Origin of the sequence: Micromonospora sp. NPDC050695 (genome assembly GCF_040654415.1) — a bacterium.
Classification (GTDB): Bacteria; Actinomycetota; Actinomycetes; order Mycobacteriales; family Micromonosporaceae; genus Micromonospora.
Genome location: NZ_JBFAHZ010000016.1, coordinates 1 through 115,343, shown reverse-complemented (window position 1 = coordinate 115,343; position 115,343 = coordinate 1). Strand labels below are relative to the sequence as shown.

The following is a 115,343-nucleotide window of genomic DNA, read 5'->3' as shown; positions in this document are numbered from 1 at the left end:
CAGTGGCTGCTGCCCGGTGGCGCCGCGGCTGCGGTCGTGGTGGCCGGCTGGCTCGTCGAGGCCAAGCAGAGTGTCGTCGAGAACATTGCGCCGGTCCTCACCAGGCTGTTCACCCCGCTCTTCACGGCCGCCCTGCTCGCCTTCCTCGTCGCTGTCGTCTGGACCAGCCACGGCATCGACGTCGAGCGGGAGGCGCTGCTCCTCTTCGACCTCCTGTTGGTCGTGGTGCTGGGGCTGCTGCTCTACTCACTCTCGGCCCGTGAGCCGCTGGCCCCGCCCGGCCCGTTCGACAAACTCCAACTCGCGCTCGTGGTCAGTGCGTTGGCCATCGACGTACTGGTGCTGCTGGAGATCACCGGGCGAATCACCGACGAGTACGGCGGTACGCCCAACCGGGCGGCCGCGCTCGGCGAGAACGTGATCCTCCTGGTCAACCTCGCGTGGTCGGCGTGGCTCCTGTTGGCCTTCATCCGCCGGCGTACGCCGTTCGCGACACTCGAACGCTTGCAGACCGGCTACCTGCCGGTGTACGCGGCGTGGGCCTGGATCGTGGTCCTCGTCTTCCCGCCGCTGTTCAGCTTCGCCTAGTCGGCGCCACCAACGCGACGCCGAAGCCGGCCCACCCGCCGCGGGTGGGCCGGCCCGCGGTCACTTGCCGGTGACGATGCCCGGGTTGATGCAGAGCCCCGGGTTGGCGCCGTTCTTCTCCGCGATCTCCAGACAGCGGGTCACCTTGTCGACTTTCGCGTTGGTCTCGGTGATCTGCTTGGAGATCTCGGCGTTCTTGCGGTCCTGCTCCAGGTTGCGGGTCTGCGCCAGCTTGTCCTGGAACGCCTTGATGTTGCCCTCGGTCTTGTCGTCGTGGTTCACCCGGGTGATGGTCACCGAGAGGATGTCCACGTCGGTGGCGAGGCGGGTCTCCGCGCTGGTCTTGATGTTGGCGGCGAACGGCTTCAGGTCGACGTTGAGGTCGCCGGTCTGGGCGTCGATCTTCTCGAGCGGGTTGTACGCGGCGAAGGCGTCGTTGACGGCGCTGTCGAGCTGCACACCCACCCGCTGACCCCGGAAGCTGCCGAAGTCGCCCTTGTAGTCCATGAACTGCTTCGGCGCGTTCTCCGGCTTGACCTGCCATTCGACCAGGACCTCGACGCAGGCGTCGGCGAGGGTCCCGGTGCGCACCCGTACGCAGTTGTCGCCGCCGATGTGGTCGTACTTCTGCCGGCCCGCGTCCCACTCGCCGACCTTCTGCCAGGGCGCCACCCACTTCAGGCCCGAGCCGGTCACCTCGCCGGTGGGCTTGCCGAAGCTGGTGACGATGCCGACCGAGCGGATGGGCACCGAGTGGGCGCTGGAGGCGATGCCGACGACAAGCGTGAGGGCGAGAAAGCCGAGCGCCGCGAGGGCGGCCATCCGCTTGACCGGCCGTGCGGGAGCGACCAGAGCGACGACGGCGCTGACCGCCAGGGCGACGGCGAAGACGATCGCCATGGTGAAGCCGACGGGCATGGGGTGGGGACCTTCCGATGGGCTGTGTGGATCATCAACCTAGGGGGTCCGGTCAAGTCGACGGGGTGGGGGAGTGGAGTTCGCGCACGTCACACGTGGGTCGAATATGGAGTCCATCGACATGGTTCGACTCCGGTGGCCCGCCGTAGGTTTCGTCCACGCGACGGGCCTGTGACCACGGTCACCGAATCGACCGTCGCCGCGACGTGCGGAGGATGAGGCGATGGCCGGGCAAGCGCTTCTGTCGGCCCGTGGGCTGACCCGCGACTTCCGGGGCTTCCGGGCGGTCGACGACGTCGACCTCGACGTGGCGTCGGACAGTGTGCACGCGCTGGTCGGCCCGAACGGCGCGGGCAAGACCACCCTGTTCAACCTGCTCACCGGCTTCCTGCGACCCAGTGGCGGCCGGATCGAGCTGGCCGGGCGGGACGTCACCGGGCTGCCCCCGGAGCAGGTGGCCCGGCTCGGCGTGGCCCGCTCGTTCCAGATCACCAGCCTCTTCCCCCAGCTGTCCGCCCGCGAGCACGTCGCGCTGGCCTTGCAGTCACCCAGCGGGCTGGGCTGGCGGTTCTGGCGCTCGGCGAAGCTGATGGATCGCTACACCGAGCGGGCCGACGAACTGCTGGCCATGGTGGGGCTGGCCGAGCTGGCGCACGCCCCCTCCGCGGCCCTGGCGTACGGCCGCAAACGCGCCCTGGAGCTGGCCATCGCCCTGGCGCTGGACCCGAAGGTGCTGCTGCTCGACGAGCCGACGGCGGGCATGGGCCTGGAGGACGTCGACCGCACCGTCGAGTTGATCGGTCGGGTCCGCCAGGGCCGGACCGTGGTGATGGTCGAGCACAACATGAGCGTGGTCGGCCGGCTGGCCGACACCGTCACCGTGCTCCAGGCCGGCAAGGTCCTCGTCGAGGGCCCGTACGAGCAGGTCCGCGCCGACGAGCGCGTGATCACCGCCTACCTGGGAGTGGCCGATGCTGCGCATTGAGAACCTGTCCGCCTTCTACGGCGAGGCGCAGGTGCTGCGCGACGTCAGCCTGGAGGTCTCCTCCGGCGAGGTGGTCACCCTGGTCGGCCGCAACGGCGCCGGCAAGTCCACCCTGCTGCGCTGCGTGATGGGGCTGCACTCCGGTCAACGCGGCACGGTCGAGCTGGACGGGCGGGACATCACCAGGCTGCCGGCGCACAAGCGGGCCCGCCTCGGGCTGGGCTGGGTGCCCGACGACCGGGGCAGCTACGCCACGCTGACCGTCACCGAGAACCTCACGCTGCCACCCACTGTCGGCCCCGACCCGTGGTCGCTGGAGCGGGTGTACGAGGCGTTCCCGGCCCTGCACACCCGACGGGACTCGGCGGCCACCATGCTCTCCGGCGGCGAGCAGCAGATGCTCGCGCTGGCCCGGGTGCTGCGGATGGGCGCCCGGCTGCTGCTCTGCGACGAGCCCACCGAGGGGCTGTCGCCACTGCTGGTGCAGCAGGTCGGCGACCTGCTGCGCGAGGCCAAGCAGCACGGGGTGACCGTGCTGCTGGTCGAACAGAACCTGCACTTCGCCACCGGTGTCGCCGACCGGCACTACCTGCTGGCCGAGGGACGTGTCGCCGAGGCGATGGACAACTCCGAGGTGCGCTCGCGTGAGCGCGAACTGCTCGCGTACCTCGGGATCTGATTTCTCTCAACGACGATCCGCGCGACGACGCGTGGGATGGATGGAGTGGGCATGCGCAGGACGGTGGGTGTGGCCGCGGCGTCGGCCGCGGTGGTGCTGGTCGCCGGTTGCGGCGGCGGTGGCCCCCAGTCGGGCGGCGAGGGGAAACTGACCGGCGACAAGATCGTGCTGGGCGTGCTCAACGACCAGTCCGGGGCGTACTCGGAGTTGTCCGGTAAGAACTCGGTGACGGCGGTGGAGATGGCCATCGCCGACTTCACCGCGAAGTACGGCGACAAGGCGGTGACCAAGGACATCACCGTGGAGACCGCCGACCACCAGAACAAGCCGGACGTGGCGAACTCCAAGGCCCAGGAGATGTACGACCGTAAGGGCGTCGACCTGATCCTCGACGTGCCCACCTCGTCGGCGGCGCTGAAGGTCGCCGACGTGGCGAAGGAGAAGAAGAAGCTCTACTTCAACATCGGCGCGGCGACCACCGACCTGACCGGCAAGAGCTGCAACAGGTACACCTTCCACTACGCGTACGACACGTACATGCTGGCCAACGGCACGGGGAAGACCACCACCGAGCAGATCGGCAAGAACTGGTACATCCTGTACCCGAACTACGCCTTCGGTCAGGACATGGAGAAGAGCTTCTCCACCGCGATCACGGCGGCCGGCGGCAAGGTCGTCGGCAAGGACGGCGCGCCGTTCCCGAACACCAGCGGCGACTTCTCCACCTTCCTGCTCAAGGTGCCGACGCTGAACCCGAAGCCGGACGTGCTGGGCACCATGCAGGCCGGCGCGGAACTGGTCAACGTGGTCAAGCAGTACAACGAGTTCAAGCTGCGCGACAAGGGCGTCGGCCTGGCGGTGGGGCTGATGTTCCTCACCGACATTCACTCGCTCACCCCGGCGGCGCTGGCCGGCACCACGTACACCGACGCCTGGTACTGGAACTTCGACGCGAAGAACCGGGAGTTCGCCGACCGGTTCCAGCAGAAGGCCGGCACCCGGCCGACGTTCGCGCACGCGGCCAACTACTCGGCGGCGTTGCAGTACCTGGAGGCGGTGCAGGCCGCCGGCACCGACGACGCGGACGCCGTGGTCAAGGGCCTGGAGGGCAAGACGGTCGAGGACGTCTTCCTGCGCAATGGCACGATCCGCGCAGCGGACCACCGGGTGGTGCACGACGCGTACCTGGCCCAGGTGAAGCCGCAGTCCGAGGTCACCGAGCCGTGGGACTACGTGAAGGTGCTCAAGACCATCCCCGCCGCGGAGGCGTTCCGCGCGCCGTCCGCGGACTGCAAGCTATGAGTGGTTTCGCGCAGAACACGTTCAACGGGCTGGTGAGCGGGGCGTTCTACGCCCTGCTCGCCCTCGGGCTCGCGGTCATCTTCGGCATGCTGCGGGTGGTCAACTTCGCGCACGGCGCGTTCTACATGCTTGGCGCCTTCGGGGCGTACGTGCTGCTCACCGAGGCGGGTGTGCCGTTCTGGGCGGCCCTGGTGATCATGCCGGTGGGGCTGGGTCTGCTCGGCATGGCGCTCGAACGGGCCGTGATCCACCGGCTGACCAAGCTGGATCCGCTCTACAACTTCCTGCTCACCTTCGGCCTGACGCTGATCCTGCAGGACCTCGTGAAGCTGCGCTACGGCGTGCAGTCCAGCCCGTACGCCACCCCGTCGGGCTTGAGTGGGACGGTGAACTTCGGGTTGTTCGACTTCCCGACCTACCGGGTGTTCATCCTCGGCTTCGCGGTGCTGCTCTGCGTCGCGGTGTGGTGGGTGCTCACCCGGACCCGGATCGGCATGGTGGTCCGCGCGTCCACCGAGCGGCCGGATCTGACCCGCGCGTTCGGCATCGACGTCGGGCGCTGGGTCACCCCGGTCTTCGGCTTCGGCATCGGGCTGGCCGGCCTGGCCGGGGTGCTGGCCGCGCCGATGCGCGCGGTCAACCCGCTGATGGGCGCCGACCTGATCATCGTGGTCTTCGCGGTGGTGGTGATCGGTGGGCTGGGCTCGATCTTCGGTTCGGTCGCCGCCGGCTTCGGCATCGGCCTGGTGCAGGCGTGGGGCGAGGCGTACCTGTCGCACTTCCCGATCGTGTCGCAGACGATCGTCTTCATCGTGATGGCCGGTGTGCTGCTCTGGCGTCCGGCCGGGCTGTTCGGCCGGGAGGAGGCGCCGGCATGACCAGTACCGTGGACACGCCCGCCGACGCGTCCCGCCCGGCCCCGCCGTCCGGGCTGGTCGCCGTCGCCCGCGCCCCCGGCTGGGTGCGCTACGCGCTGCTCGCCGTCGGGCTGGCCGTCGCGGCGTGGCTGCCCAACGGCCTCTACCCGGCGGTGGCGGTGGACATCCTCTGCTGGGCGTTGTTCGCCGTGGCGGTGGACCTGCTGCTGGGCTTCACCGGGTTGATGTCGTTCGGGCACGCCGCGTTCTGGGGCACCTCGGCGTACGTCACCGGGTTGGTGGCCATCCACGCCGGCCTGCCGTTCCCGCTCGCCGTGCTGGCCGGGGCGCTCGCCGCGGCCGTCCTCGCCGTGCCGATCGGGTACCTGGCGGTCAAGCGGACCGGCATCTACTTCGCGATGGTGACCCTGGCCTTCGCGCAGATGGTCTACTACGTCGCCAACGAGTGGCGGTCGGTCACGCAGGGCGAGAACGGGCTGCAGGGCGTGCCCCGCGAGTTCTTCGGCGCCGATCTCACCGACGACTACTACTTCTACTACGCGATCCTGCCGATCGTGCTGCTCGGGCTGGCCGCGGCCTGGCGGATCGTGCACTCGCCGTTCGGCCGGGTGCTGGTCGGCATCCGGGACAACCCGGCCCGGGCCCGGGCGCTGGGCTATCCGGTGCACCGCTACAAGCTGACCGCGTTCGTCCTCTCCGGTTTCATCGCCGGCCTCGGCGGTGGGCTGTTCGCGGTCGGCCACCGCTTCGTCTCGCTGGACGTGCTGCACTGGACCACCTCCGGCAAGGCCGTCATCGTGGTGGTGCTCGGTGGGATCGGCACCCTCTGGGGCGGGGTGCTCGGCGCCGCCATCGTCGTGCGCCTGGAGGACTGGTTGTCGTTCTCCGGGTTCGAGGCGATCGGCCTGGTCACCGGCGGCATCTTCGTCCTCGTGGTGGTGCTGTTCCGGCGCGGCATCTGGGGCAGCGCCGCCACGCTGGCGCAGCGGCTGGCGGCCCGCCGCCGGTAAATCCGGCGCGGGCGCATCCGCCGCGCGCCGTCGGAGCGAACCCCCGGGTAGAGACCGTCTACCCGGGGGTACGTCTGTGCTGACCGATCCGATGCCGGCCGAGGCCGTGGAGACCGCGCACAAGCGGGTCCGCCTGGCGGCCGAGGACCTGGACGGTAACCGTGTCGCCACGCTGATGCTGGAACTGGCCGACGAGTGGGGCGTGCCGGCCGTGTGGGAGCGGGTCTGCCAACCGCTGCTGGGCCGGCTGTCCGGGCGTAGCGCCACCGAGATCGCCATCGAGCGCGCCCTGTGCGAGGGCGTCCGGGTCGGATTGGACGTGCACCGCCGGGAGCCGGGCCGGTCGCTGCCCACCGGCGGGGTCCTGCTCGCCGGCGCCGAGATGGAGGCGCACGCTCTCGGCCTGCACGCGCTCGCCGCGGCGCTGCGGGAGCAGGGACGCGGCTGTCTGCACCTCGGCCCCGCGCTGCCCTGGTCGGCGTTGGCCAGCGCGGTGCGCAGGGCCCGGCCGCACACCGTCGTGCTCTGGTCGCAGACGCCGGTCACCGGCCGCGCGTACCGCCTGGTGCGGTTCGCCCGGGACTTTCCGTCCCTGCGGGTGTACGGCGCCGGGCCGGGCTGGATCGAGCCGCTCGGCGTTCCGGCGAGCCACCTGGGCACGCTGCCGGCCGCCGTCGACGCCTGCCTGGCCGCCCGCTGAACCCGCCGTACGGGGAGTGACGCCCACCACATGCGATACGGATCGGTTCCGTATCGTTAATGCCGCCCGTAGTCTGTTCGCAGTTACGAGTCTGGCCCGTCTCGAATTCTGTGGCGGGTGAAACCGGGGGGGAGAACCGGGCATGGAACTGCACGACAACACGGGACACCCGAGGAGGTGGGCGATCCTGGGGGTGCTGGTGATCAGCCTCCTCGTGGTCGTCCTCGACAACACGATCCTCAACGTCGCCCTACGCACCCTGGCCGACCCGGTGCACGGCCTCGGTGCCAGCCAGGGCGAGCTGGAGTGGTCCATCAACTCCTACACGCTGGTCTTCGCCGGACTGCTGTTCACCTTCGGGGTGCTCGGCGACCGCGCCGGCCGCAAGCGCTTCCTGATGATCGGGCTGGCGCTGTTCGGCCTGGCGTCACTGCTCTCCGCGTACGCCGACAGCCCCGCGCAGCTCATCGCGGCCCGCGCCCTGATGGGGGTCGGCGGCGCGGCCATCATGCCGGTGACGCTCTCGATCATCTCCAACGTGTTCGACCCGCGCGAGCGCGGCCGGGCCATCGGCGTCTGGGCCGGAGCGGTCGGCCTGGCCGTGGCGATCGGCCCGATCCTCGGCGGCACGCTGCTGGAGCACTTCTGGTGGGGCTCGGTCTTCCTGATCAACGTCCCGGTGGTCGTCGCCGGCGTGGTCCTGGTGGCACTGCTGGTCCCCGAGTCGCGTGACCCGCGCCCCGGCCGCGTCGACCTGCTCGGCGTCCTGCTCTCCGTGGTCGGCCTGGTGGCTCTCTCCTACGGCATCATCGACGGTGGTGAGCACGGCTTCGACCGTCCGGTGGCCTGGGGCTCGATCCTGGTGGGCATCGCGGTGCTGGCCTGGTTCGTGCGGCACGAGCTCCGCTCCGACCACCCGTCGCTGGACGTCCGGCTGTTCAAGGTGCCGCGCTTCGCCGCGCCGGTGGCGATCGTCGGCCTGGTGTTCTTCGCCGCGATGGGCGTGATGTTCTTCAGCTCGTTCTACCTGCAGCTGGTGCGCGACTACAGCCCGCTGCAGACCGGCCTGCTCTTCCTGCCCTTCGCCGGCGCCCAGCTGATCTTCGCGCCGCGCAGCGCCGCGATGGTCCGCCGCCACGGCGGTCGGGCGGTCGCCGCCGTCGGGCTGGGGCTGACCGTGGTGGCGCTGGCCGCGTTCGCCTTCATCGGCGCGTCCACCCCGATCTGGGTCGTGCTCGTCGTCTTCTTCATCCAGGGCGTCGGAATGGCCAACATCATGCCGCCGGCCACTGAGTCGATCATGTCGGCGCTGCCCCGCGAGAAGGCCGGCGTGGGCTCCGCGGTGAGCAACACCGTCCGCCAGGTGGCCGGCGCGCTCGGCGTGGCGGTCCTCGGCTCGGTGCTCTCCGCGGTCTACCGCAGTGACATCGGCGACGCGCTGACCGGCCTGCCCGCACAGGCTCGTGACGCGGCCGACGAGTCCATCTCCGGGGCGTACGCGGCGGCCGGGCAGCTCGGTCCGGCGGCGCCGACGCTGATCTCGGCGGCCAACGACGCCTTCGTCACCGCCATGCACTGGGCGGCGGCCCTGTCCGCGGTGGTCGCGGCGCTCGGGATGCTGGTGGTGCTGCGGTGGATGCCGGGTCGCGAGGCCCTGGCTCCGGCTTCGGCGGCACCCGCCACCGAGCCCGAGTTGGCCGGCACGGCCTAGGTTCGGCGACAATGTCGGACATGACGTCCACTGCCGACGCTCCGCGGTCGCCCGGGCGACCGCGGAGCGTCCGCGCCGATGAGGCGATCATCGAGGCCACCCTCGACCTGCTCGCCGAGGGCAGCACCATCGAGGCGCTCTCGATCGAGGCGATCGCCGCCCGCGCCGGAGTCGGCAAGGCCACCATCTACCGCCGCTGGGCCGGTAAGGAAGCACTACTGCTGGACGCGCTGCGCCGGCTCAAGGGCATCATGGCGCAGCCCGAGGGGCACTCGGTCCGCGACGACCTGATCCTGCTGGTCGGCGCGGTCGGCAAGAACGTCGACCCGCGCGCATCCAAGATCATGCCGTGTCTGGTGCCCGAGGTGAACCGCAGTCCGGACCACTTCCGGCTCTACCAGAACATCATCTCCCCGCGTCGGCAGCTGATGCGCGAGGTGCTGCGGCGTGGCGTCGACGAGGGCCTGCTCCGGCCCGACATCGACGTGGAGGTCACCATGGCGCTGCTCACCGGCCCGATGCTGATCCAACGGGTGCTGCAGTGGAACCCGGAGCTGGACGCGAAGACCCTGCCGGCGCAGGTCGTCGACGCCGTCCTGGACGGCATCCGCGCCCGCTGACCGGCCCGCGCCGCCCCGGTGGGTCAGCCCGCCGGGGCGCGCAGGCGGTGCAGGCGCAGCGCCAACTGCACCTCCAGCGCCCGCTCCGGCCGCTGCCAGTCCGCGCCGAGCAGCTGCCCGACCCGCTCCAACCGCTGGGTCACCGTGTTGACGTGCACGTGCAGCTGCTCGGCGGCCCGGGCCAGGCTGCCGCCCACCCCGAAATACGCCTCCAGGGTCTTGACCAGCGCCGTCCCGCGCCGGGCGTCGTAGTCGACCACCGGCCCCACCGTGGCGGTGAGGAACTGGGTCACGTCCTTCTCACCCCGGTCACCCACCGTGCCCAGCAGCAACCCGACGAAGCCCAGCTCCGCGGTGCTCGCCCCCTGACCGGCCCGCCCCAGCGCCCCGAGCGCGGTGAGGCACCGGTCCGCCTCGTGGAACGTGCCGGCCAGCGCCGTCGGCCCGGTGGCCGGTCCGCTCGCACCGGCGGTCACCGGGCGGCCGGTCACCCGGGACAGGTCCCGGGCCACTGCCCGGGCGCTGCCACCGGCGTCCTGGCCGGGCAGCATCAGGACGACCCGACCGTCGCGCGCCGCCGCCAGCCCACCCCGCGCCGAGGCGTACGTGGTGGCCCACGACAGCACCCGCTGCCGGGCCGAGCCCGTCGCCGCGATCGCGTCGTCGTCCACCGCCACCAGCACGTGCGGTGCGTCCAGGTCCACCCCGAGCCGGCGCGCCCGGCTGCGCAACGCGTCGGTGTCGCGCAACGGCCGGGCGATCAGGTCGTCCAACAGCTCGCCGCGGACCCGACCCTCCGCCTCCGCCACGGTCCGCCGGAACAGCAGCAGCAGCGCGGTCACCAGCGCCGCCCGCTCCAGGATCCGCTGGTCGGCGTCGACCAACTCGTCGTCCGGGCGCAGCACCAGGGCACCCAGGTTCTCCGCGCCCGCCACCACCGCCGCGTACCACAGTGGACCGCGGCGCACGCTGCGCCCCTCGGTACGCGAGGCGGCCACCGCCTCGACGATGTCCGTCCGATCCGGCTCGTTGATCTCACCCACCCGGGCCAGCAGCCGCCCCTCGGCGTCCAACGCCAGCAGCGCCCCGCCCAGCACCTCGGTCACCGCGGCGGCCACGTCCTCCACCCCGCCGCCCCGCAGCACCAGCGCGGTCATCCGGTCGTGGGCCGCCGCGGCCCGCTCCACCGAGCTGCTGTGCGCCCGGATGGTGGTGTTCGCCGCCGACAGCTCGGCCAGCGCCGAACGCGTCTCGGCCAGCAACCGGGCGGTGTCGATCGCCACCGCGGCGTGCGCGGCGAGGGACACCAGCAGCGCCACCTCCTCCCGGGCGAACGGTCGGGCGGAGCGGTTGGCCGCGTAGAGCACTCCGATCGAGGTGGACCCGAGCCGCAGCGGCACCCCGAGGATCGCCACCAGGCCCTCCTCGCCGACCCCGGCGTCGATCTCCCCGGTGTGGTGGAAGCGCTCGTCCTCGCCGTAGTTCGCCGTGACGTACGGGGCGCCGGACTGCGCCACCAGACCACCCAGGCCCGCGCCCATCGGCAGCCGCAGCCGCTGGAAGCGGGCCGAGACCGACCCGTCGGTCACCCGCATGTAGGTGTCGCCACGCTCGTCGTCGTTGAGCGTCATGTAGGCCACGTCGGCGCTGAGCAGGTTGCGGGCCCGGTGCACGATCGCCCGCAACACGTCGTCCAGGTCGCGCAGCCCGGCCAGATCGCTGACCGTGTCGTACAGGCCGGACAGCTCGGTCTCCCGGCGGCGGCGGCGCTCCAGCAACGCGCGGACCCGCAGCGCCACGGCCTTGGCCTGCTCCAGCTCGGCCAGCCGGTCGGCGGACACCCCGGCGGCCCGCGCGGCCACCAACGGTCCCTCGAACTCGACCGGAGCGGCCTCACGGGCGAGCAGCTCCAGGAACTCCACCGGCGACGACATGGTCGACATTGTGCTCGGGCGCACTAGTTGGCCGTCCAGCCCCCGTCGAGGGCGATCGACGCGCCGGTGATGAAGGCCGCCGGCGGCGAACAGAGGTACGCCAGAAGCTCCGCCACCTCGTCCGGCTCGATCAGCCGCTTGATCGCGGCCCGGGCCAGCATGATCTTCTCGACCACCTCGGCCTCGTCGATGCCGTGGCTGGCCGCCTGATCGGCGATCTGGCTCTCCACCAGCGCCGTCCGCACGTACGCCGGGTTGATGCAGTTCGCGGTCACCCCGTGCGCGGCGCCCTCCAACGCCACCACCTTCGACAGCCCCTCCAGGGCGTGCTTGGCCGACACGTACGCCGCCTTGTACGGCGAGGCGCGCAGCCCGTGCACCGAGGAGATGTTGACGATCCGGCCCCAGCCGCGGGCGTACATGTGCGGCAGCGCGCGACGGATCAGCAGGAACGGCGCCTCGACCATCACCCGCTGGATGTACTCGAAGCGTTCGACGGGGAAGTCCTGCAGCGGGGCGACGTGCTGGAGCCCGGCGTTGTTGACCACGATGTCCACGTCCACGTCGAGTCGGTCCACCGCGGCGGGGTCCGCCAGATCCACCCCCTCGGCCCGACCGCCGGCCTCGGCGGCCACCGCCTTGGCCGCATCCAGGTTGCGGTCCACCACGAGCACCTTGGCGCCGGCCGCGCCCAGCCGCAGCGCGCACGCCCGCCCGATGCCGCTGCCGCCCCCGGTGACCAGGGCGGTGCGACCGGCGAGGTCGACCTGTACGACGTGGGGGACCGCCACGGGTTCTGCCGTCATGGCGCAAGAAGTTACGAGCTGTGTGCTCTCCGGCACATGGGCCGGCGACACATACTCCGTACCAAAGCTGTGTGGCCCGCCCGCCCCGCGGCCCCGCCGCGCCTCGCGCCCTGCAAGATCGTGCTACATCCAGGATGTAGTGGCTTACCGGCGCTTCGTGGCCACTACATCCTGGTTCGAGCATGACCTTGCCAGCTGTCGGCCCCCGACGCCCGGGCGCGAGGGCGCGGGGGGCGTGTCCCGTGGGGCTGGTGGGAAGGCCGACGGTTAGGGTGTCGAACACACGTACTGCTGAGGGTTGGGGAGGGGGCGGCGTGCGCGTGCTCGGAGTCGACCCGGGCTTGACCCGGTGTGGGGTGGGCGTGGTCGAGGGCGTCCCCGGCCGGTCCTGCACCCTGGTCGCCTACTACGTGGTCTACACCGACCCGGCGGACGACCTGGCCCTGCGCCTGCTGCACCTGGACCGGTCGCTCGGCAAGCTGGTCGCCGAGCACCAGCCGGAGAGTGTCGCCGTCGAGCGGGTGTTCAGCCAGCACAACGTGCGTACGGTGATGGGCACTGCGCAGGCCAGTGGCATCGCCGTGCTGGCTGGAGCGCGCGCCGGGTTGCCCGTGCAGACGTACACCCCGAGTGAGGTGAAGGCGGCCGTGACCGGGTCCGGTCAGGCCGACAAGGCGCAGATGGCCGCGATGGTGACGCGACTGCTGCGGCTGGCCGAGCCGCCGAAGCCGGCCGACGCCGCGGACGCGCTCGCTCTGGCCATCTGCCACGTGTGGCGCGGCGGGACGCGCTCCAAGCTGGCGGCGGCGGCCGACCGGGCACGACGAGGAGGAACGCGATGATCGCCAGCGTGCGTGGCACGGTGACCGCGACGGGTCCGGACCAGGCGGTGATCGAGGTCGGCGGGGTGGGCCTGGCCGTGCACTGCGCGCCCGGGACGCTCGCCGAGCTGCGGGTCGGTCAGACCGCGCGACTCGCCACCAGCCTGATCGTCCGGGAAGACTCGCTGACCCTGTACGGCTTCGCCGACGACGACGCCAAGGCGCTGTTCGAGCTGCTCCAGACCGCCAGTGGGGTCGGCCCCCGGCTGGCCCAGGCGGTGCTGGCGGTGCACACCCCGGACGCGGTCCGCAAGGCGATCGCCAACGCCGACACGGCCGCGTTGACCCGGGTGCCCGGGATCGGCAAGAAGGGCGCCGAGCGCCTGGTGCTGGAGCTGCGCGACCGGATCGGCCCGGTGCCGATCGGTGCCGACGGCGTGGCCGGGGTGACCGGCGGCGGCTGGTCCGAGCAGGTCCGCCAGGCGCTGGTCGGGCTGGGCTGGACGGCCGCTCAGGCCGACCAGGCGGTGGCCGCCGTCGCGGAGACCATCGACGGTCCGACACCGCCCGTGCCGGTCCTGCTCAAGCAGGCCATCCGCCTGCTGGGCCGTACCCGATGAGCGAGACCGACGGCCTCGTCTCGGCGTACGTGAGCGACGCGGATCTGGATGCGGAGGCCACGGTACGGCCGAAGCGGCTGTCCGAGTTCATCGCCCAGGATCGGGTGCGTGACCAGCTCGACCTGTTGTTGCAGGGCGCGATGCGGCGGGGTTCGCCGCCGGACCACATCCTGCTCTCCGGTCCACCGGGCCTGGGCAAGACGAGTCTGGCGAACATCGTCGCCGCCGAGCTGGGTGCGGGCATCCGGGTGACCAGCGGCCCGGCGATCGAACGCTCGGGTGACCTGGCCGCGATCCTGACCAGCCTGGCCGAGGGCGACGTGCTCTTCATCGACGAGATTCACCGGATCGCGCGCCCGGCCGAGGAGCTGTTGTACAGCGCGATGGAGGACTTCCGGGTCGACGTGGTGGTCGGCAAGGGTCCGGGCGCTACCGCGATCCCGTTGGACGTCGAGCCGTTCACCCTGGTCGGGGCGACGACCCGCTCGGGTCTGCTGACCGGGCCGATGCGGGACCGGTTCGGTTTCGTCGCGCACCTGGACTTCTACGCCCCGGCCGACCTGGAGACGCTGCTGCACCGTTCGGCCCGGATCCTGGGTGTGCCGATCACCGCCGACGGCGCGTCCGAGATCGCGGGCCGGTCCCGGGGCACCCCGCGGATCGCCAACCGGCTGCTGCGCCGGGTCCGCGACTACGCCGAGGTCCGGGCCGACGGCGTGGTCACCCTGAAGACCGCCCGTGCCGCCCTGCTGGTGTACGACGTGGACGCGCTGGGCCTGGACCGGCTGGACCGGGCGGTGCTGACCGCGCTTGTCGACTCGTTCCGGGGTGGCCCGGTGGGGTTGTCGACGCTTGCCGTGGCGGTGGGGGAGCAGCCGGACACGGTGGAGGAGGTCTGCGAGCCGTTCCTGGTCCGGGCTGGCCTGCTGGCACGGACGCCGAGGGGGCGGGTGGCCACCGAGGCGGCTTGGCGGCATCTGGGGCGAACTCCACCGAATGGTACATTTGGTGTAGATGTCCCTCCCGCGCCCGATCTGTTCTCGTTGGACACCGATCAGCCGTGATGTGAACGTGATCTGTGCCGCATTCGGTGTTCTCAGGTGCAGGGATTAGACTTCGCCGCGGTCTGTACAGGACGTGAGATTCCGCCTCCGCTCCGGCACTCCCCGTGCCGGACAGGTGGCCAATGGGAAGGTCAGTAACCGTGCGATACGCAGCAGCGGGTGGCGGGGCCGGCGGTTTCACGCCGATCCTGATGATCGCCCTGCTCTTCGGTGTCATGTACTTCATGATGATCCGACCCCAGCAGAAGCGCCGCCGCGAGGCGGAGGCGATGCAGTCCGCGCTCGGCCCCGGCGACGAGGTCGTCACCATCGGCGGGCTCTACGGGACGGTGACCGGCATCGAGGACGATACCGTCCTGATCGAGGTCGCCCCCGGCGTGCAGACGCGCTACGCCCGGCCCGCCATCGCCCGGGTGGTCACCCGCGCGGAGCTGCCGAGCGAGCCGGCCCTCGGGGACGCGGACACCATCAAGGAGTGACCCTCCCTCCCGGGGTGGTGCGGTCCGGCGTACGGCCGGTCGAGCATTCTCCCAGGGGGCACCGCGCCCGACGGGGGAGCGGACGAGACGTGAAAACTGGATAGTTGGGTCGACGCCGGGCGTCGGCACGTTCCCGTGACCGTCGGCGTCCCGTCGGCGCGTCCGGCCAGCCGTGTCGGCGCCCCGCCGACCCAGGTCAGACCCGTCGGCCGGGACCCCCGGCCCGACACCGCCGCCGCTGCGCACAGCGGCGCGACCGTACAGGGAGACAGGACAGCCGTGGCACCACCTCAGGGACAGATGCGCCCCGGGCGGCAGCTCGCCGTGCTCGGGTTCATCTTCGTGGTCCTTTATCTTTTGGTGTTCTTCTCCGGCGCCAGCGGCAGCTTGAAGGACCGGCTCGAGCCACGGCTCGGCCTGGACCTGATCGGCGGCACCCGGGTGACGCTGGAGGCGACCAACTCCGTCGACGGCAAGCCACCGACCGCGGACAACCTCGAGGAGGCCCGCCAGATCATCGAGAGCCGGGTCAACGCGTTCGGCGTGGCCGAGGCCGAGGTGGTCACCGAGGGCAACCGGAACATCGTCATCTCCCTGCCCGGTGAGAACCGGGATCTGACCGACGTGGGCAGCGCCGCCGAGCTGCGCTTCCGCAAGGTGCTCAAGGCCGCCGACGGCAGCGGCGCGGCCGCCGCGCCGCCGGCCGCCACGCCGGCCCCGTCGGGCAGCGCCAACCCGACCCCGTCCGGCGCCGCGTCGCCGACCCCGTCCGGCGCCGCGCCGAAGGCGACCGCGTCGCCCAGCGGCGGCCAGGGCGGCATGGCCCCGGCGTCGCCCAGCGCCACCCCGACCCCGACCCCGTCGACCTCGCCGAGCGCCGCCGCGCCGTCGCCGAGCGCCAGCGCCGAGCCGGTGCCGGCCAGCATCGAGCAGCAGCGCAAGGCCGTCGAGCAGAAGGTCGGCGCCGCGTCGTGGCAGGCCGCCAACGGTTTGCAGGCTCCGGCCGACCTGGCGTCCGACCCGTCGCTCGCCGACAAGCTCAAGCCGTTCGGCGCGTTGACGCCGCAAGAGGTGGCCGTGCTGCCGGCGCAGATGCAGTTCAACGTGCCGATGATCACCTGCGCGCAGCTCGACAAGCGTCCCCCGGCGTCGATCTCCGACGCCAAGCAGCAGGTGGTCTCCTGCGAGGACGGCGCCTCCAAGTACCTGCTCGACCAGGCCAAGGTGCTGGGCACCGACGTGGACGACGCCGACGCCGTGCTCGACCAGACCAACGCCTGGGTGGTCAGCCTCGACTTCACCGGCGACGGCCAGGGCAAGTGGACCGCGCTGACCCGCGAGGCGTTCAACAACGAGGGCCAGGCCTGCGACGCGACCGCGCTCGGTCAGGACGGCAAGTGCCGGGTGGCCGTCGTGCTGGACAACGAGATCGTCTCCTCCCCGGAGATCCAGGGCGTGCTGACCGGCAACTCCCAGATCACCGGCAACTTCACCCAGAAGGACGCCAGCGCCCTCGCCGGCCAGCTCCGTTACGGTGCGCTGCCGGTGACCTTCGAGCAGCAGGAGGCGCAGAACGTCACCGCCACGCTGGGCGCCAGCCACCTGCGCGCGGGTCTGCTCGCGGCCGGCATCGGCATGCTGCTGGTCATCATCTACGCGTTCTTCTACTACCGGCTGCTCGGCTCGGTGATCTTCCTGAGCCTGATCCTCTCCGCGCTGCTGGTCTTCGGCGCGCTGGTGGTGCTCGGCCGGCAGATCGGCTTCACGCTCACCCTCGCCGGCATCGCCGGAATGATCGTCTCGCTCGGTGTGGCGGCGGACTCGTTCGTCATCTACTTCGAACGGTTGAAGGACGAGATCCGCGAGGGACGCAGCCCGCGTAGCGCGGTGTCCCGTGCCTGGATCCGGGCCCGTCGGACGATCATCTCGGCCAACGCGATCACGCTGCTCTCCGCGGTCGTGCTCTACGTGGTCTCGGTCGGCACGGTCAAGGGCTTCGCCTTCGCCCTCGGCCTGGCCACCGTGCTGGACCTCGTGGTGGTGTTCCTCTTCCGGCACCCGATCATGACGATGTTCGCCCGGACCCGGGCGTTCCTGTCCCCGCGGGTCAGCGGTCTGGGCCGGGCGCTTCCGGCCCGCACCCAGCAGACTCAGCCCCGCAACCCGCGCGCCAAGGAGGCCTGAGATGGCTCAAAACGGTCTGGCGAGCCGCCTCTACAACGGTGAGGCCGGTCTCAACATCGTCGGCCGGCGCAAGCTCTGGTTCGGCATCGCCGGAGTCCTGGTCCTGATCGCGATCCTCAGCTTCTCGATCCGTGGCTTCAGCCTCGGCATCGAGTTCGCCGGCGGCAACTCGTTCCAGGTGCCGGCCAGCGTCGGCACCCTCGATGACGCCGAGCGGGAGGTCAACTCGGCGCTCGCCGCCGAGAACACCGGCGTCGAGGTGGCCACGACCCAGAAGATCGGCGGCCCCGGTGGCGACTCGTACGAGCTGCGCACGCCGCAGCTCAGCGTCGAGCAGGCCAACGCGGTCAAGGCGCAGATCGCCGAGGATCTCGGCATCAACGTTGATCAGATCAGCGGCAACCAGGTCAGCGAGGCGTGGGGCAGCCAGGTCACCGAGCGGGCCGTGCTCGGTCTGGTCATCTTCATCGCGCTGGTGATGGTCTACCTGATCCTGCGCTTCGAGTGGCGGATGGCCGTCGCCGCCGTCTCCTCGCTGTTCATGAACCTGATCCTCACCGCCGGCATCTACTCGCTGGTCGGCTTCGAGGTCACCCCGTCGACGATCATCGGCTTCCTCACCATTCTGGGCTTCGCGCTCTACGACGTGGTGGTGGTCTTCGACAAGGTGCAGGAGAACACCCGGGGCATCACCGCCAACAACAACCAGACGTACGGCGAGGCGGCCAACCTGGCGATCAACCAGAGCCTGATGCGGTCGCTGAACACCTCCGTGGTGGCCCTGCTGCCCGTCGGTGGTCTGCTCTTCATCGGTGCCGGCCTGCTCGGCGCGGGCACGCTGAAGGACCTCGGCCTGGTGCTGTTCGTCGGTATGGCGGTGGCGTTCCTCACCTCCATCCTGGTGGCGACGCCGCTGCTGGCGCTGCTGAAGAACTACGACCCGCGGATCCAGGCGCACAACAAGCGGGTGCTGACCCGCCGGGGCGCGTTGGCCCGCGGCGAGGTCACGCCCAAGGGCGCCCCGAGCCCGGCCACGACCGACGCGATCGACGCGGACGTGGACCCGGAGGCGGCCGCGCTGGCCGGCGCCGCGCCGAAGGTGGGCGCGCGACCGGCGGGCAAGCGGCAGACCGGCACCCGGGGCGGTCGCCCCGGTGGCGGCGGCAACCGGCCCGGTGGCGCCAAGCGACGCTGACCGGGGCTGACCCGGGAGGAAACGCCCGAACGGCGTCCGGCATGCTGTGCGAGCAGCATTGCCGGACGCCGTCGTCGTTGGAAGGGAAGCGAGACAGTCGTGACGGAGACCCACAGCACCGCCGCCCGCGGGGACAGCGGCCCGGAGGCCGCCCGGCTGGTCGCCAGCCGTGTGCTGGACGTGCCCGACTTTCCCCAGCCCGGCGTCCTGTTCAAGGACCTGATGCCGCTGTTCGCCGACGGGAAGGCGTTCCGCGAGGTGGTCGACGGGATCGTCGCGTATCACGGGCGGGACGGCTTCGACGTCGTGGTCGGCATCGAGGCGCGGGGGTTCGTCGTCGCGGCGGCCGTCGCGTACGCGGCCGGGGTGGGTGTGGTGCCGGTGCGTAAGGCCGGCAAGCTGCCGCGCGTGGCGCACTCGGTCTCCTACGCCCTGGAGTACGGCGAGGCCACCCTGGAGGTGCACGAGGACGCCTTCACCGCCGGGCACCGGGCCCTGGTGGTCGACGACGTGCTCGCCACCGGCGGCACCGCCGAGGCGACACTGGACCTGGTCGAGCGGGCCGGCGGCACCGTCACCGGGTTCACGGTGTTGCTGGAGCTCGGCTTCCTGGGCGGCCGGGAGCGGCTGGCGCCGCGTCCCGTCCATGCCCTGCTGACCGTTTGACCCCGGTACCGCCGTCCGGGCCGGGCGTCGGCCGTCCGGCGGAGCGGCAGGGGACCGTCCGTGCGGGTAGCATTGCCCTTTGCTGACGCCGGCGGTACCCCGTCCGGCGACGCGAGACCAGGCCGGCCGATGTTCGGCCGGTGTGTTTCCGGCGAGCGGTGAGGAGGCCGGTGTCCCACGATGTCGTCCCTCCGGTGGAGGGCACGGTGCATCCGACAGGCGACGCTGACGGCTCGGTGACCGAGCGGACGGGTGACACGTCGGCCGGGGTGACGGGCAACGGCAGCGGCGCTGGCAGAGCCCCGGGCGAGAGCGCGGCGCTGCAGTCCGGTGCCGTCGAGGCGTCCCCCGGTGCGGACGGGGTGGTGGTCCCGTTCCCGACCGACGCCGGCGTCGACCCGTCGCCGAGTGGTGGTTTCGCGCTGTCCAACGCGCCCACCGGCCGGCGGGTCCGTGCCCGGCTGGCCCGGTTCAACGCGCCGTGGCAGACCTCGCAGGTCAGCGAGGTGCTGGAGCCGCTCATCGCGAGCCACCGGGAAAACCACCCGAAGGCCGACGCGCGGCTGCTCCAGCGCGCCTTCGACACGGCCGCGCGGTGGCACTCCGGGCAGTACCGCAAGTCCGGTGACCCGTACATCACGCACCCCCTGGCCGTGGCGACCATCCTGGGCAACCTGGGGATGGACACCACCACGCTGGTGGCGGCCCTGCTGCACGACACCATCGAGGACACCGAGTACACGCTCGACGCGATGCGTGCCGACTTCGGCGGCGAGGTCGCCCTGCTGGTCGACGGCGTCACCAAGCTCGACAAGGTCAAGCTGGGCGACGCGGCGAAGGCCGAGACGATCCGCAAGATGGTCGTGGCGATGGCCAAGGACCCGCGGGTGCTGGTGATCAAGCTGGCCGACCGGCTGCACAACATGCGTACCCTGACCTTCCTGCCCCGCCCCAAGCAGGAGCAGAAGGCCAAGGAGACGCTGGAGATCCTGGCGCCGCTGGCGCACCGGCTCGGTATGAACACGATCAAGTGGGAGCTGGAGGATCTGGCGTTCGGGACGCTGTTCCCGAAGCGCTACGAGGAGATCAACCGACTGATCGGGGAGCACCAGCCGCAGCGGGAGTCGCTGTTGCGGCAGGTCACCCAGAAGGTCGGCACCGACCTCAAGGCCGCCAAGATCAAGGCCGAGACGACCGGCCGGCCGAAGCACCTCTACTCGATCTACCAGAAGATGATCGTGCGGGGTCGCGACTTCAACGACATCTACGACCTGGTGGGCGTGCGGATCCTGGTCGACACGGTGCGCGACTGCTACGCGGCGCTGGGAGTCATCCACGCCAACTGGCAGCCGGTGCCGGGCCGCTTCAAGGACTACATCGCGATGCCCAAGTTCAACATGTACCAGTCGTTGCACACGACGGTCATCGGGCCCACCGGCAAGCCGGTGGAGATGCAGATCCGCACGTACGCGATGCACCGCACCGCGGAGTTCGGCATCGCCGCGCACTGGAAGTACAAGGAGCACAAGGGCACCCAGATCGTCGGCCCGCCGGCGCATATCGACGAGATGACCTGGCTGCGGCAGTTGCTCGACTGGCAGCGCGAGGCGGCCGACCCGAGCGAGTTCCTCGACGCGCTGCGCTTCGACCTGTCCAGCCAGGAGGTGTACGTCTTCACCCCGAAGGGTGACGTCATCCCGCTGCCGACCGGGTCGACGCCTGTCGACTTCGCGTACGCGGTGCACACCGAGGTCGGGCACAAGTGCATCGGCGCGCGGGTCAACGGCAAGCTGGTGCCCCTGGAGTCGACGCTGTCCAACGGCGACGTGATCGAGATCTTCACGTCGAAGTCCGAGACGGCCGGCCCGACCCAGGACTGGCTGGGCTTCGTCAAGAGCCCCCGTGCCCGGACGAAGATCCGCCAGTACTTCAACAAGGAGCGGCGCGAGGAGGCGATCGAGGCCGGCAAGGACGCGATCGTCAAGGCGATGCGCAAGCAGGGCATGCCCCTGCAGCGGATGCTCACCTCCGACGCGTTGATGTCGATCGCCCGCGACCTGCACCTGGCCGATGTGGCGTCGCTGTACGCGGCGGTCGGTGACAGCCAGGTCTCCGCGCAGTCGGTGGTGCAGAAGCTGATGGCCGCGTACGGCGGCGAGGAGGGCGCGGCGGAGGACATCGCCGAGACCGCCGTCGCCACCCGGCCGCCGCGCAGCCGGCAGAGCAGCAGCGACCCCGGTGTCGTGGTCCGGGGCGTCAGCGACGTCTGGATCAAGCTGGCCCGGTGCTGCACCCCGGTCCCACCGGACTCGGTGTTCGGCTTCGTCACCCGCTCCGGCGGGGTGAGCGTGCACCGCGACGACTGCGCCAACGCCGAGGACCTGCGCGCCCAGGCCGAGCGGGTGGTCGAGGTGAGCTGGAAGCTCACGTCCGCCTCGACGTTCCTGGTCGCCATCCAGGTGGAGGCGCTGGACCGGCACAAGTTGCTCGCCGACGTCACCCGGGTGCTCTCCGACGAGCGGGTCAACATCCTCTCCGCCACCGTCACCACCACCCGTGACCGGGTGGCGGTGAGCCGGTTCAGCTTCGAGATGGCCGACCCGAAGCACCTGGGTCACCTGCTGGCGACGGTCCGCAAGGTCGACGGCGTGTTCGACGCGTACCGGGTCACCTCCGGCGCCTGACGCGTACCCCGGACACGACAGCGCCCGCCGGCTCAGCCGGCGGGCGCTTCGTCGTTGCTCGGGGCCTCAGCCCTGCGGCGGGCTCATGGTGAGGTCGGTGATGACGACCTCCTTCTTCGGGTGACCACCGCCGGCCTGCTGGGCGAACGCCCCGTCGTCGCCGGCCTTGGCGACGTCCTTGACGATGTCCATGCCGCCGGTGACGCTGCCCAGGACCGTGTACGCGGGGTCCAGCGGCGAGTCGCCGTAGACGATGAAGAACTGGCTGCCGGTGCTGCCCGGCTGGCCGGAGTTGGCCATCGCGATGACGCCCTCCGGGTACGGCGGGCGCTTGTCGGTGGGCAGGTTCTCCTCGGGCAGCCGGAAGCTCGGGCCACCCGTGCCGTCGGTGTCGCGCCAGCCCTTGCCGGTGGCGCTCGGGTCACCGCACTGCAACACGTTGATGCCCTGGGTCACCAGGCGGTGGCACTTGGTGTTGTCGAAGAAGTTCTTGTCCGCGAGGAGCGTGAAGGCCCCCGCCGTGCACGGCACCAGCGACCGGTCGACCTTGGCCGTGATCGGCCCGAGGTTGGTGGTGATCGTCATGGTTTGCACACCCTTGGCGGACTGCTGGTTGCTCGGCAGCCCGACATCCTTGATCTGCGGCGACCGCTGGTCCGCCGGCACCTCGTTGTAGACGCACTCGGACGCGCCGGCCGCCGGTGCGGCGGTGTCGGTCTTGTCGTCGTCGCCGCCGAGGCTCATCGCCAGCCAGACCGTGCCGGCGACCACGAGCACCAGCGCGGCGCCCGCGCTGACGATCGCCTGCGTCTGCCGACGCTTGCGGGCCTTGCCCGCACGCTCGGCCATCTCCTTCTCGAGCCGGGCGCGTGCCGCCGCGCGCTGCCGCTCTCTGGTGGACGTCACGCCTGGATCCTCCTGGCTGTCTGTTTCCGGGTGCCGCTCGGGTGGGTGGTGCGACCGGTCAGCCGGCGCTCGGGCTGCTGGCCGGGGCACCGGACGGCGACGGTGCCGCGTCGGTGGCCGGCTCGCCGACCGTGAGGCTCTGGATCACCACGTCGGTCTTGGGCTTGACCTTCGCCCCGGTCCCATTGTCCACGGTCGGCAGGGCGCCGATCTTCTCGACCACGTCCAGCCCGCCGGTGACCTTGCCGATCACCGGGAACTTCGGGTCGGTGGTGGTGAAGTCCTTGAAGAAGATCAGGAACTGGCTGCCGTTGCTGCCCGGCGGGTTGGAGATCATCGCCACGGTCCCCTTGGGGTACGTCGGCGGCTGGCCGGGCGCCGGGCTGGCCGACGGGGAGGCCGACGGCACGGTCGGCACGTCCTCGTCGTAGAACGAGTAGGTGGGCCCGCCGAGGCCGGTGCCGCTGGGGTCGCCGCATCGCAGCGCGCCGTCGGCGGTGATCTCGTGACAGGTGGTGTTGTCGTAGAACGACCGGCTCGCCAGGTGGGCGATGCTCGCCGCGGCACACGGCGAGCTGGTGAGGTTGAGCTCGGCGGTGATCGGACCGCCCTGGTTGGTGGTCACGGTCATCGCCCGGGTGCCGGCGGTGGGCAGGCCCTTGGTCTCCGGCGTGCCGACGTCCTTGAGGTTGGTGTTGGCCGCCGCGTCCTGCGGCGTCCAGAGGCAGGTGTCCTCGGCGGCCGTGTTCTGCTTCGGGTCGGAGTCGAACGCCCCGAGCGCCCACGCCGAGCCGGCCACGATCAGCACGAGGACCAGGGCGGCGCCGACACCGGCCTGGATCTGCCGACGGCGCCGGGTGGCGGCGGCCCGGCGGGCCAACTGCCGATCGAGCTTGGCCCGCGCCAGTTTGCGCTGCCGGTCCCTGCTGGAAGCCACCCGTGCTCCCCTTTCCTCTGCCTGGTCGTCGCCGGCGGCCGGGCGTCCCGGCCCGTCCGGGCGTCACGTGTGCCGCGCCACACGCCCGCCAGAGTGTACGGCTAGCGACTGGGAATGTGGTGTACGAGGTCCACCCCGCTACGAGCAGCGCTTATCGGGAGTTGTCACTGTGCCCGGCGGGGCCGGCGGGACGGACGCGACAAACCGGTTCGCCGGGCGGTTAGGCTGCTGGGCAGGACGACAGTTCGACGGAAGGACAGCGCCCGTGCTCGTGGCCGGCTTTCCCGCCGACGCGTTCGGCACCAACTGCTACGTGGTGGCGACCGCGCCGGGGGAGCAGTGCGTGGTGGTCGACCCCGGCATCGGGGTGCTCGACCAGCTCGACGCGTTGCTCGCCGAGCACCGCCTGCATCCGGCCGCCGTGCTGCTGACCCACGGGCACCTCGACCACACCTTCTCGGTCGCGCCGGTCTGCGGTGCGCGCGGCATCACCGCGTACGTCCACCCCGGCGACCGGGAGATGCTGGCCGACCCCGCCAAGGGCCTGTCCACCGACCTGACGTCGCTCTTCGGCGGCCGGTTGAGCTACACCGAGCCGGAGGACGTGGCGGAGCTGACCGACGGCGCCACCCTCACCCTCGCCGGCCTGGAGATCGCCGTCGACCATGCCCCGGGCCATACCGGCGGGTCGGTGCTGTTCCGGCTGCCCGGTGCCGACTCGGGCTGGGAGGCCGACGAGATCTGCCTCTCCGGCGACGTGCTCTTCGCCGGGTCGATCGGCCGCACCGACCTGCCGGGCGGGAGCATGCCGGCCATGCTCACCAGCCTGCGCGACAAGATCCTCCCGCTGGCCGACGACACCGTCGTCCTGCCCGGCCACGGCCCCAGCACCACCATCGGCCGCGAGCGCGCCAGCAACCCGTACCTCGTCGAGGTGGCCGGCACGTCACCGGCCGCGCCCACCCGGGGCCTCTAGTTCTTGTCCGCGCCGCGCGCGGACCCACGACACCACCGCGCCGCGGGCGCGGGACCGCAAGGAGTACGACGATGAGCAAGCCCACGCCCATCTCCGGTTTCCCGGAGTGGACCCCCGGCCAACGGATGGTCGAGCAGTACGTGCTCGACAAGATCCGGGCCACCTTCGAGCTGTACGGCTTCGCCCCGCTGGAGACCCGCGCGGTGGAGCCCCTCGACCAGCTCCTGCGCAAGGGGGAGACCTCGAAGGAGGTCTACGTGATCCGGCGGCTGCACGCCGACGCCGACAGTGCCGGCGACGACCAGCTGGGCCTGCACTTCGACCTGACCGTGCCGTTCGCCCGGTACGTGCTGGAGAACGCCGGCAAGCTGGCCTTTCCGTTCCGGCGCTACCAGATCCAGAAGGTGTGGCGGGGGGAGCGGCCGCAGGAGGGGCGCTACCGGGAGTTCGTCCAGGCCGACATCGACATCGTCGACCGGGACACCCTGGCTCCGCACCACGAGGCGGAGATGCCGCTGGTCATCGGCGACGCGCTGCGCTCGCTGCCGATCCCGCCGGTGACGATCCAGGTCAACAACCGCAAGATCTGCGAGGGGTTCTACCGGGGCATCGGGTTGACCGACCCGGAGGCGGCGCTGCGGGCCGTGGACAAGCTCGACAAGATCGGTCCGGCGAAGGTGGCCGAGTTGCTGGCCCAGACCGCCGGGGCGAGCGAGGCGCAGGCCAAGGCGTGCCTGGCGCTGGCCGAGATCTCCGCGCCGGACGCCTCGTTCGCCGACGCCGTACGCGCGCTGGGGGTCACCGACCCGCTGCTCGACGAGGGCATCGACGAGCTGGTCCGGGTGGTGGAGACCGCCACCGAGCACTCGCCCGGCCTGTGCGTGGCGGACCTGCGCATCGCCCGCGGCCTGGATTACTACACCGGCACCGTCTACGAGACCCAGCTGCGCGGTTACGAGCGGTTCGGGTCGATCTGCTCCGGCGGCCGGTACGACAACCTGGCCAGCGCCGGCACCACCTCGTACCCCGGAGTGGGGATCTCGATCGGCGTGACCCGGCTGCTCGGCCTGCTCTTCGGCGCGGGCGAGTTGTCGGTCTCCCGTTCGGTGCCCACCGCCGTGCTGGTCGCGGTGACCGACGAGGAGCACCGTGGCGCCAGCAACCGGGTGGCCGAGGCGCTGCGACGTCGCGGAGTGCCGACCGAGGTGTCGCCCAGCGCGGCGAAGTTCGGCAAGCAGATCCGCTACGCGGAGCGACGGGGCATCCCGTACGTGTGGTTCCCGGGTGCCGACGGCGCGGCCGACGAGGTGAAGGACATCCGGTCCGGAGAGCAGGTCACGGCCGCTGCGGGGGAGTGGATGCCGCCGCGGGAGGACCTCACGCCGACGGTCAGCTGAGCGTCACTACTGGCGCGTACGGCCGCGGGGACCTACGGTTGCGTAAGTTACGCCACCGTAGGGAGTTTCTCGTGACCATGAGCACCACGCTGAGCCAGACCGCCCTGCTCGTCGAGTTGGAGCCGGTGGTCGCCCGCAACCTGGACCGCCACCTCTCGCTGGCCAAGGAGTGGTTCCCGCACGAGTATGTGCCGTGGAGCGAGGGCCGCACCTTCGACGGGCCGCTCGGCGGCGAGGCGTGGTCGCCGACCGACTCCACCATCCCCGACGTCGCCCGTACCGCGCTGATCGTCAACCTGCTCACCGAGGACAACCTGCCCTCGTACCACCACGAGATCGCCACCCTGTTCGGCCGCGACGGCGCCTGGGGCACGTGGGTGCACCGGTGGACCGCGGAGGAGGGCCGGCACGGTGTCGCGATCCGCGACTACCTGACGGTCAGCCGGGCGGTCGACCCGGTGGCGTTGGAGCGCGCCCGGATGACACACATGTCGGAGGGCTACACCAACGCCCACGGCGACGAGGTGCTGCACTCGCTGGCGTACGTCTCGTTCCAGGAGCTGGCCACCCGGATCTCGCACCGCAACACCGGCAAGGCCACCGGCGACCCGGTCTGCGAGGCGCTGCTGGCCCGCGTCGCCGCCGACGAGAACCTGCACATGGTCTTCTACCGCAATCTGCTCGCCGCCGCCTTCGAGCTGGCCCCGAGCCAGGCCATGCGGGCCGTCGCCGACGTGGTGGCCGACTTCCAGATGCCGGGCAACGGCATCGACGGCTTCGCCCGCAAGTCGGTGGCGATCGCCCTGGCCGGCATCTACGACCTGCGCCAGCACCGCGACGAGGTGCTCCAGCCGGTGCTGCGCCAGTGGGACGTGTTCAACGTGACCGGCCTGAACGCCGACGGCGAACTCGCCCGCGAACAGCTGGCCACCCAGCTGGAGAGCCTGGAGAGCGCAGCCCGCCGCTTCGAGGAGAAGCGCGACGCGAGAGCAGCCCGCCTAGCCCTCCGCTAACCACCGCTGCCCCCACCCCACCCTGTCCTCGTTGATCATGAGGTTGACGGGTCGTTCGATCATCGAATCGCCCGTCAACCTCATGATCAACCCCGTGGGTGTGGGTCGGGGTCGGGTCGGGGTTAGGGGAGGGGAAACAGGAGGCAGGTGCTTGTGGCGTGGGCTATCAGGCGGTTGGTCGCGTCGGTCAGGCGGGCTTCGGCCAGGGCGGTGCGGCGGCCGCTCTGCAGCACGGTGCCCTCGCAGCGCAGGACGCCGCTGTCCACGGTGACCGGGCGGAGGAACTTCACGTTCAGGTCCAGCGACGTGTAGCCGACGCCGGCGGGCAGCGTGGTGTGCACGGCGCAGCCGGCGGCGGTGTCCAGCAGCGTCGAACTGCACCATCGCGCGAGCGATGGCGATCCTCGGCGAGCGGTGGACGCTGGTGGTGCTCCGCGAGGTGTTCAACGGCGTACGGCGCTTCGACGACATGCGGGTGCGTACCGGCATCCCCCGTCAGGTGCTGACCAACCGGCTGGCCGCTCTCGTCGAGCAGGGTGTGCTACGTCGCGAGCCCTACCGGGAGCCGGGTAGTCGGCTGCGCCACGAGTACCGGCTGACCGAGAAGGGCCTGGACCTGTGGCCGGTGCTGGTCGCCGTGCTCGGGTGGGGTGACCGGTACCTCGCCGACCCGGAGGGCTCTCCGTTGAGCGTGGGGCACCGTGACTGTGGCGCGGAGGTGCGCGTCGAGCTGCGCTGCGCCGACGGGCATGAGGTCGCCGAGCCCCGCGACGTGCTGCCCCGTCCAGGCCCCGGCGCGCACCGTCGTACCCCCTGAGTCGGTCACCCGCGCGTCCGCGCGTCCGCGCGACCCTCACCGCAGACATCGACGGCCGTGCGTGTCCGAAACGCATATGGCGACGGTTCGGTGTGACGGCTGGTGTCGGCAGGCGTGTCAACGGTGTTGCGGCGATGTGACCGGTGAAGATCGGTGAATCCGGGCGAATCCAAGTCTTGTCAATGATCTTAAGCATGTGAATACTTCAGTTCATTCGGCCGGTTTCCCCAGATCGGCCGGGTTGCCCTCGGGTCAGCCACCCCCGGCCAGACCCGTCTCCCCCGCCCAGGAGGTTTGTTACATGCGACCCACGAGGTCCACGTTCCGCGTTGCGGCCACCGTCGCCGTGACCGGAGGTCTGGTCGTCGGCACGCTCATCGGCGCACCCGCCCAGGCCGCCCCCGCCGCGTCGCCCGACGCCGCCGCCGCCCTCTCCGCTGAGCTCGGCGACCGGTCCGCCGGCTCGTACATCGACGCCAGCGGCACATCCGTCGTCACCGTGACCGACGCGGCCGCCGCCCGTAAGGCCAGCAACGCCGGCGCCACCGTCCGGTACGTCACCCGCGGCGCCGCCGAGCTCAACCGGGCGACCGCCGAGCTGGAGCGTTCCGCCAAGATTCCGGGCACCGCCTGGTGGAGCGACCCGGTCACCAACCAGGTCGTCGTCTCCGTCGACAGCACCGTCACCGGCGCCAAGCTGGAGCGGGTCAAGGCCGCCGCCGCGCGGGCCAACGGCGCGGTCCGGGTCGAGGCCGAGGCCGGCGTGCTGAGCACCCGCATCTCCGGTGGCCAGGCCATCTACGCCGGCGGCGGCGGGCGCTGCTCGCTCGGCTTCAACGTGCGCAGCGGCAGCACCTACTACTTCGTGACCGCCGGGCACTGCACCAACATCTCGTCGAGCTGGTACTCGAACTCCGCCCAGACCTCGCTGCTCGGCACCCGTGCCGGCACCAGCTTCCCGGGCAACGACTACGGCATCGTGCGGCACAGCAACTCGGCCAACGCCGCCGGCAACGTCTACCTCTACAACGGCAGCTACCGGGACATCACCGGTGCCGGCAACGCCTCGGTCGGCCAGTCCGTGCAGCGCTCCGGCAGCACCACCGGCCTGCGCAGTGGCTCGGTCAACGCGACCAACGCCACGGTCAACTACGCCGAGGGCTCGGTCTCCGGCCTCATCCGCACCAACGTCTGCGCCGAGCCGGGCGACAGCGGCGGCTCGCTGTTCGCCGGCAGCACCGCACTCGGCATGACCTCCGGTGGTAGCGGCAACTGCCGCACCGGTGGCACGACGTACTTCCAGCCGGTCACCGAGGCGCTGAGCGTCTACGGCGTCAGCGTCTTCTGATCGACGCACCGCACGCGGGCCGCCGGAACACTCCGGCGGCCCGCGTCGCGCGTGCGGCCCGCCTCACGCGAGGCGATCCGGCCCCTGCGCTGGTCGCAGGGGATCCGGGGGTACGACACCCGGCAGAGCGGGACCGACGGAGGTGGCGCCACCGGTGGCCCACGCCAGGTGCGCCCGCCGGGCGGACAGGACCGCGAGCAGCGGCCAGAGTGACACCGCCACCGCCGTCACCCGCTCGGCCAACCCCGTGCGGGATCCGCTGGTCACCTCGAAGGCGCACCAGCCGAAGAGGGCCAGCAGCAGCACCGTGGCGCTCAACCCCACGGACCGGCGGAACGCCCACGGCGGCCGCGCGAGCCTCGGGTGTGCGGCGTCCGGACCGCGTGGCAGCCGCAGCGCCGAGCCGGCCGGCCACAACGCCAGGGCGAGGACGGCCACCGTCGCCGCGATGCCGTGGCTGAGCGAACCACCAACCGGCGGGCGGGGAAAGGCGACCAGCGCGATGGTGGCCACGCCACCGACCGCGAGCAGGAACCGGCTGGGCAGCCCGGCCGCGTGCAGTACGGCGGCCACCGAGAGATAGCAGCAGCCGAGCAGCACCAGGGCCCCGACCATGATCCAGGCGTCGGTGGCGTCCTGCCCGGCCAGCTCGCTGATGGTGTCCCGGATCGGGTCGTACCCGGCGGGCTGCCGCGCCTGCGCAACCGTCGAACCGGCCACCAGCAGCACGGGTGCGGCCGCCGCCGTGGCGACGGCCCAGTTCGGTACGGCGCGCATTTCGCCACGTTAACCGGCGAGACAGCCGGTTGAATCGGATTCGCCCCGACCGGCCGGGCCGCGCGCCTTGCCCTGCGATCAGCCCGCGCTGACCGTGGCGGCGGTGAGGATGACCGAGCCGCCCGGATACTGGCACTCGACCCGCAGCGTCAACTCGTCCGCCCCCTCGATGTCCGCCACGAGGTCCTGTGGGCTGTCCATGCGTGCCTCGAACTGCTGCCCCCGCGTCACCCGGGTCACCGTCCCGTCCTTCTGGCGGATCGCCACCTGCGCGGAGACGAAGACGACGCCGTCGCGGTCGTCCGGCGAGGAAAAGAACGGCCGTACGGTGGACGTCAGATCAAGGTATCGGCGTTGCACTCGGAATGTGACGTCGCGCTGCTTGTCCGCACCGGAATTCGTCGGGCAGCCAATGACGATCGGACGGTCGTACTCGGGCTGACCGGCCAGTTGACGGGGAAGCTTTCCGAGATTCGCCGCACCGGCCTCGACGGCCAGGGTGTCCAGTCGGACCGGCGAGGATCCGCCATTGGCCGGTGGCGTGCCCGGCTCGGGATTGGTGAGAGGAGACCGGGCCGGGCCGGCGCTCGTCGTCACCGTGGCCGCCGGCGTCCCGCCCCCGGACCCCCAGCCGAAGTAGTCCCGTGCCAGGGCCGTGGCCGCTATGACCACCGCGATCCCCGTCAGGATCAGAATCGCCCGCGCGACGCGGTAGCCGGATCCCGGCGTTGACGTCGGTGATTCGGTGGAATCCTGCATGTCCGGCATCTACCCTCCGATCACATCGCGTCGGCGAAGAATACTCTGCCGCGAGTGCTGGCGAGTTCCTGATAGCGTGCCGATTCCGGACCGAAGAACGAATTCACTCCCCATCCGACGTTGACTTCTGCCGATGCAGGGGGTTTTGCGGTGAGCCAACCCGATCCGCGGCCAGAAAAGCCCGAACCCGCTCCGATTGATCCGCCACCACCGCACGGCGGCGAGGTGCCGCCACCCTTCGCGGGCGCTGGTGACCCTCCCCGTCCACCGGCCCCGCCCGCCGCGAGCCGCAGCCCGCTCGGCCTCGTGGTGATCGCCGTGGCAGCCCTGGCGCTGCTGGTGGCGCTCGGCTCCGCCGCCCTCTCGTGGCGGGCGCTGGACCAGGCGCAGACCGCCCGCGACATCGCCTCCGCCCGGCAACCGGCCGGCTCGACCAGCACCGGGCCCGGCACTCTTCCGTCCAGTACGCCCGGAGCGGCCGACCCCCCGCAGACGCCCACCGCGACGGAGGAACCGCCGCGCTCGCCGGGGACACCACCGGAACTCAGCGAGCAGACCGTGTACGAGCCCAAGTACGAGAACCAGAGCCTGACCTTGAAGCCCACGGACTGCTTCAAGGAGATGGAGGTGGACCTCGACGAACCACGGGCCAACGTGGGAGCGAACACCTCGGACCTGGCCCTCAACGCGGGCTGTCCGGGTGCTCCCTTCATCAGGATGGCCAACGGCGTGGAGGGCAGTGAAGCAGCGACGGCGGGAATGAAGCCCGCCGAGTGCAACAACGCGATCCGCTCCGCTCCGGTCGCCGCCGAGGCCGAGGTGCCACTTCGGAAGGGCTCCTGGCTCTGCATCAGGACCAACTACGCCGCGGCGCGTGAACAGCGGGACAGGTGGCGGATGGTGCTGCTGGAGGTCGTCGCCATCAACAACGACCGGACGACCGTCATCCGGGTCACGGCCTGGAACATTCCCGAGGACTGATGCCCACCGGCCGACCGCGCCACCCGTCGAACCGTCCGGCCCGACCGGCCGGGTCGACGGGGTGGCGCGGATCGTTTCCGGCACTCCTGACAGAATGCGGAGGCAGACCGCACCGCAGATGAGGAGACGTACGTCGTGATCCGTACCCATGACGCCGGCAGCTTGCGCGCGACGGACGCCGGCTCGACGGTGACGCTCGCCGGGTGGGTCGCCCGCCGGCGTGACCACGGCGGCGTCATCTTCGTCGACCTGCGCGACGGCTCCGGTGTGGTCCAGGTGGTGTTCCGCGAGGAGGACGCGCACGCGCTGCGCAACGAGTTCTGCGTGAAGGTCGTCGGTGAGGTGACCCGCCGGCCGGAGGGCAACGAGAACCCGGAGCTGCCCACCGGTGAGGTCGAGGTGACCGTCGCCGAGCTGGAGGTGCTCTCCGAGGCGGCCCCGCTGCCGTTGCCGGTGGACGACCAGGTCGAGGCCGGCGACGACATCCGGCTCAAGTACCGCTACCTGGACCTGCGGCGCAGTGGCCCGGCGAACGCGCTGCGGCTGCGCTCGCGGGCCAGCCAGCTCGCCCGGGGTGTGCTGCACGAGCGGGACTTCCTGGAGATCGAGACGCCGACGCTGACCCGGTCGACGCCCGAGGGCGCCCGCGACTTCCTGGTGCCGGTGCGCCTGCAGCCCGGCAGCTGGTACGCGCTGCCGCAGTCGCCGCAGCTGTTCAAGCAGCTGCTGATGGTCGGCGGCATGGAGCGGTATTACCAGATCGCCCGCTGCTACCGCGACGAGGACTTCCGCGCCGACCGGCAGCCGGAGTTCACCCAGCTCGACATCGAGATGTCCTTCGTCACCGAGGACGACGTGATCGACCTCGGCGAGGCGATCGTCTCGGCGCTCTGGAAGGACCTGGCCGGGCACGAGATCACCCGCCCGATCCCGCGGATCACCTGGCACGACGCGATGGCCCGGTACGGCTCGGACAAGCCGGACCTGCGCTACGGCGTCGAGCTGACCGAGCTGACCGACTACCTGCGCGGCACCGAGTTCCGGGTCTTCGCCGGCGCGATCGACGCGGGCGGCTACGTCGGCGCGGTGGTCATGCCGGGCGGCGCGGCGCAGAGCCGCAAGGAGCTGGACGGCTGGCAGGACTGGGCGAAGGCACGCGGCGCGCGGGGCCTGGCGTACGTGGTGCTGGACGCCGAGACCGGCGAGGCGCGCGGTCCGGTGGCGAAGAACCTGTCCGCCGAGCACCTGGGCGGGCTCGCCGACGCCGTCGGCGCCAAGCCCGGTGACGCGGTCTTCTTCGCCGCGAGCGCCACCACCCGGGAGGCGCAGGAGCTGCTGGGCGCCGCCCGCATCGAGATCGCCAAGCGGGCCGGCCTGATCGACGAGAGCGCCTGGGCGTTCTGCTGGGTGGTCGACGCGCCGATGTTCGAGCGCACGGACGAGGGCGGCTGGACGGCCGTGCACCACCCGTTCACCTCACCGAACGCCGAGTGGGTCGACCGGTTCGAGGAGGCGCCGGACCGGGCCCTCGCGTACGCGTACGACATCGTCTGCAACGGCAACGAGATCGGCGGCGGTTCGATCCGTATCCACCGCGGTGACGTGCAGAAGCGGGTCTTCGACCTGCTTGGCATCACCCCGGAGGAGGCGCAGGACAAGTTCGGCTTCCTGCTGGAGGCGTTCAAGTACGGCGCCCCGCCGCACGGCGGCATCGCCTTCGGCTGGGACCGGGTCTGCATGCTGCTCGCCGGCGCCGACTCCATCCGCGAGGTCATCGCGTTCCCGAAGACCCGGGGTGGGTTCGACCCGCTGACCGGCGCCCCGACGCCGATCACGGCCCAGCAGCGCACCGAGGCCGGCATCGACGCCAAGCCCAAGCCCGCCGCGACGGCTCACACGGGAACGGCCGGCCCCGCAGCCCCGGTGGCAGAGCCGGTCTAACCCCCCTCTCGCGCCGTTGATCATGAGGTGGACGGGCCCACGCTGCGGCGTGTCGCTCGTTAACCTCATGATCAACGGCGGCGGCGACGGGGGAGTGGGCGGGGATGCGCGTTCTTGTGGTCGGGGGTAGCGGGCTTCTCGGGCGGGAGGTCTGCCGGCGGGGCGTCAGCGCCGGCTGGTCGGTTGTCGGGACCTTCCACTCCGGGGCGGTCGCCGTGCCGGGCGTTCCCGCGCGGCGGTTGGACGTGACCGACCGGGCCGCGGTGCGCGCGCTGGTCGCCGAGGTGCGGCCGGACGCCGTGGTCGGGACCCCCTACCGGTACCGGGACTGGGCGGTCACCGCCGACGGGGCCGCGTACGTGGCGGTCGCCGCCGCCGAGGCGGGTGCCCGGTTGGTGCACGTGTCCAGCGACGCGCTGCACGCCGGCCGTCCGGTGCCGTACGCCGATGACGAGCCGCCCACGCCGGTGCACGCGTACGGCGCCGCGAAGGCCGCGGCCGAGACCGCCGTCCGGGCGGTCGACCCCGGTGCGGCCCTGGTACGCACCTCCCTGATCGTGGGGGAGGGCAGTAAGCAGATCCAGCTCTGTCGGGACGCGCTCGCCGGCCGGGCCACCCTGTTCACCGACGAGCTGCGCTGCCCGATCGACGTCACCGACCTGGCCGACGCCGTGCTGGAGCTGGTCGCCTCGTCGTACGCCGGTCTGCTCAACGTGGCCGGCCCCGACGCGGTCAGCCGGGCGGAGCTGGGCCTGCTGGTCGCCGAGCGGTACGGCCTGGACGCGGCCGGGTTGACGACCACCACCAGTGCGGAGACCGGCCTGGTGCGGCCTCTGGACGTGCGCCTGGACTCCACGCGCGCCGCCGGCCTGCTGCGCACCCGGCTGCGGGGAGTGCGCGAAGTCCTCGGCGGCTGATACTGCACACTTTCTATGCAGAAATCTTGTGCATAGAAAGTGTGCAGAGATAGTGTGCATGTCATGGCCGATGACGGAGTGGCTTCGCGACCGGAGCCACGCGAGGTACGGATCGACAAGCGACAGGTGCGGGTGCTGGCCCACCCGCTGCGGATGCGACTGGTCGGGGCGTTGCGGGTGAAAGGCCCGGCCACCGCCACCACGCTCGCGGAGATGCTCGGCACCAACACCGGCGCGACCAGCTACCACCTGCGCCAACTCGCCGAGGTCGGGCTCGTCGTCGAGGACCCCGAGCGGGGCAGTGGCCGCCAGCGCTGGTGGCAGGCCGCGCACGACGTCACCAACTGGGAACCGACCGACTTCGACGACGACCCGGACGCCCGGGCCGCGATCGAGTGGATCCAGGGCGACCAGGTGCGGCTTCTCGTCGACACCGCCGACCGCTGGTTCGCCACCCAGCACGAATGGTCCCCCGCCTGGCGGGACGCCTTCGGCATGAGTGACATCTTCCTGACCATCCCGCCGGCCCGGCTGGAGGAGCTGAAGACCGAGTTGTGGCGGGTGCTGGAGCGCTACCACCGCGAGGCCGATCCGGTCGACTCCGCCGATCCGGAGGCCCGCCCGGTGCAGGTCTTCATGGCCGCCTACCCGCTACGGGAGGAGTACCAGTGAGCGCGAGGAGTGAGCCGGTTCTGCGAGTCCCGCAGTCGCGAGCAGAGGAGGCACGGTGAGCGCCCTGACCGTCCGCCAGGTCCGACGTCGTTATCTCACGCTGTACGGCCTGCGCTGGCTGCCCACGGGGTTGATGATCCCGGTGATGATCCTGCTGATGCAGGAGCGCGGCCTGTCGCTGCCGCAGATCGGCCTGGCCTTCACCGCGCAGGGGCTGCTGGTGCTGGCCCTGGAGTTGCCGACCGGCGGCCTCGCCGACGCCCTCGGCCGACGCCCCCTGCTGATCGCGGCCGGGACGCTCAACCTCGTCTCGCTGTCGCTGTTCGCGGTGGCCGACTCGTTCTGGCTGTTCGTCCTGGTCTATGCCGTGCAGGGGGTCTACCGGGCGCTGGACAGCGGCCCGCTGGAGTCCTGGTACGTCGACGCGACCCTGGCCGCCGACCCGCAGGCCGAGTACGAGAAGGGCCTCGGGTACGCCGGCACCGTCGTCGGCGGGGCCATCGGCGCCGGCGCGCTGCTCAGTGGTGGCCTGGTGGCGCTCGGCCCGATCGGGCCGGCCAGCGCGCTCACCGTGCCGGTGCTTGTCGCGATCGTCGCACAGGCGGCCGCGCTGGTCGCGCTGCTCGTCCTCCTGGTCGAGGAACGGCCGGCCACCGGGATCGCGGCGCTGCGGACCTCGGTGGCGCAGGCGCCCCGGATGATCGGCCAGGCCGTCGGCCTGCTGCGCCGCTCCCGGGTGCTGCTGGCCCTGGTGGCGGTGGAGTTGTTCTGGGGCTTCGGCATGGTGACCTTCGAGTCGCTGCTGCCGGTTCGTCTCGCCGAGGTGGTCGGCGACCCGGAACGCGCCGCCGCGCTGCTCGGACCGGCCAACTCGGCCGCCTGGATCGTCTCGGCCGCCGGCGCGGCGCTGACCCCGCTGCTGCTGCGCTGGCCCGGTGCCGCACCGGGAGCGGCCCTGCTGCGCATCCTGCAGGGCGCGACGGTCGTCGGGATGGGCCTGTTCGCCGGGCCGGTGGGAGTGCTGGTGGCGTACCTGGCCTGCTACGCCGTGCACGGCGCGTCGAACCCGCTGCACAGTGGCCTGCTGCACCGTCAGGTGGACGGCCCGTACCGGACCAGCGTGCTGTCGCTGAACTCGATGATGGCGCAGCCGGCCGCCGCGCTCGGCAGTGTGGTGCTGACCGCGCTCGCCGCCGCGACCAGCGTGGCCACGGCCATGGTGGTCGGCGCGGTGGTGCTGGCCGTCGCCGCCCCGCTGTACCTGCCCGCCTGGCGCGCCGGTCGCCGGGTCACCGCGGAGCCCGCGGTTCCCGTGCCGGCAGAGCAGCGTTGACCATTCAGGCGAGGCGGATCGAGGTGAGGTGGTGGGTGTCGGTGAAACCGAGCCGTCGGTAGAGCCGTACCGCCCCGACGTTGTCCGGGTAGACGCCGAGCCCGACCGTGTCGAACCGCGCCAGCAGCGCCCGGGTCATGCCGGCGGTCAGCGCGGCACCCAGGCCGCGTCCCCGCTGGTCGGGAGCCACGGTCAGGCCGGCGAGAAAACCGATCTCACCCCGGCTGCGGTCCGCGCCGCACGCCACCAGCCGACCGCCGGCCCGGATGCCGTACCAGTCGACCACCCGGGAGTCGCCCGGCCGGGACGTGGTGCTCGGGAACGCCTCGTCGATCAGCGCGTCGAGCGCCGGGTGGTCGGCCTCGGTGAGCCGGACGACCCGCTGCTCGTCGGGCTGGTGCGGCGGGGCCGCGACGGTCCAGTGGAAGTCCCAGTCGACGTGCTCGGCCACGGCCAGCCGGTCGGCCACCTGGGCGGAGTCGAGTCGGGGCAGGTGCAGCCGGGAGTCGCGCCCCAGCACCCCCTCGGCGGTCAGCGCGGCGACGAGGTCGAGCACCGACCCGGCGGGGCCGATCGCGTCGGCGCCGGACCCGCGCTCGGGCGGCACCAACCAGAGCACCGCGCCGTCGCGTCGGTAGCCGCGCGCCGGCGCGTCGCGCCAGAGCGCGTGCCGGGCGAACGGGTGGTGGCCGGCGGCGGCCAGGATGTCGGCCCGATCGTGGAGCACCTGGTCGTCGATGATCATGACGGACAGCCTAGAAGCCGGCCCGGAGAAACCGCGCGGGCACCCTGATCCACGGTGGAGATTGGCGAGTCGACCGATTGGGTACATCACGCGCCGACCTACTGCGAACCCCCACCGGAGGACCGACATGCTCGCCATTCTCGCGGCCATCGTCTTTGGCTTTGCCCTGCTGCTCGACCTGCTCAACACCGACTTCGGCGCGCCGGACCTGTTCAACTGGAACACGCTCGTGCTCATCGGCCTGCTCCTGCTCTCGCTCTACCTGGCCGGCGTGGGCAGCGGCCCGCGCGGCGGTGGCGGCGGCCGCTGGTACCGGGGCCGTCGCCCCGGCCGTGGCTGACCGGAACCGATCACCGGTGGCGGGCCCGCGGCGCGATTCCGGCGTCGTGGGCCCGGCCCGGTACTGTCTTCGTGATGGAGTCCGACGCCCTCTTCTCCCTCGGTGCCCCCGCCGGGCCGCGTAACGCGCCCGACGGTCCCGCCGGTGTCGACGGGTTCACTCCGGTAGCGGATGATTCGCCCCTGCCCGTCCGGATGCGTCCGGCGACCCTCGACGAGTTGGTCGGTCAGGACCACCTGCTCGCCCCCGGGGCACCGCTGCGGCAACTGGTCTCCGGCGGCGCGCCGATGTCGGTCATCCTCTGGGGACCCCCGGGCAGCGGCAAGACCACCATCGCGCACCTGGTCGCCGCGGCCACCGACCGCCGGTTCGTCGCCATGTCGGCGCTCTCCGCCGGTGTCAAGGACGTCCGGGCGGTCATCGAGACGGCCCGCCGCCAACGCCGCTCGGGCGGCCCGCAGACCGTGCTGTTCATCGACGAGGTGCACCGCTTCAGCAAGACGCAGCAGGATTCGCTGCTCGCCGCCGTCGAGGACCGCACGGTCACGTTGCTGGCGGCCACCACGGAGAACCCGTACTTCTCGGTCATCTCCCCGCTGCTGTCGCGGTGCGTGCTGCTCACCCTGCAACCGCTGAACGACGAGGCGGTGCGGGGTCTGCTGCGCCGCGCGGTCGCCGACGAGCGCGGCCTCGGCGGCACCCTCACCCTGGCCACCGACGCCGAGGACCACCTGGTCCGGCTCGCCGCCGGTGACGTCCGCAAGGCGCTGACGGCGCTGGAGGCGGCGGCCGCCTCCGCCACGGCGCTCGGCACCGGGCGGATCGACCTCGCCACCGCCGAACAGGCCGTCGACGTGGCGGCGGTGCGCTACGACCGTGACGGCGACGCCCACTACGACGTGGTCAGCGCGTTCATCAAGAGCATGCGTGGCTCGGACGTGGACGCCGCGGTGCACTGGCTGGCCCGGATGCTGGTCGCCGGGGAGGACGCCCGGTTCATCGCCCGCCGACTGGTGATCTTCGCCAGCGAGGACGTGGGCATGGCCGACCCCGGCGCGTTGAGCGTGGCCACCGCCGCCGCACACGCGGTCGAGTACGTGGGTCTGCCCGAGGCGCAGCTCAACCTCGCCCAGGCGGTGATCCACCTGGCCACCGCACCGAAGTCGAACTCGGCCACCACCGCCATCGGCGCCGCCATCGCCGACGTACGGGCCGGCCGGGGTGGCTCGGTGCCGCGCGGCCTGCGCGACGCGCACTACGCCGGTGCCCGCGGGCTGGGCCACGGGACCGGCTACCGCTACCCGCACGACGACCAGCGTGGCGTGGTCACCCAGCAGTACGTTCCCGACGATCTCGTGGGCACCGACTACTACCGGCCGAGCCCGCACGGGGCGGAGCGGTCGGTGGCCACCCGGCTGCCGCTGCTGCGCCGCATCGTGCGCGGGCTGCCCGCCCCGGCCACCCGTACGGACGCCCCGGCGGCCGACCAGCGCGTAACGGAGCAGACCGCGCCGGCGCCTGCTGCCGAGAACGGTCGCCCGACGACGGGCACGGGTGGTCCCGGCACGATGCAGGACAGCGGCACGAACGCCGCAGGAGAGGGTCAATAGTGAAATCGCGTGGTGCGGACCGCCCGGACGAGAGCCCGGACGAGCGGCGCGATACCCGCCCCAAGGGCCGCCGCTGGGGTCGAGGCCGAGCCGAGGCCGAGCCGGAGGAGCCGGTGTCGGGCGAGGAGTTCGGCTGGATCGACGACCTGCGCTCGGCCAAGCAGCAGCGCACGGAGCTCGGTCCCGAGGGTGTCGCCGCGGAGGCCGCCACCCCGCGCGGTGGCGCCTCGGCGCCCCCGCCGGACGCACCGACGCCGCCCACCCCGCCCGGCGTACGCAGGGGTGAGCCGGACGGCGCCACCGGTCGGCACCCGGTGGACGGACCCTGGCCGGGCGAGGCCCCGCCACCGCCCCGCAGGCCGGATGACCGACCGCCCACCCCCGCAGCGCCCGCCCCGGGCAAGCAGGTGCGCCGGGGCGCGCCGCCGGTGGCTGGTGCCCGCGCTGCCGCCCCACCCCCCGCTGCCCGTCCGGCCGCCGGTGAGCCGGCCGGCCCGCCCGGCGCCCGCCCGACGCCCGGTGGGCCGGCGGGCGTAGGTCGACCCGCTGCGGTTCCGCCCGGCCCGCCCGCCGGCGCGCCGATGCCGCCCGGACGCCGCCCGGACACCCCCGCAGCGGCCGGCCGCCGCCTCGATGCCCCCGCTCCGGCCGGCCGGACGGATGCCATGCCACCGCTGCGCCGACCGGATGCCGTGCCACCGGGCCGTCCCGGCCCGGAAGCGACCGAGCCGGGCCGTTCGGTGCCCGCAGGTCGGGCCTCCGCCGGTCGTGTGACCGGCCCGGAGCCCACCGAGCCGGGCCGTCCGGTGCCCGCAGGTCGGGCCTCCGCCGGTCGTGTGACCGGCCCGGAAGTGACCGAGCCCGGCCGTCCGGTGTCCGCCGGCGGTCGGGCCGCCGGCGGGCGGGTGGCCGGCCCGGCAACCGACCCGGCGCGCGCCGGTGGGCCGCCCGCGTCCCGCGGCCCGGCCCGCTTCGACGCCCCACCGGCCGGTGCCGTGCCGACGGTCTCCGACGGCCTGCGACCCGACCCGGCCATCGACGCCGACCCCCGGACCGCCCGACGGCGCCCCGGCCCGGTTGATCCCGGAGCGCCGGAGCCGGCAGGTCCCGGCCCCGCCACCCGGGCTCGTCCGGCAGCCGCCGGCCGGCGCCGTGCCGCCGAGCCCACCGAGCCGGTGGTGCCTCGTTCGGGCAACGCGCCCCCGGTGCCCGACGCGCGCGGCGGCAACACCGGCGCCACGCCCACCGTCGGCTCGGCCGACCGCGCCGGGCGCCGCCGGGCCGTCCCCGACGAGCAGGAGCGGCGTCCGCAGGTCGGTGGTGAGCCCCGGGCGGACCGCCCGGAGCGCCCGGCCGACTGGCTGCGGCAGGCCGGACGCCTGCCGCACACCGACCCCGGCCTGCCGGTGGTCAACCGGCGAGGCGGGACTCCCGCCGTGCCACCCGGCGGGCAGCCCACCGGCCGCCGCCCGATGCCACCGACGGGCGATCCCACCGACCTTCCGTCTGGCCGGCTCGCCGTGCCCGACCCGGCCGCCGAGCGGCCCGGCCGTCGACCCGTCCGACCGCCGGCCGACCCGGGCGCGGACGCCCCCGCCGGCCGCCGGGCGGCGCGGCCCGACGCGCCGGATCCCACCGGGGAGCAACCGAGCGGCGGTCTGGCCTACCCGTCGACCACCGGCGAACGACCCACCGCCCGACGGGGTGCTCCGGACCCGACCGTCCGACGCCGCCGCCCTCCGACGGAGCCTGGCCCCGACGGGCCGGCCGGCCCGGGGCGGCCCATCCGCGAGGGTGACCGCGACGACGCGTACACCGGTCCCGCCGGTGGTGGCCGACCCGCGCCCAGCGGCGGTCCCGCCGCTGCGGGCGCACCGCCTCGGGGCGGTGCCCGTTCCGGCCGGGCCCGACCGGCGCCCGGTGACGCGCCGGTGTCGGGCGCTGGCCACCGTGGCCCCGACGGCCCTCCGCGACCCGGCCCGGGCGCGGATCCCGCCGCCCGCGGCGCGGCGCGGCCCGACGGCGCGGCGCGGGCTGCCGTCCCACCGGGCGCCGGTCTGGACGGGCCGCCCGGTCCGCGCGTCGACGGGCCGCCCGGTCCGCGCGTCGACGGGCCGCCCGGTCCGCGCGCCGCCGTCCGCCCGCCCGGCGCTGCGACCCCGCCCGGAACCGGAGATCGGACCGGCCCGCCCGGAGGTGACCCCGCGGTGGCCCGTGGCGGTGCCGCGGCCGTTCGACCCGCGCCGGCGGACCGTGCCGCCGGACGCGCCCTGCCGCCGCACCGCGAGCCCGGCCGCCCGGAACCGACCGGAGTCGCGCCCGTCCCACCGCCCGGCCGCCCCGGAGAGCCGGTCGGCGTGGCCCGGGCCGCCGCCGCGGTGCCCGCCCCGACCGGGCCGGTGGACCGCCCGGGACCCGAGCCGGCCGCCGGACCCGCACTGCGGCAGGCCGCCGAGGACATCCGCGACGACGACGGCCCCGCCACCGGTGCCCGGTCCGAGCAGCGTCGGCAGTCGCGCGAGCGACGGCGGTTGCGGGCGGTGGCGCTGGCGCTGGTCAGCATCGTGCTGCTCGGTGCGGTACCGCTCTTCTTCGGCATTCGCACGCTGAGCCGCGACCCGGTCTTCGACAACCTGGACCAGCTCAACGTGCCGGCCTGGGCTGCCGCGAAGACCGACGACGACGTCAGCGGCAGCCGCTGGTGCCTGCTCGACTGCCGGCTTCGCGAGCGCACCGTCACCTCGGAGAAGTCGCCGGCGGAGACCACGAAGGTGTACGAGGACGCGCTGCGCCAGGACGGTTGGCAGCCGTGGAAGGTGGCCCGCTGCCCGGAGCAGGAGACGAAGGGCAGTTACACGTGCTGGCGCCGTGACGAGCTGACCCTCGACCTGTGGGTGCGCGAGCCGACCTGCGTCCCGCCGCCGGTCGACGGAGAACCGGCGATCGTGCCGTCTCCCGAAGCGTCGGCCGCTGCGGCGGAGTGCGCCGGCTCGTTGGTGTCGGTGAAGGTGCGCAACGCGATCGACGACGAACGGACCAGGCCCCAGCCGACCACCGATCCGTCACTGACCGGAGAGGATCCGTTCCCGACAGTCAGTGGTGACCCGCTGGGCGACCTGACACCCTCACCGTCCTGAGCCGGTTTCCATCACGGACGGTAGGGTCTGGGGCTGGCGGGCACGCCCGCTGCCGCTGGCCGGCGACGGCCGGCGTGTCTGTTGTGGGTAGCACCGTTGTGCGTTCCGGGGACGTCGGGTCCTGCGGGAACTCTGCTTGAGGAGGACAGGCGTGGGCGACATTTTGGCGATCGCGGCGCTGATCGCGGCGAGCGCGTTCGCGGTGTTGGTGCTCATCCTGACGCTGCCCATCCTGCGGCTGCGGCACACGGTGGACGCCACCACGCGGATGATCAACGACCTCAACGATCGGACCGCGCCGCTGCTCGGCGACGTGAACACCACGGTGAAGAACGTCAACGTCGCGCTGGAGCAGGTGCAGACCTCGCTCGACGGTGTGAACCTCCAGCTGGCGAAGGTCGACACGATGACCAGCCACGCGCAGAACGTCACCGCGAACGTCGCCAACCTGGCCACCGTGGTCTCCGCCGCCGCCGCGAACCCGCTGGTGAAGGTGGCCGCGTTCGGCTACGGCGTGCGGAAGGCCGCCGCGGGTCGCCGGCACGCCGAGACCGAGCGCGAGGTGCGCGACACGATCAAGCAGCAGCGGCGGGCCGCCCGGCGCGGCAACCGCTGACCGGCCGGCGCACCAGGAAGGTAACGAGACATGAGGCGGTTGTTCTGGCTGGGCATCGGGCTGGCCGTCGGCGTGGTGGTGGTCCGCAAGGCCACCCGGACCGCGCAGGCGTACACCCCGGCCGGCGTCGCCAGCACGTTGTCGGAATCCGCTAGCGGGCTGGTCGAGTCGCTGCGTAGCTTCGTGGAGGACGTTCGCATCGGGATGGCCGAGCGCGAGCAGGAGATCCACCAGGCGTTCGCGCAGGGCGAGGCGTTCGACGACCAGTTCGCCGAGCTGCGGGAGTCCCCGCGGATCGACGATCGAGACATCTTTCCGGAGGAACACCAGCGATGAAGACGGCGGAGATCAAGCGGCGGTACCTCGCCCACTTCGAGGCGAATGGGCACACCGTGGTGCCGTCCGCTCCGCTGCCCGCCATCAGCGACCCGAACCTGCTGTTCGTCAACGCCGGTATGGTGCAGTTCGTCCCCTATTTCCTGGGTCAGCAGGCCCCGGCGTACCGGCGGGCGGTCAGCGTGCAGAAGTGCATCCGCACGCCGGACATCGACGAGGTCGGCAAGACCAGCCGGCATGGCACGTTCTTCCAGATGAACGGCAACTTCTCCTTCGGTGACTACTTCAAGGACGGCGCGATCCCCCTCGCGTGGGACCTGGTCACCAAGTCGCAGGCCGACGGCGGGTTCGGTCTGGACCCGGAGCGCATCTGGCCGACGGTCTACCTCGACGACGACGAGGCGTACGAGATCTGGCGGTCGGTCGGCGTGCCGGCGGACCGCATCGTCCGTCGGGGCAAGGCCGACAACTTCTGGTCGATGGGCATCCCCGGGCCGTGCGGCCCGTGCTCCGAGCTGTTCTACGACCGGGGCCCGGAGTACGGCCGCGAGGGCGGCCCGGCGGTCGACGAGGACCGCTACATGGAGTTCTGGAACCTCGTCTTCATGCAGTTCGAGCGGGGCCCGGGCACGACCAAGGACGACTACCCGATCCTGGGTGACCTGCCGGCGAAGAACATCGACACCGGCATGGGCCTGGAGCGGATGGCCTCGATCCTGCAGGGCGTCGACAACCTCTACGAGATCGACGAGGTCCGGCCGATCCTGGACCGCGCGGCCGAGCTGACCGGCAAGCGCTACGGCGCGCACTCCGGCCACGTGGCCAGCGAGTCGCACCCGGACGACGTGCGGCTGCGCGTGATCGCGGACCACGTGCGGACCGCGCTGATGCTGATCGGCGACGGTGTGACCCCGAGCAACGAGGGTCGCGGCTACGTGCTGCGCCGGATCATGCGCCGGGCGATCCGGTCGGTCCGGCTGCTCGGCTGGCAGGATCGGGCGCTGCCCGAGCTGCTGCCGGTGGCCCGGGACTGCATGGCGCCGTCGTACCCGGAGCTGGCGACCGACTTCGACCGCATCTCGCAGTACGCGTACGCGGAGGAGGAGGCGTTCCTGTCCACCCTGCGTGCCGGCACCACGATCCTGGACACGGCGATCGCCGAGACCCGCACCGCGGGTGGCACGGCGCTGTCCGGCGCGAAGGCGTTCCAGTTGCACGACACGTACGGCTTCCCGATCGACCTGACCCTGGAGATCGCCGCGGAGCAGGGGCTCAAGGTCGACGACGAGGGCTTCCGCCGGCTGATGGCCGACCAGCGGACCCGGGCGAAGGCGGACGCGCAGGCGCGTAAGACCGGGCACACCGACGTGTCGGCGTACCGGTCGGTGCTCGACTCGGGTGGTCCGGTGACGTTCACCGGGTACGGCGAGGTGGCGCGCGAGTCGACGGTGCGGGCGCTGCTCGGCGCGGACGGCCCCCGCCAGGCGGCGACCGAGGGCGAGACGATCGAGCTGGTGCTCGACACGACCCCGTTCTACGCCGAGGGCGGTGGGCAGCAGCCCGACCAGGGCATGATCACCGTTGGTGGCGGTCAGGTCGAGGTGCTCGACGTGCAGCAGCCGGTGCCCGGCCTGATCGTGCACCGGGCCCGGGTGATCCGCGGCGAGGTGCGCGCGGGCGAGGCCGGCTACGCGGAGATCGACACCACTCGCCGGCGGGCGATCTCGCGGTCGCACACGGCCACCCACCTGGTGCACCAGACCATGCGCAACTTCCTCGGTGAGTCGGCCACCCAGGCGGGTTCGCTGAATGCGCCCGGCCGGCTGCGGTTCGACTTCAACACCCCGACCGGGGTGTCGCCGAGCGTCCTGCGCGACGTGGAGCAGCAGGTCAACGAGGTGCTCCTGGCTGACCTGGAGGTGCACGCCTTCATCACCTCGCTGGAGGAGGCGCGGCGGATCGGGGCGATGGCGCTGTTCGGCGAGAAGTACGGCGACGAGGTGCGGGTCGTCGAGGTGGGTGACTACGCGCGGGAGCTGTGCGGTGGTACGCACGTGGCCCGCTCGGCCCAGCTCGGCCTCGTGAAGATCCTCTCGGAGTCGTCGATCGGCTCCGGTGTGCGGCGGGTCGAGGCGCTGGTCGGCATGGACGCCTTCAGCTTCCTGGCCCGTGAGCACCTGCTGGTGTCCCGGTTGGCCGAGCTGTACCGGGTGCCCAGCGAGCAGGTCGCCGACCGGGTGGAGCAGACGGTCACCCAGCTGCGCGACGCGGAGAAGGAACTGGAGAAGCTGCGCGCCCAGTTGGTGCTGGGTGGGGCGTCGGCGCTCGCGGCGCAGGCCAAGGACGTTGGCGGGGTGGCGTACGTGGGCACCGAGGCGCCGGAGGGCGCGGCCGGCAACGATGTGCGGACCCTCGCCCAGGAGATCCGCGGCAAGATCGATCCGGCGCGGCCGGCGGTGGTCGCGGTGGCGGCGCGGGCGAACGGCAAGGCGTCGCTGGTGGTGGCGGTCAACCAGGCTGCCCGGGGTCGGGGCCTGGCCGCCTCGGACCTGGTGAAGGCGGCGTTCTCCGGGCGTGGCGGTGGCAGTCCCGACCTTGCCCAGGGTGGCGGTCTGCCCGCGGCCGAGGCGCCCAGGTTGCTGCTCACCGTAGAGAAGGCGATCACCGAGGCGTGATGGATGATCACTGTCAGCCAGGGCGGGCCGTTTGGTCCGCCCTGGCTCGTCGGGCCTTGGTGGTGACCGTCGGTGGCTGAACTGACGCGGGGTGTGCGCATCGGCGTGGATGTCGGTCAGGTGCGGGTGGGTGTCTCCCGTTCGGATCCGGACGGGATCCTGGCTACCCCGCTGGTCACGCTTGCCCGCGATCTCTCGGCGGCACCGGACGCGGTGCCGAGTGACGTCGCCGAGGTGGCCGCTCTGGTGGCCGAGCATGAGGCGGTCGAGGTTGTCGTCGGTCTTCCGGTCAATCTCGCGGGCAAGCACGGTCCGGCGGCTGTCCATGTGAAGGCGTACGCTGACCGACTGGTCGATGTGATAGCGCCCGTCCCGGTAACGCTCACTGACGAGAGGATGTCGACCGTGGTCGCTTCTCGTAGGCTTGCCGAGCGTGGCGTCCGAGGTAAACGTCAACGTGCGGTTGTCGACCAGGCGGCCGCGGTGGAGATCCTGCAGAGCTGGCTGGACGCGCAGCGGAGGCGGACGCAATGATCGACGATCTGGACCTGGGGTTCGACGAGCCGGAGCGAGGTGAGAAGGGCAGGCACCGGCGAGGATTCGTCCGCAAGCGCAAGCGCAACGGCAAGGGCGGGTCCGGCGGCGGCCGGGGTAAGACCTTCCTGGCGTTGCTGCTGGCCCTGTTCCTGCTGGGCGGCATCGGCGGCGGGGCCTTCTACGGCTTCGACCGGATCCAGAACTACTTCGTCACGCCTGACTACGACGGCGCCGGCTCCGGCGAGATCACCGTCGAGATCAAGAACGGCGCGCTGCTGGCCGACATGGCCGACGCGCTGGTCGCCGCCGATGTGGTGAAGAGCCGGAAGGCGTTCATCGAGGCCGCCGAGGCCAACTCGCGCAGCAAGAACATCCAGCCGGGCACCTACAAGCTGCGCAGGCAGATGAGCGGCGCGAGCGCCGTCACCGCGATGCTCGACCTGAAGAACAAGATCGTCAACGGGCTGACCATCCCCGAGGGGCGCACCAGCAAGAACGTCTACAAGCTGCTCTCCGACAAGACCAAGATCCCGGTCAAGGAGTTCGAGACCGCGGCGAAGGACCCCGAGGCGCTCGGCGTGCCGGACTGGTGGTTCACCCGCGAGGACGGCAAGAAGGTCGCCAAGTCCGTCGAGGGGTTCCTCTACCCGGACACGTACGAGATCCCGCCGAAGGCCACCGCGGAGAGCATCCTCAAGCTGATGGTGGACAACTTCCTCTCGGTGACCGGTGAGATGAAGTTCGCCGACCGGGTGCAGAAGGAACGGGGCGGCGTCAGCCCGTACGAGGCGTTGATCGTGGCCTCGCTGGCCCAGGCCGAGGCCGGCAACAAGGACGACCTGGGCAAGGTCGCCCGGGTGGCCTACAACCGGGTGTACGGCGAGTTCAACTGCAACTGCCTGGAGATGGACGTCACGGTCAACTACTACCTGGAGTCGATCGGCAAGCCGACCAAGTCGTCGAAGCAGATGACGGCGTCCGAGTTGGACGACCCGAAGAACCCGTACAACCGAAAGCTCAAGGGTCTGGTGCCCACCCCGATCAACAACCCCGGTAAGCCGGCCCTGGAAGGGGCGATGAACCCACCGGTGGGCAAGTGGCTCTATTTCGTGGCGATCGACAAGCAGGGCCACTCCGCGTTCGCCGATAATTACGAACAGCACCAGCGTAACGAGGCCAAGGCCCGGGAGGCCGGCATTATCTGACGCATCGCGGGCCACCAAAAGGGCTCCCTTCCCGGCCGGGAAGGGAGCCCTTTTCGGCAGCCCCGAAACACCATTCACGGTGTCATTGTCAGTGGCTTGTGCCGGTCCATGTGCCGGTGCGGGGATTCAGGAAAGTCCAGACCCCGTTGCTGTTCTGTCTGCGCAACGCGAACGTGCGGTTGTAGCCGTAGTAGAAGTACCCGGTCTGGGTGCTCGTGTCGTAGCCGGTGTTGCGGTTGACCGCACCGTACGCCTTGCCCCAGGTCTGCGGCCCGACCGAACCGTCGATGCCGATGTTCATCACGTCCTGCCAGGTCCTGGTCTTCGCGGCGGTGTTGGAGCCGAACTCCCCGTCGATGAAGCTGGTGCCGACGGTGCCGCTCAGGTCGTCCGCCCAGATGATGGACTGCCAGAGCCGCACGATGTTGCCGCCCCGCACGCAGGAACTGGACGTGCACAGCTGGTGGTTGTCGGACCAGCTGCCGGCCGCGCTGTCCGCTCGTGCGGGCGCGGCGACCATCAGCGAAATACTGAAGGCTGCGGCAATCGCGATGAGGGCGCGGAGAATGCGTTTGTTCAAGGTTTCCCCTTTTTTGATCGGCCGTACCGTCGCAGGAATGCTTTCACTCGCGTCGATGGCCGTCAAGCGATCGACGATCGCCGCAGCCCCGGTTTCGGTGGTGCGGTGGCGGGCGTGCTGGGTAGGGTCGACCCGACACGTGCGGGAGGGCGGGACACATGATGCGGACCAGGGCGGAGCACTCGGACGCGCCCGGCGGTGATCGTGTCGACCCGTAGGGCCGCGGTGTTGGGCAAGCCCATCGCGCACTCGCTCTCCCCGGTGATCCACACCGCCGGCTACGCCGCCGCCGGGTTGACCGGCTGGTCGTACACCCGGATCGAGTGCGCGGCGGCGGAGCTACCGGATCTCGTCGCCGGCCTGGGCCCGGAGTGGGCAGGCCTGTCGGTGACCATGCCGGGCAAGGAGGCGGCGCTCGCGGTCGCCGACGCCGCGTCGCCGGTCGCCGCCGCCGTCGGCGCGGCCAACACGTTGGTACGTCGTCCGGACGGCTCCTGGTATGCGGACAACACCGACGTCGCCGGCATGGTGCACGTGCTCACCGAGGCCGGGGTGGTGTCCGGTGCCGCCCTGACGGTGCTCGGCGCGGGCGGCACGGCACGCGCCGCGCTGGCCGCCGCCGCGCAGCTGGCCTGCTCCTCGGTGACGGTGGTGGCCCGTCGGCCGGAGGCGGTCGACGAGCTGCGGCCGGTGGCGGCCACGGTGGGTGTGGCGCTGACCTCGGCCGACTGGGCCGACGCGCACCGGTGCCTCGCCGCTGCGGACGTGGTCGTCTCCACCGTGCCGAAGGGGGTCGCCGATCCGCTGGCCGGCACGGCGACCTGGCGGACGGGGGCGGTGTTCTTCGACGCGCTCTACGATCCGTGGCCGACGCCGCTGGCCGAGTCCGCTCTCGCCGCGGGCCTGCGGGTGGTGTCCGGACTGGACCTGTTGTTGGCCCAGGCGGTCGGTCAGTTCGAGCAGTTCACCGGCGTGCGCGCCCCCGTCGAGGCCATGCGAGCCGCCCTGGACCAGCGGCTTTCTTAGCTGACAGTTAAGACGCGCTTACGGGACACTGTCGTCCGTACGACATGCCCTGGTCGTGGATACGCTGCTCAGCGTTACGGCAGCAGACACAGGGAGTTTCCTTGACCAGGCACGGACTGCACCGCATCACCCGGTTCCGCTCCGGACCCCGGCGCAAGGCGATCGCCATCGGCGTGGTCGGCGGCTCGGTGGTGGCCGGCATCGTCGCCACGATGATGCCCCTGTTGGCCAGCGACGACCTGTCGATCCGGGCGGTGGCGGACACCACCGCCACGGTGGTGTCGCAGGACGGTGACAACGCCGCCAAGGCGACCCTGGCGACCTGCCCGACGCGCTGCGACGGCAACCCGCGTGGCGGCCGCGAGGCGGTCATCGAGTTCACGGTGACCACGGTGCCGGCCGCGGCGGTGAACGTCCGGGCGACGCTGCGGGTGCACACGTGGCAGCAGTTCGCCGCGACGGTGTCGGCGCACGCCTCGCCGCTGAGTGCCCGCGAGACGCGCCCGGCTCCGGTGCCGGCCGGCGCCGCGCTGGACACGGTGACCGGTGTGTCCAAGGGCGTCAACGAGTGGGACGTGTCCACCCTGGTCACCGGCAACGGCACGTGGACGGTGTCGCTGGCCCAAGCCGGTCTGGACACCCGGATCTACTGGGCGTCGGCGGAGAACCGCAACCCGGACCTGCGGCCCAGCCTGGTGATCAGCTACGACATCGCCGCCCGGCCGCCGTCGACGCCGAGCACCCGGCCGACGCCGTCGCCGAGCGCGCCGCCGACCACCGCCGCTCCGAAGCCGTCACCGACGCTCACGCCGACCCGTACGGCGAGCCCGACGGGGACCTCCACCATCCCGCCCGGCAAGTGCGGCTCGGTGTCGGACAAGCTGGTGCCCTCCTGCGGTGCCTGGTGGGGCATGTACTCGCCCGCCGGGGCGGGCGGCGGCTGGGACTACGGCACGGCGATCACCGACGTGGAGGCGCAGGTCGGGCGGAAGTTCGACATCGTGCACCGCTACCACGACTTCTCCAACGCCGGCAACAACGGGGCCTTCCCCGACGCGTACGAGTCGCAGCAGATGCGCGAGGGCCGGTTGATGTTCTTCGCCTGGGAGTCCCGCAACTTCTCCGCCGGTACGACCCTGACGTGGGCCGACGTCTACAGCGGCCGGCAGGACGCCACGATCGACGCGGTCGCCGGCCGGATCCGCGCCGCCGGGGTTCCGGTGTTCATGGGCTTCGACCACGAGCCGGAGGACGAGCCGGCCAAGGGCAGCGACGCCGACTTCGTCCGGGCCTGGCGGTACGTGTACGAGCGGTTCGCCAAGGCCGGCGCGACCAACGCGGTCTGGGTCTGGACGATGATGGGCTGGTCCGGCCACCACGCCCGCTACCCGGGCCTCTACCCCGGTGACCGCTACGTCGACTGGGTGGCCTACGACCCGTACAACTTCCACGTCTGTAACGGCAGCACGGTGTGGAAGAGTCCGAGCACGACCGTGGGTGACTTCTACCGCTGGTTGGACGCGAGCGGTATCGGCGCCGGCAAGCCGAGGATGCTCGCCGAGTTCGGCACCAACTTCAACGCCGCCGACCCGGGTGCCAAGCAGCGCTGGTTCCAGGAGTTCCCGGCGGCGCTGAAGGCGCATCCGAAGATCAAGGCCGCCATCTATTTCAATTCGCCGGGCATGACCAGTCGCAGTGCGACCTGTGACATGACGATGAACCACGACGCGTCGGCGGTGGCCGGCTTCGCGCAGGCCGGCCGGGATCCGCATCTGCGGCAACCCACCGGCGTGAGCCGTTGAGAAACCGTGCCGGTGTGCGGACGACGGCCTGCGCCGATGTCGTGAATGCGACGTACGGGCAATAGCGGCGCTCGGCCATTGGCCCGGCGGTGGCGAATGTCGTCATGACGACACTCCCGTGGTGGGCAGCCTGCGACAGGCGCGACGACGACTATCGCAGGTTGCCCGGATTCCCTTAGCGTGTCCTGCATCGATTGCCACGTGCGGAGCCGGCGTGGTTGATCCTGTCCAGGAAACTGTCCGCTGGGCTCCTTGCGGGGCCGCCGCGGCGACCCGGTGAGGGGGACCGAATGATCTCGGCGGACACCACGTGGCGGTACGCCATGGACGTGGCAGGGCCAGCCGTCAGTCGAGCGAGCGGCGGTGCCCGACGGTGGTCCTGATCTACGCGCTGGGGGCGATGTCGGTACTGGTGCCGGCGATCCTGGTCCCCGTGGTCGCCACTCGATGGGCGCCGGCCGTACGGGTGAGCGGAGCGGCTGAGCGGCTGCGCGTCGCGGTGGCCGGGCTCACCGACGCGGTCGGCCGCTACGGTGCCGCTCTTGTCGTGCTGCTCGCCGGGTGCGCGGCGGTGGTGGCGGTCTGCTGGCCGCTCGGCGAGGCGCTGTCGCGCCTGGAGCCGTCCGTCGATCACCCGGTCTTCGACTACGTCCACGCCCGCCGTGTCGACGTGTGGGCCGATGTCAACTCGTTCGTCACCGCACTGGGGGACCGGTACCCGTTGAAGTGGGTCACCGTGGTCGCGGCGGTCGCGTTCGCCATCGCCTGGCGACGCCGTCGGTGGTGGATCCCGTTGGTCGCGATGCCGTTGCAGTTCGTCGTCGAGCAGTACACCCAACAGATTCTGGCGCTGACCGTGGACCGGGGTCACCCGCCCACCGACGTCGGCACCTATCCCTCGGGTGGATGCGCCCGGGTCATGCTCACCTTCGGCACCATCGCGGTGTTGGCGGGGCTGACCTGGAACATCCCGCGACGCGGTCGAATTGCGCTCGCTACCGTGGTGGCCCTGTTGATCTCGGTGGAGGGTTACACCCGGATCTATGCGGAAAAGCACTGGCTCACGGACGTGATCGGTGGCTGGATTTTCGCCACCCTGTTGTTCGGTGTGATGGCGCTCGCGGTGCTTGTGGCCGAGGGCCGGGTGCGTCCACCCGCCCGGTCCGAACCCGCGGTCCCCGTTGAAGCCGGTGTCGCCACCTGAACCGTCTGCGCGAATGCTGCGGGACTTCGGTGTGCCACCGGCGAGTCCGACATCCGACACGGAAATGCGCACGGGAATGCTCGGCGTCGTCAGGTGGCCCCGGCGACGGCCCAATCGGCGGATATCGCGGATCGCGACAGACGAGGCACGCTACCGGGGTTGTCGTCCAATTTGGAGGCGTAGCGTGCCCAAAGTTTCGCTCTCTTGGCGATCTGCCGGATTCCGGTTCCGTGCGGCCGCAATCGGTCTGGTGACCGTCGCCGCGGTGTTGAACGTTCCATCCGTCACCTCGGCCGCCGTGGTGCCGGTGCCCGAGACGGCGACCCTGGTGTCGACCAATCCCGCCGACAACACCCCGCACGGCCGCGACGGCGAGAGCCGTGCCTTCGCGCAGGTCGGCTCGCAGGTGTACGTCGGGGGCAGCTTCACCCAGATCAGGCAGAACGCCAGCGCCCCGTGGATCACCCAGAGCTACCTGTTCGCGTACGACCGGGTCAGCGGAACGATCTCGACGACGTTCCTGCCGGTGCTCGACGGCCCGGTCAACTCCCTGATCGCCGGCCCGAACGGCACGCTGATCGTCGGCGGCGGGTTCAAGAACGTCAACGGCGTCGCCCGGTTGGACCTCGTGGCGCTGGACCCCACGACCGGGGCGACCGTCGGCGGTTGGGTGGGCCGCTCCGACGGCGGCATGGTCCGGGACATGGTGCTGCGCGGCAACTGGCTCTACGTGGCCGGCGCCTTCAACTGGTTGAACGGCACCGCGCACTCGGGGCTGGGCCGGCTCAACGCGACCACCGGCGCGATCGACCCGACCTTCACCATCAACGCCACCGTCGGGCGGCACGGCACCGGCTCGTACGGTTGGACCATCGATGTCACCCCGGACGGGCAGACCATGGTCGCCGGGGGTAACTTCACCCTGGTCAACGGCCTGTCCCGCAACCAGATGGCGATGATCGACCTCTCGGGCACGCCGACGGTGCTGGACTGGAGCACCGAGAAGTTCGCCCCGCCGTGCGCGGCGCCGACGACCTTCGTCCACTACGTGCAGGACCTGAAGTTCAGCGCGGACGGCAGCTGGTTCGTCGTCGGCACCAACGGCGGCGCCGGTTGGCCGGCCGCGTACTGCGACGTGCTGATCCGGTTCGAGACCGCGCACCGGGGCAGCGGCCAACTCGGCACCTGGGTCGACTACACCGGCAACGACACCATCACCTCGGTGGAGGTGGCCGACAACGTCATCTACCTGGGTGGGCACTTCCGCTGGTTGAACAACCCGAACGCCAGCGACGCGGCCGGCGCCGGGGCGATCGACCGGCTCGGCATCGCCGCCGTCACCCCGGCGACGGGCCTCCCGGTCGCCTGGAACCCCGGTCGCCGCGGCAGTGCGTCCATGCCAGCGGGCACCAGCAACTGGGGCTCGCAGGTGCCGGTGCTCTGGCGGGGCAGCGACGGGCTCTACTTCGGGCACAACTCCGACGGCATGGGCAGTGAGTACCACGGACGCCTCGGCATGTTCCCGCTCGCCGGTGGTCGCACCTTCGCCCCGAAGAACCCACCGACCGCGAGTACCGGCAACCTGTACCTCGGCACGGGCGAGGGTGAGGTGGCCAAGGTGGCGTTCACGGGCACGAGCGTCGGTGTCCCGACCACGGTCAGCCAGCCCAACTACACCGGCGCCGGGGCGACCTGGCGGGTGAGCGACCGCATCTACTGGGCGCACACGGTGGCCGGCACGCCCACCGGCAGCCGCCTCGACGTGTCGATGTTCAACGGCGGTGCCATCGGCGTCCCATGGGAGTCGTCGGGGTTCAACGACTGGTTCAACGCCGCGGGCATGACGGGCGCGTTCTACCTCAACGGCCGGCTCTACTACACCCGCAGCGGCGCCAACGCGCTCTACTACCGCTATTTCGAGATCGACGGTAACTATCTGGGCGCCACCGAGTTCACCCTTCCGACGGCGACCGTCACCTGGTCGGCGGTGCGGGGGATGGCCTGGGTGGACGGCCGGATCGTGTACGGCGGGACCGACGGCACGTTGCGCGCCGTGCCGTTCGACCCGACGGCCGACCTGGCCGTCGATGGTGCGGCCAGCACGGTGATCGCGCCGGCGAGCGAGGCGTTGACCTGGTCCACGCCGCGGATTTTCTTCTCCGTGCAGTGACGAGTGACGGGTTCGTCACGGAGAATCGCTAGATCGGGTCGGGCCGGCGGCGGACCACGTCGCCGGCCCGAGGCGTCACAGGAGATGCCCGGCGCCTGCCACAGGTGTGTTCCGCCAGGGGCACAGCACAACAGACGGTGGATCTTTGATGGCTGATGTACCTCCCGGTTCCTGGTCCAGCGACCCGTCCGGTGCCGGGGGGCCACCGGCCCGGACAGTCACCCTCACGGACCTGCTCCGTGTCCCGCTGCACCGGACCAGGCTGGTGGGGACGGTCGCCGCTCTGGGTCTGCTCGCCGCACTCGGGTACGTCCTGCTCATGCCGGGCGAGGTCACCGCGAACGCGGTGGTGGCGGTGCGCCCGGTCGTCACCGACGCGTTCACCCCCAGCGGTGCCGCCGCCGACCGCGCGGTGAACATGAACGTGGAGAGCGGCATCGCCACCGGCACCGAGGTCGTGCAGCGGCTCACGGCCGAGGGTGAAGACCAGCGCGATGTGCGGGACGCCCTTGAGGTGGAGGTCCCCACCGGCGGGCAGATCCTCCGCTTCTCCTACACCGGACGCTCGGCCGACGAGGCGGTCCGCAACGTGAACCTCGCCGCGCAGACCTACCTCGACGTGCGCCGCGCGATGTACGAGAAGCAGCGCGCGGAGATGCTGAAGCGCTACGACGAGAGCATTGCCGAGGTGGACAAGCAGCGCGAGGCGTTGCAGCGGCGGATCGCCGGCGTCCGCAACGGCCCGCTGGACGCCGCCATCGCCGAACTCGCCGGCACCAACAACCAGCTGACCCAGCTGAAGTCCTCCCGCACCGAGATCGCGGCGGTCGACGTCAACCCGGGGTGGATCACGCAGAACGCCGAACGCGTCCTGGTCGCCTCCGACCGGCACGCGCTGCTCTACGTGGTGGCCGGGCTGCTGGGCGGCGCGCTGCTCGGCGTCGTGCTGGCGTACGCCTGGGAGTCCGCCGACCGGCGGGTCCGGTCGGTCCACGACGGACGGGACGTCACCGGGCTGCCGCTCCTCGGCACCGTGCGCGGCCGGCTGTTCCGGACCCGCGGCAGGGCGGTGGACGCCGACATCCGGTACGTGGCGATGGCGATCGCCGAGCGACTCCAGGAGCCGGCCCGGGTGGCGTTGCTGACCACCCGCGAGAACCAGAGCGCCGTCACCGCCGGTCTGGCGGTCGCACTCGCCGCGACCGGCCGGGACGTCTACGTGGCCGACGACAGCGGTCGGCTCCACAACCTGCGCGCCACCGTCCTGGCTGATCGGGAGAGGCTGCCGGCGATGGTCAACCCGGTCCGTCCGCTCGTCCCGAAGCCCCGGGCCGCCGATCCGTTCATCGGCGCCGAGCTCACCGACCAGATCCCTGCCCGTCGCCCGTCTCCGTACCCGGCCGGCCGGCATCCGTCGACCGACCCGGACGCCACTCTGACCCTGCCCCGAACGAACCTCAACTCGACCACGAGCGCCACGGGCACGGCCCACGACGGCACCGAGGAGGTGCCCGTGGGTGCCGGTGGAGTGCGGTTCGGCACGTGGCGGCAACGCGCCGACAGCGGAATCGTGCTCTTCAACGCGCCGCCCTCCGAGGCCGACGAGCGTGGTGTCGCGGCGGCTCGCCAGGGCACCGCCGTGGTGGTCGTCGAACAGGACCGGACCCGCCAGGGCGATCTGCGCCGGCTCGCCGAGCGGCTGCGCGCGGCGGGCGTCACTCCGCTGGGTTTCGTGCTGACCCGCAGCGGACGGCGGTGACGGGTGTCCGTCACCACCGCCCTGGCCAGCAGCGAGCCGGACGGGATCGGTCCGCCGGTCGTCGCCGCACCGCGGCCGTCGGCGCCGCCCCGGCTGCCCCGCCTCCCGTTGCTGATGATGTTCGGTCTGGTCCCGCTGTGGTGGTTGGCCGGCGCGTTCTATCTGTTCTGGCCCCTGTTCGGCGCGACGCTGTTGGCGTTGCTGATCGTCCGAGGACGGGTGCCGCTGCCACCGGCCACCGGCACCTGGTTGCTGTTCCTGGCCCTGGTGGTACTCAGCGCCACCCAACTACCCGCGCCGGCTTCGCTGCTGCCCTTCGGCCTGCGGGTGGGGTATTACCTCACCGCACTCGTGGTGGCCGTGTACGTGTACGTCTACGCCCGGGAGCGAGGCGACGTGGCGGCGGCGCTCGTGCCGATCTGCCTGTTCTGGTTCGGTCTGGTGGCACTGGGCTGGTTGGGTGTGCTGGCACCGCGCTTCGCGCTGACCACGCCGGTGGAGGTGCTGCTGCCCGGCGGCATGTCGAGCCATCCGTACATGCAGGACCTGGTGCACATCAGCGCGACCGAGTACAGCAAGGTGGCGCTCGACCCGATCTACCGGCCGGCGGCGCCGTTCCCGTACACCAACAACTACGGCGGCGCGTACGCGATGACACTGCCCTGCATCGTGGCGTTCACCATGTTGCGCCGCCGCGGGATCCTCCGTTGGGCACTGCTCGTGTCGCTGCCGCTGTCCCTGGTGCCGGCCTTCCTCACCCTGAACCGCACCATGTTCGCGAGCCTCGGCGTGGGCCTGGCCGTGCTCGGCGTGCGCGCCGCGGTGCGCGGGAACGTCCGGGTGGGCGCGTCCGTCGTCGGAGTGTTGCTCATCGGCGGGCTCACCACCCTGCTGATCCCGGTGGCCGAGTTGATCAACAATCGGGTCGAGTCGACCGACACGAACACCGACCGTTACTCCCTCTACGCGGAGGTGATCCGCCGCATCGGGGACTCACCGTGGCTCGGTTACGGCGCGCCCGTCACCGTGGACACGGTCACGGCGGAGGTCCCGGTCGGCACCCAGGGGCAGCTCTGGACGGTGCTGTTCAGCCACGGCATACCGGCATTACTCTGCTTCCTCGCCTGGTTCGTGATCATCACGCTGAAGAGCGCCCGCGCCCGCTCGGCGCCCGGGCAGTGGCTGGCGGTGGTCCCGGTGATCTGTCTGGTGCAGATCCCGTTCTACGGCATGGCCGATCCCACCATCACGATCGCCTACTTCGGGGCCGCCGCCGCGATGGCGATCGCCGAGCGGGAAGCGGACCCCCGGCGCGCTCGTCCGGTGCACACCGGTCGCCGCCGCAAGGCTGTCGCGGGATGACCGCCGGCACCAGTTCGGCCATCGGCTCCGGCCGTGACGAGTCGTCCGCCGACGGCTCGGTCGAGGCCCGGCGCAGCGCCCGTACCGGCCTCGCGGGTCTGGCCGGCGCCGCGACCAACGGCCTCTTCGGCTTTCTGCTGGCGGTGGTCATCACGCGCGGCTACGGCACGGTTGGCGCGGGCGCGTTCTTCGCCGCGATCGGCGTGGTCACCGTGACCGCCGCCGTCTGCACCCTCGGAGCGGAGACCGGGCTCATCTGGACGCTTCCGCGGCGTCGTGTCGGCGCGGGGGGCGACGCCGCCCGGGTGCTGCCGGTGGCTCTTCTACTGCCGCTGGTGGCCGCGATCGTCGTCGGCCTGACCGGCGTGATCGCCGCGGACGCGCTCGCACCCCGCCTGCTGGACGGGCCGGGCGCCGGCGGTACGGCCCTCATCGCGGCCAGCTTCGCCGCGGTGCCGCTGGTGGTGGCGATGACGCTCCTGCTCGCCGTGCTGCGCTGCGTCCGTCCGATCCGGGCCTACGTCGGCGTACAGTCCGTCCTGGTGCCGGTCGCCCGGCCGTTGTTGGTCGGCGCGGCGGCCGTTGCCGGCGGTAGCGTGCTGGTCGGCCTGACCGGCTGGATGATTCCGGCGGCGCTGGCCATCGTGGTCTGCCTGCTGCTGGTGGCGGGCCCGCTCGGCATCGGTCGGGGCGCGGCGCTGCGGCCCGAGCGGGCCGACTGGTCGGCGTTCTGGCGTTTCGCGCTGCCCCGGGCCGCGTCCGCCGCGATCGACGCGAGCGCCGTGTGGGTGGGTGTGCTGCTCACCTCGGTGCTCGCCGGGCAGTCGGACGCCGGCGTGTTCGGCGCGGTCGGCCGCTACATCCTGGCCGGGCAACTGGCCATGCAGGGTCTGCGGGTGGCGGTGTCGCCCCAGCTCTCCCGGCTGCTCGGCTCCGGTGAGCGGGCCGCCGCGGCTGTGGTGCACCGGCAGATGACCACCTGGGCGCTGGTGTTGTCGTGGCCGGTCTACCTCCTGCTCGCGGTGTTCGGGCTGGCGTTCCTGCAACTCTTCGGGCCCGGGTTCACCGCGGGTGCCACCGCGATCACCGTGCTCGCCCTGGCCATGCTGATCAACACCGGTGTGGGCAACGTCCAGACCCTCCTGCTGATGAGCGGTCGTAGCGGCCTGCACCTGGTCGCGACGGTGGCCGGGCTGGCGGTCACCGTCTCCCTCGGACTGTGGCTGATCCCGCAGCACGGGGTGACCGGCACCGCGCTGGCCTGGGCCACCGGCATCGCCACCGAGAACCTGACCTCCTTCGTCTGCGCCCGGCTGGTGATCGGCCAGCCGCTGGTCGACGCGACGCTGGCACGGGCGGCGGCCGCGGTCACCGTCGGGGTGGGGCTCGCGGCGCTGGCCGGCGTACTGACCGGCGGTCGAGGGGTCGCCGGCCTGGTGGTGGCACTGATTGTGCTGGTCAGCGGCTGCGTCGGCTTGTTGACGGTGCCGGTCATCCGAGGGCGCATCCGGGTGACCATGGTGCAGTTCCGTCGCAGTCAGACGGCGGTGCCGATCGCCGCGCGGACCGCCACGACGTCGAGGAAGGAAAGGTGAGGGCACTGTGTCGTCCATCCGGGACCGGGTGAAGCAGCTCGTGCCGACCCAGGTGACCAACCGGTTGCGGGATTCCCTGGTCGACTACGCGGTGCGGACCAGCGACCGCCGAGCGTTACCGGACTTCCTCATCATCGGCACCAAGCGCGGCGGCACCACCTCGCTGTGGAACTACCTCATCCAGCACCCGTTGGTGCCCCGACTCTTTCCGGCCTGGAACACCAAGTCGGCGCACTACTTCGAGGAGCACTGGGGGCGCGGCGAGGCGTGGTACCGCTCGCACTTCCCGACCGAGCGCCAGCGGGAGGCCCTCACCAAGCGGCACGGCGGGCCGGTCCGGGTCGGTGAGGCCGCGCCGCTGTACATGTTCCATCCGCTCGCCGCGCAGCGGGTCGCCGGGTTGATGCCGACGGTGAAGCTGATCGTGCTGCTGCGCGACCCGGTGGAGCGCGCCTACTCGCACTGGAAGGAACGCCGCACCCACGGCATCGAGCCGCTGGACTTCGCCGACGCGCTGGCCGCCGAGCCGGAGCGTACGGCGGGGGAGCGGGAGCGGCTGATCGCCGAGCCGGAATACTTCAGCGAGCCGTACGACTGGTACACGTATCGGGCCCGCGGGCGCTACCTGGAGCACCTGGAGCCGTGGCTGGAGCGTTTCGACCGGGGCCAGATCCTCTTCCTGCCCAGCGAGGGCCTCTACCGTGACGCCCGCGCCACCTACCGGCGCACCCTGGACTTCCTCGGGCTGCCGGCGTACGACCTGCCGGACTTCAAGGTCTACAACGACCGGCGTTCGGCACCGCTGGAGCCGGCCGTCCGCGCCGAGCTGACCGAGTACTACCGGCCGTACAACGACGCGCTGCGTGAGCGGCTCGGGCTGGAACTCGACTGGCCGGACCGCGCGGCGTGACGGCGCAGGTCGACGCGCCGGCGGATCCCCGGTCGCGGTCGGACGGGCTCGGCTGGGTCAGCCGTGCCGTCTTCCCGGACCGTCGGGTCGTGTTGGCCGTGGGCGGCAGCACACCGCTCGGACACCGTACGGTGGCCCGCTACGCCGTCGTGCCGTCGCTGGCACGCGCACGTTTCCTGGTGCCGCTGGGCGCGCCCCGCGCCGGGGCGGCGACGCTGCTGGCGTACAACGCGCTGCGACCGCCGAGGGTGCGGGCGGTGCGGGCCGCGGTCGGCGGACTGGCCCGCCTCGGCGCGGTGGGCCTGGCCCCGTTCCCGACACTGACCGTCTCGGTGCCCGTCGGGGTGCCCGTGGCCGAGCTGCTGCTGACCGAGCGACTCGCGGCCGCCCTCGGCGGCACCCCGCTGCTGGCTGCCTTCGGTGTCCGGCCGCCGGATCCCAACCACAAGCCCACCCTGCAACTGTTCGACGGCGACGGACGCCCGCGCGGGTACGCGAAGATCGGCTGGAACGACGCCACCCGTGCGCTGGTCACCGCGGAGGCGGCGGCGCTGCGGGCGCTGCCGGCCGTCGTCGGTGCGGCCGACCACCCGGTGCCACCGGGGCTGCTGGCCGAGCTGGCCTGGGCCGACCAGGTGGTCGCCGTGATCGAGCCGCTGCCGTCGGCGGTACGCGGGGTGCCGGTCGACGATCCGCCCCGGGTCGCCGCGCTGCTCGCCGTCGCCCGCCGCGGTGGGCCGGGCGCGCCGCCGCGACCGCTGGCCGGCTCCGCCTTCCTGGCGCGGATGACCGCGCAGGCCCGGCGGGCCGCCGCCGCCGGGGCGGCCGGCACCCGGGCCGTCGCCGCGGTCGAGGTGCTGACCCGGCTGCACGGTGCCACCGACGTGGAGTTCGGCCACTGGCACGGTGACTGGGTGCCGTGGAACCTCGGCGAGTACGGCGGTCGGCTGTTCGCCTGGGACTGGGAGCACAGTGGCCCGGACGTGCCGGTCGGCTTCGACCTGGCGCACGACGCGTTCCAGCGGGCTCTGGTACTGCGCGGCGAACCGGCGGCGGTGGCCGCCGGTGCCGTCGATGCCCACCTTGACCGGCACGGTGACCGGCTTGGCCTGGGCCCGGCCCAGCGCCGGTTGGTGGCCGACGGCTACCTGGTGGAGATGTGGCTGCGCACCTGGCGGCTGGCAGACGCGGGCGCGGGCTGGAACACCGCGCTGCATCCCGCGCTGTTGGAGGTCATCGAAAAACGACATTGCGGTTGATCCGGGGAAATGACCGGGAGCGGCACTGGGGGCGGTGCCGCAGAGTGATGAAGAAAACGCAGGTCGTGATGAGCGTCGATGGAGCTCGGGCGGCCGGCGGGTCCGAACCACCTCGCGCGTGGGCAGGCGATCAACCGGTCGCGCGATACAACGGCCGGGAAACGTGTGATCTGCTCATGCGTGGCGTGGACCGAAATTCCAAGCGGACTTGTGGGGAGTCGCGTGGACAGGAAGATCGAGGCCGACGATCCGCCGGTGCTGCTGCTGGTCGGATCCAGCGGCGGGCACCTGGCCCAACTACTGGCCCTACGGCCCTGGTACGAGAGTCGACGGCGCTGCTGGGTCACGTTCGACACGCCGGAGGCGGTGTCGCTGCTCGCCGGTGAGGATCTGGTGCCGGCACACCATCCGACCACCCGTAACGTGCCGAACCTGCTGCGCAACGCGGTGCTCGCCTGGCGGGTGCTGCGTGAGCGGCGGGTCGAGGCGGTGGTCACCACGGGCGCCGGGGTGGCGGTGCCGTTCGTGGTGCTGGCCCGGCTGCGGCGGATCCCGACCGTCTACATCGAGGTGTACGACCGGATCGACACTCCGACGCTGACCGCCCGGCTGTGCCGTCCGTTCCTGTCCGCGATGCTCGTGCAGTGGGACGAACAGCGGCGGCAGTACCCGGAGGCCACGGTCGTCGGGACGCTGTTGTGACCGGGGAGGCGACCACCGACACCGAACGCTCCCGGATACCTCGACGACGTGACGTCGCGCCGACCAGCCAGGTGCGGGTGCTGGTGGCGGTCGGCACCGACAAGCATCCCTTCGACCGGCTCGTCGACTGGCTGGCGCAGTGGCACGCGGAGACCGCCGCCATGGTGGAGTTGACCCTCCAACACGGACACACCCGGGCGCCGGCGGTGCCCGGCGCGGTCCCCTTCCTCGGCCACGCCGCCTTGCAGGAGGCGATGTCCGACGCCGACCTGGTGGTCTGTCACGGCGGCCCGGCGACCATCCTGGAGGCCCGACGGCATGGCCACCTGCCGGTCGTCGTGCCTCGCGACCCGGCGTGCGGCGAGCACGTGGACGACCATCAGCAGCGCTTCGCCCGCCGGCTCGGCGTGGCCGGCGTGGTGGCGCTCTGCGAGACCCGGGCGGCGCTGTACGACGCGCTGGACGCCGGCCTGAAAGACCCTTCCCGGTACGCGGTGGCGGCCGATCCGGAGGCGGATCGGGCGCAGCGGGCGGCGGTGGCGAGGGTCGGTGCGATCGTCGAGGACCTGGTGGCCCGAGCGGCGCGGCGCCCGCCGCGGTGGCGGTCCTGGGCCCGTCGCCGTCGTGCTGCGGGGGAGCCCCGATGACCCGGCAGCCGAGCGTCAGCGTCGTGGTGCCCACCCGGGACCGCCCGGAGCTGCTGCGCGCGGCCGTGCGCGCGATCCTCGCGCAGGATTACCCCGGCCCGATCGAGGTGGTGGTGGTCCACGACCAGTCGACGCCCGACGAGTCTCTCGCCGAGTCGACCGACCCGGACCGCACGGTCCGGGTCATCCGTAACGCGCGCACGCCGGGGCTCGCCGGTGCCCGCAACAGCGGCACCCTGGCCGCCGGCGGCGAGCTGATCGCCTTCTGCGACGACGACGACGAGTGGCTGCCCGGCAAACTGGTCCCCCAGGTGGCCGCGCTCGCCGCCGACGAGAAGGCCGAGTTCGTCTGCTGCGGCATCCGGGTCAGTTACGACGGCACCACCGTCGACCGGGTGCTGGACCGGGACCGGATCACCCTCGACGACCTGCTGCGGGACCGGATGACCGAGCTGCATCCGTCCACGTTCCTGATCCGTGCCACCGCTCTGCGCGACGGCTTCGGGCTGGTCGACGAGGAGATCCCCGGCAGCTACGCCGAGGACTACGAGTTCCTGCTGCGGGCCGCGCGCAGCGCCCCGCTGCTCAACCTGCGTACCCCGTCGGTGCTGGTGCGGTGGCACAAGCGGTCGTACTTCGCGCAACGGTGGGACACCATCTCCGAGGCGTTGCAGTGGCTGTTGGAGCGCTACCCGGAGTTCGCCGGTCAGCCGGCCGGCGAGGCCCGGGTGACCGGGCAGATCGCGTTCGCGCGGGCCGCCTCCGGTGACCGGCGGGGTGCGCTGCGCTGGGCACGGCGGACGCTGCGGCGCAACCCCCGCGAGCCGCGTGCCTACCTCGCCCTCGCCGTGGCCGGACGGGTGGTCCGGGCCGACGCGGTGCTGCGCACCCTGCACAAACGCGGCCGGGGCATCTGACCAGGTCCGGACGACACCCCGCGCCCTCAACGAGGCATCAGCAGACCAAAGGACAACCATTCATGGGACTTCACTCGCTCAGGTTCCGTCTCGTCGACTCGCCGACCTCGCTCGGCGCGAAACGGCGTGCGCGGCGCGCGGCCTGGCTGTCGGACGCCTTCCCGGACCTGGCCGACATGACCGTTCTCGACCTGGGCGGTCGGGTGGAGAGCTGGGCGCGCGTCCCCGTCCGGCCCGCCCACGTGCACGTGGTCAACTTGGAGCCGCTGCCCACGGACCTACCCGAGTGGGCCGAGGCCGACCACGCCGATGCCTGCGAGCTGCCCAAGAGCATCCTGAGCCGCAGGTACGACCTCGTCTTCAGCAACAGCGTCCTCGAACACGTCGGTGGGCACGAGCGCCGCCAGCGGATGGCCGACGCGGTCCGTGAGCTGGGGCGTGCGTACTGGGTGCAGACGCCGTACCGGTACTTCCCGATCGAACCGCACTGGGTGGCGCCCGGGATGCAGTTCCTGCCGGTGTCGGCGCGGGTGGTGATGGCGCGTAAGTGGCCGCTCGCCTACAACCCCGGCAAGTCGTACGAGGCGGCGATGAGGCAGGTGCTCACCACCGAACTGATCGGCCGCGCCGAGCTTCGGTACCTGTTCCCGGACGCCACCATCCGCAATGAGCGTCTGGCGGGTCTGACCAAGTCGATCATCGCGATCCGGAACCGCTGAGCGACCCGGGCGGAGCGACCTGTCGTGTTTTTGCGTCCGTAGGGCGGGACGTGCCGGGCGGCGCGGTGGGACGGCCACCCGCCGTGACAGACTGACCGCTGTGTTGCGCTGGTTGACTGCAGGTGAATCGCACGGTCCCGCCCTCGTCGCGCTCCTGGAGGGGGTGCCGGCCGGTATCGAGGTGACCACCACCGAGATCGCCGACGACCTGGCCCGCCGCCGACTCGGCTACGGCCGTGGCGCCCGGATGTCGTTCGAACGGGACGAGGTCGAGGTGCTGGGCGGCCTGCGGCACGGCGTCACCCTGGGCAGTCCGGTCGCGATCCGGGTGGGCAACTCCGAGTGGCCGAAGTGGCAGACGGTGATGGCCGCCGACCCCGTCGACCCCGACGAGCTGGCCCGGCAGGCCCGCAACGCCCCGCTGACCCGCCCCCGGCCGGGCCACGCCGATCTGGCCGGCATGCAGAAGTACGGCCACACCGACGCCCGGCCGATCCTGGAACGCGCCAGCGCCCGCGAGACCGCCGCCCGGGTCGCCGTCGGCGCGGTCGCCAAGGCGCTGATCCGGCAGGCCCTCGGCATCGAGATCGTCTCGCACGTCGTCGAGCTGGGTCCGGTGGCCGCGAAGCCCGGGCTGCGCCCGACCCCGTCCGACGCCGCCCGCATCGACGCCGACCCGCTGCGCTGCCTCGACCCGGAGGCCAGCGCCCTGATGGTCGCCGAGGTCGACGCCGCGAAGAAGGCCGCCGACACGCTCGGCGGCGTGGTCGAGGTGCTGGCGTACGGGGTGCCGCCGGGTCTGGGCAGCCACGTGCAGTGGGACCGCAAGCTCGACGCCCGACTGGCCGCCGCGCTGATGTCCATCCAGGCGATCAAGGGTGTGGAGATCGGTGACGGGTGGCAGCAGGCCCGCTCCCGGGGCTCCGAGGCGCACGACGAGATCATTCCGTCGGCGACCGGCGTCCGGCGGGTCACCGACCGGGCCGGTGGCCTCGAAGGTGGCATCACCACCGGCGAGCCGCTGCGGGTCCGCGCCGCGATGAAGCCGATCTCGTCGCTGAACCGGGCCCTCTCCACCGTGGACGTCACCACCGGCGAGCCGGCCAGCGCGATCAACCAACGCTCGGACGTCTGCGCGGTGCCCGCCGCGGCGGTCGTCGCCGAGGCCATGGTGGCGCTGGTGCTCGCCGAGGCGGCCACCGAGAAGTTCGGTGGGGACTCGATCGCCGAGATCCGCCGCAACCTCGCCGGCTACGTCGACGCCCTGGTCATCCGCTGATGGCACCGGTCGTCGTGCTGGTCGGCGCGCCGGGCTGCGGCAAGACCACCGTCGGGCAGGCGCTCGCGTCCACCCTCGGTGTGGAGTTCCGCGACACCGACGCCGACATCGAGCGGATGGCCGGCAAGCCCATCCCGGAGATCTTCATCGACGAGGGTGAGGCGCACTTCCGTACCCTGGAACGGGCCGCCGTGGCCGCGGCGCTCGCCGCCGGCACCGGTGTGCTCGCCCTCGGCGGCGGTGCCGTGCTGGCCGAGGAGACCCGCGCCGCCCTGGTGGGACACCGGGTGGTGCACCTGTCGGTCGAGTTGCCCGACGCCGTGAAGCGGGTCGGGCTCGGCGCCGGCCGGCCGCTGCTGGCGATCAACCCGCGGGCCACCCTCAAGCATCTGCTGGACCAGCGCCGGCCGCTCTACGCCGAGGTGGCCACCGAGACGGTGACCACCGACGGCCGGCCTCCGGTGGCGATCGTCGCCGAGATCGCCGCGCTGTTGCCCCGCTGACGCCGCCCGCCACGCCGATCGTGCACGTGCTGCCCCCGGCGTAAGGGGGCATTCACCGCATCGCGGCAACCGGAAGTGCACGGTCGCGCAGTCGGGGTGTTCCTCAGCCGCGGGCGATCAGGTCGAGGACATCGGTCAGAGCCTTCGGCTCGCTGAGCATCGGCCAGTGCCCGGTGGGCAGCTCGTGCAGTTGGCCGTCGGCCAGGCCGGTGAAGAACGGATGCTCCTCCCTGATCATCTGCCGCACCACACTGAGCGGGAAGGTGCTGGCCACCAGGGCGGTCGGCACCGGGCGGCCGCCGGTGCGTCGGACCGGATCGGTCGCCGCCGCCAGCGGGTGCGGGGTGGTCCGGGCGCGCAGCACGGCGAGCGTCGCCTCGTCCAACCCGGCCAGGTTGGTCGGGTCGGCGGCCGGATCCCAGGGCGGCGGTGGCAGCAGGTGCCCGGACCCGATCGCCGCGCGTTGCCGCTGCTGCTCCTGCGGCGGCACCGTGTCGAACTGCGCCGTGCCGTCCGGCAGCGGCCCACTCTCCACGTAGACCACACGGGCGATCCTCTCCGCGATCCGGTCGGCCGCCTGGGAGACCGGCATGCCGCCGCCGGAGTGCCCGACCAGCAGCACGTCGCGCAGGTCCTCGACCTCGATCAGCCGGACGATGTCAGTGGTGTGCGTGTTCAGGCCCACGGCCGGTGTCGCGAGGTGGTCGCGCTCGGCCACCCCGGTCAGCGTCATCGGGTGGACGTCGTGCCCCTGCGCGCGCAGCAACGCGGTCACGTCCCGCCACGCCCAGGCACCCAACCAGAAGCCCGGCACGAGTACGAACGTCGCCATCTGTCGCTCCTTCTCTCGGCTACCGACAGACCGTACGATCGAATCCGGACAGGAACCGCCCGGTTTCAAGGAGTGCCCCGTGTCACATCCCGCCGGTCGGGTGCTGGCCCTGCTCGAACTGCTCCAGACCCGGCACCGGGCCACCGCCACCGACCTCGCCCACCGGCTCGGTGTGGACGAGCGGACCGTACGCCGGTACGCGGCCACCCTCGTCGAGCTGGGCATCCCGGTCACCGCCGACCGCGGTCGGCACGGTGGCTACCGCCTGCACCCCGGCTTCAAGCTGCTGCCGCTGATGCTCACCGACGACGAGGCGGTCGCCGTGCTGCTCGGCCTGGTCGTGGCCGAACGCGTCGGCCTGGCCACCGAGCAACCAGCCACGGCGACCGCGCTCGCGAAGATCCGCCGGGTGCTGCCGGCTGCGCTCGCCGACCGGCTGACCGCCGTGCAGGAGCACCTCGGCTTCACCCTGCGGCGACCCGAGGCGGAACCGCGCCCCGCGTCGGGCACCCTGCTCGCCCTGGCCGCGGCCGCCCGGCATCGGCAGCGGGTGGCACTGGACTACCGCTCCTGGCGGGGCGAGCGGTCACGGCGCGACCTCGACCCGTACGGGCTGGTCTTCCACGGCGGTCGCTGGTACGTCACCGGGCACGACCACCGGCGCGACGAGATCCGCACGTTCCGGCTGGACCGCATCGGTGCCGTGACCCCCGGCGCGGCGACGTTCACGGTGCCGGACGGCTTCGACCCGGTGGCCCGGGTGACGCGGTCGCTGGCCGGCGTGCCGTACGCCCACGAGGTCGAGGTGGTGCTGGAGACCGACCTGGTTACCGCCCGTCGGCGGATCCCGGCCAGTGTGGCCGAGTTGACCGCCACCACCGACGGGGTGCTGGTGCGGGCACGGGCGCAGAGCCTGCCCGGTATGGCCGCGCTGCTCGCCGGTCTGGGCTGCCCGTTCACCGTGCGACACCCGGACGCGCTGCGCGCCGAGGTGGCCGAACACGCCCGCCGGTTGGCGGAGTGGGCGGCCCGGCCAGCAGGTGGGCAGCCACCCGCACCACGGCGTCCGCTCGACTAGGCTGCCGGCGATGGACGAGGTGACCCGGATCCCGGTCGGCGGCGAACGGCCGTACGACGTGCTGGTCGGACGCGACCTGTTGGACGCGCTGCCCGGCCTGCTGCCCGGCGCGACCCGGGCGGCGGTGCTGCACGCCCCTCCGCTCAAGGCTCTCGCCGACGCGCTCGGCGAACGCCTGCGCGCGGTCGGCGTCGAGCCGCTGCCGATCGAGGTGCCCGACGCCGAGGCGGGCAAGCAGATCGACGTGGCCGCCGCCTGCTGGGATCAGCTCGGCGCGGCCGGCTTCACCCGTACCGACGCGGTGGTCGGCGTGGGCGGCGGCGCGGTGACCGACCTGGCCGGCTACGTCGCGGCCTGCTGGCTGCGCGGCGTGCGGTGGGTGCCGGTGGCCACCTCGCTGCTGGGCATGGTGGACGCCGCGGTGGGCGGCAAGACCGGCATCAACACGGCTGCCGGCAAGAACCTGGTGGGCGCGTTCCACCCGCCGGTCGGTGTGCTGGCCGACCTGGCCACGCTGGACAGCCTGCCCGCGGTCGACCTGGCGGCCGGGTTGGCCGAGGTGGTCAAGTGCGGCTTCATCGCCGACCCGACGATCCTGGATCTCGTCGAGGCCGACCCGGCGGCCGCCACCGACCCGCGCGGGCCGGTCGCCCGGGAGCTGATCGAGCGGGCGATCCGGGTCAAGGCCGATGTGGTCGCCGGTGACCTGCGCGAGTCGGGCGTGCGCGAGGTCCTCAACTACGGTCACACCCTGGCGCACGCGATCGAGCAGGTCGAGGGCTACCGCTGGCGGCACGGCCACGCCGTCTCCGTCGGTCTGGTGTACGCCGCGGCGCTGGCCCGGCTCGCCGGCCGGCTGGACGCGCCGACCGCCGACCGGCACCGTCGCACCCTGTCCGCGCTCGGCCTGCCGGTGAGCTACCCGGCCGACGCCTGGGAGCGGCTGCTGGCCGTGATGCGGGTGGACAAGAAGGCTCGGGGCAGCCGGCTGCGGTTCGTGGTGCTGGACGGGCTGGCCCATCCGGCGATGCTGGAGGGCCCGGACGACGCGTTGCTCGAGGCCGCCTACCGCGAGGTGGCCGACCGGTGAAGGTCTACGTTCTCAACGGGCCGAACCTGGGCCGCCTCGGCACCCGGGAGCCGGCGGTGTACGGCTCGACCAGCTACGCCGATCTCGTGACGCTCTGCGAGGCCACCGGCCGGGAGTTGGGGCTGGACGTGACGGTCCGGCAGACCGACGCCGAGCACGAACTGCTCGGCTGGCTGCACGCCGCCGCCGACGAGGAGGCCGCCGTGGTGCTCAACCCGGCCGCCTGGTCGCACTATTCGTACGCGGTGCGCGACGCCTGCGCCATGCTGCGGGGGCCGCTGGTGGAGGTGCACCTCTCCAACATCCACGCCCGCGAGGAGTTCCGGCACCACTCGGTGGTCTCCGCGGTGGCGACCGGGGTGATCTGCGGTCTCGGCATTGACGGTTATCGTCTCGCCCTGCACCACCTGGCCGCCCGCTGAGGGGTCGCCCCGAGCGGGGACGGGTCGATTCGACGCAGCTAGTAGACTCGTAGGGTCTGTCCGCCAATTGATGATCAAGGCAGGAAATGGCCTCCACCAACGACCTCAAAAACGGCCTGGTACTCAACCTGGACGGCGAGCTCTGGGCCGTCGTCGAGTTCCAGCACGTCAAGCCCGGTAAGGGTGGTGCGTTCGTGCGCACCACGCTGAAGAACGTGCTGTCCGGGAAGGTGGTCGACAAGACCTTCAACGCGGGCACCAAGGTCGAGACCGCGACCGTGGACAAGCGCACGATGCAGTACCTGTACGCCGACGGCGAGGACTTCGTCTTCATGGATCTGGAGACCTTCGACCAGATCACCGTGCCCGGTGGCACCGTCGGCGAGGCCGCCAACTACCTGCTGCCCGAGGCGGAGGCGACCGTCGCCCAGCACGAGGGTGTGCCGCTCTACATCGAGCTGCCCACCAGCGTCGTGCTGGAGGTCACCTACACCGAGCCGGGCCTGCAGGGCGACCGCTCGACCGGCGGCACCAAGCCGGCGACCGTGGAGACCGGCGCCACCGTGCCGGTTCCGCTGTTCATCACCACCGGCGAGAAGATCAAGGTCGACACCCGCGACGGCCGTTACCTCGGCCGCGCCTGATGGCCGAGGGTTCCAAGCAGCAGATGCCGGCGCGCCGCAAGGCGCGTAAGCGGGCGCTGGATGTCCTCTACGAGGCCGATCTGCGGGACAAGCCTCCGGTGGAGGTGCTGGCCGGCTACGTGCAGCGGATCGAGCAGCCCCGACCGGAGCACCTCGGCTACGCCGTGGGCCTGGTCGAGGGGGTCGCCGAGCACCTCAACCGGATCGACGAGCTGATCGCCAGCTACGCCGAGGGGTGGACCCTGGAGCGGATGCCGGTCGTCGACCGCAACCTGGCCCGGATCGCCGTCTACGAGTTGCTCTACGTCGACGAGATCGACGACGCGGTGGCGATCAGCGAGGCCGTTGAGCTGGCCCGGCAGATGTCGACCGACGACTCGCCGCGCTTCCTCAACGGGGTGCTCGGCCGGATCGCCGAGTACGCCACCCGCTGAGGTCTCGCACCCGCACCACGGAAAGGGCCCGTGCCGGACGGCACGGGCCCTTTCGGGTGAAGCGACAGCTCAGGAGGCGAAGAACGCCCGGGGGTCGGCCACCAGCACACCGTGCTCGGTGAGCCGCTCGATCAGACCCGACGGCGAGGCGTCGTAGACGATCGCGAGCGCCCGCAGGTCGTCGGCACGGATGGAGAGCACCCGCCCGTTGTAGTCACCGCGCTGTTGCTGGATCGCGCGGGCGTAGCGGGCGACGTAGGCCAGGTCCTCGGAGGCCTCGTCGTAGAGCCGCTCCAGGTCCAGGACGATCTTGCTGGTGGGCTCGTGCCGGACACCACTGCCGTCGGGCAGCAGCTCCGAGACGGGGACACGATAGAACTCGGCCAGCTCGGCCAGACGGGACACCGTCACGGCCCGGTCGCCACGCTCGTACGAGCCGACCACCACGGCCTTCCACCGCCCGTTCGACTTCTCCTCCACACCCTGCAGGGAGAGACCCTGCTGTTGGCGGATGGAGCGCAGGCGGGCGCCCAGAGACTTGGCGTATTCAGAGGGCATTCGGACACTCCCAGTGCTGCTCGGGGTTCTCCCGTCGATCGCTACGGAGCGTGACGGTACGGGGATTGCGACACCTGGTCAAGTGGTCGTGACCTTACCGTTGGGGAGTACCGGGGGAGTTTATCCCCATTTCGTCGGCCTGATCCGGTGGTCAGCGGCCGCCGTCCATCGGCCCGGTGACCACTGGTAACGTGGCGTGAAGCCCCGGTCAGGTCGCTGCGCGGTCCGGCCGGAGGTGCCCGACATCCTTTAACGACCCGTCCCGTGAGGCGGGGAAGGAGGTCCGCCGTGGCATACCCACCGGCTGCCCGCTCGTCACCACCGCGACAACCCTCGGTGAAGGTGATCCTCGCCAGCGCCGACGTGCAACGCGTGGTCGACCGCATCGCCCACCAGATCCTGGAGAAGACCCAGGGTGCCGCCGACACGGTGCTGCTGGGCATCCCCACCCGGGGCGCCCCCCTCGCGCGGCGGCTCGCCTCCCGGATCAGCACCTTCGAGGACATCGCCGTACCGGTCGGTGTGCTCGACATCACGCTCTACCGCGACGACCTCCGCCGGCACGCCACCCGCGCGATCGGCCCGACCCAGGTGCCCACCGGCGGCATCGACGGCAAGCGGGTCATCCTCGTCGACGACGTGCTCTTCTCCGGCCGCACCGTGCGGGCCGCGCTCGACGCGCTCAACGACGTGGGCCGCCCGGCGTCCGTGCAACTCGCCGTCCTGGTCGACCGGGGGCACCGGGAGTTGCCGATCCGCGCCGACTACGTCGGCAAGAACATCCCGACCTCGCTCGCGGAGAGCGTGAAGGTGACGCTCGCGGAGACCGACGGCGCCGACGAGGTCAAGCTGTACGGGGGGACACGGTGAGCGCGAGGAGTGCAGCGAAGCGGAGCCCCGCAGTCGCGAACGAAAGGCAGGCGCTGCTTCCATGATCAAGCATCTGCTCTCCGGCGGGGACCTGGACGCCGACGCCGCCACCGAGATCCTGGACACCGCCGCCGAGATGGCCACGGTCGCCGGCCGCGAGATCAAGAAACTGCCCGCGCTGCGCGGCCGGACGGTGGTGAACCTCTTCTACGAGGACTCCACCCGCACCCGGATCTCCTTCGAGGCGGCGGCCAAGCGCCTCAGCGCCGATGTGATCAACTTTTCCGCGAAGGGGTCCAGCGTCACCAAGGGCGAGAGCCTGAAGGACACCGCGCTGACCCTGCAGGCCATGGGCGCCGACGCGGTGGTCGTCCGGCACCCCGCCTCCGGCGCGCCGCACCGCCTGGCCAACTGGGTCGACGGGTCGGTGGTCAACGCCGGCGACGGCACCCACGAGCACCCCACCCAGGCGCTGCTCGACGCGTACACCATGCGGTCCCGGCTGGGCCGGCTCGCCGGCCTGTCGGTCGCGGTGGTCGGGGACGTGCTGCACTCCCGGGTGGCCCGCTCCAACGTGCTGCTGCTGTCCACCCTCGGCGCCAAGGTCACCCTGGTCGGCCCGCCCACCCTCATCCCGGTCGACATCGCCGCGGCGCTCGCCCCCGGCACGGACGTCTCCTACGACCTCGACTCGGTGCTGCCGAACGTGGACGTGGTGATGATGCTGCGGGTGCAGCGGGAGCGGATGAACGACTCCTACTTTCCCTCCGCGCGCGAGTACGCCCGCCGTTACGGGCTGGACGGCCCGCGGATGCGCCGCCTGCCCGAGCACGCCATCGTCATGCACCCCGGCCCGATGAACCGGGGCATGGAGATCACCCCCGAGGTGGCCGACTCACCCCGATCCACCATCGTCGAACAGGTCACCAACGGTGTCTCCGTGCGGATGGCTGTTCTTTACCTGCTGCTCGGAGGGAACAACCGGTGACCGCGTACCTGATCACCAACGTGAGCGTCGTCGGCGCCGCGCCGACCGACCTGCTGATCCGCGACGGCGTCGTCGCCGAGGTCGGCCCCGGCCTGACCGCGCCGGACGCCACCGCCATCGACGGCACCGGCCTGGTCGCCCTGCCCGGTCTCGTCGACCTGCACACCCACCTGCGCGAGCCCGGTCGGGAGGACGCCGAGACCGTCGAGTCCGGCTCGCGCGCGGCGGCGTTGGGCGGCTACACCGCGGTCTGCGCGATGGCGAACACCTCGCCGGTCGCGGACACCGCCGGCGTGGTCGAGCAGGTCTGGCGACTCGGCCGCGAGGCCGCCCTGGTGGACGTGCAGCCGATCGGCGCGGTCACCGTCGGGCTGGCCGGCGAGCGGCTGGCCGAACTGGGCGCGATGGCCGACTCGACGGCCCGGGTGCGGATCTTCTCCGACGACGGGCACTGCGTCGCCGACCCGAAGCTGATGCGCCGCGCCCTGGAGTACGTCAAGGCGTTCGACGGGATCATCGCCCAGCACGCCGAGGAGCCGCGCCTCACCGAGGGTGCCCAGATGCACGAGGGCGAGGTCTCCACCCGCCTCGGGCTGATCGGCTGGCCGGCGGTCGCCGAGGAGGCGATCATCGCCCGGGACGTGCTGCTCGCCGAGCACGTGGGCAGCCGCCTGCACGTCTGCCACGTCTCCACCGCCGGCAGCGTCGAGGTGCTGCGCCAGGCGAAGGCCCGCGGTGTACGCGTCACCGCCGAGGTCACCCCGCACCACCTGCTGCTCACCGACGAGCGGGCGGAGACCTACGACCCGGTCTTCAAGGTCAACCCGCCGTTGCGGACGGCCGCGGACATCGCCGCGCTGCGTGCCGCGCTCGCCGACGGGGTGCTCGACGCGATCGCCACCGACCACGCCCCGCACGCCGTGGAGGACAAGGAGTGCGAGTGGGCGTACGCCCGGCCGGGCATGCTCGGCCTGGAGACGGCCCTCTCCATCGCGCTCGACGTGCTCGGCCCCGAGTGGGACCTGATCGCCGAGCGGATGTCACGGACTCCCGCCCGGATCGCCGGGTTGACCGGGCACGGCATCGACCCGGCGCCCGGTGTGCCGGCCAACCTGACCCTGATCGACCCGGCCGCCCGCCGCACCATCGAGCCGGCGGAGCTGGCCAGCCGCAGTCGCAACACCCCGTATGCCCGCATGACGCTGCCAGGTCGCATCGTGGCGACCTTCCTGCGCGGCGAGCCGACGGTTCTGGACGGAAAGGCTGTCAAGTAATGGTCAAGCGCAGGCCCGCGATTCTCGTCCTCGAGGACGGGCGCACCTTCCCCGGTGAGGCGTACGGAAGTGTCGGGGAGACCTTCGGCGAGGCGGTGTTCAACACCGGCATGACCGGTTACCAGGAGACGCTGACCGACCCGTCCTACCACCGGCAGGTGGTGGTGCAGACCGCGCCGCACATCGGCAACACCGGCGTCAACGGCGAGGACGACGAGTCCGGCCGGATCTGGGTGGCCGGCTATGTCGTGCGCGACCCGGCCCGGATCGGCTCGAACTGGCGGGCCACCGGCGGTCTCGAGGACCGCCTCGCCACCGAGGGTGTGGTGGGCATCAGCGGGGTGGACACCCGGGCACTGACCCGGCACCTGCGGGAGCGGGGCGCCATGCGGGTCGGTATCTCCAGCGTGGACAACGATCCGCAGAGCCTGCTGGCCCGGGTCCGGCAGGCGCCGCAGATGGTCGGCGCGGACCTGTCCGCCGAGGTGACCACTTCCCGGCCGTACGTCGTCGAGGCCCTCGGCGAGCACCGGTTCACCGTGGCGGCGCTCGACCTGGGCATCAAGCGCAACGTGCCGCGCCGGCTGGCCGCGCGCGGGGTGACCACCCACGTGCTGCCCGCCGGGTCGAGCATCGACCAGATGCTCGCCACCGGGGCCGACGCGATCTTCCTGTCGCCCGGTCCGGGTGACCCGGCCACCGCCGACGCGCCGGTGGCGTTGGCGCGGGAGGCGCTGCGGCGGGAGGTGCCGCTGTTCGGCATCTGCTTCGGCAGCCAGATCCTCGGCCGGGCGCTCGGCTTCGGCACGTACAAGCTGGGCTACGGCCACCGGGGCATCAACCAGCCGGTGCTCGACCGGGTCACCGGCAAGGTCGAGGTGACCAGCCACAACCACGGCTTCGCCGTTCAGGTGCCGGGTGCGGGCGACGGCGCGGTGGTGCCCGACCAGGTGATCGAGACCGAGTTCGGCGGCGTTCAGGTGTCGCACGTCTGCCTCAATGACAACGTGGTCGAGGGGCTGCGGGCGAAGGACGTGCCCGCCTTCACCGTCCAGTACCACCCGGAGGCAGCGGCCGGCCCGCACGACGCGGACTACCTGTTCGACCGCTTCGCGGAACTGATCGAAGGCGGAAAGTAATGCCCAAGCGCACTGATCTCAAGCACATCCTGGTGATCGGCTCCGGGCCGATCGTCATCGGGCAGGCCTGCGAGTTCGACTACTCCGGCACCCAGGCGTGCCGGGTGCTGCGCAGCGAGGGGATCCGGGTCAGCCTGGTCAACTCCAACCCGGCGACGATCATGACCGACCCGGAGTTCGCCGACGCCACGTACGTCGAGCCGATCACCCCGGAGTTCGTCGAGCTGGTCATCGCCAAGGAGCGTCCGGACGCGATCCTGCCGACCCTCGGCGGGCAGACCGCGCTGAACACGGCGGTCGCCCTGCACGAGGCCGGCGTCCTGGAGAAGTACGGCGTCGAGTTGATCGGCGCGAACATCGACGCGATCAACCGCGGCGAGGACCGACAGCTGTTCAAGGAGATCGTGGCGAAGGCCGGCGTCCGGCTGGGCGTCGAGGACCCGACCGGCCTGGTGCCGCGCTCCCGGGTCTGCCACACCATGGACGAGGTCGAGGCCACCGTCGCCGAGCTGGGCCTGCCGGTGGTGATCCGGCCGTCGTTCACCATGGGCGGCCTGGGCTCCGGCATGGCGCACACCCCGGAGGACCTGGCCCGCATCGCCGGCGACGGCCTGTCCGCCAGCCCGGTGCACGAGGTGCTCATCGAGGAGAGCGTGCTCGGCTGGAAGGAGTACGAGCTCGAGCTGATGCGCGACCGGCACGACAACGTCGTGGTGGTCTGCTCGATCGAGAACATCGACCCGATGGGCGTGCACACCGGCGACAGCGTCACCGTGGCCCCGGCCATGACGCTCACCGACCGGGAGTATCAGCGCCTGCGGGACCTGGGCATCGCGGTGCTGCGCGAGGTCGGCGTGGACACCGGGGGCTGCAACATCCAGTTCGCGGTCAACCCGGTCGACGGCCGGATCGTCGTGATCGAGATGAACCCCCGGGTGTCGCGCTCCTCGGCGCTGGCCTCCAAGGCGACCGGCTTCCCGATCGCGAAGATCGCCGCGAAGCTGGCCATCGGCTACACCCTCGACGAGATCCCCAACGACATCACGTTGAAGACCCCGGCGGCGTTCGAGCCGACCCTGGACTACGTGGTGGTGAAGATCCCGCGCTTCGCGTTCGAGAAGTTCCCCGGCGCGGACCCGGAGCTGACCACCACGATGAAGTCGGTGGGCGAGGCGATGAGCCTCGGGCGCAACTTCACCGAGGCGCTGAACAAGGCGATGCGGTCGATGGAAACCAAGGAGGCCGGCTTCTGGACGCAGCCGGACCCGCAGGGCGTCACCCTGGCCGACACCCTCGCCGCGCTGCGGATCCCGCATGACGGCCGGCTCTACACCGTCGAGCGGGCCCTGCGACTCGGCGCGTCGATCGCCGAGGTCGCCGAGGCGTCCGGTGGGATCGACCCCTGGTTCCTCGACCAGATCGTCGCGCTGATCGAGTTGCGCGCGGAGATCGTGGCCGCCCCGGTGCTCGACGCCGAGCTGCTGCGCGTGGCCAAGCGGGCCGGTCTGTCCGACCGGCAGCTCGCCGCGCTGCGTCCGGAACTGGCCGCCGAGGACGGGGTACGCACCCTGCGACACCGCCTCGACGTGCGCCCGGTCTACAAGACGGTGGACACCTGCGCGGCCGAGTTCGAGGCGACCACGCCGTACCACTACTCGTCGTACGACCTGGAGACCGAGGTCGTGCCGTCGGACCGGCCGAAGGTGTTGATCCTGGGCTCCGGGCCGAACCGGATCGGGCAGGGCATCGAGTTCGACTACTCGTGCGTGCACGCGGTGCAGGCGCTGCGGGCGGCCGGCTACGAGACCGTCATGGTCAACTGCAACCCGGAGACCGTCTCCACCGACTACGACACCGCCGACCGGCTCTACTTCGAGCCGCTGACCTTCGAGGACGTGCTGGAGGTCTGGCACGCGGAGGAGTCGTCCGGCCGGGCGGCCGGCGGGCCGGGCGTGGTCGGGGTGGTCGTGCAGCTCGGCGGGCAGACCCCGCTGGGGTTGGCGCAGCGGCTCAAGAACGCCGGCGTGCCGATCGTCGGCACCTCCCCGGAGTCGATCCACCTCGCCGAGGAGCGGGGCGCGTTCGGCGCGGTGCTGGTCCGGGCCGGACTGCGCGCTCCGGCGCACGGCATGGCCACCTCCTACGACGAGGCCAAGACGATCGCCGACGAGATCGGCTACCCGGTGCTGGTCCGGCCGTCGTACGTGCTGGGCGGGCGGGGCATGGAGATCGTCTACGACGACCCGACGCTGCGTGACTACATCGGCCGGGCGACCGACATCTCGCCGGATCACCCGGTGCTGGTGGACCGCTTCCTGGACGATGCCATCGAGATCGACGTGGACGCGCTCTGCGACGCCGACGGCGAGGTCTACATCGGCGGCGTGATGGAGCACATCGAGGAGGCCGGCATCCACTCCGGCGACTCGTCCTGCGCGCTGCCGCCGATCACCCTGGCGGGCTCGCACCTGGCCGAGGTCCGCCGCTACACCGAGGCCATCGCCCGTGGCGTCGGCGTCCGGGGTCTGCTCAACGTGCAGTACGCCCTCAAGGACGACGTGCTCTACGTCCTGGAGGCCAACCCGCGGGCGTCGCGGACGGTGCCGTTCGTCTCCAAGGCCACGGCGGTGCCGCTGGCCAAGGCGGCGGCCCGGATCGCGCTCGGCGCGAGCATCGCCCAGTTGCGCGCCGAGGGCCTGCTGCCCGCGACCGGGGACGGGGGCACGATGCCCGCCGACGCGCCGATCGCGGTCAAGGAGGCGGTGCTGCCGTTCAAGCGCTTCCGGACCCGCGCCGGCAAGGGGATCGACTCGCTGCTCGGCCCGGAGATGAAGTCGACGGGCGAGGTGATGGGCATCGACACCAACTTCGGGCACGCCTTCGCCAAGAGCCAGTCGGCCGCGTACGGGTCGCTGCCGACCACCGGGAAGATCTTCGTCTCGGTGGCCAACCGGGACAAGCGCGGCATGATCTTCCCGATCAAGCGGTTGGCCGATCTGGGCTTCGAGATCGTGGCGACCGCCGGCACCGCCGAGGTGCTGCGCCGGCACGGCATCGCCTGCGAGCAGATCCGCAAGCACTACCAGGCCGGTGAGGGGGACGACGCGGTGTCGCTGATCCTCGGCGGCGACGTGGCGCTGGTGATCAACACGCCGCAGGGCTCGGGGGCCAGCGCCCGCTCCGACGGCTACGAGATCCGCAGCGCGGCCGTCACCGCGGACATCCCCTGCATCACCACGGTCCCCGGCGCCGCCGCGGCGGTGATGGGCATCGAGGCGCGCATTCGCGGCGACATGCAGGTCCGCCCCCTGCAGGACCTGCACGCCACCCTGCGGGCGGCCCAGTGACCCTGTTCGAGCGGGCGGTTCGGCCCTGGTTGTTCCGGCTCGGCGGTGGGGACGCCGAGGCCGCGCACGAGTGGACGCTGCGGCGGTTGTCCGGGCTGTCCCGCAGTCCGGTGGCGCTCGCCGCCCTGCGGGCCCGCTACGCGGTGCGGGCACCGCGCACGGTGTTCGGCGTGCGGTTCCCCAATCCGGTCGGGCTGGCCGCCGGCATGGACAAGGACGGCGCGGCGCTGCCGGCCTGGCCGGCGCTCGGGTTCGGCTTCGTCGAGGTCGGCACGGTCACCGCGCACGCCCAGCCGGGCAATCCCCGGCCCCGGCTGTTCCGGCTGCCGGCCAGCGAGGCGGTGGTCAACCGGATGGGCTTCAACAACGCCGGGGCCGCCGCGCTGGCCGCCCGGCTGGCGGCGCTGCCGCGCCCGCTCGGGGTGCCGCTGGGCATCTCGCTGGGCAAGTCCAAGGTGACCCCGCTCGACGAGGCGGTCGAGGACTACCTCGCCTCGTACCGGGCGTTGCGCGCGCACGGCGACTACTTCGCGGTGAACGTCTCCTCGCCGAACACCCCGGGTCTGCGGTCCCTGCAGGACCGCACGCACCTGGACGCGCTGCTCGGCGCGCTGGTGGGGGAGAAGCCGGTACTGGTCAAGATCGCACCGGACCTGACCGAGGCGGCGATCGCCGAGCTGCTGGAGGTCTGCCTGGCGCGGGGTGCGGCCGGGGTGATCGCCACCAACACGACGCTGTCCCGCGAGGGGCTCGCCGTCGGTGACGCCGAGCGCGGCGCGCAGGCCGGTGGTCTGTCCGGCCGGCCGTTGACCGGGCGTGCCCGCGACGTGGTCGCCTTCGTGCACCGCGAGACCGGCGGCCGGCTGCCGATCATCGGGGTCGGCGGGGTGCTGGACCCGGACGACGCGGCGCGGATGTTCGACGCCGGCGCCGCCCTGGTGCAGCTCTACACCGGATTCATCTACCGGGGTCCGGCTCTGGTCCGCGCAGCCGCCCGCACGACGGCCACAGCCCTGGCACCGGAACCGGTCGCCGGCCGGTGATCGGCCCCGGCCCGGTGCTGGTCCAGCCCTGCGCCGGGCCGGCTCTGCGCCGGGGTGCCCACCCGCTCCGCTGTCCGTTTGCTCTGCTTCAACCCACGCAACGGCCGGCGTCCGGTATCCGGACACCAGGCGTTGCCTCCGTTGAAGCAGAGCAAAGGCGCAGAGGGAGGGGCTCGACCGGCCGCCTGACGACCGCCGCGCGGCCCGTCCGTGCCTGGAAGGAGTACGCGTGACACCCGAGGAGATCCTGGCCGCGGACCGGGCGCACGTCTGGCATCCGTACGCGGCGCTGCCGCCGGCGACCCAGCCGTACGTGGTGCGCGGCGCCGAGGGGGTACGGCTGACCCTGGCCGACGGGCGGGAGCTGGTGGACGGGATGTCGTCCTGGTGGGCGGCGATCCACGGCTACCGGCACCCGGTGCTGGACGCGGCGGTGACCGACCAGCTCGGCCGGATGAGTCACGTGATGTTCGGCGGGCTCACTCACGAGCCCGCCGTCCAGCTGGCCCGCACGCTGGTCGAGCTGACCCCGGACGGCCTGGAGCACGTCTTCCTGGCTGACTCCGGCTCGGTCAGCGTCGAGGTGGCGGTGAAGATGTGCCTGCAGTACCAACGCGCCGTCGGCCGGCCGCAGCGGCGCCGCCTGGCGACCTGGCGGGGCGGCTACCACGGCGACACGTTCCACCCGATGAGCGTCTGCGACCCGGAGGGCGGGATGCACCACCTGTGGGGTGACGTGCTGCCGCGGCAGGTCTTCGCACCGGTCCCGCCGGGCGGCTTCACCGATCCGCCCGACGAGGCGTACGTGGCGGCGCTGGTGGACGCGGTCGAGCGGCACGCCGACGAGCTGGCCGCGGTGATCGTGGAGCCGGTCGTGCAGGGCGCCGGCGGGATGCGCTTTCACCATCCGGCATACCTGCGGGTCCTGCGCGAGGTGACCCGGGCGCACGGAATCCTGCTGATCTTCGACGAGATCGCCACCGGCTTCGGTCGAACCGGGCGCATGTTCGCCGCCGAGCACGCCGGGGTCAGCCCGGACGTGCTGTGCGTGGGCAAGGCCCTCACCGGCGGCTACCTGACCCTGGCGGCGACACTGTGCACCCCGGAGGTCGCCCGGGGCATCTCCGCGGCCGGCGTGCTCGCGCACGGGCCCACGTTCATGGGCAACCCCCTGGCCTGCGCGGTGGCCAACGCCTCCATCGGGCTGCTGCGGGCCGGGGACTGGGCGGGGCAGGTCGCCAGGATCGCCGCCGGCCTGCGCGCCGGTCTGGAGCCCCTGCGCGGCGCGCCCGGCGTCGCCGACGTGCGGGTGCTCGGCGCGATCGGCGTCGTCCAGCTCGATCACGAGGTCGACATCGGCGCGGCCACCGCGGCGGCGGCCGGGCAGGGGGTGTGGCTGCGGCCGTTCCGCGACCTGATCTACACGATGCCGCCGTACGTCACCGACGACGCCGACCTGGCCCGGATCGCGTCCGGCGTGGCGGCGGCGGTGGTGGCCGGCTGAGCCGGCCGCCGGCAACGGGTACCCCGGAGGGCGGGTCCGCCACCCGGGACGAGGAGAGAGGGAGTACGCCGATGGAGAGCTTCGGAACCCGGCTGCACCGGGCGGTCACCGAGCGGGGGCCGCTCTGCGTGGGCATCGACCCGCATCCCGGTCTGCTGGCTCGGTGGGGTCTCGACGACGACGTCGCGGGTCTTGACCGGTTCACCCAAACCGTCGTGGAAGCGCTCGGTGACCGGGTTGCGGTGGTGAAGCCTCAGTCGGCCTTTTTCGAGCGTTTCGGATCCCGCGGTGTGGCGATTCTTGAGTCAACTATCCGACAGTTACGCGATGCCGGTTCGCTCGTTCTGCTCGACGTCAAGCGCGGAGACATCGGCTCGACGGTGCGCGCGTACGCCTGCGCGTACCTTGATCCATCCAGCCCGTTGTATGTCGACGCGGTCACCGCGAGCCCTTACCTGGGAGTAGGTTCGCTGGCCCCGATGTTCGAGCTGGCCGCCGAGCACGGCGGCGGGGTCTTCGTGCTGGCCCTCACCTCCAACCCCGAGGGTGCCGCCGTGCAACGCGCCCGCACGGCCGACGGCCGCACCGTCGCGCAGACCGTGATCGACGAGATTTCCCAGCTCAACAAGGGTGCGACCCCCCTCGGCAGCTTCGGGTTGGTGGTCGGCGCGACCATCGGCGACACCGGTCACGACCTCTCCGGCGTGGGGGGTCCGCTGCTCGCGCCGGGGCTCGGCGCGCAGGGTGCCGGCGCGGCCGATCTGCGTACCGTCTTCGGTTCGAGCCTCGCCACGGTGCTCCCGTCGTACTCCCGGGAAGTGCTCTCCGCGGGCCCCGACGTCGCCGCGCTGCGGGCCGCCGCGGACCGGGTGCTGGGCGAGTGCCGGGCCGTTCTGGCTGCCCGTTGACTGACTGACGGCTCGGTCACTGTGCGGTGATCGTCGCGCGCCCACGTTGCCGAAAGCTCCGTTGACCGCTAGTTTTCCCCGCGCTGGGAACCACGGACCCCTTGGTTCACAGCGACACCACGTTTCACAGATGCGGCGGTGCGCCCCGCCCGCCGCGATAGGGACCTGAGGAGAACTGGTGCCGCTCCCGTCACTGACCCCCGAACAGCGCGCTGCCGCGCTCGAGAAGGCCGCGGAGATCCGCAAGGCCCGTGCCGAGCTGAAGGAGCAGCTCAAGCAGGGCAAGACCACCCTTGGCGCCGTCCTCGAGCGCGCCGAGAGCGACGACGTCGTGGGTAAGCTCAAGGTTTCGGCCGTCCTGCAGGCGATGCCGGGCATTGGCAAGATCCGGGCTACCCAGATCATGGAGAAGCTCAAGATCGCTGACAGCCGTCGCCTGCGTGGCCTCGGCGAGCAGCAGCGCAAGGCACTGCTTGGAGAGTTCGCCGCCAACTGAACCTGGCAGCGTGTAGAAACAAGCAGTGAGCACGGATGACGAGGCGCGCCCGGCGGCTCGGCTCACTGTCCTGGCTGGACCTTCGGGTTCCGGCAGGGAGAGTGTCGTCGAGCTCGTCCGGGCGCGTTCTCCGTTCGTGTGGATCCCGGTACCGGCCACCACCCGGCCGCGCCGGGAGCAGGAGGTCGACGGTGTCGACCGGGTCTTCCTCGCGCCGGCCGAGTTCGACCGGCGGGTGGCCGCGGGCGAGCTGCTGGAGTGGTCCAGGGCCGGCCCACACCACCGGGGTACGCCGTACCCGCCGCTGCGCGCCCGGCTCGACGCCGGGCAGCCGGTGCTGCTCCCGCTCGACCTGCGCGGCGCCCCGCTGGTCCGGGCGCGCCTGCCCGACGCCCGGCTGGTGCTGCTGAGCCCGCCCGGGAAGCGTCCCGACCCGGCCGTCGCGGCGAGCTTCGACCACGCCCTGACCCACGACCACACCGAGCGGGTCGTCGGCGAGCTGGTAGGCTTACTCGGTTCTTCTTATCCGGATCCGACCTGGTCGCGTGTGCGCGGCTGACGGTCGGCCGCCGTTGAGACTCAGCACCGCGTTCGCGCGGCTCGAAAGACGCAGAGGTTAATTCGTGGGATCCATCGCCAACCCCGAAGGCATCACCAACCCGCCGATCGACGAGCTCCTCGAGAAGACGACGTCGAAGTACGCGCTGGTCATCTTCGCCGCCAAGCGCGCGCGCCAGGTCAACGCCTACTACAGCCAGCTCGGTGAGGGCCTGCTGGAGTACGTCGGCCCGCTCGTCGAGACCACCCCCCAGGAGAAGCCCCTCTCCATCGCCATGCGCGAGATCAACGCGGGCCTGCTCACCGCCGAGCCGACCGACCAGCCGTAAGACCGCACCCGTCGATGTCCGCCTCGATCGTCCTCGGGGTCGGCGGCGGCATCGCCGCCTACAAGGCGTGTGAGCTGCTGCGGCTCTTCACCGAGTCGGGTCACCGGGTCCGCGTCGTACCGACCGCGTCGGCGCTCCGCTTCGTCGGAGCGCCGACCTGGGCGGCACTGTCCGGCCAGCCGGTCGCCGACGACGTCTGGTCCGACGTGCACGAGGTGCCGCACGTGCGCCTCGGCCAGCAGGCCGACCTGGTGGTGGTCGCGCCGACGACCACCGACCTGCTCGCCAAGGCCGCGCACGGGCTCGCCGACGACCTGCTGACCAACACGCTGCTGACCGCCCGCTGCCCGGTGGTGCTGGCTCCGGCCATGCACACCGAGATGTGGGAGCACCCGGCCACGGTGGCCAACGTCGCCACGCTGCGCTCCCGGGGGGTCCGGGTCATCGAGCCGGCCGTCGGGCGACTCACCGGCGCCGACAGCGGCAAGGGCCGGCTGCCCGACCCGGCGGAGATCTTCGCCGTCGCCCGTCGGGTCCTCGCCCGGGGTGACTCCGCCCCCGCCGACCTGGCCGGCCGGCGGGTGGTGGTCACCGCGGGCGGCACCCGCGAGCCCTTGGACCCGGTCCGCTTCCTCGGCAACCGGTCGTCGGGCAAGCAGGGCTACGCGTTCGCCCGCGCGGCGGTGGCCCGGGGCGCCCAGGTGACCCTGATCGCGGCCAACGTCTCCCTCGCCGCCCCCGCCGGGGTCGACCTGGTCCGTGTCGGCTCCACCGCCGAACTGCGCGACGCGACCGTCAAGGCCGCCGACGAGGCCGACGCGGTGGTGATGGCGGCGGCTCCGGCCGATTTCCGGCCGGCGACGTACGCGCCTGGCAAAATCAAGAAGTCGGACGACGGCGTCGCTCCCACCATCGAGCTGGTCACGAACCCGGACATCGCGGCGGAGCTCGGCCAGCGCAAACGACCGGAGCAGGTGCTGGTGGTGTTCGCCGCCGAGACCGGCGACGCCGAGGCCAACGGCCGGGCGAAACTCGCCCGGAAGCGGGCCGACCTGATCGTCGTCAACGAGGTCGGTCCGGATCTGGTCTTCGGCGCCGACACCAACACGGTGACGGTCATCGGCGCGGACGGCTCGGTCAGCCGACTGCCGGAGCAGGCCAAGGAGGACGTGGCCGACACCGTGTGGGATCTCGTCGTGGCGCGGCTGGCCGACCGCTCCTGACGAGTGGAACAAAGCACGACTGAACTCCACGCCCGCCGCAGTGGTGATTAGACTCCCGCGGAACGACATCACACGCTTAGGAGTGCCGTGACACGCCGCCTCTTCACGTCCGAATCGGTCACGGAAGGCCACCCGGACAAGATCGCCGACCAGATCAGCGATGGCATCCTCGACGCGCTGCTCGCCGAGGATCCGCACAGCCGGGTGGCGGTCGAGACCATGATCACCACCGGCCAGGTGCACATCGCCGGTGAGGTGACCACCAAGGCGTACGCCGACATCCCGACGATCGTCCGGCGGACCATCCTCGACATCGGCTACGACTCGTCGAAGAAGGGCTTCGACGGCGCCTCCTGCGGGGTCAGCGTCTCCATCGGCGCGCAGTCCGAGGACATCGCGCAGGGCGTGGACAACGCGTTCGAGCTGCGTACCGGCGCGTCGGAGAGCGCGCTGGACGCGCAGGGCGCCGGCGACCAGGGCATGATGTTCGGCTTCGCCTGCTCGGAGACGCCCGAGCTGATGCCGCTGCCGATCGCCCTGGCGCACCGTCTGGCCCGCCGGCTCGCCGCGGTCCGCAAGGACGGCACGATCCCGTACCTGCGGCCGGACGGCAAGACCCAGGTCACCATCGAGTACGAGGGGCTGCGCCCGGTCCGGCTGAACACGGTGGTCGTGTCCAGCCAGCACGCCGCGGACATCTCCCTGGACTCGCTGCTCACCCCGGACGTGCGCGACCACGTCATCGCCCCCGAGCTGGAGAGCCTCGGCCTGGACACCGACGGCTACCGGCTGTTGGTCAACCCGACCGGCCGGTTCGAGATCGGTGGCCCGATGGGTGACGCCGGGCTGACCGGCCGCAAGATCATCGTGGACACCTACGGCGGGTACGCCCGGCACGGCGGTGGCGCGTTCTCCGGCAAGGACCCGTCCAAGGTGGACCGGTCGGCCGCGTACGCGATGCGGTGGGTGGCCAAGAACGTGGTCGCCGCCGGCCTGGCCGAGCGGTGCGAGGCGCAGGTCGCCTACGCCATCGGCAAGGCGCACCCGGTGAGCCTGTTCATCGAGACGTTCGGCACCGAGACGGTGCCGGTCTCCTCGATCGAGAAGGCCGTCGCCGAGGTGTTCGACCTGCGCCCGGCCGCGATCATCCGGGACCTCAACCTGCTCCGCCCGATCTACCAGCAGACCGCCGCGTACGGCCACTTCGGCCGGGAGCTGCCGGACCTGACCTGGGAGAGCACCGACCGGGCCGCCGACCTCAAGTCGGCCGCGGGAGCCTGACCGCCACCAGGCGCAGCGACCGGCGACCCGCGGACGGGTCGCCGTTCGCGCGCGTCTGCGTGGACGTGCCACTGGCGCACCTGGACCGCCCGTTCGACTACCTGGTGCCGGCCGAGCTGGACGACGTGGCGGTGCCCGGCACCCGGGTGAAGGTGCGCTTCGCGGGGCAGCTCGTCGACGGGTGGCTGCTGTCCCGCGCCGACGACTCCGGGCACACCGGCCGCCTCGCTTACCTGGAGAAGGTGGTCTCCCCGGAGCCGGTGCTGGCGCCGGAGATCGCCCGGCTGGCCCGCGCGGTGGCCGACCGGTACGCGGGCAGCCTCGCCGACGTGCTCCGGCTCGCGGTGCCACCCCGGCACGCCCGGGTGGAGAAGGAGCCCCGCGACGACCAGCCCGCCCCCGGGGCCACCGCCGACGGCGCGGAGCGCGTCGACGCCGGGCCGCCGGTCACCGGGGCGGACGGTACGACCGCGCCCGTGGTAAGCGGTACGACCGTGCCCGGTGCGGACGGCCCGGCCGCGCCCGTGGTGGACCCGCGCGGGTGGCGGGACTACCCGACCGGCCCGGTCCTGCTGCGGGCGCTCACCGACGGCCGGGCGCCCCGCGCGGTCTGGTCGGCGTTGCCCGGCGAGGACTGGGCGGCCCGCTACGCCGACGCGGTCGCCGCGACGGTGGCCGGGGGACGCGGGGCCGTGGTGGTGGTGGCCGACGCCCGCGACCTCGACCGCCTCGACGCCGCGCTCACCGCCGTGCTCGGCTCGGGGCGGCACGTCAGCCTCTCCGCCGCGCTCGGGCCGGCCCGGCGCTACCGGGCCTTCCTCACCGCGCGGCGTGGGCAGGTACCGGTGGTGATCGGCACCCGGGCGGCGATGTTCGCCCCGGTGGACCGGCTCGGCCTGGTCGCCGTCTGGGATGACGGCGACGACCTGCACTCCGAGCCCCGGGCGCCCTATCCGCACGCCCGCGACGTGCTGCTCACCCGCGCCCAGCTCGCCGAGGCCGGCGCGCTGGTCGGCGGGTACGCCCGCACCGCCGAGGCGCAGCTGCTGCTGGAGACCGGCTGGGCCCGGGAGGTCGTCGCCGACCGGGCGACGGTGCGGGCCCGCGTTGCGGCCATCGCACCCACCGGCGACGATCCCCAGCTGGCGCGTGACCCGGGTGCGGCCACCGCCCGGCTGCCCAGCCTGGCCTGGACGGCCGCCCGGGACGCCATCCGGGCGGACCTGCCGGTGCTCGTTCAGGTGCCCCGGCGCGGCTACCTGCCGTCGATCTCCTGCGCCGACTGCCGCACCCCGGCGCGGTGCGCGCACTGCGCCGGCCCGCTCGCGCTGCCCTCGTCCGGTGGCACCCCGGCGTGCCGCTGGTGCGCCCGGGTGGCCGCCGCGTACGCCTGCCCGCAGTGCGATGGTCGGCGGCTGCGGGCCGCGGTGACCGGCGCCCGGCGTACCGCCGAGGAGCTGGGCCGGGCGTTCCCCGGCGTGCCCGTGCGCACCTCGGGGCGGGAGGAGGTGCTCACCGACGTGCCCGGCGGGGCGGCCCTGGTGGTGGCCACCCCGGGTGCCGAGCCGGTCGCCGAGGGCGGCTACGGCGCGGTGCTGCTGCTCGACTCGTGGGCCCTGCTGACCCGGGCCGACCTGCGTGCCGGCGAGGAGGCGCTGCGGCGCTGGCTGGCCGCCGCGGCGCTGGCCCGGCCGGCCCCGGCCGGCCGGGTGGTGGTCGTCGCCGACGGCGCGCTCGCCCCGGTGCAGGCGCTGCTGCGCTGGGACGCGGCCTGGTTCGCCGGCCGCGAGCTGGCCGAGCGCCGGGAGTTGGGCTTCCCTCCGGCGGTGCGGATGGCCAGCGTCACCGGCCCGGCCGAGGCGGTGGCCGACCTGCTCGCCGCCGCCCGGCTGCCCGCCGACGCCGAGGTGCTCGGGCCCGTGCCCGCCGACGAGGGGCGGGAGCGGATGCTGGTCCGGGTGCCCCGGGCGCGGGCCGCCGCGCTCGCCGAGGCGCTGCACTCGGCCGCCGGGGCGCGCGCCGCCCGCAAGGCCGCCGATCCGGTTCGTCTCCAGGTCGATCCGCTGAGCCTGTTCTGACCGGTTCGGCCGATGCCGGCGGCCCCCCCGACCTGGTCCGCGGTGGTGGCCCCCGCACACCGCGTCCGGCAAAGCGCTGGCGCCCGGGTGGTAGCATCGCCCGTCATGCCCGGGCGTACGACGGTTCCTGGTTGCGGTGCGGCGTCGGACACACCGAGCCGGAGCCGCCGCAGGACGGCGCGACGGTGGCGGGAACGCGTCGGTCGGACGCGAATGTCGATGATGTCAAACAGCCGGTTATCAGGGGTGGACCAGTCGTGACCGTTCGACAATCGATCGTCTTCAACGGCGACCTCGGCAGCGGCAAGAGCACCGTGTCGGTCGAGATCGCCAACCGGCTCGGCATGCGCCGGGTCAGCGTGGGTGATCTCTATCGGGAGATGGCCCAGCAGCGGCAGATGACCGCCCTGCAGCTCAACCTGCACGCCGAGCTGGACCAGGCCGTCGACGGCTACGTCGACCAGCTCCAGCGCGACATCGCCGCGTCCGGCGAGCGCCTCGTCATGGACTCCCGGCTGGCGTGGCACTTCTTCACCGACGCGCTCAAGGTGCACATGATCACCGAGCCGGGTGAGGCGGCCCGCCGGGTGCTGGCCCGCCCCTCCGGGCCGGCGGAGAGCTACGCCTCGCTGGAGGAGGCCAAGGCCAAGCTCCGCGAGCGCAGCGAGAGCGAGCGCAGCCGGTTCATCGTCCGCTACGGGGTGGACAAGGCGCGGCTGCGCAACTACGACCTGATCTGCGACACCACCCGGGCCTCGGCCGCCGAGGTGGTCGAGCACATCATCGCCGCGCACGAGGGGACGCTCGGCGCCGAGGTGCTGCGCGACGGCCCGCCGCTGCTGCTGCTGGACCCGGCCCGGGTCTACCCGACCGAGGACATCGCCACCCTGCGCGGACTGTGGGACACCGAGTTCGTCGGTGACGTGGCCGAGGCCGGTGACGAGGCCCTCGAACCGTTGAAGATCGGGTTCACCGGCGAGTACTTCTTCGTCGTGGACGGCCACCGCCGGCTCAGCGCAGCCCTGCAGAACGGCTTCTCCCTCGTCCCCGCCCAGCTCGTCGCGGAGGTCGACGAGCCGGTGGTGGGCGGCATGAGCGCCATCGACTACTTCGCCGCGCAGGTGCGCCCCGGCCTGGTCTACGACTGGGAGGCGGCTCACAAGATCCAGCTGCCGTTGCCGGAGCCCGCGCTGCTCGGTGGCGACGCGGTCCTGGCCGGGGATCCGGGCGTCAACGCCTGACCCCCTGGGCGGTCCCAGCCCTCGTCGTCGCGGCCTGTGGCCTGAGGGCTGAGGCCTGAGGCCTGAGGGCGGTGGCCTGCGGGCTGCCGGATGACGCCGGCACCGGGATGATGGAGCCTCCGACGCATCGACGGGGGAGGCCGGCCATGGATGCTGCCGAGGCGCTCACACTGCTCATGTCGCCGCAGGGGCGTGTCGACCCGTACCCGACGTACGAGCGGTTGCGCGCCCACGGGCCGGTGGTGCAGGCGCTGCCCGGCCTGTACGTGGTGACCGGCTATCCGGAGGCCGACGAGTTGCTGCGCGACCCCCGGCTCGGGGTGCTCGACGACACGCTGCGGGACCAGGTCTGGCCGAACTGGCGGCAGAGCCCGGCGGTGTCGTCGATCGCCCGGTCGATGCTGCGCACCAACCCGCCCGACCACAGCCGGATGCGTCGGCTCGCCGCCGGGGCGTTCAGCCCGCGCCGGATCGCCGGCATGCGGGACGTGGTGCTGGCCCAGGCCGAGGAACTGCTCGACGCGATGGTCGACCGGGCCGAGGACGGCGCGCCGGTCGACGTGCTGGCCGACTTCGCGTACCCGCTGCCGGTGGGGGTGATCTGCGCGCTGCTCGGCGTGCCCGCGGCCGACCGGCCGTTGTTCCGCCGCTGGGCCGGTGACCTGACCGGCGTGCTGGAGCCGGAGATCACCACCGAGGAGTTGGCGGTCGCCGACGCGGGTGCCGCCGAGCTGCGCGACTACTTCGTCGAGTTGATCGTCGCCCGGCGCCGGGCACCGGCCGACGACCTGACCACGGCGCTGGTCCAGGTGCACGACGCCGACGGTGAGCGGCTCACCGGCGACGAGCTGCTGGCCAACCTGGTGGTGCTGCTGGTGGCCGGCTTCGAGACCACCACCAACCTGCTCGGCAACGGGCTCGTCGTGCTGCTGCGTCACCCGGCGGCCGCCGACGCGCTGCGCGCCGACCCCGCGCTCGCCCCGGCGTACGTCGAGGAGCTGCTGCGCTACGACTCCCCGGTGCAGCTGACCACCCGCACCAGCACGGCGCCGGTGCGCTGCGGTGGGCTCGACCTGCCGGCGGGCAGCACGGCGCTGCTGCTGCTCGGCGCGGCCAACCGGGATCCGCGCCGCTTTCCCGACCCGCGCTGCTTCGACCCGACCCGCGAGCAGGCGCACCCGCTGTCCTTCGGCGCCGGCCCGCACTACTGCCTCGGCGCCGGCCTGGCCCGGCTGGAGGCGCAACTGGCGTTCCCGCTGCTGCTGCGCCGGCTGCCCGAGCTGGCCCTGGCCGGGACGCCCCGGCACCGGACCCGGCTGACCCTGCGCGGCTACGACAGCCTGCCGGTGACGCTGGGCACACCGGCGGTGGTCGATCGCGGTACGCCGGCCGGCGTCCGGCCGGGCACTCCGTAGACTGGTACGGCACCGCTCGTCCCACCCATGAAGGAGCCGTCCCGCGTGACCGTCCAGCCCATCCGTCTTTTTGGGGATCCGGTGCTGCGCACGCCGGCTGATCCGGTGGTCGATTTCGACGTCGAGCTGCGGAGGCTCATCGCCGACCTGACCGACACGATGCGTGAGCAGAACGGCGCCGGCCTGGCCGCCCCGCAGCTCGGTGTGGGCCTGCGGGTGTTCACCTTCGACGTCGACGACGTGCTCGGGCACCTGGTCAACCCGGTGCTCGAATTCCCCGACGAGGAGGAGCAGGACGGCCCCGAGGGCTGCCTGTCGATCCCCGGGCTCTACTTCGACACCAAGCGGCGGCAGAACGTCGTCGCCAAGGGCTTCAACGGCTACGGTGACCCGTTGCAGATCGTCGGCACCGGTCTGATGGCCCGCTGCGTGCAGCACGAGACCGACCACCTCGACGGTGTGCTCTTCCTGGACCGGCTCGACGCCGCCGGTCGCAAGGAGGCGATGAAGGCGATCCGCCAGGCCGAGTGGTACGACGCGGCCGCCCCGCCGGTGGTCAAGGTCAACCCGCACGGTGCGGGCAGTCCCTTCGGTCTGGGTCGGTGACCCGGATGCGCGTGATCTTCGCCGGTACGCCGGCCGTCGCGGTTCCCGCCCTGTCCGCCGTCGCCGCTTCGCGGCACGAGCTGGTCGCCGTGGTGACCCGGCCCGACGCGCCCGCCGGGCGGGGGCGTGGCCTGTCCCGCTCCCCGGTCGCCGAGTGGGCCGACGAGCAGGGCGTCGAGGTGCTCACGCCGGCCCGCCCCCGGGACCCGGAGTTTCTCGACCGGCTGCGCGAGCTGGCACCGGACTGCGTGCCGGTGGTCGCGTACGGCGCGCTGGTGCCGCCGGCGGCACTGGAGATCCCCCGACACGGCTGGATCAACCTGCACTTCTCGCTGCTGCCGGCCTGGCGGGGCGCCGCGCCCGTGCAGCACGCCGTGCTGCACGGCGACGAGCTGACCGGCGCCAGCGTGTTCCAGCTGGAGCAGGGCCTGGACACCGGCCCGGTCTACGGCACCCTGACCGACGAGATCCGTCCCGCCGACACGTCCGGCGACCTGCTGGAGCGGCTCGCCGACTCCGGTGCGGGTCTGCTGGTGGCGGTGCTGGACGCGATCGAGGACGGCACCGCCCGTGCCGAGCCGCAGCCGGCCGACGGTGTGTCGCTGGCACCGAAGCTGACCGTGGACGACGCCCGGGTCCGCTGGGCTGACCCGGGGTTCGCGGTGGACCGCCGGATCCGGGCCTGCACCCCGGCCCCCGGCGCCTGGACCACGTTCCGCGGTGAGCGGGTGAAACTCGGCCCGGTCGTGCCGGTGCCCGACGGGCCGGAGCTGAAGCCGGGGGAGTTGCTGGTGGAGAAGTCCCGCGTGCTGGCCGGTACGGCCACCGTGCCGGTGCGTCTCGGCGAGGTGCGGGCCGCGGGCAAGCGGGCCATGTCGGCGACCGACTGGGCGCGTGGCGTCCGCGTCGGCGCCGGCGAGGACCTCGCGTGAGCGCCCCGGAGGGGACGCGCCCGCCGCGCTCCGGCCCGCCCGCCGGTCGCGGCGCGGACCGCCGGCCGGTACGACCGCCGCTGGACCGGCCGCGCCGCGCGGCGTACGAGGCGGTGGCCGCCGTGCACCGCGACGACGCGTTCGCCAACCTGGTGCTGCCGATCATCCTGCGCGAGGAGGGCCTGTTCGGCCGGGACGCGGCGTTCGCCACCGAGCTGACCTACGGCACCCTGCGTCACCTGGGCACGTTGGACGCGATCCTCACCGACGCGGCCGGCCGGGACGTGGCCCGGATCGACCCGCCGGTGCGTGACGCGCTGCGGCTCGGGGCGTACCAGCTCCTGCACACCCGTGTGCCGGCGCACGCCGCGGTCTCGTCGACGGTGGACCTGGTCCGCTCGGTCGCGCCGGGTGCGACCGGGTTCGCCAACGCGGTGCTGCGGGAGGTGTCGACCCTCGACTCCGACGGCTGGGTGGCGAAGCTCGCCCCGCCGATGGAGACCGACCCGGTCGGGCACCTGGCGGTCGCGTACAGCCACCCGCAGTGGATCGTGCGGGCCTTCTCCGAGGCGCTCGACGGTGATCTGGGCGAGACGGCCCGCCTTCTGATCGAGGACAACGAGCGTCCGCCGGTGCACCTGTGCGCCCGGCCCGGCCTGATCGACCCGGTCGAGCTGGCCGACCAGGTCGGCGGTGCGCCGGGCGCGTTCTCGCCGTACGCCGTCTATCTGCCCGGTGGCTCGCCGGGCGATGTGCCGGCGGTGGTCGACGGCCGCGCCCACGTCCAGGACGAGGGCTCCCAACTGGTGGCCGCCGCCCTGGCCGACGCGCCGCTCGACGGCCCGGACGGGCGCTGGCTGGACCTGTGCGCCGGCCCCGGCGGCAAGGCCGGGCTGCTCGGCGCGCTGGCCGCGCAGCGTGGTGCCCGGGTGACCGCGGTGGAGGTGGCCGAGCACCGCGCCCGGCTGGTGTCCCAGGCGACCCGGGGGCTGCCGGTGGCCGTGCTGGCCACCGACGGCCGTGAGGTCGGCGCGGACCCGAAGCTGCCCGAGGGGCACTTCGACCGGGTCCTGGTGGACGCCCCGTGCACCGGGCTCGGGTCGCTGCGCCGCCGGCCGGAGTCACGGTGGCGTCGCCAGCCATCCGACCTGCCGCCGCTGACCCGGCTGCAACGCGAGCTGCTCGGCGCGGCGCTGCGGGCGGTGCGCCCGGGTGGTCTGGTCGCCTACGTCACCTGCTCGCCGCACACCGTCGAGACGCACGTGACGGTGACCGAGGCGGCTCGCCGCAGCGGTGTGTCGGTGGACTTCGTCGACGCCCGACCGTTGCTGCCGGCCGGTATGCCCGGCCTGGGCGACGGCCCGACCGTGCAGCTCTGGCCGCACCGGCACGGCACCGACGCGATGTTCCTCGCCGTCCTGCGCAAGGGCTGACCGCCGTCCTGCGCGGAGAGCTGACGCACGGGCCGACACGGCACCGCACCCGGCCGACCCGGCCGGGTGCGGTCGTGCGGCCGGTCAGGTGACCGGGAGGCCCTTCGTGCCCGCGTTGCGCAGCGAACGGGTCAGGTCCCGGTCGCTGATCCACAGGAAGCACTGCACACCGCGGTTGCCGTTCTTCCACTCCTGCTCGTACGGCTGGTAGTAGATCGTTCCGGCGCGGAAGTCGAGCTGCGCGTTGTCCGGCACCTTGGCGAACGTCGCGGTCATCGTCTGGCAGGCCCGGTGGGTCCGCTTGGTGGTGCGGGTGAACTCGGCGTAGCTGATGTCCGGGGCCTGCCAGATCCCGACGAACTCGGCGTGGTGCTTGGCGGTGCACGGCACCGTGACCATCTCGTCGATGTCGTCCTTGACGAGCTTCGGGTTGAAGCAGCGGTACGCCAACGGCGCCGCCCCGATCAACGCCCCCCGGAGGCTGCCGGTGCGCAGGTCGACGGCGGTGTCGTCGATGCTGGCGACCTCAGTGACGTCGCAGCGGTACCAGCGGGCCCCGCCGGTCCAGGCCTGCGGCGAGGGCAGCACGACGGTCAGGCCGAGCCGACCGGAGCGCCAGTCGGCGCCGACGGCCTTGTTGACCTCCTTGTCGCAGCTCGCCTGCGCGGCCCGCATGCCCTCCGAGCCGGGCGGCGGGGGCGTGCCGCGCTCCGCTCCCGGCCCGGTGAGGGTGCCGACGAACATGGTTTCCACCCGGTGCGACTCGGCACACGCCATCGGGTTGTAGCCGGTCAGGAAACCGACCTGCTGGGAGGAGTGGTGGCAGACGTCGGCGGCGGGCACGAACTGCTGCGCCGCGACGGGCGCCGGCCAGTCGTCGGTGAGGTCACGGTCGACTCCGGCCGGTGCGCCACACCCGGCGAGCGCCAGGGCCACCGCCGCGCCCCCGGCCACCGCCGTCAACCACCGTCGCATCGTCGACCTCCCGCCGCTGGTGGCCTCCGGCCGACCCTCGGCTGGTCGGTAGCGCCACGGCGCAGCAGCATACGGCACCGATACTCAGATCGCGGGTAGTCCCTCGGGGCCCGCACCGCGCATCGAGCGGGTGAGTTTGCGGTCGTCGCTCCACAGGAAACACCGCACACCACGGTCGCCCTCCTCCCATTCCCGTTGCGACGGTGGGTAGTAGATGGACCCGGCCCGGTACGGCAGGTCGGCGTTGTTCGGCACGGCGGCGTACCCGGCGATCAGCGCCATGCAGCGTCGGTGCGCCTGCTCGGCGGAGCGGGTGAACTCCACCCAGCTCATGTCCCGTTCCACGTAGACGCCGACGAACTCGGCGCGGTGCGGCTCGGTGCAGAGCACCGGCGCCATGTAGTTGAGGTTGTCGCCGATCAGCTTGGGATCGAAGCAGCGGTGGGTGAGGGGGGCGTCGCCGATCAGTGCCCCGCGCAGGCTGCCGCTGCGGTTCACCGGCCGGGTGTTGTCGATGCTGTCGGTCTCGCTCAGGTCGCAACGGAACCAGCGGGCGCCGCCGGCCCAGGCGGGCGCCGAGGGCAGCGCGAGCGACAGGGTGAGCCGGGCCGTGTGCCAGTCGCCGCCGAGCATCTCCCGGGCCCGCTGGTCACACTCGCCGCGGGCGGCGCGCAGCGCCGGTGAGCCCGGCCCGGGTCGCGCCCCGGCCTTCGCGGCGGGGCCGGTGAACGCGCCGACGTGGATCGACTCGGCCAGGTGGCTGCGCGCGCAGTCCACCGTCTCGTACGTGCTGGCCTGCACGATCGAGGTGATGCGGGGCAGGCAGGTGTCGGTGGCGGGGGTGAACGGCTTCGGGGCGCCCAGTTCGGGCCAGTCGTCGGTCAGATCACCGTCGGCGCCTCGCGCCGGACCGCAGCCGGCCAGCAGCACCGTCGTGACGCAGGCCAGCGCCAGCACTGGAAGCCACCGTCGCATCGTCCGCCCTCCCGGGAGCTGACGGCCGGTCACCGCGCCCCGCGGCGAAACCCCGGCGGGCGTGCAGCCTAAGGCACCGTCCCCGTTGGAGTGTCGTCGCGTTTCCGTCGATCGGCCAGTCGCTGATGTCTCTTCGTCCGGATTTACCGGACCGCGTCGACCAATTCTGCACCACTGGTCACTGCCGCATCACAGCGCGTCGGAGATGGTGCCGCGATGCGGGCGGCGGGTGACCGCGTTCGTACACTGGCCCCGTGACCGTACCGCCGCCGATCGTCGCGCCGAGCATCCTGGCCGCCGATTTCGCCCATCTCGCCGAAGAGGTCCGTGCCGTCGAGGACGCCGCGGACTGGCTGCACGTGGATGTGATGGACAACCATTTCGTGCCGAACCTGACCATCGGGCTGCCCGTGGTGCAGAGCCTGCGGGCGGTCACCGAGATGCCCTTCGACGTGCACCTGATGATCGAGGATCCGCGTCGGTGGGCCCCCGGTTACGCCGACGCCGGGGCGTACAACGTGACGTTTCACGCCGAGGCGTGCGACGACCCGGTGGCGTTGGCCAAGGACCTGCGTTCGGCCGGCGCGAAGGCCGGGCTGGCCATCGACCGGGACACTCCGATCGAGCCGTACCTGGACCTGCTGCCCAGCTTCGACACCCTCCTGATCATGACGATCAAGGCGGGCTTCGGCGGCCAGCGGTTCATCCCGCAGTTGCTGGACAAGGTGCGTGCCGCCCGCCGGCACGTCGACGCCGGGCACCTGGAGCTGCGCATCGAGGTGGACGGCGGGATCGCCGCCGACACCATCGAGCAGGCGGCGTCCGCCGGCGCCGACGCGTTCGTGGCCGGCACCGCCGTCTACGGCGCCGCCGACCCGGCCCAGGCCGTGCGGCACCTGCGGGCACTGGCGGAACGCGCGACCGCCGGGGCCTGAGATGGATCCGGACGGCGACCGCAAGGACATCATCCTCGTCGTCGACGACGACGACGACATCGCTCGTTTCGTCGAGTTCAACCTGCGGCTGCACGGCTTCGACGTCATCCATGCCAGCGACGGCCAGGAGGCCCTGGAGGTCATCGAACGGCAGCGGCCCGACCTGGCCGTGGTCGACCTGATGATGCCCCGGATCGACGGGCTGGAGCTGACCCGGCGGCTGCGCGCCGACCCGATGACCTCCGCCCTGCCGGTGATCATGCTGACCGCGAAGGGCATGACCGTGGACAAGGTGCACGGGCTCAGCGCCGGTGCCGACGACTACCTGGTCAAGCCGTTCGACACCGCCGAGCTGGTGGCCCGGGTCTCGTCGACCCTGCGCCGCAACAAGGAGTTCCGGGAGGTCTCCCCCCTGACCGGGCTGCCCGGCAACAGCCGGATCCGTCGGGAGATCAGCGACCGGGTCCGGCAGGGTGTGGACTACGCGGTCGGCTACATCGACATCGACCGGTTCAAGAGCGTCAACGACCGGTACGGCTTCGTGCGCGGCGACGACTTCATCTCCGCGCTGGCCCGCAGCCTGCATCGGGCCGTGGTGGCGGTGGGTCTGCCGCCGGCCTTCCTCGGCCATGTCGGCGGCGACGACTTCGTCATCGTCTGCGCTCCCGACCAGGTCCGTCCGTTGACCTCCCGGGCCGTCGTCGACTTCGAGAAGTCGGCCGACACCCTCTACGACCCGACCGACCGGGAGCGGGGCTTCGTGGAGCTGAAGGACCGGCGCGGCGCCATCCGCCGGGCCGCCCTGGTCACCCTCTCCATCGGGGTCTCCCTCTCCGACGCCGGCAAGCGGTTCACCGACCCTCTGGAAGCGATCGCGGTGGCCTCGGAGATGAAGACGGTGGCCAAGAGTCAGCCCGGGTCGTACGTGGCGGTGGACCGGCGGCGCGGCGTCACCTGAGGCGTGATTCCCGCTGTGAAGTAGCTCGCCTAGAAGGTGTCGGAGCCGGAGAAGCGTGTAAGACTTCCGGTGTACCCACCACGCGCTGGCGGGACTCGGTGAAATTCCGAACCGGCGGTGATCCACGGTCCGACCGTGGTCAGCCCGCGACCCGGACGGCTCTGTCGTCCGGTGGACCTGGTGAAAATCCGGGGCCGACGGTTGGGGGCGGTTCGTCCGCGCCCAGACAGTCCGGATGGGAGACAGCGCGCGGGACGGACGGGTCCGAGCCGGCCGCTGGCGTCAGCGTGCCGTGCCGACCCCCCGGGGCGGCCCTGCCGTACCCGGAATCCGCCACCGCCTGCCCGCGGCCCATGCCGCCTCCCTGACCGCCCGCGCGCGGACCGGCGAGTGAGAGGGCAGGGAAGCGCGATGGCCAGCGTCTCCGTCGATGAGGCGATGCGGCGTGCGATCGAGCTGGCCGCACGTGGGCTGGGCACGACCAGTCCCAACCCGGTGGTCGGCTGCGTGCTGCTCGACGAGGACGGCCAGGTCGTCGGGGAGGGTTTCCACGCCTACGCCGGCGGGCCGCACGCCGAGATCGTCGCGTTGGCCCAGGCCGGGCAACGCGCCAAGGGCGGCACCGCGGTCGTCACTCTGGAACCCTGCAACCACACCGGTCGCACTGGCCCCTGCAGCACCGCGCTCGTGCAGGCCGGCGTCGCCCGGGTGGTCATCGCCGTGCCCGACCCCAACCCGGTCGCTTCCGGCGGTGCCGCCACGTTGCGCTCCGCCGGGGTCCGGGTCGATCTGGGGGTACGCGGCGACGAGGCGCAGGCCGGCAACATCGCCTGGCTGACCTCGATGCGCCGGGGCTGGCCGTACGTCATCTGGAAGTACGCCGCGACGCTGGACGGCCGGTCCGCCGCGGCGGACGGCACCAGCATGTGGATCACCTCGGAGGCGGCCCGGATCGACGTGCACGCGCTGCGCGGCACGGTCGACGCGGTCATCGCCGGGGTGGGTACCGTGCTCGCCGACGATCCCCGGCTGACCGCCCGCAACCTGCGCGACGGAAGCCTGGCCATCCGGCAGCCGCTGCGGGTGGTGGTGGACAGCTCGGGGCGTACCCCGGTCGACGCCCGGGTCCGCGACGGCGCCGCACGGACGTGGATCGCGACCGCCGCCGAGGTCGGCGCCGACCCGGACGGCCAGGTCGACCTGCCGGCGCTGCTCGCGGCGCTGCACCAGCGCGGGGTCCGCGCGGTGCTGCTGGAGGGCGGCCCCCGACTGGCCGGCGCGTTCCTCGCCGCCGGCCTGGTCGACAAGATCGTCGGGTACGTCGCGCCCCGGCTGCTCGGCGCCGGCCCGACCGCTCTGGTCGACGCGAAAGTGACGACCATCGCTGAGGCGATCGATCTGGAGTTCGTCGACGTTACGCAGGTCGGTCCGGATCTCCGGATCACCGCTTTGCCCCGAAAAAGGGAGGGCTGACATGTTCACCGGCATTGTCGAGGAGTTGGGCGAGGTCGTCCGGGTGACTCCCACGGCGGGCGATTCGGCGCTGGTCGCCGTCCGCGGTCCGCTGGTCACCTCCGACGCCCGCCACGGCGACTCCATCGCGGTCAACGGCGTCTGCCTGACCGTCGTGGAGGCGACCGACGGCGTCTTCACCGCCGACGTGATGGGCGAGACGCTGCGCCGCTCCGCGCTGGGCGCGCTGCGCCCCGGCGACCCGGTCAACCTGGAGCGGGCCGCCGCACTGGGCAGCCGACTCGGCGGGCACCTCGTGCAGGGCCACGTGGACGGCGTCGGTGCGGTGATCTCCCGCGAGCCGGCCGAGCAGTGGGAGACCGTCCGGTTCCGGCTGCCGGCCGCCCTGTCCCGGTACGTGGTGGAGAAGGGCTCGATCACCATCGACGGCGTCTCGTTGACCGTGGCCGAGGTGGGCGCGGACGAGTTCGCCGTCGGGCTGATCCCCACCACGCTCAAGCTGACCACGCTCGGCGCGAAGGGCGTCGGCGACCCGGTCAACCTGGAGGTCGACGTGGTGGCGAAGTACGTGGAGCGGCTGCTCGGCACCCGGCTCACCGAGGCCGGGGAGGTGGCTTGATGGGCGCCCTCGGTTGGCTGCTGGACGCCCAGGTGCAGATCGCCGGCTCGCCGGTGCTGGTCCGGGAGATCGTCGGCAACGTGTTCGGGCTGGTCTCCGCGCTGCTCGGGCTGCGCCGGGTGGTCTGGGCCTGGCCGGTCGGCATGATCGGCAATGCGCTGCTGCTCACCGTCTTCCTGGGCGGGGTGTTCGCCACCCCGCAGGCACACGACCTGTACGGGCAGGCCGGCCGGCAGGTGTTCTTCTTCGCGGTCAGCGTCTACGGCTGGTGGCGCTGGCGGCGCAACCGCCGGGCCGACGCCGGGCACGCCGCGGTGCAGCCGCGGTGGGCCACCGGCCGGGAACGGCTGGCGATGCTGCTGGCCGCCGCCGTCGGCACCGCCGCGGCGTACCCGGTGCTCGCCGCGCTGGGGTCCTGGGGGCCGCTGCCGGACGCCTGGATCCTCACCGGCAGCCTGCTGGCCACCTACGGCATGGCCCGTGGCTGGGTGGAGTTCTGGCTGGTCTGGATCGCGGTGGACGCGGTCGGTGTGCCGCTGCTGCTGCGCGGCGGGTTCTACCCGTCGGCCGTCATGTACCTCATCTACGGCGCCCTCTGCGCCGGGGGCTTCGCCGCCTGGTGGCGCACCTCGCGCGCCGCCCGGCCGGCCGCCGCCCGTACGCCCATCTACACGGAGGCCGTGGCATGAGCGAGCGAATCATCGATGTCGTGGTGGGTCATGCCGCCACGCAGCGAAGCGGAGTGGCGGCATGACCAGCTTCGGAGATATCGAGCAGGCGATCGCCGAGATCGCGGCCGGTCGGCCGGTCGTCGTGGTCGACGACGCCGACCGCGAGAACGAGGGCGACCTGATCTTCGCGGCCGAGCTGGCCACGCCGGAGCAGATGGCGTTCATGGTGCGCTACACCTCCGGGTACGTCTGCGTGGCCCTGACCGAGAGCGAGGCCGACCGGCTCGACCTGCCGCCGATGCACCACACCAACCAGGACCGGCGCGGCACCGCGTACACGGTGACCGTGGACGCCCGGGAGGGGATCAGCACCGGCATCTCGGCGGCCGACCGCGCCCACACCAGTCGGCTGCTCGCCGGCGCCGCGACCGACCCGACCGACCTGGCCCGCCCCGGGCACGTGGTGCCGCTGCGCGCCCGCGAGGGCGGCGTGCTGCGCCGACCGGGGCACACCGAGGCGGCGATCGACCTGACCCGGCTGGCCGGGCTGCGCCCGGCGGGCGTGCTCTGCGAACTGATCAACGACGACGGCACCATGATGCGGCTGCCGGACCTGGAGAAGTTCTCCGCCGAGCACGGCCTCACGCTGATCACCATCGCCGACCTGATCGCCTACCGGCGGCGCACCGAGAAGCAGGTCGAGCTGGTCGCCGACGCCCGGATGCCCACCCGGCACGGTGTGTTCCGGGCACTCGGCTACCGCGCCGAGCACGATCCGGCCGAGCACGTCGCGATGGTGCTCGGCGACCTCGGCGACGGCCAGGACGTCCTGGTCCGGGTGCACTCCGAGTGCCTCACCGGGGACGTGTTCGGCTCGCTGCGCTGCGACTGCGGGCCGCAGCTGGACGCCGCGCTGGCCCGGGTCGCCCGCGAGGGTCGGGGCGTGGTGCTCTACGTCCGCGGACATGAGGGACGCGGCATCGGCCTGCTGCACAAGCTGCAGGCGTACCAGTTGCAGGACCAGGGCCGCGACACCGTGGACGCCAACCTCGACCTGGGCCTGCCCGCCGACGCCCGCGACTACGGCACCGGCGCGCAGATCCTCTACGACCTGGGCGTGCGCTCGATGCGACTGCTGACCAACAACCCGGCCAAGCGCGCCGGGTTGGAGGGCTACGGGCTGACCATCAGCGGCCGGGAGGGACTGCCGGCCGGGGCGCACCCGGAGAACCTGCGCTACCTGCGTACCAAGCGGGACCGGATGGGTCACCTGCTGGACGAGTTGGACGAGGTGACCGAGGCGCCGATGGGGCGTCCCGTCGCCAACGACGAGATCGGAGCATGACGATGGCGGGTTTCGGTGAGCCGGGAGTCGACGCGGTGGACGCCGCGGGGCTGACCGTCGGGGTGGTCGCCGCCCGCTGGCACGGTGACCTGACCGACCACATGCTGGAGCGCGCGGTGGCCGCCGCCGAGGCGTGCGGCGCCCGGTCCGTGGTCGCCCGGGTCGCCGGCTCGGTCGAGCTGCCCGTGGTCGCCCAGGCCCTGGCGCGCCGCTGCGACGTCGTGGTCGCGCTCGGCGTGGTGGTCCGTGGCGCCACCGCGCACTTCGACTACGTCTGCCGTTCGGTCACCGACGGGCTGACCCGGGTCGCCCTGGACGAGGGCAAGCCGGTCGCCCACGGTGTGCTCACCGTGGAGACCATCGAGCAGGCCCGGGACCGGGCCGGACTCCCCGGGTCGGCGGAGGACAAGGGCTGGGCGGCCACCGTCGCCGCGCTCGACGCCGCGCTGGCCGTGCGGACCGTGGCGGCCGGTAACGCCCAGCGGGTCGGCTTCGGCGGCTGACGCCTCGGCCGTCTGGGCCGTCTCGGTTGTCTCGGCCGGCTCTGCCGCTGGGCGTCTGGGTTGTCTCGGCCGTCTCTGAGGGCGGGCCTTCAGAGACGGCCGGCCTCGATGATCCGGCGCAGGAACTGCCGGGTACGGGGCTGCGTCGGCTCGCCGAGGACCTGCTCGGGTGGGCCGCTCTCGACGACCCGTCCCGCGTCGAGGAAACAGACCTCGTCGGCGACGTCCCGGGCGAAGCCCATCTCGTGGGTGGCCAGCACCATGGTCATCCCGTCGGCCTTCAGGTCCCGGATCATCGCCAGCACCTCACCGACGAGTTCCGGGTCCAGGGCGGAGGTCACCTCGTCGAGCAGCATCAGCCGGGGCGAGTTGGCCAGCGCCCGCACGATCGCCACCCGCTGCTGCTGCCCGCCGGAGAGCCGATCCGGGTAGGCGTCCGCCTTCGCGCCCAGCCCCACCCGGTCGAGCAGCTCCCGGGCCTGCGCCTCGGCCTCCGCGCGGGCCCGCCGGTGCACCCGTCGCGGCGCGAGGGTGATGTTCTCCAGCACGCTCAGGTGCGGAAACAGGTTGTACGCCTGGAACACCATGCCGATCCGTCGGCGTACCCGGTCGGGGTCCACCCGGGGATCGGAGATGTCCTCCCCGTCCAGCTCGATGGTGCCGTCGTCGAGCTCCTCCAGGAGGTTCACGCAGCGCAGCAGGGTGGACTTGCCCGACCCCGACGCACCGATCAACGCCACCACCTGGTGCTCGGCGACCGTCAGGTCGAGCCGGTCGAGCACGATGTTTCCGGCGAACTCCTTGCGCAGCCCCCGGCACCGCAGCAGAGCCATGCTCAGCCTCCCGACTGGCGACGGGCCGCGCGCAACGTCACCCAGTCGGTGACCGCGATCAGCGGGATCGCGAGCAGCACGAAGAGCACCCCCGCCACCACGTACGGCGTGTAGTTGAACGACTGGGCGGTGGCGATCTGGGCGGCGCGGACCGCGTCGATCGGCCCGGCCAGCGAGACCAGGCCGACATCCTTCTGCAGGGCCACCACGTCGTTGAGCAACGGTGGCGCCACCCGGCGGACGGCCTGCGGCAGGACCACGTGCCGCATCGTCTGCCGGTACGTGAGACCCAGCGACCGGGCCGCGGCGAGCTGGCTGGGGTGCACCGACTCGATGCCGGCCCGGAACACCTCGGCGAGATAGCCGCCGTAGGTGAGCACCAGCGCGAGCCCGCCGAGCACCAGCACCGGCGGCGTGCCCTGTAGCCGCAGCCCCGGCACGCCGAGGGTGAGCAGGTAGAGCACGATGATCAACGGCAGGCCGCGGAAGGTGTACGTGTAGCTGGCGGCCAGCGCCCGCACCGGGAAGAAGATCGGGCCGCGTAGCGTCCGCAGCACGGCGATCACCAACCCGAGCAGCAGCGCGCCGGCCGCGCAGCACACCAGCAGCCGGACGTTGAGCCAGAGCCCGCTCAGCACCGCCGGCAGCGCGTCGACGGCGATCTCCGGGTCCAGGAAGGACCGCCGGACCCGATCCCAGCCCGGCGCGCCGGTCACCGCGACGACCAGCAGCGTGCCGAGCGCCGCCGTGGAGGACGCCGCCACCAGCACGCTGTACACGGTCTGCCGCCGCCGGTACGCCGAGCGCCGCAGCTGCGCCGGCGACGGGGTGTGCTCGAGCAGGGTCACCGCAGCTCGGCCGCCCCCGCCACCTGCGCGAGCCACTTCTGCTCCAGCTCGGTCAGCGTGCCGGCCTCGCTGAGCTGACCGACGGCGGTGCTCACGCAGCGGGTCAGCGGGGAGTTCTTGTCCAGTAGCAGCCCAAAAGCCTCGGGCACACCGACCTGCGGCACCTGCCCGACGATCGTCGCATCGGTGATCTCCGCGCCGGTGATGTAGAACGCCGTCGGCAGGTCCACCACCAGACCGTCGAGCTGCCCGTTCTGCAACGCCTTCTTGGCGTCGTCGTTGCTGTTGTAGACCTGCGGCTTCGCGGCCGGCTTGATCACGTCGGTGATCGCCTGATAGCTGGTGGTGCCCACCTGGGCGCCGAGCCGGGCGTCCCGCAGGTCGGCCAACGACGTCTTACCGGCGATCTTCGACGACTTCAACGCGATGACGGTCTGCCGCACCAGGTAGTACGGCGCGGAGAAGTCCACCGCCTGCTTGCGCTCCTCGGTGATGGAGAACTGGTTGATGTCGAAGTCGAAGCTCTTCGGCCCGGGTGCGATCGCGGAGTCGAACTTGACCCGGGTCCAGGTCACGTCGGCACGGGCGTAGCCGAGCTTCTCGGCCACCGCGTACGCGACGGCGGCCTCGAAGCCTTCGCCGTTGTCCGGTTTGTCCTGCCGGAACCACGGCTCGTAGGCGGGCTGGTCGGTGGCGATGGTGAGCTTGCCCGGCGTACGGGTGGGCAGGCTGTCCCTGGTGCAGGACGGCGACGCGGTGACGGTGGGGGTCGGTGTCTCGTCCTGTGGCGCGCACCCGGCGGTGGCGGCGACGACCGCACCGGCGAGGGTGAGCGCGAGGAGACGTGAGCTGCTGGCCATGGCCGACAGCGTAAAGGCATCGACCGGTCTGCTTGGAGATTGTCCCACCATGTTGATAGGGAATTGCGGCCTCGGTGTCCGCTGGCTGGGTGCCGGCGGACCCGGGGGCGGGGCGCCGGTCGGGCGGCTGGAAGAATCGTTCCCCGTGAAGACGTTCGAGGAGTTGTTCGCCGAGCTGCAGGCCAAGGCCGCCGCCGGCACCCCGGGCTCGGGCACCGTCGCCGCACTGGACAAGGGCGTGCACTTCATCGGCAAGAAGGTCGTCGAGGAGGCGGCCGAGTCGTGGATGGCCGCCGAGCACGAGGGCCCGCAGCGCACCGCCGAGGAGATCTCCCAGCTGCTCTACCAGGTCCAGGTGCTGATGCTCGCCAGCGGGCTCGAGCTGAAGGACGTCTACCGACATCTGTGAGTGCGCCCCGTCGTTGATCAGACCCGATCGAAGGAGCACTCCGTCATGCTGCGTGTCGCCATCCCCAACAAGGGCACCCTGGCCGAGCCGGCCGCCCAGATGCTGCGCGAGGCGGGCTACCGCCAGCGCACCGACCCCAAGGACCTCGTCTGCCGCGACGAGGGCAACGACGTCGAATTCTTCTACCTGCGCCCCAAGGACATCGCCACCTACGTCGGCTCCGGTGACCTCGACCTCGGCATCACCGGCCGGGACCTGCTGATCGACTCGGCCGCACCCGCCGAGGAGGTCGTCGACCTCGCCTTCGGCCGGGCCACCTTCCGCTTCGCCGCCCGCCCCGACGACATCGCCTCCGTGCAGGACCTGGGCGGGCACCGGATCGCCACCGCGTACCCCGGCCTGGTCGAGCGGCACCTCGGCGACCTGGGCGTCAAGGCCGACGTGATCCGCCTCGACGGCGCGGTGGAGAACGCCGTCCGCCTGGGCGTCGCCGACGTGGTCGCCGACGTGGTGGAGACCGGCGCCACCCTGCGCCAGGCCGGCCTGGTGGTCTTCGGAGAGCCGCTGCTGCGCTCCTCGGCGGTGCTGGTCCGCCGCGCCGGCGCCCCGGCGCACCAGCAGGCCGAGCAGTTGCTGCGTCGCCTGCACGGGGTGCTGGTGGCCCGCCGCTACGTGATGCTCGCCTACGACGTGCCGGCCGGCCTCCTGGACCGGGCCAGCGGGCTCACCCCGGGCATCGAGTCGCCCACCGTGTCGCCGCTGCACCGCGAGGGCTGGGTGGCGGTGCAGGCGATGGTGCTCCGCGACGACGTGCACCGGATCATGGACGAGCTGTACGAGTTGGGCGCCCGCGCCATCCTGGTCACCAACATCCACGCCTGCCGCCTCTGACCGCCCCTGCTTGATCGACTCGGTGCCGGCACCCGCAAGATCGCGCTCGAACATGGAAGTAGTGGCCTCCCCGCGCCACCGAGGCCACTCGAACCAGGATCGAGCACGATCTTGCGGGTCCGGCGCTGGGCTGAGTGACGGCTCGGCGGGTGGTGCGGTCGGTGGACGGGTGCGGATGGCAGACTGGTGGGGTGAGTGAAACCGAGCTGGTCCGCCTGAAGCCCCGCCGGATCCGGGTGGTCTGCTGGTCGGCCGCGGTCGCACTGGTGGTCGTGTTCGGCCTGGTCGCCACCTCGCTGAGTGGGCCGACCGGCGATGGCTACGGCAGCTTCCAGCGCGGCGACCAGATCGCCATGATCGGCCTGGGCATCTTCGGCGCGCTGGGCTTCCTGCTGTTCACCCGGCCACGGGTGGAGGCGGACGCACGTGGCATCCGCGTACGGAACGTCATCAGCTCGTACGAGCTGCCCTGGGAGGTCGTCCGGGGGGTCCGCTTCGACCGGGGCGCGCCGTGGGCCAGCCTGGAGCTGCACGACGACGACCTGCTGCCGATGGTCGCCCTGCAGGCCGCCGACAAGGAGTTGGCTGTCGACGGGGTCCGCGCGCTGCGCCGACTGCACGAAGCCCACCTGGCCCGCCTCGCCGAACGCGCCGCCGGCCGCTGACCCGCGCCGCCGGCCGCTCGCCGGTGCTGCCGTCCGCTGGCCGGTCGCTGACCCGCGCCGCCGGCCAAGATCGCGCCGCCGTCCAAGATCAGCACAACTTCCAGGAAACTGCTGCCTCACCGCGACCGGAGGCACGAGTTTCCTGCAAAGTGCGCGGATCTTGGCGCCCGCGCCCGCACCCGCACCCGCGCCGCACCCGCACCCGCACCCGCACCCGCGCCGCACCCGCACCCGCGCCCGCACCCGCGCCCGCACCCGCACCAGCGCCGCACCCGCGGCGTGGGCGCTGGGACCTCGCGACCCTGGGTCGTGTCCGGTTTGGGGGTGACCGGGGGCGGGGTGTAGTGTTATGGAGTCGACCAGGCTGTCTCCGCGTGCGAGCAGACAGCCACGAAAGCGGAGCGCCTGCTCCCACCCGAGTCGCCGCCACGGTGGCCGGGTCCGGTCCCCGGTTCCGGGTGCGTCCCGGTGCCGGATGCGCGATCCTGTGATCGTGCCGACCGGTCGAGCGGGCCCTGGCATGCGCCGGGGCCTTCTGCTTTCCGGGTTGGTTCCCATCCGGGAGCCGCAGGGGTCGGCAACTGAGCAGAAACGACTCGAGGAGGCCCCATCAGCGTCGAACCACGCGTGAACGATCAGATCCGGGCACGTGAGGTCCGACTGGTCGGCCCCGAGGGTGAGCAGGTGGGCATCGTCCCACTGGAGCGCGCCCTTCAGCTGGCCGCGGACGTCGATCTGGACCTGGTTGAGGTTGCGCCGATGGCGCGCCCGCCGGTGTGCAAGCTCATGGACTTCGGCAAGTTCAAGTATGAGAGCGCACTGAAGGCGCGCGAAGCGCGGCGTAATCAGCAGCAGACCGTCATCAAGGAAATGAAGCTTCGGCCGAAGATCGACCCGCACGACTACGAGACCAAGAAGGGTCACGTGGTGCGGTTCCTCAAGGCGGGCGACAAGGTCAAGGTGACGATCATGTTCCGCGGTCGCGAGCAGAGCCGCCCGGAGCTGGGTTACCGGCTCCTGCGTCGGCTCGAGTCCGAGATCACGGACCTGGGATACGTCGAGGCCGCTCCGAAGCAGGACGGCCGAAACATGATCATGGTTCTCGCTCCGCACCGGGCCGTCAAGGCCTCCGCGGTTGCCGCTACGGCGTCCCGCGGTGCACCTCGGGACCGGGCAGCGGACGAGTCCGCCGCTCCGGCAGCCGATGAGACCGCGGCGGTCGGCGAGACCGCAGCAGCCGGTAACACCGGCCTCGCCGCCGACACCAGCGGCGAGTAACAGGGGAGAAGACGTTCCACATGCCGAAGATGAAGAGCCACACGGGTATGGGCAAGCGGGTCAAGGTGACCGGCCGCGGCAAGATCGTGGCCGAGCAGGCCGGCAAGCGCCACCTGCTGGAGGGTAAGTCTTCCACCCGTACCCGGCGGTTGACCGGCACGGTCGAGGTGGCCAAGGCCGACGTCAAGCGCATCAAGAAGCTGCTCGGCCGCTGACGCGCGCCACCTTTACCTACTAAGGAGTTGAGATGGCACGCGTCAAGCGGGCTGTGAACGCCCAGAAGAAGCGTCGTACCCTGCTGGAGACCGCGAGCGGTTACCGCGGTCAGCGCTCCCGGCTGTACCGCAAGGCCAAGGAGCAGGTGCTGCACTCGATGCAGTACGCCTACCGGGACCGTCGCGACCGCAAGGGCGACTTCCGGCAGCTGTGGATCCAGCGGATCAACGCGGGCGCCCGGGCGAACGGGATGACCTACAACCGCCTGATCCAGGGCCTGCGTCTGGCTGGCATCGAGGTCGACCGCAAGATCCTGGCCGACATGGCTGTCAACGACGCCGCTTCCTTCGCGGCGATCGTGGAGCTGGCCCGGGCCGCGGTCACGGCCGAGGGCACCGGCGGCGCGGCGGCTCAGGCCGCCTGATCCCCACGCACCAGAGCGAGGCGTCTCCCGTGTCGGCACCGCCGTCCGGGGGGCGCCTCAATCGTGCCGGAGGAACGCACATCATGGCTTTCACCCCGCGTACCCCCAGGGTTGTCGCCGCTCGGCGGTTGCAGCGCCGGCGCGACCGCGACGCCACCGGCCGGTTCCTGGCCGAGGGACCGCAGGCGGTCCGCGAGGCCCTCGCGCGGCCGGGGGTGGTCACCGAGCTGTTCGGTACGCCCGCCGCGCTCGATCGGCACCCGGAGCTGGCCGCCACGGCGGCCCGCGCCGACGTGCCCGTCTCCGAGATCACCGACGACGCCCTCGCCGCCCTGACCGAGACCGTCGCCCCGCAGGGGCTGGTCGCGGTCTGCCGGCACCTGGACGTGTCGTTGGAGCAGGCCCTCGCGAATGCGCCCCGGCTGGTGGCGGTGCTCGCCGAGATCCGTGACCCGGGCAACGCCGGCACGGTGCTGCGCACCGCCGACGCCGCCGGCGCGGGTGCGGTGGTCTTCGCCGGCGACGCCGTCGACCCGTACAACGGCAAATGTGTGCGGGCGTCGGCCGGCAGCCTCTTCCACGTCGACGTGGTGCGCGCGACGGACCCGGTCGCGGTGGTCGACGCGCTGCGCGCCGCCGGTCTGTCGATCTTCGCCACCACGGGGTACGGCGACAGCGACCTGGACGACCTGACCGACTACGGCCGGCTCGCCGGGCCGACCGCCTGGCTGTTCGGCTCCGAGGCGCACGGGTTGCCCGAGGAACTGATCGCCGCCGCCGACGCGCGGGTGCGGGTGCCGCTGTACGGGCGCGCGGAGAGCCTCAACCTGGCTGCCGCCGCCGCGGTGTGCCTGTACGCTTCAGCGAGAGCACAGCGCTGAGGGTGACCACCTCCGGCGCGACTGACCGCAGGGGGAGAGCATTCGCCCATGAACGCGACACGGCGTTCGTTTAGCCAGCCCGCCGGTGTCGGCGGGCGGCGGGCCTGACCTGCTCCCTGCACAACTCCTACCGGCGGGCTGCGGCACAGCCGCGCGTCCGTAGACTCGCCTCGCCGCCCGATGAGGGCTGGCGCCGCCGTGAGGGAGTGCCCGTACGCCATGAGCTATCGCAACGATCCGTACGACCCGAAGCAGGTCGCCCTGCTCGACCCGGCCGCCCTGGCCGAGGCCGTCGCCGACGCCACGAAGGCGTTCGAGGCCGCCGCCGACCCGGACGCGTTGACCGCGCTGCGCTCGGTGCACCTCGGTGACCGGTCCCCGGTCTCCCTGGCGCGCCGGGAGATCGGCGCGCTGCCGCCGGCCGCGAAGTCCGACGCCGGTAAGCGGGTCAACGAGGCCCGCCGGGCCATCGAATCCGCGTACGCCGAGCGCGCCGAGGTGCTGGAGCGCGAGCAGGCCGCGCGGGTGCTCGTCGAGGAGCGGGTGGACGTCACCCTGCCGTACGCCCGGCGTCCGCGGGGCGCCCGGCACCCGCTGAGCACCCTGATGGAGTCGATCAGCGACCTCTTCGTCGGGATGGGCTACGAGGTGGCCGAGGGGCCCGAGGTCGACCTGGAGTGGGTCAACTTCGACGCGTTGAACATCCCCGCCGACCACCCGGCGCGCGGGTTGATGGACACGTTCCACATCGCATCCGCCGATGGCTCCGCGGGCTCGGGCCTTGTGCTACGAACGCACACCTCGACGGTGCAGACCCGCACCATGCTCAGCCGCAAGCCGCCGATCTACGTGATCGTGCCCGGCCGCGTCTACCGCACCGACGAGATCGACGCCACCCACAGCCCGGTGTTCCACCAGGCCGAGGGCCTCGTCGTCGACAAGGGCATCACGATGGCGCACCTGCGCGGCACGCTGGACCACTTCGCGCGGGCGATGTTCGGTCCGGAGGCGAAGACCCGATGGCGGCCGCACTACTTCCCGTTCACCGAGCCGTCGGCGGAGTTCGACGTGTGGTTCCCGGAACACCGCGACGGCCCGCAGTGGGTCGAGTGGGGCGGCTGCGGGATGGTCAACCCGCGGGTGCTGCGCGCCTGCGGCGTCGACCCGGACGTCTACTCCGGATTCGCCTTCGGCATGGGCATCGACCGGACCCTGATGGTCCGGCACGGGGTCAGCGACATCCGCCATCTCTTCGAGGGCGACGTGCGGTTCAGCCGCGCGCTCGGGACCGGGGCGTAGGGCGATGCGGGTACGAGACACGGGAACGGTGGTCTGAAGTCATGCGAGTTTCTGTCAGTTGGTTGCGGGAGTACGTCGACTTCCCCGCCGACCTGCCCACCGGTGACGTGGAGCAGGCGCTTGTCGACCTCGGCATCGAGGTCGAGTCCGTGGTGGACCTGCGCGAGAGCGTCACCGGCCGGCTCGTCGTCGGTGAGGTGCGCGAGATCGAGGAGCTCACCGGTTTCAAGAAGCCGATCCGGTTCTGCCGGGTGGACGTGGGTGACGCCAACGGCACCGGCGAGCCGCAGGAGATCGTCTGCGGGGCGCGTAACTTCGCCGTCGGCGACCGGGTGGTGGTGATCCTGCCCGGCGGTGTGCTGCCCGGCGGGTTCGCCATCGGCGCCCGCAAGACGTACGGGCACCACTCGGCCGGCATGATCTGCTCGGCGAAGGAGTTGGGCCTGGGCGACGACCACTCCGGCATCATCGTGCTTCCGCCGGATGTGGCGGCCAAGCCGGGCGACGACGCGCGGCCGGTCGTGGGCCTCGACGACGTGGTGTTCGAGCTCGAGATCACCCCGGACCGGGGGTACGCGCTGAGCCTGCGCGGCCTGGCCCGGGAGTTGTCGCACGCGTTCGACGTGCCGCTGCGCGACCCGGCCCTGGCGCCCGCCCCGGCCGGCACGCAGACCCCGGCGTACCCGGTGGAGGTCCGCGACACGGTCGGCTGCGACCGATTTGCCGCCCGGCTGGTCCGCGGCATCGACCCGAACGCGCCGACGCCGTCGTGGATGGCCCAGCGGCTCGTCACCGCCGGCATCCGCAGCATCTCGCTGCCGGTGGACATCACCAACTACGTGATGCTGGAGCTGGGCCAGCCCATGCACGCCTTCGACGCCGATCGGATCGTCGGGCCGCTGGTGGTCCGCCGCGCCGAGGCGGGGGAGAAGCTCACCACCCTGGACGGCGTCAACCGGGTGCTCACCGCCGACGACATGGTCATCTGCGACGCTGGGCTGGACAACGCCCTCGCGGGCGAGGGCGCCGGCGTCCCGATCTCCCTCGCGGCGGTGATGGGTGGCGAGACCAGCGAGGTCGTCGCCAGCACCACGACCGTGCTGTTCGAGGCGGCGCACTGGGATCCGGCGATGGTCGGGCGGACCGCGCGTCGGCACAAGCTGTTCAGCGAGGCTGCGAAGCGCTGGGAGCGGGGCGTCGACCCGGCCGTGGCACTGGTCGCGTTGGAACGGGCCGTGGGGCTGCTCACCGAGCACGGCGGCGGCACCGCGGGCGCGGAGATCCTGGACATCGACCACGTCCGTCCGCGTACCCCGATCACCCTGCCGGCGGACCTGCCCACCCGGCGGGTCGGCGTCGAATACCCGCCGGCGCGGGTGGTCGCCCTGCTGGAACGGGTCGGCTGCACCGTCGCGCAGGGCACGGACCGGTTGTCCGAGGACCCGGGCGCCGTCGGCGTGGCCAGCGGCGCGGGGACGGCGCTCAGCGTCACCCCGCCGACGTGGCGGCCCGACCTGACCGACCCGGCCGACCTGGTCGAGGAGGTCGTCCGCCTCGACGGGTACGACCGGGTACCGTCGGTGCTGCCGACCGCGCCCCCCGGTCGCGGCCTGACCCCACGGCAGCGTCGGCGCCGCGCCGTCGCCGGATCGCTTGCCGAGCGGGGGTACGTGGAGGTGCTCGCGCACCCGTTCGTGTCGCCGGAGCTGGCCGACCAGCTCGGCCTGCCGGCCGACGACCCGCGCCGGCCCGCGGTGCGGTTGGCCAACCCGCTGTCCGAGGAGGAGCCGCTGCTGCGCACGACGCTGCTCGGCCCGCTGCTCGGCATCCTCAAGCGCAACCTCGGTCGGGGTCACCGCGACCTCGCCCTCTACGAGATCGGCGCGGTGTTCCACCCGCGCGTCGGCGCCGGCAGCCCGCCGGCGATGGGCGTGGACCGGCGACCCACCGACGCGGAGTTCGCCGCCGCCGACGCGGTCGTGCCGGCGCAGCCCGTGCACGTCGCGGTGGTCCTCTCCGGCGACCTCGACCCGGCCGGCTGGTGGGGTGCGGGACGACCGGCCGGCTGGGCGGACGCGATCGAGGCGGCCCGCGACGTGCTGGCCGCCGCCGGGATCCCCGACGAGCGGGTCGAGGTGCGCGCGGCCGAGTACGCGCCGTGGCACCCGGGCCGCTGTGCCGAGCTGCGGGTCGACGACACGGTCGTCGGGCACGCCGGTGAGCTGCACCCGACGGTGGTGGCGGCGCTGGAGCTGCCCCGCCGCACCTGCGCGATGGAACTGAACCTCGACGCGCTGCCGCCGACCCCGGTGACGCCCGCGCCGACGGTCTCCGGCTTCCCGCCGGCGCTTATCGACGTGGCCCTGGTGGTGGACGACTCGGTGCCGGCCGAGCAGGTGGGCCGCGCGCTGGAGGCGGGCGCCGGTGAGCTGCTGGAGGACGTGCGGCTGTTCGACGTGTACTCCGGCGAGCAGCTCGGCGAAGGGCGGCGGTCGCTGGCGTACAAGCTCACGTTCCGGGCCCCGGACCGGACGCTCACCGTCGAGGAGGCGGTGGCCGCACGGGACGCGGCGGTCGCCGTCGCGGCCGAGCGCTTCGGCGCGACCCTGCGCGGCGCCTGACGGAGCGGCCCCGGACCCGCGATCTCTCAATCTGCGGGTTCGGGGCTCGGTACCTGGTGGCGCACCAACGAGCAAGGCCCTGACCTGGTAGAAATCTGCCGGTCAGGGCCTTTTTCGCGTACGTCGGTGGCCGGTGGTGGCTCGGGCGCTCGGGAGCCGTTGGACATCCTTCTCCGTTTGGCCGACCCCACGGTTTTACTGGCGGCAAACTGCTGATGGCGCGATCAGCGCATGGTCGGTCAGTCAACCTCCGTAGGCCCCGATGGCGACGGCGGCGGATGAGCCGACGCGCGCATCTGGCCGATGTGAGTGCGTTAGGTGATAGCGCACGCCGCGACGAGCGGGCGTCAGCCGTTGCCGTGCTGCCGTTCCTGCTCCGCCAGAGCAGCCGCTGCCCTGTCCAGGTCGTAGTGAGGAAATACAGGGATGCCCCGGCGGCGCAACGCCTCGGCCGCGACGCCACGCCCAGCGACGGTGACGCCGGTGAAGGTTCCGTCGTGAACGTAGGTGCTACCGCAGGTAGGGCTGCCCTCGACCAGGATGGCGAGCCCGACGCCGGCTTGCAGTGCCTTGTCGACCGCCCGCTGCGCCGCCGCCTGGAACAGTTCGGTGACGTCACGGCCCGATGCTTCGTGTACGTGGGCGTGGCCGTCGAGGACGTCGGCCGCGCTGCCGCCGACGATCTCGGCTGGCGGGCGCGGCACCGGGAATCCGACGGCCAGTTCTGGACACAGCGACACGAGGCGCCCTTCAGAAGCCCAGCGCTGCCAGATCGGAGAGGCGACCGGCACGCCGGTCTCGTTGAACCGGATCGGTGCGCCGCCGAGGCAGCCGCTGACCAGGATTTTCAGCATGGCATCACCTGGGGCAGCAGCGCCGTCAGCGTCGCCGCGGTGTAGGTTGCCGTGACCCCTGGCGGCAGGCCGTCTCCAGCACGGTCGAGGAATGCCGTGTCGATACCCAGAGCGGCGGCTCCGGCGACATCGGACGATGCGGAGTTACCGATGTGGATCACGTCGCCGGCGCCCAGGCCGAGGCGGGCCAGCGCGAGCTGGAACGGTTCGGGGCGGGGCTTGTATGCGCGGGCTTCTTCGCTGGTCACCGCGGCGGCGACGGCGACGCCGTGGCACCGCAGCACCGCCGTCAGGTCGTCCTGGTCGACGTCGGACACCAGGCACACCGGCACCTTCACAGCATCGAGGAACGGCCGGCTGTCGTCGTACAACGGTGGATGACGCCAGGATTGCAGATGCTTCCGGCAGATTGGCTCAACATCCACGGATGCCCCGAAGTTCGCTACAGCCTCGGCGAGGCTGCCGAGCGTCAGGTCTGCGAGCGTACGAAAATCGGCCCCATACGCCATTTCGGCGCTGGCCTCCAGCCGTCGGGACCACTCTGCCGCGATAGCAGACGGATCGACTGCGATCAAATCTGCTACCTGCACGCAGACGTCATCGACCGAGCCTTCATCATCGTGTACGAGCGTGCCGTACAGGTCCAGCAAGATCGCCTGATACACAGTGAGACGCTACCCGACTGGATTTGACCCCGTCGGTCGTCAGGCACCCCTCGTGCCGAAGCCGCCATCACAGACGGGACTGTACAAATAACGGCTGATCGACCGATCAAGGGAGAGACGCCAGATGACGACCGAGACGACCGTGGGACAGCCGGCCGCCGAGCCGGTG

General features: G+C 72.2%; 107 protein-coding genes, 2 pseudogenes and 1 riboswitch (1 of these 110 running past the window's edge). Of the genes and pseudogenes, 90 read left to right on the top strand and 19 right to left on the bottom strand.

Annotation, left to right across the window (positions count from 1 at the left end; genetic code table 11):
* Positions 1-588 carry the end of a permease prefix domain 1-containing protein gene (locus tag AB0H52_RS15460; protein ID WP_357947981.1) on the top strand. It extends 789 nt beyond the left edge of the window, so only the last 588 of its 1,377 coding nucleotides appear in the window; its start codon lies beyond the left edge, outside the window; the stop codon is at positions 586-588.
* Positions 589-648: 60 nt separating this feature from the next.
* Here the strand turns inward: AB0H52_RS15460 and AB0H52_RS15455 are convergent, their stop codons facing one another.
* Positions 649-1,506, bottom strand: a complete 858-nt coding sequence (locus AB0H52_RS15455; protein WP_357947978.1) for an SPFH domain-containing protein — start codon at positions 1,504-1,506, stop codon at positions 649-651.
* A gap of 223 nt (positions 1,507-1,729) precedes the next feature.
* On the opposite strand from AB0H52_RS15455, the gene AB0H52_RS15450 reads away from it, so the two are divergent.
* The 8 genes from AB0H52_RS15450 to AB0H52_RS15415 all read left to right on the top strand — a co-directional run bounded on the left by AB0H52_RS15450 (position 1,730) and on the right by AB0H52_RS15415 (position 9,391).
* Positions 1,730-2,491, top strand: coding sequence for an ABC transporter ATP-binding protein (locus AB0H52_RS15450; protein ID WP_357947975.1), 762 nt, complete (start codon positions 1,730-1,732; stop codon positions 2,489-2,491).
* Complete coding sequence (locus tag AB0H52_RS15445) at positions 2,478-3,170, top strand: ABC transporter ATP-binding protein (protein ID WP_357947972.1); 693 nt, start codon at positions 2,478-2,480, stop codon at positions 3,168-3,170. The genes AB0H52_RS15450 and AB0H52_RS15445 overlap by 14 nt, the downstream gene beginning before the upstream one ends.
* Before the next feature lie 51 nt (positions 3,171-3,221).
* A complete protein-coding gene (locus AB0H52_RS15440; RefSeq protein WP_357947969.1) occupies positions 3,222-4,472 on the top strand; it encodes an ABC transporter substrate-binding protein in 1,251 nt (416 codons plus the stop codon).
* On the top strand, positions 4,469-5,350 hold the full coding sequence (locus AB0H52_RS15435) for a branched-chain amino acid ABC transporter permease (protein WP_151488395.1): 882 nt from the start codon (positions 4,469-4,471) through the stop codon (positions 5,348-5,350). The genes AB0H52_RS15440 and AB0H52_RS15435 overlap by 4 nt, the downstream gene beginning before the upstream one ends.
* Entirely contained in the window at positions 5,347-6,360 is a 1,014-nt protein-coding gene (locus AB0H52_RS15430) for a branched-chain amino acid ABC transporter permease (protein ID WP_278123163.1), read from the top strand. Before AB0H52_RS15435 ends, AB0H52_RS15430 begins: the two co-directional genes overlap by 4 nt.
* Before the next feature lie 76 nt (positions 6,361-6,436).
* The gene (locus tag AB0H52_RS15425) at positions 6,437-7,060 is read left to right on the top strand and encodes a transcriptional regulator (protein ID WP_225854162.1); all 624 of its coding nucleotides are present in this window, start codon (positions 6,437-6,439) and stop codon (positions 7,058-7,060) included.
* A gap of 142 nt (positions 7,061-7,202) precedes the next feature.
* A complete protein-coding gene (locus tag AB0H52_RS15420; protein WP_151488397.1) occupies positions 7,203-8,771 on the top strand; it encodes an MFS transporter in 1,569 nt (522 codons plus the stop codon).
* An 11-nt stretch (positions 8,772-8,782) separates the two neighbouring features.
* On the top strand, positions 8,783-9,391 hold the full coding sequence (locus AB0H52_RS15415) for a TetR/AcrR family transcriptional regulator (protein WP_151488398.1): 609 nt from the start codon (positions 8,783-8,785) through the stop codon (positions 9,389-9,391).
* Positions 9,392-9,414: 23 nt separating this feature from the next.
* On the opposite strand, the gene AB0H52_RS15410 is transcribed toward AB0H52_RS15415, so the two are convergent.
* Positions 9,415-11,334 carry a helix-turn-helix domain-containing protein gene (locus AB0H52_RS15410; RefSeq protein ID WP_151488399.1) on the bottom strand — a complete coding sequence of 640 codons (1,920 nt, stop codon included), beginning with the start codon at positions 11,332-11,334 and terminating at the stop codon, positions 9,415-9,417.
* Between the two features lie 14 nt (positions 11,335-11,348).
* A complete protein-coding gene (locus AB0H52_RS15405; RefSeq protein ID WP_151488400.1) occupies positions 11,349-12,131 on the bottom strand; it encodes a 3-hydroxybutyrate dehydrogenase in 783 nt (260 codons plus the stop codon).
* A gap of 314 nt (positions 12,132-12,445) precedes the next feature.
* Here AB0H52_RS15405 and ruvC point away from each other — a divergent pair, with 314 nt between their 5' ends.
* The 8 genes from ruvC to AB0H52_RS15365 all read left to right on the top strand — a co-directional run bounded on the left by ruvC (position 12,446) and on the right by AB0H52_RS15365 (position 21,844).
* Entirely contained in the window at positions 12,446-12,973 is a 528-nt protein-coding gene (gene ruvC, locus AB0H52_RS15400; RefSeq protein WP_357947964.1) for a crossover junction endodeoxyribonuclease RuvC, read from the top strand.
* Positions 12,970-13,572, top strand: coding sequence for a Holliday junction branch migration protein RuvA (ruvA, locus tag AB0H52_RS15395; protein ID WP_151492089.1), 603 nt, complete (start codon positions 12,970-12,972; stop codon positions 13,570-13,572). Before ruvC ends, ruvA begins: the two co-directional genes overlap by 4 nt.
* Positions 13,569-14,636 (top strand): Holliday junction branch migration DNA helicase RuvB, encoded by a 1,068-nt coding sequence (ruvB, locus tag AB0H52_RS15390; protein ID WP_151492088.1) that lies wholly within the window; start codon positions 13,569-13,571, stop codon positions 14,634-14,636. The genes ruvA and ruvB overlap by 4 nt, the downstream gene beginning before the upstream one ends.
* A gap of 122 nt (positions 14,637-14,758) precedes the next feature.
* A complete protein-coding gene (gene yajC / locus AB0H52_RS15385; RefSeq protein ID WP_151492087.1) occupies positions 14,759-15,115 on the top strand; it encodes a preprotein translocase subunit YajC in 357 nt (118 codons plus the stop codon).
* A 279-nt stretch (positions 15,116-15,394) separates the two neighbouring features.
* The gene (gene secD, locus AB0H52_RS15380) at positions 15,395-17,299 is read left to right on the top strand and encodes a protein translocase subunit SecD (protein ID WP_192580431.1); all 1,905 of its coding nucleotides are present in this window, start codon (positions 15,395-15,397) and stop codon (positions 17,297-17,299) included.
* 1 nt (position 17,300) lies between these two features.
* Complete coding sequence (gene secF, locus AB0H52_RS15375; protein WP_151492086.1) at positions 17,301-18,494, top strand: protein translocase subunit SecF; 1,194 nt, start codon at positions 17,301-17,303, stop codon at positions 18,492-18,494.
* Positions 18,495-18,593: 99 nt separating this feature from the next.
* The gene (locus AB0H52_RS15370) at positions 18,594-19,160 is read left to right on the top strand and encodes an adenine phosphoribosyltransferase (protein WP_151492085.1); all 567 of its coding nucleotides are present in this window, start codon (positions 18,594-18,596) and stop codon (positions 19,158-19,160) included.
* A 194-nt stretch (positions 19,161-19,354) separates the two neighbouring features.
* Positions 19,355-21,844, top strand: coding sequence for a bifunctional (p)ppGpp synthetase/guanosine-3',5'-bis(diphosphate) 3'-pyrophosphohydrolase (locus AB0H52_RS15365; protein ID WP_192580432.1), 2,490 nt, complete (start codon positions 19,355-19,357; stop codon positions 21,842-21,844).
* 66 nt (positions 21,845-21,910) lie between these two features.
* Here the strand turns inward: AB0H52_RS15365 and AB0H52_RS15360 are convergent, their stop codons facing one another.
* Together AB0H52_RS15360 and AB0H52_RS15355 are read right to left on the bottom strand one after the other, a co-directional pair.
* Entirely contained in the window at positions 21,911-22,750 is an 840-nt protein-coding gene (locus AB0H52_RS15360; protein ID WP_151492083.1) for a peptidylprolyl isomerase, read from the bottom strand.
* Between the two features lie 58 nt (positions 22,751-22,808).
* Positions 22,809-23,687 carry a peptidylprolyl isomerase gene (locus AB0H52_RS15355; RefSeq protein ID WP_151492082.1) on the bottom strand — a complete coding sequence of 293 codons (879 nt, stop codon included), beginning with the start codon at positions 23,685-23,687 and terminating at the stop codon, positions 22,809-22,811.
* A 265-nt stretch (positions 23,688-23,952) separates the two neighbouring features.
* On the opposite strand from AB0H52_RS15355, the gene AB0H52_RS15350 reads away from it, so the two are divergent.
* The 3 genes from AB0H52_RS15350 to AB0H52_RS15340 all read left to right on the top strand — a co-directional run bounded on the left by AB0H52_RS15350 (position 23,953) and on the right by AB0H52_RS15340 (position 27,073).
* Positions 23,953-24,663, top strand: a complete 711-nt coding sequence (locus tag AB0H52_RS15350) for an MBL fold metallo-hydrolase (RefSeq protein WP_151492081.1) — start codon at positions 23,953-23,955, stop codon at positions 24,661-24,663.
* A gap of 71 nt (positions 24,664-24,734) precedes the next feature.
* On the top strand, positions 24,735-26,060 hold the full coding sequence (gene hisS, locus AB0H52_RS15345) for a histidine--tRNA ligase (protein ID WP_151492080.1): 1,326 nt from the start codon (positions 24,735-24,737) through the stop codon (positions 26,058-26,060).
* A 77-nt stretch (positions 26,061-26,137) separates the two neighbouring features.
* Positions 26,138-27,073 carry an acyl-ACP desaturase gene (locus tag AB0H52_RS15340; RefSeq protein WP_151492091.1) on the top strand — a complete coding sequence of 312 codons (936 nt, stop codon included), beginning with the start codon at positions 26,138-26,140 and terminating at the stop codon, positions 27,071-27,073.
* Between the two features lie 122 nt (positions 27,074-27,195).
* Here the strand turns inward: AB0H52_RS15340 and AB0H52_RS15335 are convergent.
* Positions 27,196-27,447: pseudogene (locus AB0H52_RS15335) on the bottom strand (PaaI family thioesterase); the annotation flags it as partial.
* A 20-nt stretch (positions 27,448-27,467) separates the two neighbouring features.
* Here AB0H52_RS15335 and AB0H52_RS15330 point away from each other — a divergent pair.
* Together AB0H52_RS15330 and AB0H52_RS15325 are read left to right on the top strand one after the other, a co-directional pair.
* Positions 27,468-27,890, top strand: a complete 423-nt coding sequence (locus AB0H52_RS15330; RefSeq protein ID WP_151493423.1) for a helix-turn-helix domain-containing protein — start codon at positions 27,468-27,470, stop codon at positions 27,888-27,890.
* Between the two features lie 301 nt (positions 27,891-28,191).
* Positions 28,192-29,238, top strand: coding sequence for a S1 family peptidase (locus tag AB0H52_RS15325; RefSeq protein WP_357947957.1), 1,047 nt, complete (start codon positions 28,192-28,194; stop codon positions 29,236-29,238).
* A gap of 63 nt (positions 29,239-29,301) precedes the next feature.
* On the opposite strand, the gene AB0H52_RS15320 is transcribed toward AB0H52_RS15325, so the two are convergent.
* Positions 29,302-30,015, bottom strand: a complete 714-nt coding sequence (locus tag AB0H52_RS15320; protein ID WP_151493094.1) for a DUF998 domain-containing protein — start codon at positions 30,013-30,015, stop codon at positions 29,302-29,304.
* 78 nt (positions 30,016-30,093) lie between these two features.
* Entirely contained in the window at positions 30,094-30,783 is a 690-nt protein-coding gene (locus AB0H52_RS15315; protein WP_357947954.1) for a hypothetical protein, read from the bottom strand.
* 309 nt (positions 30,784-31,092) lie between these two features.
* Here AB0H52_RS15315 and AB0H52_RS15310 point away from each other — a divergent pair, with 309 nt between their 5' ends.
* From AB0H52_RS15310 to AB0H52_RS15290, 5 genes and pseudogenes are all read left to right on the top strand, one after another.
* On the top strand, positions 31,093-31,755 hold the full coding sequence (locus tag AB0H52_RS15310) for a hypothetical protein (RefSeq protein WP_151493096.1): 663 nt from the start codon (positions 31,093-31,095) through the stop codon (positions 31,753-31,755).
* Between the two features lie 135 nt (positions 31,756-31,890).
* Entirely contained in the window at positions 31,891-33,696 is a 1,806-nt protein-coding gene (gene aspS / locus AB0H52_RS15305; RefSeq protein ID WP_151493097.1) for an aspartate--tRNA ligase, read from the top strand.
* Between the two features lie 104 nt (positions 33,697-33,800).
* A complete protein-coding gene (locus AB0H52_RS15300; RefSeq protein WP_357947951.1) occupies positions 33,801-34,613 on the top strand; it encodes a sugar nucleotide-binding protein in 813 nt (270 codons plus the stop codon).
* A gap of 63 nt (positions 34,614-34,676) precedes the next feature.
* Positions 34,677-35,285 (top strand): helix-turn-helix domain-containing protein, encoded by a 609-nt coding sequence (locus AB0H52_RS15295; RefSeq protein ID WP_151493074.1) that lies wholly within the window; start codon positions 34,677-34,679, stop codon positions 35,283-35,285.
* Between the two features lie 55 nt (positions 35,286-35,340).
* Positions 35,341-36,564 (top strand): annotated as a pseudogene (locus AB0H52_RS15290) (MFS transporter); the annotation flags it as partial.
* 58 nt (positions 36,565-36,622) lie between these two features.
* Here AB0H52_RS15290 and AB0H52_RS15285 read toward each other — a convergent pair.
* Entirely contained in the window at positions 36,623-37,363 is a 741-nt protein-coding gene (locus AB0H52_RS15285; protein ID WP_151493073.1) for a GNAT family N-acetyltransferase, read from the bottom strand.
* A 127-nt stretch (positions 37,364-37,490) separates the two neighbouring features.
* Here AB0H52_RS15285 and AB0H52_RS15280 point away from each other — a divergent pair, with 127 nt between their 5' ends.
* From AB0H52_RS15280 to mltG, 8 genes are all read left to right on the top strand, one after another.
* On the top strand, positions 37,491-37,703 hold the full coding sequence (locus tag AB0H52_RS15280; RefSeq protein ID WP_007458297.1) for a hypothetical protein: 213 nt from the start codon (positions 37,491-37,493) through the stop codon (positions 37,701-37,703).
* Between the two features lie 74 nt (positions 37,704-37,777).
* Positions 37,778-39,313: a replication-associated recombination protein A gene (locus tag AB0H52_RS15275; protein WP_347403763.1), complete on the top strand. Its 1,536-nt coding sequence runs from the start codon at positions 37,778-37,780 to the stop codon at positions 39,311-39,313.
* Positions 39,314-41,772: 2,459 nt separating this feature from the next.
* Positions 41,773-42,450: a hypothetical protein gene (locus AB0H52_RS15270; protein WP_151487822.1), complete on the top strand. Its 678-nt coding sequence runs from the start codon at positions 41,773-41,775 to the stop codon at positions 42,448-42,450.
* Between the two features lie 151 nt (positions 42,451-42,601).
* A complete protein-coding gene (locus AB0H52_RS15265) occupies positions 42,602-43,066 on the top strand; it encodes a DUF948 domain-containing protein (protein WP_192580099.1) in 465 nt (154 codons plus the stop codon).
* 30 nt (positions 43,067-43,096) lie between these two features.
* Entirely contained in the window at positions 43,097-43,402 is a 306-nt protein-coding gene (locus AB0H52_RS15260) for a hypothetical protein (protein ID WP_151487808.1), read from the top strand.
* Entirely contained in the window at positions 43,399-46,077 is a 2,679-nt protein-coding gene (gene alaS, locus AB0H52_RS15255) for an alanine--tRNA ligase (RefSeq protein ID WP_151487807.1), read from the top strand. The genes AB0H52_RS15260 and alaS overlap by 4 nt, the downstream gene beginning before the upstream one ends.
* A gap of 72 nt (positions 46,078-46,149) precedes the next feature.
* Complete coding sequence (gene ruvX, locus AB0H52_RS15250) at positions 46,150-46,611, top strand: Holliday junction resolvase RuvX (RefSeq protein ID WP_151487806.1); 462 nt, start codon at positions 46,150-46,152, stop codon at positions 46,609-46,611.
* The gene (mltG, locus tag AB0H52_RS15245) at positions 46,608-47,819 is read left to right on the top strand and encodes an endolytic transglycosylase MltG (protein WP_151487805.1); all 1,212 of its coding nucleotides are present in this window, start codon (positions 46,608-46,610) and stop codon (positions 47,817-47,819) included. Before ruvX ends, mltG begins: the two co-directional genes overlap by 4 nt.
* Before the next feature lie 88 nt (positions 47,820-47,907).
* Here mltG and AB0H52_RS15240 read toward each other — a convergent pair whose 3' ends face one another.
* On the bottom strand, positions 47,908-48,465 hold the full coding sequence (locus tag AB0H52_RS15240; protein WP_357947944.1) for a peptidoglycan-binding domain-containing protein: 558 nt from the start codon (positions 48,463-48,465) through the stop codon (positions 47,908-47,910).
* Positions 48,466-48,600: 135 nt separating this feature from the next.
* Here AB0H52_RS15240 and AB0H52_RS15235 point away from each other — a divergent pair, with 135 nt between their 5' ends.
* From AB0H52_RS15235 to AB0H52_RS15165, 15 genes are all read left to right on the top strand, one after another.
* Positions 48,601-49,425 carry a shikimate dehydrogenase gene (locus tag AB0H52_RS15235; RefSeq protein WP_151487820.1) on the top strand — a complete coding sequence of 275 codons (825 nt, stop codon included), beginning with the start codon at positions 48,601-48,603 and terminating at the stop codon, positions 49,423-49,425.
* Positions 49,426-49,526: 101 nt separating this feature from the next.
* Complete coding sequence (locus tag AB0H52_RS15230; protein WP_151487803.1) at positions 49,527-51,227, top strand: glycosyl hydrolase; 1,701 nt, start codon at positions 49,527-49,529, stop codon at positions 51,225-51,227.
* A gap of 373 nt (positions 51,228-51,600) precedes the next feature.
* Complete coding sequence (locus AB0H52_RS15225) at positions 51,601-52,431, top strand: phosphatase PAP2 family protein (protein WP_151487802.1); 831 nt, start codon at positions 51,601-51,603, stop codon at positions 52,429-52,431.
* 241 nt (positions 52,432-52,672) lie between these two features.
* The gene (locus AB0H52_RS15220) at positions 52,673-54,601 is read left to right on the top strand and encodes a hypothetical protein (protein WP_357948004.1); all 1,929 of its coding nucleotides are present in this window, start codon (positions 52,673-52,675) and stop codon (positions 54,599-54,601) included.
* A 148-nt stretch (positions 54,602-54,749) separates the two neighbouring features.
* Entirely contained in the window at positions 54,750-56,360 is a 1,611-nt protein-coding gene (locus AB0H52_RS15215; protein ID WP_357947941.1) for a lipopolysaccharide biosynthesis protein, read from the top strand.
* Positions 56,361-56,405: 45 nt separating this feature from the next.
* Positions 56,406-57,722 (top strand): O-antigen ligase family protein, encoded by a 1,317-nt coding sequence (locus AB0H52_RS15210; RefSeq protein WP_225854098.1) that lies wholly within the window; start codon positions 56,406-56,408, stop codon positions 57,720-57,722.
* Complete coding sequence (locus AB0H52_RS15205) at positions 57,719-59,317, top strand: lipopolysaccharide biosynthesis protein (RefSeq protein WP_225854094.1); 1,599 nt, start codon at positions 57,719-57,721, stop codon at positions 59,315-59,317. Before AB0H52_RS15210 ends, AB0H52_RS15205 begins: the two co-directional genes overlap by 4 nt.
* Before the next feature lie 7 nt (positions 59,318-59,324).
* Positions 59,325-60,227, top strand: a complete 903-nt coding sequence (locus tag AB0H52_RS15200) for a sulfotransferase domain-containing protein (protein ID WP_151487800.1) — start codon at positions 59,325-59,327, stop codon at positions 60,225-60,227.
* Positions 60,224-61,486, top strand: coding sequence for a hypothetical protein (locus tag AB0H52_RS15195; RefSeq protein ID WP_151487799.1), 1,263 nt, complete (start codon positions 60,224-60,226; stop codon positions 61,484-61,486). Before AB0H52_RS15200 ends, AB0H52_RS15195 begins: the two co-directional genes overlap by 4 nt.
* 222 nt (positions 61,487-61,708) lie before the next feature.
* On the top strand, positions 61,709-62,188 hold the full coding sequence (locus AB0H52_RS15190) for a UDP-N-acetylglucosamine--LPS N-acetylglucosamine transferase (RefSeq protein WP_151487798.1): 480 nt from the start codon (positions 61,709-61,711) through the stop codon (positions 62,186-62,188).
* Positions 62,185-62,835, top strand: coding sequence for a glycosyltransferase (locus tag AB0H52_RS15185; RefSeq protein WP_225854093.1), 651 nt, complete (start codon positions 62,185-62,187; stop codon positions 62,833-62,835). Before AB0H52_RS15190 ends, AB0H52_RS15185 begins: the two co-directional genes overlap by 4 nt.
* Positions 62,832-63,752 (top strand): glycosyltransferase family 2 protein, encoded by a 921-nt coding sequence (locus AB0H52_RS15180; protein WP_151487797.1) that lies wholly within the window; start codon positions 62,832-62,834, stop codon positions 63,750-63,752. The genes AB0H52_RS15185 and AB0H52_RS15180 overlap by 4 nt, the downstream gene beginning before the upstream one ends.
* Before the next feature lie 62 nt (positions 63,753-63,814).
* Positions 63,815-64,471, top strand: coding sequence for a class I SAM-dependent methyltransferase (locus tag AB0H52_RS15175; protein ID WP_151487796.1), 657 nt, complete (start codon positions 63,815-63,817; stop codon positions 64,469-64,471).
* Positions 64,472-64,571: 100 nt separating this feature from the next.
* A complete protein-coding gene (gene aroC, locus AB0H52_RS15170; protein WP_151487795.1) occupies positions 64,572-65,750 on the top strand; it encodes a chorismate synthase in 1,179 nt (392 codons plus the stop codon).
* Positions 65,750-66,253, top strand: coding sequence for a shikimate kinase (locus AB0H52_RS15165; protein WP_357947935.1), 504 nt, complete (start codon positions 65,750-65,752; stop codon positions 66,251-66,253). The genes aroC and AB0H52_RS15165 overlap by 1 nt, the downstream gene beginning before the upstream one ends.
* 103 nt (positions 66,254-66,356) lie before the next feature.
* On the opposite strand, the gene AB0H52_RS15160 is transcribed toward AB0H52_RS15165, so the two are convergent.
* Positions 66,357-67,085: an alpha/beta fold hydrolase gene (locus AB0H52_RS15160; RefSeq protein WP_357947932.1), complete on the bottom strand. Its 729-nt coding sequence runs from the start codon at positions 67,083-67,085 to the stop codon at positions 66,357-66,359.
* 79 nt (positions 67,086-67,164) lie between these two features.
* Between AB0H52_RS15160 and AB0H52_RS15155 the strand changes: the two genes are divergently transcribed.
* The 5 genes from AB0H52_RS15155 to nusB all read left to right on the top strand — a co-directional run bounded on the left by AB0H52_RS15155 (position 67,165) and on the right by nusB (position 70,753).
* A complete protein-coding gene (locus AB0H52_RS15155; RefSeq protein WP_357947929.1) occupies positions 67,165-68,163 on the top strand; it encodes a YafY family protein in 999 nt (332 codons plus the stop codon).
* A gap of 10 nt (positions 68,164-68,173) precedes the next feature.
* Positions 68,174-69,253: a 3-dehydroquinate synthase gene (gene aroB / locus AB0H52_RS15150; protein WP_151487791.1), complete on the top strand. Its 1,080-nt coding sequence runs from the start codon at positions 68,174-68,176 to the stop codon at positions 69,251-69,253.
* Positions 69,250-69,675: a type II 3-dehydroquinate dehydratase gene (gene aroQ, locus AB0H52_RS15145; protein WP_151487790.1), complete on the top strand. Its 426-nt coding sequence runs from the start codon at positions 69,250-69,252 to the stop codon at positions 69,673-69,675. Before aroB ends, aroQ begins: the two co-directional genes overlap by 4 nt.
* Positions 69,676-69,761: 86 nt before the next feature.
* The gene (efp, locus tag AB0H52_RS15140; protein ID WP_007458344.1) at positions 69,762-70,319 is read left to right on the top strand and encodes an elongation factor P; all 558 of its coding nucleotides are present in this window, start codon (positions 69,762-69,764) and stop codon (positions 70,317-70,319) included.
* A gap of 23 nt (positions 70,320-70,342) precedes the next feature.
* Positions 70,343-70,753: a transcription antitermination factor NusB gene (gene nusB / locus AB0H52_RS15135; RefSeq protein WP_184188983.1), complete on the top strand. Its 411-nt coding sequence runs from the start codon at positions 70,343-70,345 to the stop codon at positions 70,751-70,753.
* Between the two features lie 69 nt (positions 70,754-70,822).
* Here nusB and AB0H52_RS15130 read toward each other — a convergent pair whose 3' ends face one another.
* On the bottom strand, positions 70,823-71,311 hold the full coding sequence (locus AB0H52_RS15130) for a transcriptional regulator (protein ID WP_007458348.1): 489 nt from the start codon (positions 71,309-71,311) through the stop codon (positions 70,823-70,825).
* 288 nt (positions 71,312-71,599) lie between these two features.
* Here AB0H52_RS15130 and pyrR point away from each other — a divergent pair, with 288 nt between their 5' ends.
* From pyrR to AB0H52_RS15035, 19 genes are all read left to right on the top strand, one after another.
* Positions 71,600-72,181, top strand: coding sequence for a bifunctional pyr operon transcriptional regulator/uracil phosphoribosyltransferase PyrR (gene pyrR, locus AB0H52_RS15125; protein ID WP_151487789.1), 582 nt, complete (start codon positions 71,600-71,602; stop codon positions 72,179-72,181).
* Between the two features lie 61 nt (positions 72,182-72,242).
* Positions 72,243-73,169, top strand: coding sequence for an aspartate carbamoyltransferase catalytic subunit (locus tag AB0H52_RS15120; protein ID WP_357947925.1), 927 nt, complete (start codon positions 72,243-72,245; stop codon positions 73,167-73,169).
* Entirely contained in the window at positions 73,166-74,443 is a 1,278-nt protein-coding gene (locus AB0H52_RS15115) for a dihydroorotase (protein ID WP_151487787.1), read from the top strand. The genes AB0H52_RS15120 and AB0H52_RS15115 overlap by 4 nt, the downstream gene beginning before the upstream one ends.
* Positions 74,443-75,582, top strand: a complete 1,140-nt coding sequence (gene carA, locus AB0H52_RS15110; RefSeq protein WP_151487786.1) for a glutamine-hydrolyzing carbamoyl-phosphate synthase small subunit — start codon at positions 74,443-74,445, stop codon at positions 75,580-75,582. The genes AB0H52_RS15115 and carA overlap by 1 nt, the downstream gene beginning before the upstream one ends.
* A complete protein-coding gene (carB, locus tag AB0H52_RS15105) occupies positions 75,582-78,929 on the top strand; it encodes a carbamoyl-phosphate synthase large subunit (RefSeq protein WP_357947921.1) in 3,348 nt (1,115 codons plus the stop codon). Before carA ends, carB begins: the two co-directional genes overlap by 1 nt.
* The gene (locus tag AB0H52_RS15100; protein WP_192580098.1) at positions 78,926-79,972 is read left to right on the top strand and encodes a quinone-dependent dihydroorotate dehydrogenase; all 1,047 of its coding nucleotides are present in this window, start codon (positions 78,926-78,928) and stop codon (positions 79,970-79,972) included. Before carB ends, AB0H52_RS15100 begins: the two co-directional genes overlap by 4 nt.
* 229 nt (positions 79,973-80,201) lie before the next feature.
* A complete protein-coding gene (locus AB0H52_RS15095; protein ID WP_151487784.1) occupies positions 80,202-81,476 on the top strand; it encodes an adenosylmethionine--8-amino-7-oxononanoate transaminase in 1,275 nt (424 codons plus the stop codon).
* 71 nt (positions 81,477-81,547) lie between these two features.
* Complete coding sequence (gene pyrF, locus AB0H52_RS15090) at positions 81,548-82,384, top strand: orotidine-5'-phosphate decarboxylase (RefSeq protein ID WP_151487783.1); 837 nt, start codon at positions 81,548-81,550, stop codon at positions 82,382-82,384.
* A 178-nt stretch (positions 82,385-82,562) separates the two neighbouring features.
* Positions 82,563-82,880, top strand: coding sequence for an integration host factor, actinobacterial type (gene mihF, locus AB0H52_RS15085; RefSeq protein WP_007458370.1), 318 nt, complete (start codon positions 82,563-82,565; stop codon positions 82,878-82,880).
* Positions 82,881-82,905: 25 nt separating this feature from the next.
* Positions 82,906-83,439, top strand: coding sequence for a guanylate kinase (locus AB0H52_RS15080; protein ID WP_151487782.1), 534 nt, complete (start codon positions 82,906-82,908; stop codon positions 83,437-83,439).
* 64 nt (positions 83,440-83,503) lie between these two features.
* The gene (rpoZ, locus tag AB0H52_RS15075; protein ID WP_007075826.1) at positions 83,504-83,767 is read left to right on the top strand and encodes a DNA-directed RNA polymerase subunit omega; all 264 of its coding nucleotides are present in this window, start codon (positions 83,504-83,506) and stop codon (positions 83,765-83,767) included.
* 14 nt (positions 83,768-83,781) lie between these two features.
* Positions 83,782-84,990: a bifunctional phosphopantothenoylcysteine decarboxylase/phosphopantothenate--cysteine ligase CoaBC gene (coaBC, locus tag AB0H52_RS15070; protein ID WP_151487781.1), complete on the top strand. Its 1,209-nt coding sequence runs from the start codon at positions 83,782-83,784 to the stop codon at positions 84,988-84,990.
* An 87-nt stretch (positions 84,991-85,077) separates the two neighbouring features.
* Positions 85,078-86,271, top strand: coding sequence for a methionine adenosyltransferase (metK, locus tag AB0H52_RS15065; protein ID WP_151487780.1), 1,194 nt, complete (start codon positions 85,078-85,080; stop codon positions 86,269-86,271).
* 59 nt (positions 86,272-86,330) lie between these two features.
* Entirely contained in the window at positions 86,331-88,349 is a 2,019-nt protein-coding gene (locus AB0H52_RS15060; RefSeq protein ID WP_357947915.1) for a primosomal protein N', read from the top strand.
* Positions 88,350-88,606: 257 nt separating this feature from the next.
* Positions 88,607-89,590 carry an AAA family ATPase gene (locus tag AB0H52_RS15055; protein WP_151487778.1) on the top strand — a complete coding sequence of 328 codons (984 nt, stop codon included), beginning with the start codon at positions 88,607-88,609 and terminating at the stop codon, positions 89,588-89,590.
* Positions 89,591-89,736: 146 nt separating this feature from the next.
* Positions 89,737-91,005 (top strand): cytochrome P450, encoded by a 1,269-nt coding sequence (locus AB0H52_RS15050; RefSeq protein WP_151487777.1) that lies wholly within the window; start codon positions 89,737-89,739, stop codon positions 91,003-91,005.
* Positions 91,006-91,050: 45 nt separating this feature from the next.
* Positions 91,051-91,611: a peptide deformylase gene (def, locus tag AB0H52_RS15045; RefSeq protein WP_357947912.1), complete on the top strand. Its 561-nt coding sequence runs from the start codon at positions 91,051-91,053 to the stop codon at positions 91,609-91,611.
* A 5-nt stretch (positions 91,612-91,616) separates the two neighbouring features.
* Positions 91,617-92,543 (top strand): methionyl-tRNA formyltransferase, encoded by a 927-nt coding sequence (gene fmt, locus AB0H52_RS15040; RefSeq protein ID WP_357947909.1) that lies wholly within the window; start codon positions 91,617-91,619, stop codon positions 92,541-92,543.
* Entirely contained in the window at positions 92,498-93,976 is a 1,479-nt protein-coding gene (locus tag AB0H52_RS15035; RefSeq protein ID WP_225854097.1) for a transcription antitermination factor NusB, read from the top strand. The genes fmt and AB0H52_RS15035 overlap by 46 nt, the downstream gene beginning before the upstream one ends.
* Before the next feature lie 84 nt (positions 93,977-94,060).
* Here AB0H52_RS15035 and AB0H52_RS15030 read toward each other — a convergent pair whose 3' ends face one another.
* Positions 94,061-94,951 carry a septum formation family protein gene (locus tag AB0H52_RS15030; protein WP_151487773.1) on the bottom strand — a complete coding sequence of 297 codons (891 nt, stop codon included), beginning with the start codon at positions 94,949-94,951 and terminating at the stop codon, positions 94,061-94,063.
* A gap of 84 nt (positions 94,952-95,035) precedes the next feature.
* Positions 95,036-95,926, bottom strand: coding sequence for a septum formation family protein (locus AB0H52_RS15025; RefSeq protein WP_151487772.1), 891 nt, complete (start codon positions 95,924-95,926; stop codon positions 95,036-95,038).
* A gap of 254 nt (positions 95,927-96,180) precedes the next feature.
* Here AB0H52_RS15025 and rpe point away from each other — a divergent pair, with 254 nt between their 5' ends.
* From rpe to ribH, 7 genes are all read left to right on the top strand, one after another.
* A complete protein-coding gene (rpe, locus tag AB0H52_RS15020) occupies positions 96,181-96,861 on the top strand; it encodes a ribulose-phosphate 3-epimerase (protein WP_151487771.1) in 681 nt (226 codons plus the stop codon).
* 1 nt (position 96,862) lies between these two features.
* A complete protein-coding gene (locus tag AB0H52_RS15015) occupies positions 96,863-97,819 on the top strand; it encodes a response regulator (RefSeq protein WP_151487770.1) in 957 nt (318 codons plus the stop codon).
* A gap of 80 nt (positions 97,820-97,899) precedes the next feature.
* Positions 97,900-98,070, top strand: a riboswitch (FMN riboswitch).
* A 160-nt stretch (positions 98,071-98,230) separates the two neighbouring features.
* The gene (gene ribD, locus AB0H52_RS15010; protein ID WP_151487769.1) at positions 98,231-99,292 is read left to right on the top strand and encodes a bifunctional diaminohydroxyphosphoribosylaminopyrimidine deaminase/5-amino-6-(5-phosphoribosylamino)uracil reductase RibD; all 1,062 of its coding nucleotides are present in this window, start codon (positions 98,231-98,233) and stop codon (positions 99,290-99,292) included.
* A gap of 1 nt (position 99,293) precedes the next feature.
* Positions 99,294-99,911, top strand: a complete 618-nt coding sequence (locus AB0H52_RS15005; RefSeq protein WP_151487768.1) for a riboflavin synthase — start codon at positions 99,294-99,296, stop codon at positions 99,909-99,911.
* Entirely contained in the window at positions 99,911-100,600 is a 690-nt protein-coding gene (gene pnuC, locus AB0H52_RS15000; protein ID WP_151487767.1) for a nicotinamide riboside transporter PnuC, read from the top strand. Before AB0H52_RS15005 ends, pnuC begins: the two co-directional genes overlap by 1 nt.
* A gap of 61 nt (positions 100,601-100,661) precedes the next feature.
* Positions 100,662-101,927, top strand: a complete 1,266-nt coding sequence (locus AB0H52_RS14995) for a bifunctional 3,4-dihydroxy-2-butanone-4-phosphate synthase/GTP cyclohydrolase II (RefSeq protein WP_151487766.1) — start codon at positions 100,662-100,664, stop codon at positions 101,925-101,927.
* A gap of 2 nt (positions 101,928-101,929) precedes the next feature.
* Entirely contained in the window at positions 101,930-102,430 is a 501-nt protein-coding gene (gene ribH / locus AB0H52_RS14990; RefSeq protein ID WP_151487814.1) for a 6,7-dimethyl-8-ribityllumazine synthase, read from the top strand.
* A gap of 89 nt (positions 102,431-102,519) precedes the next feature.
* On the opposite strand, the gene AB0H52_RS14985 is transcribed toward ribH, so the two are convergent.
* From AB0H52_RS14985 to AB0H52_RS14975, 3 genes are read right to left on the bottom strand one after another with little or no spacing between them, the layout of a single operon-like run.
* Positions 102,520-103,263 (bottom strand): amino acid ABC transporter ATP-binding protein, encoded by a 744-nt coding sequence (locus AB0H52_RS14985; RefSeq protein ID WP_151487765.1) that lies wholly within the window; start codon positions 103,261-103,263, stop codon positions 102,520-102,522.
* Positions 103,264-103,265: 2 nt separating this feature from the next.
* A complete protein-coding gene (locus AB0H52_RS14980; protein ID WP_151487764.1) occupies positions 103,266-104,111 on the bottom strand; it encodes an amino acid ABC transporter permease in 846 nt (281 codons plus the stop codon).
* Positions 104,108-104,971, bottom strand: a complete 864-nt coding sequence (locus AB0H52_RS14975) for a transporter substrate-binding domain-containing protein (RefSeq protein ID WP_151487763.1) — start codon at positions 104,969-104,971, stop codon at positions 104,108-104,110. The genes AB0H52_RS14980 and AB0H52_RS14975 overlap by 4 nt, the downstream gene beginning before the upstream one ends.
* A 145-nt stretch (positions 104,972-105,116) precedes the next feature.
* Here AB0H52_RS14975 and AB0H52_RS14970 point away from each other — a divergent pair, with 145 nt between their 5' ends.
* From AB0H52_RS14970 to pheT, 9 genes are all read left to right on the top strand, one after another.
* Positions 105,117-105,380 (top strand): phosphoribosyl-ATP diphosphatase, encoded by a 264-nt coding sequence (locus AB0H52_RS14970; RefSeq protein WP_089016570.1) that lies wholly within the window; start codon positions 105,117-105,119, stop codon positions 105,378-105,380.
* A gap of 45 nt (positions 105,381-105,425) precedes the next feature.
* Positions 105,426-106,271 (top strand): ATP phosphoribosyltransferase, encoded by an 846-nt coding sequence (gene hisG, locus AB0H52_RS14965; RefSeq protein WP_151487762.1) that lies wholly within the window; start codon positions 105,426-105,428, stop codon positions 106,269-106,271.
* A gap of 191 nt (positions 106,272-106,462) precedes the next feature.
* Positions 106,463-106,936, top strand: a complete 474-nt coding sequence (locus AB0H52_RS14960) for a PH domain-containing protein (protein ID WP_192580097.1) — start codon at positions 106,463-106,465, stop codon at positions 106,934-106,936.
* 627 nt (positions 106,937-107,563) lie between these two features.
* Positions 107,564-108,214, top strand: coding sequence for a translation initiation factor IF-3 (gene infC, locus AB0H52_RS14955; RefSeq protein ID WP_357947900.1), 651 nt, complete (start codon positions 107,564-107,566; stop codon positions 108,212-108,214).
* A gap of 20 nt (positions 108,215-108,234) precedes the next feature.
* Positions 108,235-108,429, top strand: coding sequence for a 50S ribosomal protein L35 (gene rpmI / locus AB0H52_RS14950; protein ID WP_110566082.1), 195 nt, complete (start codon positions 108,235-108,237; stop codon positions 108,427-108,429).
* A 32-nt stretch (positions 108,430-108,461) separates the two neighbouring features.
* Complete coding sequence (rplT, locus tag AB0H52_RS14945) at positions 108,462-108,854, top strand: 50S ribosomal protein L20 (protein ID WP_007458417.1); 393 nt, start codon at positions 108,462-108,464, stop codon at positions 108,852-108,854.
* A gap of 29 nt (positions 108,855-108,883) precedes the next feature.
* Positions 108,884-109,735 carry an RNA methyltransferase gene (locus AB0H52_RS14940; RefSeq protein WP_357947897.1) on the top strand — a complete coding sequence of 284 codons (852 nt, stop codon included), beginning with the start codon at positions 108,884-108,886 and terminating at the stop codon, positions 109,733-109,735.
* A 219-nt stretch (positions 109,736-109,954) separates the two neighbouring features.
* Positions 109,955-111,034: a phenylalanine--tRNA ligase subunit alpha gene (gene pheS / locus AB0H52_RS14935; RefSeq protein WP_357947894.1), complete on the top strand. Its 1,080-nt coding sequence runs from the start codon at positions 109,955-109,957 to the stop codon at positions 111,032-111,034.
* A 41-nt stretch (positions 111,035-111,075) separates the two neighbouring features.
* Positions 111,076-113,655, top strand: a complete 2,580-nt coding sequence (gene pheT / locus AB0H52_RS14930) for a phenylalanine--tRNA ligase subunit beta (RefSeq protein WP_357947891.1) — start codon at positions 111,076-111,078, stop codon at positions 113,653-113,655.
* Positions 113,656-114,002: 347 nt separating this feature from the next.
* Here pheT and AB0H52_RS14925 read toward each other — a convergent pair whose 3' ends face one another.
* Both AB0H52_RS14925 and AB0H52_RS14920 read right to left on the bottom strand, forming a co-directional pair.
* Complete coding sequence (locus tag AB0H52_RS14925; protein ID WP_151487756.1) at positions 114,003-114,509, bottom strand: DUF523 domain-containing protein; 507 nt, start codon at positions 114,507-114,509, stop codon at positions 114,003-114,005.
* Positions 114,503-115,174: an HAD family hydrolase gene (locus AB0H52_RS14920; RefSeq protein ID WP_151487755.1), complete on the bottom strand. Its 672-nt coding sequence runs from the start codon at positions 115,172-115,174 to the stop codon at positions 114,503-114,505. The genes AB0H52_RS14925 and AB0H52_RS14920 overlap by 7 nt, the downstream gene beginning before the upstream one ends.
* Between the last annotated feature and the right edge of the window lie 169 nt (positions 115,175-115,343).

Bases quoted from the DNA above. Each gene is read 5' to 3' on its own strand.
- AB0H52_RS15455 (WP_357947978.1), bottom strand. From the start codon at position 1,506: ATGCCCGTCGGCTTCACCATGGCGATCGTCTTCGCCGTCGCCCTGGCG.
- AB0H52_RS15450 (WP_357947975.1), top strand. From the start codon at position 1,730: ATGGCCGGGCAAGCGCTTCTGTCGGCCCGTGGGCTGACCCGCGACTTC.
- AB0H52_RS15445 (WP_357947972.1), top strand. From the start codon at position 2,478: ATGCTGCGCATTGAGAACCTGTCCGCCTTCTACGGCGAGGCGCAGGTG.
- AB0H52_RS15440 (WP_357947969.1), top strand. From the start codon at position 3,222: ATGCGCAGGACGGTGGGTGTGGCCGCGGCGTCGGCCGCGGTGGTGCTG.
- AB0H52_RS15435 (WP_151488395.1), top strand. From the start codon at position 4,469: ATGAGTGGTTTCGCGCAGAACACGTTCAACGGGCTGGTGAGCGGGGCG.
- AB0H52_RS15430 (WP_278123163.1), top strand. From the start codon at position 5,347: ATGACCAGTACCGTGGACACGCCCGCCGACGCGTCCCGCCCGGCCCCG.
- AB0H52_RS15420 (WP_151488397.1), top strand. From the start codon at position 7,203: ATGGAACTGCACGACAACACGGGACACCCGAGGAGGTGGGCGATCCTG.
- AB0H52_RS15415 (WP_151488398.1), top strand. From the start codon at position 8,783: ATGTCGGACATGACGTCCACTGCCGACGCTCCGCGGTCGCCCGGGCGA.
- AB0H52_RS15410 (WP_151488399.1), bottom strand. From the start codon at position 11,334: ATGTCGACCATGTCGTCGCCGGTGGAGTTCCTGGAGCTGCTCGCCCGT.
- AB0H52_RS15405 (WP_151488400.1), bottom strand. From the start codon at position 12,131: ATGACGGCAGAACCCGTGGCGGTCCCCCACGTCGTACAGGTCGACCTC.
- ruvA (WP_151492089.1), top strand. From the start codon at position 12,970: ATGATCGCCAGCGTGCGTGGCACGGTGACCGCGACGGGTCCGGACCAG.
- ruvB (WP_151492088.1), top strand. From the start codon at position 13,569: ATGAGCGAGACCGACGGCCTCGTCTCGGCGTACGTGAGCGACGCGGAT.
- yajC (WP_151492087.1), top strand. From the start codon at position 14,759: ATGGGAAGGTCAGTAACCGTGCGATACGCAGCAGCGGGTGGCGGGGCC.
- secF (WP_151492086.1), top strand. From the start codon at position 17,301: ATGGCTCAAAACGGTCTGGCGAGCCGCCTCTACAACGGTGAGGCCGGT.
- hisS (WP_151492080.1), top strand. From the start codon at position 24,735: ATGAGCAAGCCCACGCCCATCTCCGGTTTCCCGGAGTGGACCCCCGGC.
- AB0H52_RS15340 (WP_151492091.1), top strand. From the start codon at position 26,138: ATGAGCACCACGCTGAGCCAGACCGCCCTGCTCGTCGAGTTGGAGCCG.
- AB0H52_RS15330 (WP_151493423.1), top strand. From the start codon at position 27,468: ATGGCGATCCTCGGCGAGCGGTGGACGCTGGTGGTGCTCCGCGAGGTG.
- AB0H52_RS15325 (WP_357947957.1), top strand. From the start codon at position 28,192: ATGCGACCCACGAGGTCCACGTTCCGCGTTGCGGCCACCGTCGCCGTG.
- AB0H52_RS15320 (WP_151493094.1), bottom strand. From the start codon at position 30,015: ATGCGCGCCGTACCGAACTGGGCCGTCGCCACGGCGGCGGCCGCACCC.
- AB0H52_RS15315 (WP_357947954.1), bottom strand. From the start codon at position 30,783: ATGCCGGACATGCAGGATTCCACCGAATCACCGACGTCAACGCCGGGA.
- AB0H52_RS15300 (WP_357947951.1), top strand. From the start codon at position 33,801: ATGCGCGTTCTTGTGGTCGGGGGTAGCGGGCTTCTCGGGCGGGAGGTC.
- AB0H52_RS15295 (WP_151493074.1), top strand. From the start codon at position 34,677: ATGGCCGATGACGGAGTGGCTTCGCGACCGGAGCCACGCGAGGTACGG.
- AB0H52_RS15285 (WP_151493073.1), bottom strand. From the start codon at position 37,363: ATGATCATCGACGACCAGGTGCTCCACGATCGGGCCGACATCCTGGCC.
- AB0H52_RS15280 (WP_007458297.1), top strand. From the start codon at position 37,491: ATGCTCGCCATTCTCGCGGCCATCGTCTTTGGCTTTGCCCTGCTGCTC.
- AB0H52_RS15275 (WP_347403763.1), top strand. From the start codon at position 37,778: ATGGAGTCCGACGCCCTCTTCTCCCTCGGTGCCCCCGCCGGGCCGCGT.
- AB0H52_RS15260 (WP_151487808.1), top strand. From the start codon at position 43,097: ATGAGGCGGTTGTTCTGGCTGGGCATCGGGCTGGCCGTCGGCGTGGTG.
- alaS (WP_151487807.1), top strand. From the start codon at position 43,399: ATGAAGACGGCGGAGATCAAGCGGCGGTACCTCGCCCACTTCGAGGCG.
- mltG (WP_151487805.1), top strand. From the start codon at position 46,608: ATGATCGACGATCTGGACCTGGGGTTCGACGAGCCGGAGCGAGGTGAG.
- AB0H52_RS15215 (WP_357947941.1), top strand. From the start codon at position 54,750: ATGGCTGATGTACCTCCCGGTTCCTGGTCCAGCGACCCGTCCGGTGCC.
- AB0H52_RS15205 (WP_225854094.1), top strand. From the start codon at position 57,719: ATGACCGCCGGCACCAGTTCGGCCATCGGCTCCGGCCGTGACGAGTCG.
- AB0H52_RS15180 (WP_151487797.1), top strand. From the start codon at position 62,832: ATGACCCGGCAGCCGAGCGTCAGCGTCGTGGTGCCCACCCGGGACCGC.
- AB0H52_RS15175 (WP_151487796.1), top strand. From the start codon at position 63,815: ATGGGACTTCACTCGCTCAGGTTCCGTCTCGTCGACTCGCCGACCTCG.
- AB0H52_RS15165 (WP_357947935.1), top strand. From the start codon at position 65,750: ATGGCACCGGTCGTCGTGCTGGTCGGCGCGCCGGGCTGCGGCAAGACC.
- AB0H52_RS15160 (WP_357947932.1), bottom strand. From the start codon at position 67,085: ATGGCGACGTTCGTACTCGTGCCGGGCTTCTGGTTGGGTGCCTGGGCG.
- aroB (WP_151487791.1), top strand. From the start codon at position 68,174: ATGGACGAGGTGACCCGGATCCCGGTCGGCGGCGAACGGCCGTACGAC.
- efp (WP_007458344.1), top strand. From the start codon at position 69,762: ATGGCCTCCACCAACGACCTCAAAAACGGCCTGGTACTCAACCTGGAC.
- nusB (WP_184188983.1), top strand. From the start codon at position 70,343: ATGCCGGCGCGCCGCAAGGCGCGTAAGCGGGCGCTGGATGTCCTCTAC.
- AB0H52_RS15130 (WP_007458348.1), bottom strand. From the start codon at position 71,311: ATGCCCTCTGAATACGCCAAGTCTCTGGGCGCCCGCCTGCGCTCCATC.
- AB0H52_RS15120 (WP_357947925.1), top strand. From the start codon at position 72,243: ATGATCAAGCATCTGCTCTCCGGCGGGGACCTGGACGCCGACGCCGCC.
- carA (WP_151487786.1), top strand. From the start codon at position 74,443: ATGGTCAAGCGCAGGCCCGCGATTCTCGTCCTCGAGGACGGGCGCACC.
- carB (WP_357947921.1), top strand. From the start codon at position 75,582: ATGCCCAAGCGCACTGATCTCAAGCACATCCTGGTGATCGGCTCCGGG.
- pyrF (WP_151487783.1), top strand. From the start codon at position 81,548: ATGGAGAGCTTCGGAACCCGGCTGCACCGGGCGGTCACCGAGCGGGGG.
- coaBC (WP_151487781.1), top strand. From the start codon at position 83,782: ATGTCCGCCTCGATCGTCCTCGGGGTCGGCGGCGGCATCGCCGCCTAC.
- AB0H52_RS15050 (WP_151487777.1), top strand. From the start codon at position 89,737: ATGGATGCTGCCGAGGCGCTCACACTGCTCATGTCGCCGCAGGGGCGT.
- fmt (WP_357947909.1), top strand. From the start codon at position 91,617: ATGCGCGTGATCTTCGCCGGTACGCCGGCCGTCGCGGTTCCCGCCCTG.
- AB0H52_RS15030 (WP_151487773.1), bottom strand. From the start codon at position 94,951: ATGCGACGGTGGTTGACGGCGGTGGCCGGGGGCGCGGCGGTGGCCCTG.
- AB0H52_RS15025 (WP_151487772.1), bottom strand. From the start codon at position 95,926: ATGCGACGGTGGCTTCCAGTGCTGGCGCTGGCCTGCGTCACGACGGTG.
- AB0H52_RS15015 (WP_151487770.1), top strand. From the start codon at position 96,863: ATGGATCCGGACGGCGACCGCAAGGACATCATCCTCGTCGTCGACGAC.
- ribD (WP_151487769.1), top strand. From the start codon at position 98,231: ATGGCCAGCGTCTCCGTCGATGAGGCGATGCGGCGTGCGATCGAGCTG.
- AB0H52_RS15005 (WP_151487768.1), top strand. From the start codon at position 99,294: ATGTTCACCGGCATTGTCGAGGAGTTGGGCGAGGTCGTCCGGGTGACT.
- pnuC (WP_151487767.1), top strand. From the start codon at position 99,911: ATGGGCGCCCTCGGTTGGCTGCTGGACGCCCAGGTGCAGATCGCCGGC.
- AB0H52_RS14995 (WP_151487766.1), top strand. From the start codon at position 100,662: ATGACCAGCTTCGGAGATATCGAGCAGGCGATCGCCGAGATCGCGGCC.
- ribH (WP_151487814.1), top strand. From the start codon at position 101,930: ATGGCGGGTTTCGGTGAGCCGGGAGTCGACGCGGTGGACGCCGCGGGG.
- AB0H52_RS14985 (WP_151487765.1), bottom strand. From the start codon at position 103,263: ATGGCTCTGCTGCGGTGCCGGGGGCTGCGCAAGGAGTTCGCCGGAAAC.
- AB0H52_RS14975 (WP_151487763.1), bottom strand. From the start codon at position 104,971: ATGGCCAGCAGCTCACGTCTCCTCGCGCTCACCCTCGCCGGTGCGGTC.
- hisG (WP_151487762.1), top strand. From the start codon at position 105,426: ATGCTGCGTGTCGCCATCCCCAACAAGGGCACCCTGGCCGAGCCGGCC.
- rpmI (WP_110566082.1), top strand. From the start codon at position 108,235: ATGCCGAAGATGAAGAGCCACACGGGTATGGGCAAGCGGGTCAAGGTG.
- rplT (WP_007458417.1), top strand. From the start codon at position 108,462: ATGGCACGCGTCAAGCGGGCTGTGAACGCCCAGAAGAAGCGTCGTACC.
- pheS (WP_357947894.1), top strand. From the start codon at position 109,955: ATGAGCTATCGCAACGATCCGTACGACCCGAAGCAGGTCGCCCTGCTC.
- pheT (WP_357947891.1), top strand. From the start codon at position 111,076: ATGCGAGTTTCTGTCAGTTGGTTGCGGGAGTACGTCGACTTCCCCGCC.
- AB0H52_RS14925 (WP_151487756.1), bottom strand. From the start codon at position 114,509: ATGCTGAAAATCCTGGTCAGCGGCTGCCTCGGCGGCGCACCGATCCGG.